The 111,539-nt window shown below is 65.4% G+C and carries 115 protein-coding genes and 2 pseudogenes (2 of these 117 only partly in view); 55 read left to right on the top strand and 62 right to left on the bottom strand.

Features of this window, described 5'->3' with window-relative positions; genetic code table 11:
* From P2869_RS19785 to P2869_RS19755, 7 genes are all read right to left on the bottom strand, one after another.
* Positions 1-100, bottom strand: partial view of an ABC transporter substrate-binding protein gene (locus P2869_RS19785; RefSeq protein WP_277599273.1) — the 5' end (the start) only. The gene continues 932 nt to the left of window position 1, outside the view; the window shows 100 of its 1,032 coding nt (coding positions 1-100); the start codon lies at positions 98-100; its stop codon lies off the left edge, out of view.
* A 64-nt stretch (positions 101-164) separates the two neighbouring features.
* Complete coding sequence (locus tag P2869_RS19780) at positions 165-479, bottom strand: NIPSNAP family protein (RefSeq protein WP_042300329.1); 315 nt, start codon at positions 477-479, stop codon at positions 165-167.
* Between the two features lie 29 nt (positions 480-508).
* Entirely contained in the window at positions 509-1,981 is a 1,473-nt protein-coding gene (locus P2869_RS19775) for an aldehyde dehydrogenase (RefSeq protein ID WP_277599272.1), read from the bottom strand.
* Positions 1,982-2,048: 67 nt separating this feature from the next.
* Complete coding sequence (locus P2869_RS19770) at positions 2,049-3,092, bottom strand: LLM class flavin-dependent oxidoreductase (RefSeq protein ID WP_277599271.1); 1,044 nt, start codon at positions 3,090-3,092, stop codon at positions 2,049-2,051.
* 70 nt (positions 3,093-3,162) lie between these two features.
* Positions 3,163-4,119 (bottom strand): flavin reductase family protein, encoded by a 957-nt coding sequence (locus tag P2869_RS19765; protein ID WP_277599270.1) that lies wholly within the window; start codon positions 4,117-4,119, stop codon positions 3,163-3,165.
* A complete protein-coding gene (locus P2869_RS19760) occupies positions 4,116-5,081 on the bottom strand; it encodes an alpha/beta fold hydrolase (protein WP_277599269.1) in 966 nt (321 codons plus the stop codon). Before P2869_RS19760 ends, P2869_RS19765 begins: the two co-directional genes overlap by 4 nt.
* Positions 5,071-5,667 carry an amino acid synthesis family protein gene (locus P2869_RS19755; protein ID WP_017773514.1) on the bottom strand — a complete coding sequence of 199 codons (597 nt, stop codon included), beginning with the start codon at positions 5,665-5,667 and terminating at the stop codon, positions 5,071-5,073. Before P2869_RS19755 ends, P2869_RS19760 begins: the two co-directional genes overlap by 11 nt.
* A 269-nt stretch (positions 5,668-5,936) precedes the next feature.
* Here P2869_RS19755 and P2869_RS19750 point away from each other — a divergent pair, with 269 nt between their 5' ends.
* Complete coding sequence (locus tag P2869_RS19750; RefSeq protein WP_017773513.1) at positions 5,937-6,623, top strand: GntR family transcriptional regulator; 687 nt, start codon at positions 5,937-5,939, stop codon at positions 6,621-6,623.
* Positions 6,624-6,669: 46 nt separating this feature from the next.
* On the opposite strand, the gene P2869_RS19745 is transcribed toward P2869_RS19750, so the two are convergent.
* The 5 genes from P2869_RS19745 to glnT form a co-directional block, all read right to left on the bottom strand.
* Positions 6,670-8,013 carry an ammonium transporter gene (locus P2869_RS19745; RefSeq protein WP_277599898.1) on the bottom strand — a complete coding sequence of 448 codons (1,344 nt, stop codon included), beginning with the start codon at positions 8,011-8,013 and terminating at the stop codon, positions 6,670-6,672.
* A 176-nt stretch (positions 8,014-8,189) separates the two neighbouring features.
* Positions 8,190-9,551, bottom strand: coding sequence for an FMN-binding glutamate synthase family protein (locus P2869_RS19740; RefSeq protein WP_277599268.1), 1,362 nt, complete (start codon positions 9,549-9,551; stop codon positions 8,190-8,192).
* 25 nt (positions 9,552-9,576) lie between these two features.
* Positions 9,577-10,266 carry a protein glxC gene (locus P2869_RS19735; RefSeq protein WP_126875966.1) on the bottom strand — a complete coding sequence of 230 codons (690 nt, stop codon included), beginning with the start codon at positions 10,264-10,266 and terminating at the stop codon, positions 9,577-9,579.
* On the bottom strand, positions 10,254-11,162 hold the full coding sequence (locus P2869_RS19730) for a class II glutamine amidotransferase (RefSeq protein ID WP_277599267.1): 909 nt from the start codon (positions 11,160-11,162) through the stop codon (positions 10,254-10,256). Before P2869_RS19730 ends, P2869_RS19735 begins: the two co-directional genes overlap by 13 nt.
* Positions 11,163-11,174: 12 nt before the next feature.
* Entirely contained in the window at positions 11,175-12,563 is a 1,389-nt protein-coding gene (gene glnT, locus P2869_RS19725) for a type III glutamate--ammonia ligase (RefSeq protein ID WP_277599266.1), read from the bottom strand.
* Between the two features lie 249 nt (positions 12,564-12,812).
* On the opposite strand from glnT, the gene P2869_RS19720 reads away from it, so the two are divergent.
* Complete coding sequence (locus P2869_RS19720) at positions 12,813-13,415, top strand: XRE family transcriptional regulator (protein ID WP_126875967.1); 603 nt, start codon at positions 12,813-12,815, stop codon at positions 13,413-13,415.
* 202 nt (positions 13,416-13,617) lie between these two features.
* On the opposite strand, the gene hutG is transcribed toward P2869_RS19720, so the two are convergent.
* Together hutG and P2869_RS19710 are read right to left on the bottom strand one after the other, a co-directional pair.
* Positions 13,618-14,427 carry an N-formylglutamate deformylase gene (gene hutG / locus P2869_RS19715; protein WP_277599265.1) on the bottom strand — a complete coding sequence of 270 codons (810 nt, stop codon included), beginning with the start codon at positions 14,425-14,427 and terminating at the stop codon, positions 13,618-13,620.
* A 17-nt stretch (positions 14,428-14,444) separates the two neighbouring features.
* Positions 14,445-15,410, bottom strand: coding sequence for a LysR family transcriptional regulator (locus P2869_RS19710; RefSeq protein WP_277599264.1), 966 nt, complete (start codon positions 15,408-15,410; stop codon positions 14,445-14,447).
* A 190-nt stretch (positions 15,411-15,600) separates the two neighbouring features.
* Here P2869_RS19710 and P2869_RS19705 point away from each other — a divergent pair, with 190 nt between their 5' ends.
* The 7 genes from P2869_RS19705 to P2869_RS19675 all read left to right on the top strand — a co-directional run bounded on the left by P2869_RS19705 (position 15,601) and on the right by P2869_RS19675 (position 24,166).
* On the top strand, positions 15,601-16,788 hold the full coding sequence (locus P2869_RS19705) for an FAD-binding oxidoreductase (protein ID WP_277599263.1): 1,188 nt from the start codon (positions 15,601-15,603) through the stop codon (positions 16,786-16,788).
* Between the two features lie 59 nt (positions 16,789-16,847).
* On the top strand, positions 16,848-17,621 hold the full coding sequence (locus P2869_RS19700; protein ID WP_277599262.1) for an electron transfer flavoprotein subunit beta/FixA family protein: 774 nt from the start codon (positions 16,848-16,850) through the stop codon (positions 17,619-17,621).
* On the top strand, positions 17,618-18,577 hold the full coding sequence (locus tag P2869_RS19695; protein WP_277599261.1) for an electron transfer flavoprotein subunit alpha/FixB family protein: 960 nt from the start codon (positions 17,618-17,620) through the stop codon (positions 18,575-18,577). The genes P2869_RS19700 and P2869_RS19695 overlap by 4 nt, the downstream gene beginning before the upstream one ends.
* Complete coding sequence (locus P2869_RS19690) at positions 18,574-19,251, top strand: HutD family protein (RefSeq protein ID WP_277599260.1); 678 nt, start codon at positions 18,574-18,576, stop codon at positions 19,249-19,251. Before P2869_RS19695 ends, P2869_RS19690 begins: the two co-directional genes overlap by 4 nt.
* Before the next feature lie 22 nt (positions 19,252-19,273).
* Complete coding sequence (locus P2869_RS19685; protein ID WP_277599259.1) at positions 19,274-20,965, top strand: electron transfer flavoprotein-ubiquinone oxidoreductase; 1,692 nt, start codon at positions 19,274-19,276, stop codon at positions 20,963-20,965.
* A gap of 137 nt (positions 20,966-21,102) precedes the next feature.
* On the top strand, positions 21,103-22,791 hold the full coding sequence (locus P2869_RS19680; protein ID WP_126875975.1) for an APC family permease: 1,689 nt from the start codon (positions 21,103-21,105) through the stop codon (positions 22,789-22,791).
* Between the two features lie 196 nt (positions 22,792-22,987).
* A complete protein-coding gene (locus P2869_RS19675) occupies positions 22,988-24,166 on the top strand; it encodes a porin (RefSeq protein ID WP_277599258.1) in 1,179 nt (392 codons plus the stop codon).
* Between the two features lie 108 nt (positions 24,167-24,274).
* Here the strand turns inward: P2869_RS19675 and P2869_RS19670 are convergent, their stop codons facing one another.
* Genes P2869_RS19670 through P2869_RS19660 form a run of 3 tightly spaced genes read right to left on the bottom strand, consistent with a single transcriptional unit; the run spans position 24,275 to position 26,806 of the window.
* Positions 24,275-25,042 carry a PAS domain-containing protein gene (locus P2869_RS19670; RefSeq protein ID WP_277599257.1) on the bottom strand — a complete coding sequence of 256 codons (768 nt, stop codon included), beginning with the start codon at positions 25,040-25,042 and terminating at the stop codon, positions 24,275-24,277.
* Positions 25,032-25,703: a response regulator gene (locus P2869_RS19665; protein WP_017773496.1), complete on the bottom strand. Its 672-nt coding sequence runs from the start codon at positions 25,701-25,703 to the stop codon at positions 25,032-25,034. The genes P2869_RS19670 and P2869_RS19665 overlap by 11 nt, the downstream gene beginning before the upstream one ends.
* Entirely contained in the window at positions 25,703-26,806 is a 1,104-nt protein-coding gene (locus P2869_RS19660) for an ATP-binding protein (RefSeq protein ID WP_277599256.1), read from the bottom strand. The genes P2869_RS19665 and P2869_RS19660 overlap by 1 nt, the downstream gene beginning before the upstream one ends.
* A gap of 296 nt (positions 26,807-27,102) precedes the next feature.
* On the opposite strand from P2869_RS19660, the gene P2869_RS19655 reads away from it, so the two are divergent.
* From P2869_RS19655 to P2869_RS19620, 8 genes are all read left to right on the top strand, one after another.
* Complete coding sequence (locus P2869_RS19655) at positions 27,103-27,672, top strand: dimethylamine monooxygenase subunit DmmA family protein (RefSeq protein ID WP_277599255.1); 570 nt, start codon at positions 27,103-27,105, stop codon at positions 27,670-27,672.
* Positions 27,669-28,604, top strand: coding sequence for a PDR/VanB family oxidoreductase (locus tag P2869_RS19650; RefSeq protein ID WP_277599254.1), 936 nt, complete (start codon positions 27,669-27,671; stop codon positions 28,602-28,604). The genes P2869_RS19655 and P2869_RS19650 overlap by 4 nt, the downstream gene beginning before the upstream one ends.
* A 10-nt stretch (positions 28,605-28,614) precedes the next feature.
* Positions 28,615-29,625 (top strand): DUF3445 domain-containing protein, encoded by a 1,011-nt coding sequence (locus P2869_RS19645; RefSeq protein ID WP_277599253.1) that lies wholly within the window; start codon positions 28,615-28,617, stop codon positions 29,623-29,625.
* A 49-nt stretch (positions 29,626-29,674) separates the two neighbouring features.
* Positions 29,675-30,805 carry an aminomethyltransferase family protein gene (locus P2869_RS19640; RefSeq protein ID WP_277599252.1) on the top strand — a complete coding sequence of 377 codons (1,131 nt, stop codon included), beginning with the start codon at positions 29,675-29,677 and terminating at the stop codon, positions 30,803-30,805.
* Between the two features lie 83 nt (positions 30,806-30,888).
* Complete coding sequence (gene purU, locus P2869_RS19635) at positions 30,889-31,746, top strand: formyltetrahydrofolate deformylase (protein ID WP_277599251.1); 858 nt, start codon at positions 30,889-30,891, stop codon at positions 31,744-31,746.
* On the top strand, positions 31,743-32,636 hold the full coding sequence (gene folD / locus P2869_RS19630; protein WP_277599250.1) for a bifunctional methylenetetrahydrofolate dehydrogenase/methenyltetrahydrofolate cyclohydrolase FolD: 894 nt from the start codon (positions 31,743-31,745) through the stop codon (positions 32,634-32,636). The genes purU and folD overlap by 4 nt, the downstream gene beginning before the upstream one ends.
* Positions 32,637-32,671: 35 nt before the next feature.
* Entirely contained in the window at positions 32,672-34,036 is a 1,365-nt protein-coding gene (locus P2869_RS19625) for an NAD(P)/FAD-dependent oxidoreductase (protein WP_017773488.1), read from the top strand.
* A 16-nt stretch (positions 34,037-34,052) separates the two neighbouring features.
* Positions 34,053-36,404: an aminomethyltransferase family protein gene (locus P2869_RS19620; protein ID WP_277599249.1), complete on the top strand. Its 2,352-nt coding sequence runs from the start codon at positions 34,053-34,055 to the stop codon at positions 36,402-36,404.
* A gap of 13 nt (positions 36,405-36,417) precedes the next feature.
* Here P2869_RS19620 and P2869_RS19615 read toward each other — a convergent pair.
* A pseudogene (locus P2869_RS19615) lies at positions 36,418-36,869 on the bottom strand (DDE-type integrase/transposase/recombinase); the annotation flags it as partial.
* 73 nt (positions 36,870-36,942) lie between these two features.
* The gene (locus P2869_RS19610; protein WP_017773486.1) at positions 36,943-37,314 is read right to left on the bottom strand and encodes a VOC family protein; all 372 of its coding nucleotides are present in this window, start codon (positions 37,312-37,314) and stop codon (positions 36,943-36,945) included.
* 84 nt (positions 37,315-37,398) lie between these two features.
* Between P2869_RS19610 and P2869_RS19605 the strand changes: the two are divergent.
* Both P2869_RS19605 and P2869_RS19600 read left to right on the top strand, forming a co-directional pair.
* Positions 37,399-37,633 (top strand): annotated as a pseudogene (locus P2869_RS19605) (carotenoid oxygenase family protein); the annotation flags it as partial.
* Between the two features lie 101 nt (positions 37,634-37,734).
* Positions 37,735-37,950, top strand: coding sequence for a DUF3820 family protein (locus tag P2869_RS19600; RefSeq protein ID WP_026121182.1), 216 nt, complete (start codon positions 37,735-37,737; stop codon positions 37,948-37,950).
* Positions 37,951-38,025: 75 nt separating this feature from the next.
* Here the strand turns inward: P2869_RS19600 and P2869_RS19595 are convergent, their stop codons facing one another.
* The 16 genes from P2869_RS19595 to nifH all read right to left on the bottom strand — a co-directional run bounded on the left by P2869_RS19595 (position 38,026) and on the right by nifH (position 51,678).
* Positions 38,026-38,817, bottom strand: a complete 792-nt coding sequence (locus P2869_RS19595; RefSeq protein WP_017773484.1) for an ATP-binding cassette domain-containing protein — start codon at positions 38,815-38,817, stop codon at positions 38,026-38,028.
* 13 nt (positions 38,818-38,830) lie between these two features.
* Positions 38,831-39,577 (bottom strand): molybdate ABC transporter substrate-binding protein, encoded by a 747-nt coding sequence (modA, locus tag P2869_RS19590; protein WP_051061947.1) that lies wholly within the window; start codon positions 39,575-39,577, stop codon positions 38,831-38,833.
* Positions 39,578-39,614: 37 nt separating this feature from the next.
* Entirely contained in the window at positions 39,615-40,289 is a 675-nt protein-coding gene (gene modB / locus P2869_RS19585) for a molybdate ABC transporter permease subunit (protein WP_026121180.1), read from the bottom strand.
* Between the two features lie 93 nt (positions 40,290-40,382).
* Positions 40,383-41,369, bottom strand: coding sequence for an LLM class flavin-dependent oxidoreductase (locus P2869_RS19580; RefSeq protein WP_277599248.1), 987 nt, complete (start codon positions 41,367-41,369; stop codon positions 40,383-40,385).
* A gap of 3 nt (positions 41,370-41,372) precedes the next feature.
* Positions 41,373-41,969, bottom strand: coding sequence for an oxygen-binding protein (locus P2869_RS19575; protein ID WP_199542131.1), 597 nt, complete (start codon positions 41,967-41,969; stop codon positions 41,373-41,375).
* A gap of 98 nt (positions 41,970-42,067) precedes the next feature.
* Entirely contained in the window at positions 42,068-42,676 is a 609-nt protein-coding gene (locus tag P2869_RS19570; protein ID WP_017773479.1) for a nitrogen fixation protein NifQ, read from the bottom strand.
* 12 nt (positions 42,677-42,688) lie between these two features.
* Positions 42,689-42,994 (bottom strand): ferredoxin III, nif-specific, encoded by a 306-nt coding sequence (gene fdxB / locus P2869_RS19565; RefSeq protein ID WP_017773478.1) that lies wholly within the window; start codon positions 42,992-42,994, stop codon positions 42,689-42,691.
* A 28-nt stretch (positions 42,995-43,022) separates the two neighbouring features.
* Positions 43,023-43,232, bottom strand: coding sequence for a CCE_0567 family metalloprotein (locus tag P2869_RS19560; RefSeq protein ID WP_277599247.1), 210 nt, complete (start codon positions 43,230-43,232; stop codon positions 43,023-43,025).
* Between the two features lie 14 nt (positions 43,233-43,246).
* On the bottom strand, positions 43,247-43,741 hold the full coding sequence (locus tag P2869_RS19555; RefSeq protein ID WP_017773476.1) for a NifX-associated nitrogen fixation protein: 495 nt from the start codon (positions 43,739-43,741) through the stop codon (positions 43,247-43,249).
* The gene (nifX, locus tag P2869_RS19550; protein WP_017773475.1) at positions 43,734-44,150 is read right to left on the bottom strand and encodes a nitrogen fixation protein NifX; all 417 of its coding nucleotides are present in this window, start codon (positions 44,148-44,150) and stop codon (positions 43,734-43,736) included. The genes P2869_RS19555 and nifX overlap by 8 nt, the downstream gene beginning before the upstream one ends.
* A 25-nt stretch (positions 44,151-44,175) precedes the next feature.
* Entirely contained in the window at positions 44,176-45,567 is a 1,392-nt protein-coding gene (nifN, locus tag P2869_RS19545; RefSeq protein ID WP_042302363.1) for a nitrogenase iron-molybdenum cofactor biosynthesis protein NifN, read from the bottom strand.
* Positions 45,568-45,598: 31 nt separating this feature from the next.
* Positions 45,599-47,092: a nitrogenase iron-molybdenum cofactor biosynthesis protein NifE gene (gene nifE / locus P2869_RS19540; RefSeq protein WP_017773473.1), complete on the bottom strand. Its 1,494-nt coding sequence runs from the start codon at positions 47,090-47,092 to the stop codon at positions 45,599-45,601.
* Positions 47,093-47,264: 172 nt separating this feature from the next.
* Positions 47,265-47,585: a hypothetical protein gene (locus P2869_RS19535; protein WP_017773472.1), complete on the bottom strand. Its 321-nt coding sequence runs from the start codon at positions 47,583-47,585 to the stop codon at positions 47,265-47,267.
* Between the two features lie 12 nt (positions 47,586-47,597).
* The gene (nifK, locus tag P2869_RS19530) at positions 47,598-49,157 is read right to left on the bottom strand and encodes a nitrogenase molybdenum-iron protein subunit beta (protein ID WP_017773471.1); all 1,560 of its coding nucleotides are present in this window, start codon (positions 49,155-49,157) and stop codon (positions 47,598-47,600) included.
* Positions 49,158-49,247: 90 nt separating this feature from the next.
* A complete protein-coding gene (gene nifD, locus P2869_RS19525; RefSeq protein WP_017773470.1) occupies positions 49,248-50,711 on the bottom strand; it encodes a nitrogenase molybdenum-iron protein alpha chain in 1,464 nt (487 codons plus the stop codon).
* A gap of 85 nt (positions 50,712-50,796) precedes the next feature.
* Positions 50,797-51,678: a nitrogenase iron protein gene (nifH, locus tag P2869_RS19520; RefSeq protein ID WP_277599246.1), complete on the bottom strand. Its 882-nt coding sequence runs from the start codon at positions 51,676-51,678 to the stop codon at positions 50,797-50,799.
* 428 nt (positions 51,679-52,106) lie between these two features.
* Here nifH and P2869_RS19515 point away from each other — a divergent pair, with 428 nt between their 5' ends.
* The 5 genes from P2869_RS19515 (at position 52,107) to P2869_RS19495 (ending at position 54,712) form a co-directional block, all read left to right on the top strand.
* The gene (locus P2869_RS19515) at positions 52,107-52,526 is read left to right on the top strand and encodes a group II truncated hemoglobin (protein ID WP_277599245.1); all 420 of its coding nucleotides are present in this window, start codon (positions 52,107-52,109) and stop codon (positions 52,524-52,526) included.
* Between the two features lie 104 nt (positions 52,527-52,630).
* Positions 52,631-53,239: a hypothetical protein gene (locus P2869_RS19510; protein ID WP_277599244.1), complete on the top strand. Its 609-nt coding sequence runs from the start codon at positions 52,631-52,633 to the stop codon at positions 53,237-53,239.
* 99 nt (positions 53,240-53,338) lie between these two features.
* Positions 53,339-53,980 carry an ankyrin repeat domain-containing protein gene (locus tag P2869_RS19505; protein WP_277599243.1) on the top strand — a complete coding sequence of 214 codons (642 nt, stop codon included), beginning with the start codon at positions 53,339-53,341 and terminating at the stop codon, positions 53,978-53,980.
* A gap of 40 nt (positions 53,981-54,020) precedes the next feature.
* Entirely contained in the window at positions 54,021-54,455 is a 435-nt protein-coding gene (locus P2869_RS19500; RefSeq protein ID WP_277599242.1) for an ArsC/Spx/MgsR family protein, read from the top strand.
* Positions 54,456-54,469: 14 nt separating this feature from the next.
* Positions 54,470-54,712, top strand: a complete 243-nt coding sequence (locus P2869_RS19495) for a zinc ribbon domain-containing protein (RefSeq protein ID WP_277599241.1) — start codon at positions 54,470-54,472, stop codon at positions 54,710-54,712.
* 9 nt (positions 54,713-54,721) lie between these two features.
* Here P2869_RS19495 and P2869_RS19490 read toward each other — a convergent pair whose 3' ends face one another.
* From P2869_RS19490 to nifA, 16 genes are all read right to left on the bottom strand, one after another.
* Complete coding sequence (locus P2869_RS19490; RefSeq protein ID WP_042302354.1) at positions 54,722-55,096, bottom strand: hypothetical protein; 375 nt, start codon at positions 55,094-55,096, stop codon at positions 54,722-54,724.
* A 13-nt stretch (positions 55,097-55,109) separates the two neighbouring features.
* Positions 55,110-55,406 carry a 2Fe-2S iron-sulfur cluster-binding protein gene (locus P2869_RS19485; RefSeq protein ID WP_026121177.1) on the bottom strand — a complete coding sequence of 99 codons (297 nt, stop codon included), beginning with the start codon at positions 55,404-55,406 and terminating at the stop codon, positions 55,110-55,112.
* Between the two features lie 48 nt (positions 55,407-55,454).
* Entirely contained in the window at positions 55,455-56,303 is an 849-nt protein-coding gene (locus P2869_RS19480; RefSeq protein ID WP_277599240.1) for an SIR2 family protein, read from the bottom strand.
* A gap of 12 nt (positions 56,304-56,315) precedes the next feature.
* A complete protein-coding gene (locus P2869_RS19475; protein WP_277599239.1) occupies positions 56,316-57,479 on the bottom strand; it encodes a DegT/DnrJ/EryC1/StrS family aminotransferase in 1,164 nt (387 codons plus the stop codon).
* A complete protein-coding gene (locus tag P2869_RS19470; RefSeq protein ID WP_199542121.1) occupies positions 57,466-57,747 on the bottom strand; it encodes a hypothetical protein in 282 nt (93 codons plus the stop codon). The genes P2869_RS19475 and P2869_RS19470 overlap by 14 nt, the downstream gene beginning before the upstream one ends.
* A 1-nt stretch (position 57,748) precedes the next feature.
* Entirely contained in the window at positions 57,749-57,967 is a 219-nt protein-coding gene (gene nifT, locus P2869_RS19465) for a putative nitrogen fixation protein NifT (RefSeq protein ID WP_026121175.1), read from the bottom strand.
* A 28-nt stretch (positions 57,968-57,995) separates the two neighbouring features.
* Positions 57,996-59,159, bottom strand: coding sequence for a cysteine desulfurase family protein (locus tag P2869_RS19460; RefSeq protein WP_277599238.1), 1,164 nt, complete (start codon positions 59,157-59,159; stop codon positions 57,996-57,998).
* Between the two features lie 48 nt (positions 59,160-59,207).
* On the bottom strand, positions 59,208-59,588 hold the full coding sequence (locus P2869_RS19455; protein WP_277599237.1) for a hypothetical protein: 381 nt from the start codon (positions 59,586-59,588) through the stop codon (positions 59,208-59,210).
* A complete protein-coding gene (locus P2869_RS19450) occupies positions 59,585-59,860 on the bottom strand; it encodes a nitrogen fixation protein NifZ (RefSeq protein ID WP_277599236.1) in 276 nt (91 codons plus the stop codon). The genes P2869_RS19455 and P2869_RS19450 overlap by 4 nt, the downstream gene beginning before the upstream one ends.
* Positions 59,857-60,273: a nitrogen fixation protein NifZ gene (locus P2869_RS19445; protein ID WP_277599235.1), complete on the bottom strand. Its 417-nt coding sequence runs from the start codon at positions 60,271-60,273 to the stop codon at positions 59,857-59,859. Before P2869_RS19445 ends, P2869_RS19450 begins: the two co-directional genes overlap by 4 nt.
* Positions 60,266-61,120, bottom strand: coding sequence for a 4Fe4S-binding leucine-rich repeat protein (locus P2869_RS19440; RefSeq protein ID WP_277599234.1), 855 nt, complete (start codon positions 61,118-61,120; stop codon positions 60,266-60,268). The genes P2869_RS19445 and P2869_RS19440 overlap by 8 nt, the downstream gene beginning before the upstream one ends.
* A complete protein-coding gene (locus tag P2869_RS19435; protein ID WP_277599233.1) occupies positions 61,117-61,719 on the bottom strand; it encodes a hypothetical protein in 603 nt (200 codons plus the stop codon). Before P2869_RS19435 ends, P2869_RS19440 begins: the two co-directional genes overlap by 4 nt.
* 14 nt (positions 61,720-61,733) lie before the next feature.
* Positions 61,734-62,138 carry an iron-sulfur cluster assembly accessory protein gene (locus tag P2869_RS19430; protein WP_126876006.1) on the bottom strand — a complete coding sequence of 135 codons (405 nt, stop codon included), beginning with the start codon at positions 62,136-62,138 and terminating at the stop codon, positions 61,734-61,736.
* A 64-nt stretch (positions 62,139-62,202) separates the two neighbouring features.
* Positions 62,203-62,397, bottom strand: a complete 195-nt coding sequence (locus P2869_RS19425; protein ID WP_017773450.1) for a 4Fe-4S binding protein — start codon at positions 62,395-62,397, stop codon at positions 62,203-62,205.
* A 104-nt stretch (positions 62,398-62,501) separates the two neighbouring features.
* On the bottom strand, positions 62,502-64,103 hold the full coding sequence (nifB, locus tag P2869_RS19420; protein WP_277599232.1) for a nitrogenase cofactor biosynthesis protein NifB: 1,602 nt from the start codon (positions 64,101-64,103) through the stop codon (positions 62,502-62,504).
* A 226-nt stretch (positions 64,104-64,329) separates the two neighbouring features.
* Entirely contained in the window at positions 64,330-66,063 is a 1,734-nt protein-coding gene (gene nifA / locus P2869_RS19415) for a nif-specific transcriptional activator NifA (protein WP_277599231.1), read from the bottom strand.
* A 341-nt stretch (positions 66,064-66,404) separates the two neighbouring features.
* Between nifA and P2869_RS19410 the strand changes: the two genes are divergently transcribed.
* From P2869_RS19410 to P2869_RS19345, 14 genes are all read left to right on the top strand, one after another.
* Positions 66,405-67,643 carry an IscS subfamily cysteine desulfurase gene (locus P2869_RS19410; RefSeq protein ID WP_277599230.1) on the top strand — a complete coding sequence of 413 codons (1,239 nt, stop codon included), beginning with the start codon at positions 66,405-66,407 and terminating at the stop codon, positions 67,641-67,643.
* Positions 67,644-67,686: 43 nt separating this feature from the next.
* Complete coding sequence (iscU, locus tag P2869_RS19405) at positions 67,687-68,130, top strand: Fe-S cluster assembly scaffold IscU (RefSeq protein ID WP_017773446.1); 444 nt, start codon at positions 67,687-67,689, stop codon at positions 68,128-68,130.
* A 29-nt stretch (positions 68,131-68,159) separates the two neighbouring features.
* Positions 68,160-68,531 carry an iron-sulfur cluster insertion protein ErpA gene (gene erpA / locus P2869_RS19400; protein WP_017773445.1) on the top strand — a complete coding sequence of 124 codons (372 nt, stop codon included), beginning with the start codon at positions 68,160-68,162 and terminating at the stop codon, positions 68,529-68,531.
* An 11-nt stretch (positions 68,532-68,542) separates the two neighbouring features.
* Entirely contained in the window at positions 68,543-68,866 is a 324-nt protein-coding gene (gene iscA / locus P2869_RS19395; RefSeq protein ID WP_026121171.1) for an iron-sulfur cluster assembly protein IscA, read from the top strand.
* Positions 68,867-68,904: 38 nt separating this feature from the next.
* On the top strand, positions 68,905-70,791 hold the full coding sequence (hscA, locus tag P2869_RS19390) for a Fe-S protein assembly chaperone HscA (protein ID WP_277599229.1): 1,887 nt from the start codon (positions 68,905-68,907) through the stop codon (positions 70,789-70,791).
* A 33-nt stretch (positions 70,792-70,824) separates the two neighbouring features.
* Positions 70,825-71,160, top strand: a complete 336-nt coding sequence (locus tag P2869_RS19385) for a 2Fe-2S iron-sulfur cluster-binding protein (RefSeq protein WP_017773442.1) — start codon at positions 70,825-70,827, stop codon at positions 71,158-71,160.
* Positions 71,161-71,367: 207 nt separating this feature from the next.
* Entirely contained in the window at positions 71,368-72,504 is a 1,137-nt protein-coding gene (gene nifV / locus P2869_RS19380; RefSeq protein WP_017773441.1) for a homocitrate synthase, read from the top strand.
* Positions 72,505-72,538: 34 nt separating this feature from the next.
* The gene (gene nifW, locus P2869_RS19375; RefSeq protein WP_017773440.1) at positions 72,539-72,877 is read left to right on the top strand and encodes a nitrogenase stabilizing/protective protein NifW; all 339 of its coding nucleotides are present in this window, start codon (positions 72,539-72,541) and stop codon (positions 72,875-72,877) included.
* 15 nt (positions 72,878-72,892) lie between these two features.
* A complete protein-coding gene (locus tag P2869_RS19370) occupies positions 72,893-73,741 on the top strand; it encodes an electron transfer flavoprotein subunit beta/FixA family protein (RefSeq protein ID WP_017773439.1) in 849 nt (282 codons plus the stop codon).
* Positions 73,738-74,865: an electron transfer flavoprotein subunit alpha/FixB family protein gene (locus P2869_RS19365; protein ID WP_277599228.1), complete on the top strand. Its 1,128-nt coding sequence runs from the start codon at positions 73,738-73,740 to the stop codon at positions 74,863-74,865. The genes P2869_RS19370 and P2869_RS19365 overlap by 4 nt, the downstream gene beginning before the upstream one ends.
* Before the next feature lie 49 nt (positions 74,866-74,914).
* Positions 74,915-76,225 (top strand): FAD-dependent monooxygenase, encoded by a 1,311-nt coding sequence (locus tag P2869_RS19360; protein WP_277599227.1) that lies wholly within the window; start codon positions 74,915-74,917, stop codon positions 76,223-76,225.
* Positions 76,222-76,521, top strand: coding sequence for a ferredoxin family protein (locus P2869_RS19355; protein ID WP_017773436.1), 300 nt, complete (start codon positions 76,222-76,224; stop codon positions 76,519-76,521). Before P2869_RS19360 ends, P2869_RS19355 begins: the two co-directional genes overlap by 4 nt.
* An 11-nt stretch (positions 76,522-76,532) precedes the next feature.
* Positions 76,533-76,859 (top strand): (2Fe-2S) ferredoxin domain-containing protein, encoded by a 327-nt coding sequence (locus P2869_RS19350; RefSeq protein ID WP_017773435.1) that lies wholly within the window; start codon positions 76,533-76,535, stop codon positions 76,857-76,859.
* On the top strand, positions 76,856-77,332 hold the full coding sequence (locus P2869_RS19345) for a hypothetical protein (protein WP_277599226.1): 477 nt from the start codon (positions 76,856-76,858) through the stop codon (positions 77,330-77,332). Before P2869_RS19350 ends, P2869_RS19345 begins: the two co-directional genes overlap by 4 nt.
* A 160-nt stretch (positions 77,333-77,492) precedes the next feature.
* On the opposite strand, the gene P2869_RS19340 is transcribed toward P2869_RS19345, so the two are convergent.
* From P2869_RS19340 to P2869_RS19325, 4 genes are all read right to left on the bottom strand, one after another.
* A complete protein-coding gene (locus tag P2869_RS19340) occupies positions 77,493-79,520 on the bottom strand; it encodes a sigma 54-interacting transcriptional regulator (protein WP_277599225.1) in 2,028 nt (675 codons plus the stop codon).
* Positions 79,521-79,882: 362 nt separating this feature from the next.
* On the bottom strand, positions 79,883-80,389 hold the full coding sequence (locus tag P2869_RS19335) for an acetone carboxylase subunit gamma (RefSeq protein ID WP_017773431.1): 507 nt from the start codon (positions 80,387-80,389) through the stop codon (positions 79,883-79,885).
* 41 nt (positions 80,390-80,430) lie between these two features.
* Entirely contained in the window at positions 80,431-82,755 is a 2,325-nt protein-coding gene (locus P2869_RS19330) for a hydantoinase B/oxoprolinase family protein (protein ID WP_277599224.1), read from the bottom strand.
* An 11-nt stretch (positions 82,756-82,766) separates the two neighbouring features.
* On the bottom strand, positions 82,767-84,911 hold the full coding sequence (locus tag P2869_RS19325) for a hydantoinase/oxoprolinase family protein (RefSeq protein ID WP_277599897.1): 2,145 nt from the start codon (positions 84,909-84,911) through the stop codon (positions 82,767-82,769).
* Between the two features lie 440 nt (positions 84,912-85,351).
* Between P2869_RS19325 and P2869_RS19320 the strand changes: the two genes are divergently transcribed.
* The 4 genes from P2869_RS19320 (at position 85,352) to P2869_RS19305 (ending at position 90,747) form a co-directional block, all read left to right on the top strand.
* Entirely contained in the window at positions 85,352-88,147 is a 2,796-nt protein-coding gene (locus P2869_RS19320) for a LuxR family transcriptional regulator (RefSeq protein WP_277599223.1), read from the top strand.
* A 140-nt stretch (positions 88,148-88,287) separates the two neighbouring features.
* The gene (locus tag P2869_RS19315; protein WP_240658749.1) at positions 88,288-89,274 is read left to right on the top strand and encodes an alpha/beta hydrolase; all 987 of its coding nucleotides are present in this window, start codon (positions 88,288-88,290) and stop codon (positions 89,272-89,274) included.
* Positions 89,275-89,290: 16 nt separating this feature from the next.
* The gene (locus P2869_RS19310) at positions 89,291-90,094 is read left to right on the top strand and encodes an ATP-binding protein (RefSeq protein WP_277599222.1); all 804 of its coding nucleotides are present in this window, start codon (positions 89,291-89,293) and stop codon (positions 90,092-90,094) included.
* Positions 90,091-90,747 carry a response regulator gene (locus tag P2869_RS19305; RefSeq protein WP_277599221.1) on the top strand — a complete coding sequence of 219 codons (657 nt, stop codon included), beginning with the start codon at positions 90,091-90,093 and terminating at the stop codon, positions 90,745-90,747. The genes P2869_RS19310 and P2869_RS19305 overlap by 4 nt, the downstream gene beginning before the upstream one ends.
* An 81-nt stretch (positions 90,748-90,828) precedes the next feature.
* Here the strand turns inward: P2869_RS19305 and P2869_RS19300 are convergent, their stop codons facing one another.
* The 4 genes from P2869_RS19300 to P2869_RS19285 form a co-directional block, all read right to left on the bottom strand.
* Positions 90,829-91,503 carry a response regulator gene (locus P2869_RS19300; RefSeq protein ID WP_126876021.1) on the bottom strand — a complete coding sequence of 225 codons (675 nt, stop codon included), beginning with the start codon at positions 91,501-91,503 and terminating at the stop codon, positions 90,829-90,831.
* Positions 91,493-93,316 (bottom strand): PAS domain S-box protein, encoded by a 1,824-nt coding sequence (locus P2869_RS19295; RefSeq protein WP_277599220.1) that lies wholly within the window; start codon positions 93,314-93,316, stop codon positions 91,493-91,495. The genes P2869_RS19300 and P2869_RS19295 overlap by 11 nt, the downstream gene beginning before the upstream one ends.
* Positions 93,317-93,370: 54 nt before the next feature.
* The gene (locus tag P2869_RS19290; RefSeq protein WP_126876022.1) at positions 93,371-93,757 is read right to left on the bottom strand and encodes a response regulator; all 387 of its coding nucleotides are present in this window, start codon (positions 93,755-93,757) and stop codon (positions 93,371-93,373) included.
* Between the two features lie 178 nt (positions 93,758-93,935).
* Positions 93,936-94,757 carry an alpha/beta hydrolase gene (locus tag P2869_RS19285; protein WP_126876023.1) on the bottom strand — a complete coding sequence of 274 codons (822 nt, stop codon included), beginning with the start codon at positions 94,755-94,757 and terminating at the stop codon, positions 93,936-93,938.
* A gap of 357 nt (positions 94,758-95,114) precedes the next feature.
* On the opposite strand from P2869_RS19285, the gene P2869_RS19280 reads away from it, so the two are divergent.
* The 6 genes from P2869_RS19280 (at position 95,115) to P2869_RS19255 (ending at position 101,996) form a co-directional block, all read left to right on the top strand.
* Positions 95,115-96,029, top strand: a complete 915-nt coding sequence (locus P2869_RS19280) for a bestrophin family ion channel (RefSeq protein ID WP_126876024.1) — start codon at positions 95,115-95,117, stop codon at positions 96,027-96,029.
* A gap of 71 nt (positions 96,030-96,100) precedes the next feature.
* Positions 96,101-96,616: a DNA starvation/stationary phase protection protein gene (locus tag P2869_RS19275; RefSeq protein ID WP_277599219.1), complete on the top strand. Its 516-nt coding sequence runs from the start codon at positions 96,101-96,103 to the stop codon at positions 96,614-96,616.
* 113 nt (positions 96,617-96,729) lie between these two features.
* Positions 96,730-97,089 carry a hypothetical protein gene (locus P2869_RS19270; protein ID WP_126876026.1) on the top strand — a complete coding sequence of 120 codons (360 nt, stop codon included), beginning with the start codon at positions 96,730-96,732 and terminating at the stop codon, positions 97,087-97,089.
* Between the two features lie 153 nt (positions 97,090-97,242).
* The gene (locus P2869_RS19265; protein ID WP_277599218.1) at positions 97,243-99,591 is read left to right on the top strand and encodes an FdhF/YdeP family oxidoreductase; all 2,349 of its coding nucleotides are present in this window, start codon (positions 97,243-97,245) and stop codon (positions 99,589-99,591) included.
* Positions 99,581-100,975, top strand: a complete 1,395-nt coding sequence (locus P2869_RS19260) for a cytochrome ubiquinol oxidase subunit I (protein ID WP_277599217.1) — start codon at positions 99,581-99,583, stop codon at positions 100,973-100,975. Before P2869_RS19265 ends, P2869_RS19260 begins: the two co-directional genes overlap by 11 nt.
* Positions 100,976-101,006: 31 nt before the next feature.
* Positions 101,007-101,996, top strand: a complete 990-nt coding sequence (locus P2869_RS19255; protein WP_277599216.1) for a cytochrome d ubiquinol oxidase subunit II — start codon at positions 101,007-101,009, stop codon at positions 101,994-101,996.
* A 43-nt stretch (positions 101,997-102,039) separates the two neighbouring features.
* On the opposite strand, the gene P2869_RS19250 is transcribed toward P2869_RS19255, so the two are convergent.
* The 3 genes from P2869_RS19250 to P2869_RS19240 are packed head-to-tail and all read right to left on the bottom strand — an operon-like array spanning position 102,040 to position 103,710.
* Positions 102,040-102,501 carry a DUF3331 domain-containing protein gene (locus P2869_RS19250; protein ID WP_277599215.1) on the bottom strand — a complete coding sequence of 154 codons (462 nt, stop codon included), beginning with the start codon at positions 102,499-102,501 and terminating at the stop codon, positions 102,040-102,042.
* Positions 102,502-102,533: 32 nt separating this feature from the next.
* The gene (locus P2869_RS19245) at positions 102,534-102,743 is read right to left on the bottom strand and encodes a hypothetical protein (protein ID WP_277599214.1); all 210 of its coding nucleotides are present in this window, start codon (positions 102,741-102,743) and stop codon (positions 102,534-102,536) included.
* The gene (locus tag P2869_RS19240) at positions 102,730-103,710 is read right to left on the bottom strand and encodes an AraC family transcriptional regulator (RefSeq protein ID WP_277599213.1); all 981 of its coding nucleotides are present in this window, start codon (positions 103,708-103,710) and stop codon (positions 102,730-102,732) included. The genes P2869_RS19245 and P2869_RS19240 overlap by 14 nt, the downstream gene beginning before the upstream one ends.
* Positions 103,711-104,333: 623 nt before the next feature.
* Between P2869_RS19240 and P2869_RS19235 the strand changes: the two genes are divergently transcribed.
* The 7 genes from P2869_RS19235 to P2869_RS19205 all read left to right on the top strand — a co-directional run.
* Positions 104,334-105,998 (top strand): cbb3-type cytochrome c oxidase subunit I, encoded by a 1,665-nt coding sequence (locus tag P2869_RS19235; RefSeq protein WP_277599212.1) that lies wholly within the window; start codon positions 104,334-104,336, stop codon positions 105,996-105,998.
* Position 105,999: 1 nt separating this feature from the next.
* On the top strand, positions 106,000-106,599 hold the full coding sequence (locus tag P2869_RS19230; RefSeq protein ID WP_277599211.1) for a cbb3-type cytochrome c oxidase subunit II: 600 nt from the start codon (positions 106,000-106,002) through the stop codon (positions 106,597-106,599).
* Positions 106,596-107,189 (top strand): cytochrome c, encoded by a 594-nt coding sequence (locus tag P2869_RS19225; protein WP_277599210.1) that lies wholly within the window; start codon positions 106,596-106,598, stop codon positions 107,187-107,189. The genes P2869_RS19230 and P2869_RS19225 overlap by 4 nt, the downstream gene beginning before the upstream one ends.
* A complete protein-coding gene (locus P2869_RS19220) occupies positions 107,186-109,498 on the top strand; it encodes a cation-translocating P-type ATPase (protein ID WP_277599209.1) in 2,313 nt (770 codons plus the stop codon). Before P2869_RS19225 ends, P2869_RS19220 begins: the two co-directional genes overlap by 4 nt.
* Complete coding sequence (locus tag P2869_RS19215) at positions 109,495-110,739, top strand: molybdopterin-dependent oxidoreductase (protein ID WP_277599208.1); 1,245 nt, start codon at positions 109,495-109,497, stop codon at positions 110,737-110,739. Before P2869_RS19220 ends, P2869_RS19215 begins: the two co-directional genes overlap by 4 nt.
* Before the next feature lie 14 nt (positions 110,740-110,753).
* Entirely contained in the window at positions 110,754-111,188 is a 435-nt protein-coding gene (locus P2869_RS19210) for a cytochrome c (protein ID WP_277599207.1), read from the top strand.
* Positions 111,189-111,511: 323 nt separating this feature from the next.
* Positions 111,512-111,539: the start of a DUF4148 domain-containing protein gene (locus P2869_RS19205; RefSeq protein WP_126876038.1), read on the top strand. It continues 320 nt past the right edge of the window; the window shows 28 of its 348 coding nt (coding positions 1-28); its start codon is at positions 111,512-111,514; its stop codon lies off the right edge, out of view.

Below are 111,539 nucleotides of genomic sequence, written 5' to 3'. Positions count from 1 at the left end.
TGAATACGATCGGCTCGGCCGCCGTAGCGCTTGCGGTTGCGAAGGCGGCCGCGCATGCCGTGATCAGCGCTGCCGTTTGAAAGACGTTCCTGCTGTTCATGTGGGTCTCCTGCCTCAGGCAGTTATCAATCGTGGAGTGGGGACATCCGTGAATTACGTGGCCTTCATCCGAGCGGCGAGAAAGGCGCGGGCTTCATGATCTTGCTTTCCATTTCTTCCATCAGCGCCTGAATCTTCGGCGCAAAGGACTGCCAGGCCGGGTCTGCGGCAAGTTGCGCGCGGCGCCGTTCGCGCTCGTCCAGGCTCGGGTAAGCCCAGATGTGGACGATCTGGTTCAGCGGACCGATTTCCGAATAGAAATAGCCGATCAACTGGCCCAGATAGCGCTTCTGCAACGCGATGCCCTCTTCCTCCACGAGCTTCAGATACGCGGGCACAGCGCCCGTCTTGATGCGATAGGTGCGGACTTCGTAGAACATGGCGGCTCTCTCTTGAACGCTTGAATGCTTCAACGCATGACGAACGGGTCGGCGATAGGCTCGTCCGACGTGCGAATCCATACCGACTTCGTGCGCGTGTAGTCGAGCACCGCTTCGAGGCCGCCTTCGCGCCCCAAGCCGCTCAGACCATAGCCGCCGAACGGCACGATCGGCGACACCGCGCGATACGTGTTGACCCACACGATGCCCGCGCGCAATGCACGGGTGAGCCGATGCGCGCGCGTGAGGTCCCGGGTGAACACGCCGGACGCGAGGCCGTAACGGGTGTCGTTCGCAAGCGCAATGGCGTCGGCCTCGGTGTCGAATGCGACGACGCTGAGCACCGGGCCGAACAGTTCTTCCATCACACACGGCACATGCGCGTGCGGGCAATCGACAATAGTGGGCAGGAAGTAGTGGCCGGTAGTCATGCCGTCCGGCTGCGCGCCGCCCGCCACGACGCGGCCGCCGGCTTCCACGCTCGCGCTTAGCACCTGCCGGATGTGGTCGAGCTGACGGCGGGTGGCGAGCGGCCCCATCTCCGTGGCGTCGTCCTGCGGGTCACCAATGCGGATGGCGCCCGCCCGCGCGATCAGACGCTCGACCAGCACGTCGTGAATGCCGCGCTGCACGAGCAGCCTGGAACCGGCCACGCAGCTTTGCCCCGTGGCCGCGAAGATGCCGGCCACCACGGCGTTACATGCGCTGTCGAGATCGGCGTCGTCGAACACGAGCACGGGCGACTTGCCGCCCAGTTCGAGCGACGTCGCGGCGAGGTTCTCCGCGGAATTGCGCACCACGTGACGCGCGGTGTGCGGACCACCCGTGAACGCGATGCGCGAGACGAGCGGATGGCTCGTCAGCGTGCGTCCGCATTCGTTGCCGAAGCCCGTCACGATATTGACCACGCCCTGCGGAAAACCGGCTTCGTGAACGAGCCGCGCGAATTCCAGCAGCGGCGCCGGGCCGTCTTCGGAAGCCTTGAGCACGACGGTGCAGCCGGCCGCGAGCGCCGGCCCGATTTTCACCGCCGACAGGAACAGCTGCGAATTCCACGGCACGACCGCGGCGACGACACCCACCGGCTCGCGCCGCAATGTCACTTCCATGTCCGGTTTGTCGACGGGCAGCCACGCCCCCTGGATCTTGTCGGCCACGCCCGCGTAATAGCGGTAGTACTCGGCGACGTAGCCAATCTGGCTGCGCGTCTCGCGAATGATCTTGCCGGTGTCCCGGGTTTCCAGTTCGGCAAGACGCGGCGCATGCTGCTCGATCAAGCCGGCGAGCCGGTACAGGAGCTTGCCGCGCGCGCTCGCGGTGAGATCGGCCCATGCGGAGCCGGTGAGCGCGCGATGCGCCGCGCACACGGCGCGGTCCACGTCCTGCGCACTCGCCGCGGGCATCTGCGCCCATACGCTGCCGGACGACGGATCGATGCTGTCGAAATGCTCTGCGGCGTCTTCGAAGGCGCCGTCGATGTACTGCTGGAACCGTTGCAACATGGTCAAGCCGCTCCATTCATGAAGTTGGCTTAGAGGCTGAGGGGCTCAGGGACTCAGGGACTTCGTGTCAGCGCACGCCGAACGCGGGCATCACCTCGGAGATGAACAGCTCGAGCGACTTGCGCTTGCGCTCGAAGCTCATGTGGCTGTCGAGCCAGAAGCTGTACTGGTCGTAGCCCAGTTCCTCGTAGTGCTTGAGCCGCCCAATGACGTCCCTCGGCTCGCCGATCACGAGGTTCTTGCGAATCGCCTCGCGCGAATACTGCGGAAACATCTCGACGTCGGCATCCGTGAGCGGCTCCATGAAGCCCTGCGTGACGGGCCGTTCGTTCTTGAACCACTTCGAGAAGCACCGGTAGAAGTCCGCCAGGTCTTCGACGGCCGCGTCCACCTCGGCTGCATTGGCCCCGACGAACGTGTGCATCAGCATCATCACCTGCGGACGCGGCACGTCCGGATGCGCGGCACAGGCGGCATTGAAGCGCTCCATCAGGCTCACGACTTCGGCGTCGCCCGCGGCGAGCGACGTCACCTGCACGTTGCAGCCGTTCGCGACGGCGAACGCGTGCGAGTTCGGATCGCGTGCGGCGAGCCACATGGGCGGATGCGGCTGCTGGATGGGGCGCGGCACCGGCGTCGTCGCGGGAAACGACCAGAATTCGCCCTGATGCGCGTAGTCGCCCTCGAACAGCTTGCGCAACGCCGGCACGAGTTCGCGCATGCGAGCGCCGGCGCTCATCGCGTCGAGCCCCGGCAACAGGCGCTCGTACTCGAACGAATAGGCGCCGCGCGCCACGCCCAGATCGAGCCGGCCGTTGCTCGCCACGTCGACCATGCCGGCTTCGCCTGCAAGTGCGATGGGATGCCAGAACGGCGCGATGACGGTGCCGGTGCCGAGCCGGATGCGCTCGGTCTTCGCGGCGAGATACGACAGATTCACGAACGGATTGGGCGCGATCGTGAACTCCATCGCGTGATGCTCGCCGATCCAGGCGGTCTCGAATCCGCCGCGTTCGGCAAGCTGCACGAGTTCGGTCATCTCGTCGAACAGTTCGCGATGCGACGTCTTTGTGTCGTACCGCTCCATGTGCAGGAACAACGAAAATTTCATGATGTTTGCCTCCGACAGGCCGGCTGCCCGGCAGCGTTTCGTGCGCGTCAGCCGCGATGTTTGAATGCGTTTAGTGAGTGGTTGCGAGCGCCTGGACCGTGCCGGCTTCGCTGTCGCCGACATACACGCCGAAGGCGTCCTCGCTGCGCTCGCGCATGTAGCGCTCGAGCATGGAGCGCTCCGCTTCGTCGTGTAACTCGCTCCAGGGAATCTGCATCAACGGAACGATGCGGATGGGGCCGCCCGATTGCGGCGCAATGTCGTTCTTCACGCGGCCGCGGTAATAGATCTGCACACCCGGCGTGGGCTGCCTGTCGGACTCGAACACGGCGAACAGGAAGTCCAGATGCGCCTTGATGCCGAGCTTCGCCAATACGCCCGCAAGGCTCGCGGCATCGCTCTGCGGTTCGAGCCGCGCGCCCGTCGGCAATTGCAGGCCTTGCGGCGTATCGAGCAGCACGAGCCCGTCGCGATGTTCGAGAATCGCGCCCACCCGCGCGCGGGTGCCGGCCGCGGCGACTGCGTCGAGTGTGAGGCTGAAATTCACGTAGGCACCACGGCAGTAGCCGAGCGGCGAAGAAGGCGTATGAACGAAATCGAGCACGCGGCCGATCAGGATGATGTGGTCGCCCGCCTCCACCACGTCATGGGTCGCGCAATCGAAGCTCGCCGCCGCGCCTTCCATGACGGGAGAACCCGTCACCCGGGCGCGCCATGCGACCTGCGAGAACTTGTCGGCGGCCTTCGAGGCAAATACGCCGGACACGGCCTTCTGGTCTTCCGCCAGCACGCTCACCGCGAAATGGCGCGTTTGCGAGAACACCGGATAGCTCGATGCCGTCTTCGCGATGCAAACCAGGATCAGCGGCGGATCGAGCGAAACGGAGGTGAACGAATTGGCCGTGAAGCCGCGCGGCGAGCCGTCGGGCTGGATCGTCGTGACCACCGTCACGCCCGTTACGAAAGCGCCGAGCGCACGGCGGAATTCGGCGATATCGATGGTCTGTTCGTGGATCGGCTCAGTCATTGCATTCTCCTGATATCGGACCGCGGCTCGCCGTTCACACCTGCTTTCGACGTGCCGAGCAGGAATTCCAGCAACCGTTCGTTCACTTGCGCCGGATTGGTCACGTTCATCATGTGGCGTTCGTTCGCGATGATCGTGGCGTGGCCGAGCGGCGCGGCCGCCGCCATGGCATGCGACATGGCCGGGTTCGAGTTCGCGTCGCATTCGCCCGTGAGAAACAGTGCGGGCACGGCGAGATCCGCGAGCCTGCCGACATGCGCGTCGTCCGAGCAGGCAAAGAGCTGATAAGTGCGCGCATAGCCGACCGGATCGACGTTCACGAGCAGCGCGCGTATCGCGTTAGCCGCCTGCGCGAGATGCGCGGGAACCGGGTCGCCGAACCAGCGCGCAAGCGTCACGTCGACGCCTGCTTCAATGCCCGTTGCAATGCCCGCTTCAATGCCCGCTTCAAGCCCGGCTCCAACGCTTCCTTCCGTGCCCGCCTGGCTACTGCGTGCACGCGGCGTATCACCGAGCATCGCCGCGCGGCTCATCACCGCAGCCCGTTGACGAGGCGTGCGGTTGTACACCGCATTCAACGCCGCCACGCTCAACGCGCGCTCCGGATGCGTCAGCGCGAACTCGAGCGCGACGAGCGCGCCCATCGAATGCCCCACCACATGCACGCGCTGAATCTGCAACGCGTCAAGCAGCGCTTCGAGCTGAGCGGCGTACTCGCCGAGCGTGGGCGCCGGCGTGGGCAAGCCGCTACCGCCGTGTCCCAGCATGTCGTACGCAACAACCTGGTAATGCTGCGTCAAGGCGTCGATCTGAGGCGCCCACACGCTGTGGTTCATGCCCACGCCGTGAATCAGCACGACCGTCTCGCACGCGAGCGCCCCCTGTGGCGGGTAGACGCTGTAGCTCGTGCCCGCGGCGACGCCGCGCGTCACGGTACGGTCGAGCACAGGGTCAACCTTCATTGGACGCAAGCTCCTGGAGGTCCTTCAGATCCTGATACCGGTCACCGATACGGTGATGCGGCCGGCCGCCCACCGATGCGCCCAGCGCGATCACCAGTTCGTCGGGCGCGGGCGCGTCGGTGATCGAAAATTGCACGGTGAGGTAATGCGAGCGCATCCCTTCGTCATCCTTGTGCATCAGCGGAATCGAGATCGGGCAGTTCGGACCGCCGCGCAGGTTCGTAAAGCTCAGATAGCTCTTTGCGCCCACCGCCTGGCGATAGTGATTGCCGAATCGCAGCGTATGGATCAGCGCGGAAGCGTGCTCGAGTTCGCCGGACGTGCCGACGATCGCCGCCTTGCCATAGCCTTCGACCGCGTCGCCAGACCCCGCCGCGCGCAGGATCTCCGCCGTCAGCAATTCGCCGAGTTGCGGCGCGAGCGCGTGAATTTCGGGCTTCAGGTCTTCCACGAAGCCGCGGCCAGCCCACGGATTGCGCAGCACGGCGGCCACGCCGAACAGCTTCAGCGGCCGGGGCGCAGCCTTGCCGCCTTCAATGAACGTTTCTTCGACGTAGCTGACCAGCTTGCGCACTTCTAGCTTCATAGCGTTCTCCTGACTTGAACGATGCCCTGAATGTCATCGTTGAGATTATGGTATACCAAATTACGGTGCACAAAAATCCATAGATACTATGGAATACCATAGTACGAACTTCATATTTTGGGCACGATCCTTGCCGGGAGTTCAGCTGACTGCAAGAAGTGGCGGCATAACGGTCGCGTGTGGGCGTAGAAGATCGGCGATAATACGGAATACCACGTGCCGGACGTCCGAGCCAACCGTACAAAAAACCTGTCTTCCTTTTCTACGCCATGCCCGACCTGAAAATAAATCGAACGGCCAAGACCCTGAGAGAACTCGCGCTCGACAAGCTGCGCGGCGCCATCGTGCAGGGCTATTTCAAGCCGGGCACCCGCCTTGTCGAGCGCACCCTTTGCGACGAACTGGGCGTGAGCCGCACGGTGGTGCGCGAAGTGCTGCGGCATCTGGAAACCGAAGGTCTCGTCGAGACCGTGGCGCGGCAAGGCCCGATCGTTGCGCGCCTCGATCCGAGCCAGGTGGGCGAGATCTATGAATTGCGCAGCCTGCTCGAAGCCAACGCCGCAAGCGCCTGCGCCACGAGTGCGACGCCGGAGCTGGTTGCGCGCCTGCGCGGCATCCGCCGCATGATCGAAGCAGCCTTCGCCGCGGGCGACGCGTCACGCGTACTCGAGCACACGGAACAGTTCTACGACGCCATGTTCGAGGGCGCGGGCAAGGTCGTCTCGCTGGGTGTCGTCAAGTCGCTGAACGCGCGGATCAACCGGCTGCGCGCGCTGACCATCGCCACGCCGGGCCGCAGCGACGAATCGAACCGCGAGATGAACGCGTTGCTCGACGCAATCGAACGCGGCGACGGGCAAGCAGCGGCAGAGGCTTCGTGCACCCACATCAAGCGCGTGTCCGAGCTTGCGCTGCGCGCGCTCGCCGAACAAGGCGAGGCGAGCGGCAGCACGTGAGTCGCGCGCACTGCCGGCCAGCCGCCCGCCCTCGCCCTTGACGCGCTCACGGGTGGTAAGCCGTCTCGCCGTGCGAGCTGACGTCGAGCCCTTCGCGCTCGCCGTCCGTATCCACACGCAGCCCGATCGTGAGGTCGACCAGCTTGAACGCAATGATCGAGACGACCGCCGACCACACGAGCGACGTGCCCACGCCCCAGCACTGCGCGATCAGTTGATCGGCGATGTGATAGTCGGCCACCTTGTTCGCGGTGTAGTCGTAGATGCCGGTGCCGCCCAGCGACGGCGACGCGAACACGCCGGTCAAGAGCGCGCCGGCAATGCCGCCGATGCAATGCACGCCGAAGACGTCCAGTGAATCGTCCACGCCGATCAGGCGCTTGAATCCGTTCACGCCCCAGTAGCACAGCGCGCCGGCCACGCCGCCCATCACGAGGGCGCCCATCGGGCCAACGAAGCCGCACGCGGGCGTGATGACGACGAGGCCGGCAATGGCGCCCGACACCGCGCCGAGCATCGAGGGCTTCTTCTTCAGCATCCATTCGACGCCGGTCCACGAGACCGTGGCCGCACACGTGGCGAGCAGCGTCGTGACGAACGCGAGCGTAGCCGCACCGCTCGCCTCCAGCGCGGAGCCCACGTTGAAGCCGAACCAGCCCACCCACAACAGCGAGCCGCCGATCATCGTCATGGTCAGGCTGTGCGGCGCCATGGACTCGCGACCAAAGCCCACGCGCTTGCCGATCATCACAGCGCCGACGAGCGCCGCGATGCCCGCGTTGATGTGGACGACGGTTCCGCCCGCGAAGTCGATGGCGCCCTTCTGGAACAGGAAGCCGGCCGTCGCATTGGCCTTGTCGGCCGCGGCGGCGCTCGTGTACGCATCCGGGCCCGGCCAGTACCAGACCATGTGCGCGATCGGCAGATACGAAAAGGTGAACCAGAGCACCATGAACATGAGCACAGCGGAAAACTTCGCGCGCTCCGCGATGCCGCCCACGATCAGCGCCGGAGTGATCGCCGCGAACGTCAGTTGGAACGAGACGTAGATGAATTCGGGAATCACCACGCCCTTGCTGAACGTGGCAGCGACCGAGTCCGGCGTGATGCCCGCGAGAAACGCCTTGCTGAGCCCGCCGAAGAACGCATTGCCTTCGGTGAACGCGATGCTGTAGCCGTAGAGCGCCCACAGCACGCCGAGCAGGCAAAAGACCACCAGCGTCTGCATCAGGATGGACAGCATGTTCTTGGCGCGCACCATGCCGCCGTAAAAGAGCCCCAGCCCCGGGGCCGCCATCATCACCACGAGAAGGGTCGCGACGATCATCCACGCCGTATCCCCCTTGTTCGGCACGGGGGCAGCCGGGCCGGTCTGGGCCCAGGCGGGCATCGCGAGGACGAGCGTCCCGATCAATGCAAGCAAACCGATCATTCTTTTCATTTGCCGATACCTTGAACAAAAGGGGAGCCGGCGGTCCCCCGCAGGGGCCGCGCCGAAGCAAACACATGCCAAAAGGAATGTTCCTGTAGCCGGGGCCGCCTCGACGTTAGTCGAGGCAACGGGCGCTAGTCGCGAACGCCCGGAATCCACGACGTGCCGGCGAGCGGCACGCGCGCCATGGCGGCCGCTTCGACCGTGAGCGCAACCAGATCCTCCCGTTCGAGGTGATGCACGTTCTGCTTGCCGCACGCCCGCGCGATGGTGGCCAGTTCCATGTTCAGCGTCTTCAGGTAGTTCCGCACACGACGCGCGCCTTCCTCCGGCTCGAGACGCCGCTCGAGCACGGCGTCCTGGGTCGTCACGCCAACCGGGCACTTGCCGGTGTGGCAGTGATGACAGAAGCCGGGCGACGTATGCAGCGCCGCGTAATCGGCCACGGCCGAATGCAGCATGCCGTCCTGGAAGTACGTTTCGCCGTTGCAGCCGAGCGCCATCAACACGCCCTGGCCGATCGCGACGGCGTCCGCGCCCAGCGCCAGCGCCTTCGCCACGTCCGCACCGGTGCGAATGCCGCCCGACACGATCAGTTGCACCTGGCCCTTCATGTTGAGGTCTTCGAGCGCGTCCACCGCCTGACGAACCGCAGCGAGCGTCGGAATGCCGACGTTCTCGATGAAGCAGGTCTGCGTAGCCGCCGTGCCGCCCTGCATGCCGTCGACCACCACGACATCCGCGCCAGCATGCACGGCGAGCTTCACGTCGTTGAAGGTGCGCGTGGCACCGACCTTCACGTAGATCGGCTTTTCCCAGTCGGTGATCTCGCGCAGTTCCTGAATCTTGATCGCGAGATCGTCGGGGCCGGTCCAATCCGGGTGGCGGCTCGCCGAACGCTGGTCCACGCCGGCCGGCAGCGTACGCATGGCGGCCACGCGCGGGTTTACCTTCTGCCCGAGCAGCATGCCGCCGCCGCCGGGCTTCGCGCCCTGCCCGATCACGACCTCGATGGCGTCGGCACGGCGCACGTCGTCGGGGTTGAACCCATAGCGCGAAGGCAGGCACTGGTAGACGAGCGTCTTCGACGAAAGGCGCTCCTCCTGCGTCATGCCGCCGTCGCCGGTGGTGGTGGACGTGCCGGCCGCGGTCGCTGCGCGACCGAGCGCCTCCTTCACGTTCGCCGACAGCGCGCCGAAGCTCATCCCCGCCACGGTGATCGGGATGTCGAGCACGATGGGCTTTTTCGCGAAGCGCGTGCCGAGCACGGTCTGCGTCGAGCACTTCTCGCGATAGCCTTCCAGCGGGTAACGCGACAACGACGCGCCGAGAAACAGCAGATCGTCGAAATGCGGCACGTGGCGCTTCGCGCCCAGACCGCGAATCTCGTAAAGACCGCGCTGTGCGGCCGTGTGGATGTAGTCGATCGTCTTGCGGTCGTAGCCGTACGACTCTTCCTGCTGCAAGCGTGCGAAATGAACGGGTTTGACTTCCATGGCGTCTTCTCGGTGGAGCGTGGATTCAATATTCCTGGTCCGCATCGGCGTTCCAGTGGTAGAGCGTGCGCGCCGACGCAATGCGCTTGAACGCACGCGGATCGTGGTCCAGTCCGGCTGCGTCGAGCAACGCCGCAACGGCACTCACGTCGGCGTCGGTCATCGGTTCGAACTGCGCATCGGCGCCGAGCGACTTCACGTCGCCCTTCACGTAGAGCACGGCCTCGTACAGCGAATCGCCCAGCGCGTCGCCCGCGTCGCCGCAGATCACCATGCGCCCGGCCTGCGCCATGAAGGCGGAGAAGCTGCCCACCGAGCCGCCCACCACGATGTCGCCACCCTTCAGCGAGATCCCGCAACGCAGCCCCGCGTCGCCCTCGATCACGAGCAACCCGCCGTGCGCGGACGCCCCCGCGCCGTTCGACGCAAAGCCTTTCACATGCACCTTGCCGCTCATCATGTTTTCCGCGACGCCGGTGCCCGCGCTGCCTTCGATGACGATGGTCGCGTGCTTGTTCATGCCGCCGGCGTAATAGCCGGCGTGGCCTTCGATGGTCACCGTCACGTCGGCATCCACGCCCACTGCGATGTTGTGCGCGCCGTTGGGCGAAGTCACGACGATGGCCTCGCCGCGCAGCGTGTCGGCGCCGCCGTGCAGATACTGGTTGACCTCCCGGACGGTGGTGCGCTCAAGGTCGAATGTCATGCGTTCCATACGTACATCTCCTCGGGTGCGGGTTCGAAGACCTTCGCGTTCTTGATGTCGGGCAGATGCGCGAGCGAGCGGAATTCGGACGCAATCGCCACGTAGTCGTCGTTCTCCGCCACGACGGCGGGCTTGCACGCGAACGGGTCGCGAATCAGCGCGAGTTCGGTGGGCGTGCCCATCAGGAAGGTGTAGAAGCCGTCCAGCTCCTCGAAGCCCCGTTGCAGCGCGACGGGCAACGTGTCGCCTTCGCGTAGGCGCCATTCGAGGAAGCGGCACGCGGCCTCAGTGTCGTTGTCGGTATCGAAGTGGATGCCCTTGGGTTCAAGCTTGCGGCGCACGCCGTATGGATTCGAGAGCGAGCCGTTGTGCACGAGGCAAAAATCTTCACCGGCCGTAAACGGATGCGCGCGATCAGGCGTCACCGCCGACTCCGTCGCCATGCGCGTGTGGCCGACCAGGTGCGAGCCCTTGAGTTCGCTGAACGCATAGCGCGCGGCGATGTCGGCGGGCAGACCGATGTCTTTGTACAGGTCGATGGAGCGACCTGCAGACAGAACATAAAGGCGCGGGTAATGCTCGTTCAGCCATTTCCTGACCATGTCGGCCTGGGCGTGCACCGTGAGCACCGCATGATTCTGTTTGGCCTCGACGTGCGCGCCCGCATCGACGGACGCCTTCACGCGGTCGAGCAGCACGTCCCACGGGAAATGCTCGCCTTCGTCCGTAAAGCCCGAGTACAGGCTGAGCTTGCGCTGGTCCGCATCCACGGCGTCCGCGAACACCGCGAGGCCGGCCGAATCCGGGCCCCGTTCGGTCATGCCGATCAGCATCGGCACCATCAGTTCGCCAAGCCGGTCGCGCAATGCCGGTGTCTTGACCAGCAATCCCACGATTCCGCACATGTTGCTTTCTCCTCAGAAAAATTCGACGTACTGCCTGATTTCCCAATCCGACACGTGGCGCATGTATTCGAGCCACTCCATTCGCTTGAGCTTGATGAATTCGCCTACCACCGGCCCGAGCGCATCGCAGAGGGTCTGGTCGGCTTCGAGTGCGTCGAGCGCTTCGCCCAGGTTCTGCGGCAGCACGCCGATGCCGTGCTCGCGCAGCTTTTGGGGCGACCATTCGTACAGGTTCTCGTTGGCGGGCGTGCCGGGCGAAAGACCACGATCGATACCGTCGAGGCCCGCGGCGATCACGGCTGCCGTCGCGAGATAGGGGTTGCATGCGCCGTCGGGCAAACGCAGTTCGATGCGGCCGCCCGGCATGCGCACCATGGTCGAGCGATTGTTGTCGCCATAGCTGATGTAAGCGGGCGCCCAGGTCGCGCCCGTCAGCGAGCGGCCCACGACCAGCCGCTTGTACGAGTTCACCGTGGGGTTGCACAGGGCGGTCAGCGCGGGCGCATGGGCGAGCAGGCCAGCCGTGAACTGGTAGCCGAGTGCCGAGAGGCCCATGCCGAGCGTGTCCGCCTTGTCGGCAAAGAGGTTGCGCTCACCGTCGCCAATCGACATATGCATGTGCATGCCGTTGCCCGGCCGGTTCGCGAACGGCTTCGGCATGAACGAGCAGATCATCCCGAGTTCGTTGGCGATTTCCGATGCGGCCATCTTGAAGAACACGTAGTGGTCGCACGACGTCAGGCAATCGGTGTACGTGTAGTTGATTTCGAACTGGCCGTTCGCGTCCTCGTGATCGATCTGGTAGACGTCGATGCCGACCGCCCGCAGCGATTCGGTGAGCCGCTCCAGAAACACGCGCGTGCGCGACAGCCCCTTGTAGTCGTAGCAGGGCTTGGCGAGCGTGTCGCTCGCGTCGCAAGGCTCGAGCACGCCCGACGCGCTGCGCTTCAACAGCGAAAACTCGGGTTCGAGGCCCGTGTAGAGCGTCCAGCCGCGTTCGGCAACGCGCGCCACCTGCTTCTTCAGCGTCACGCGCGAATCGAACGCCCAGGGCGCACCGCCCACGTGACCGTCGCAGACGATCCGCGCGAGGCCCGCCTGCCACGGCACCGGCGTGAGCGTCGCAAGGTCGCCGACCGCCATGTAATCCGGCCCGTTCGGCTCGATGCCCACGCCCCAGATCGCAAAACCCGCGAAGCCCGCGCCCGCCTCCAGCACGCTGCGCAGATGCGCGAGCGGCACGGACTTCGCCTTGGCCACGCCGTGAATGTCGACGAATTGCGCCAGCACGTACTTCACGCCGTGTTGCGCGAGGTATGCCTGGGCTTCTTCAGCACTACCAAAGCGGGGCACGCTTCCGAGCGCGTTGACGGGCAACTGGCTCGCATCGTTCAGGTTCATCGCCACTCCTTCCTGTTGCATGGTTCGCTGATTTGAGGAAGCCGCCCGGCAGACGAGCGGCCCGACTTCGCGACATGGACAGGTACCGCGCACGGCACGCTTGAACCACGTCTTCAGTATGTGGAGGAATTTATTGTCATGCAACAATTATTCCCTCCATGAAACTTCCGGCGTACACGCCGGCGTCAAGGGCAGCCGCCTGCGCGAATACCGCAATCTGCTACTCTTGCCGATTTACCGAGGTCGACGATGCCCACCGCAGACGACAGCAAGACACCGCTCGAACGCTATCTCGGGGCCACCATCCGCGAGCTGCGCCAGAGCCACGACCTGACCATCGCGCAGGTTGCCGAACAGGCCGGCATCAGCCGCGGCATGCTCTCGAAGATTGAGAACGCGCAGACCTCGGCCGGACTCGACGTGCTCAACCGGATCGCGCAGGCGCTCGGCGTGTCCATGTCCACGCTATTCCGCAACTTCGACGTCCCCCAGGGCGGCGCCCAGCTCGTGAAGAAAGGCGCGGGCATGGAAGTGGTTCGCAAAGGCACGAAAAGCGGCCACACCTATCACCTGCTCGCTTACGACCAGGGGCCGCGCAAAACTTTCGAGCCGTTCCTGATCACGATGGAAGACAAGGCCGAACGCTTCCCGGTGTTCGAGCACCCCGGCACCGAGTTCATCCACATGCTCAGGGGCGTGATCGAATACCGGCACGGCCAGCAAACCTACGTCCTGCATCCGGGCGACACCCTGACGTTCCGCGGCGATGTTCCGCACGGCCCGGAACGTCTGATCAAAACCCCCATCCAGTTCCTGTCGATCTTCGTCTACGGGCAGCCCACCGAAGAGTGAGTCGCCCGCCCGCCAATACAGTGCAAGCTTCATGCCATGTTTATTGATGGGAACCAAAGATTCCCATGGATAAACACTCTGGGCGGCAATGCTGCGGGTCGTCATCGAAGGCTTAGGCTGTTTCTGCGAGTTGAGGGTGCGCTGGAGCAACGATTCCGGTGCAGCGCCGCACTATTACGGAAAGCGCGGTTACGAAGGTGTATCACCCTTCCTTATGCTGCAACCCGGCCAACGCAGCCAGCGCCGCATCGACCATGGCGCGCACCGTGCCCTGTACCGCCGCCGCTCGCGCCGGCTCGTAGGCGAACGGGTGGGTTTCGTTCATGTACGTCGACTGACACATCTCGAGCTGCACCGCGTGCACACCGTCCGAAGGGTTGCCGAACGCGCGCGTGATATAGCCGCCCTTGAAGCGGCCGTTCGCCACCCACGTATGCGGACTCGCCGCCGCTTCGCGCTCGATGGCGCGCTGCACGGACGGCGCGACCGTGCGGCCATCCTGCGTGCCGATATTGAGGTCCGGCAACTTGCCGTCGAAGAGCCGCGGCAGCACGCTCGCAATCGAATGCGCTTCCCAGAGCAGCACGTGCGCGTGGCGCTCGCGCAGTCGGGCCAGTTCGGCCGCGAGTGCCGCGTGATAGGGCCGCCAGTATTCGGCCACCCGCCGGCGCTTCTCCTGCTCGTCTGGTTGGCAACCGTCGCGATAGAGCGGCTCGCCGCGAAATGTCTCGGCTGGGCACAGGCCGGTGGTGGTCTGGCCCGGGTACAGGCTCTCGTCGTTCGGCGGCCGATTGAGGTCGATGACGTAGCGCGACACCGTCGCGCCCAGCACCGTTGCACCGAGCGACTCAGCGAACGCGTACAGGCGGTCGAGATGCCAGTCGGTATCGGCGAGCGTCAAGGCGGTGTCGGTATAGCGGCTGCGCAGCGGTGCGGGAATCGCCGTTCCCAGGTGCGGGATCGAAATCAGCAACGGCGCGTTGCCGCGTTCGAGCGTGTAGAGGTCGCTCATGCGGGGCTCCTGGTGAATCAAAGCAATGCGTCGCCGGAAAGCTGCGGCAAGGTACGTGCGAGCGCTGGCCGGATGGAGTGGTCGAGCACGGACCGCGTCAGTTCCACGATCTCCCTGACGAAGTCTTCCCACTCGCCTTGCCTGTGCAGCAGAAAGAAATCGCGCCGCCCAAGGCGGCCGGACGGCAACGGCAGGATCGCGATCTCGCCGAGGTAGTGCCGCGCCTGCCACAGACACAGCGGCGTCGAGATGGCGAAGCCCACCCGCGCGGCAACGAGGCTCAACAGCGGGTCGGTCGCGTCGAATTCGAACCGCCTCGGGCTGTCGATACCCAGATGACGCGCAAGCCGTTCCACCTGCTGGCCGATGACCGAACGCGCCGTGTAGCGGATCAGCGGCAGTTCGGCCGCGAGCGTGCGCCAGTCCACGTTCGGGCGTCCGGCCAGATGGCTGCGTGCGACGACAGCGACGAAGGCCTCCGAGAAAAGCGGCACCTCCACGATGCGCGCGTCGCTCAGCGCGGTTTGCGTGCACACGGCGACGTCCAGTTCGCGGTCGTGCAATTGCTTGCTCAAACCCGGCGTGATGCCGGACCACATCGAAATCTGCCGCGACGTGCCGGACACCGCGCGGATCAGTTCGGGGCCCACGGTCGCCGCGAACGAATCGACGCAGCCGAGCCGCACCGGCAAGCGCCCCGAATCCGATGCATCGCCCACCCGCGTGCTGACCATTTGCGCGTGCTCGAGCAACGGCCCGGCGAGTTCGAGCAGCGCGCGGCCGGCAATGTTGGGCCGCGGCGGGCGGCTGTCGCGATCGAACAGCACGGCGCCCTGCTCGCGTTCGAGTGCCGAAACGGCCTGGCTGATCGCGCTCTGGCTCACGCCGATACGCTTCGCCGCGGCGGTCATCGACCCGGTCTCGCACACGGCAACGAAAGCCTGCAGCGCGCGCAGGTCGATTGGCGGTGGGGTGCGTCGCATCTTCTCTCCAGTTGCCGTCGCATACGGCCGTTCCGGCAAGGTGGCAGGAATGATGCGCCGGTTCGGTCGGCCCGCGCTCTGGATGAGCACTTCCGGGCGAGCTTCATAAGTTTGCCTAATACAAAATTCGGCAGGGCCCCCGCTGCCTAGAATCGGCTCACCGTCTACCCAGAGGACCCTGAGGGGAACCATGAGCCACTTCGACTTCATCGTGATCGGCGCCGGCGTGATCGGCACGTCGGTCGCGCACCACCTTGCCGCGCTCGGCGCCCACAGCGTGCTCGTCGTCGAGCGCGGCATGATCGGCGCCGGCACCACGTCGCAATCGTCCGGCCTGTTGCGCACGCATTACTCGGTCCGCCAGAACGTCGAGCTGGCGCGCGCGTCGTGGTGGGCATTCAACAATTTCGCCGACTACGTGGGCGACGACGAAGCGTCGTGCGGGCTCGTCAAGTGCGGCTACATGATCTGCGCGCCCGACGGCCCGAAGCTCGATCCACTGCGCGCGTCGCTCGACGCCCAGCGCGCGATGGACATCGAAGTCCAGTTGCTCGAACGGGACGAGGCACGCGAGCGCCTGCCCATCGCGCAGTTCGACGACGCGGCGCTGATCGGCTTCGAGCCGGAAGCCGGCTTTGCCGATGCGTACCTCGTCGCGACGAGCTTCGCCAAATCGGCACGGCGGCGCGGCGTCAAGATTCTCGAAGGCACAACGGTTACGGGACTCGTGCGCGAAGGCCGCCGCGTGGTCGGCATCGAGACGAGCGCGGGCCGCTTCACCTGCGCCACGCTCATCAGCACGCAGAACATCTGGACGCCTGAACTGTCGGGCTGGATCGGCGTGCCGCTGCCCGTCGCGCCCGAACGGCACACCGTGCTGGCGCTCGAATGCGACGAGGCCCGGTACTCGTATCAGATGCCAGCGTTCAAGGACCTCGGCTCCGCCGGCATGCTGTACTACCGCAGCTACGGCGGCAGCCAGATGCTGGTCTCAGAAGGCGTGGTGGGCGAAACGCTGAACGCGCCTGAAACCGAGCAGGGCGACATCTCGCTCGATTACGTTGCCGAAGTGGGCGCGCAGGTCGCCGAGCGTTTCCCCGCCTACGAAACAGCGGGGCTGGCGTCGTCGTGGACCGGGGTCTACGACGTGACGCCGGACTGGAATCCGGTGCTCGGCAAGGTGGGCGACATCGAAGGGCTCGTGGTGGGTTTCGGCTTCTCGGGCCACGGCTTCAAGCTCTCGCCCGCCATCGGCAAGCTCCTCGCCCAGCACGCACTCGGCCAGCCAACCGACGTGTCGCTCGCGCCCTACGCGCTCGAACGCTTTGCGACCGGCGCGCTGCTGACCGGCAAGTACGGCCTGGGTGCTGTGTCCTGATTGTCCTGACTGTTCTGGCTCCGCCTGCTTACCCTCCATTCCGTTTCAGACAGACATCCATGTCCCTCAAGATTCTGGTGCCGGTCAAGCGCGTCGTCGATCCGAACGTGCGCGTGCGCGTCGGTTCGACCGGCAGCGTCGAGACCACTGGCCTCAAGATGTCCCTCAATCCGTTCGACGAATGCGCGCTCGAAATGGCGCTGCGCCTGCGCGAAGCCGGCCACGCCGCGCACGTGAGCGTCATCACGTGCGGCCTGCCGGTCTGCCAGGACGTGCTGCGCACGGGCCTCGCGATGGGCGCCGACGACGCGGTCCTGATCGATACGGGCGATGCCGCGCTGGACCCGGTTGGCGTCGCCCGCCTGCTGCACGCGTGGCTCGACACGTCGCCCTACGATCTCGTGCTCTGCGGAAAGCAGGCCATCGACGACGACACAGGAGGCGTCGCGCCGATGCTCGCCGGCCTGCTCGGTTGGCCGCAAGGGCTCGACGCCACGGCGCTCGTTCGCGAAGGCGACGGCTGGCGCGTGGTCTGCGGCGACGACAGCGGCACCGCAACGTGGCTGCTCGTCGGGCGCGCCGTCATCAGCGCCGACCTGCGTCTTGCCGAACCGCGGCGCGTCACGCTGCCCGGCATCGTCAAGGCGAAACAGAAGCCGCTTGCCATCGTCGACGCGAGCCGGTTCGCCGTGGATCTCGCACCCGCATCGCGCACTGTGCGGCTCGATGAACCGTCCGTGCAGCGCGCCGGCCATCGTGTCGCCGATGTCGATGCACTGCTCACCGCGCTCGCCGCACACCACGTCTTTTCCCGTTCAGGAGCCAGCGCATGAGAACGCTCGTCGTCGCAGAACCGACTGCCGACCACACGCTGCCGGAGGCCGTTCGCCGCCTCGTGAGCGCGGCGCATGCGCGCCGCGGTCCGGTGGATGTGCTTGCCCTCGATCCCGCCATGGCCGCACAGGCCGCGCTGATCGATGGCGTGGACTGCGTCATCCATCCGGATACGCCGGCCTCCGCCAACGCGCCGTTGCCCAACGACATCGCGCCGGAAAGCCTTGCCGCACAGCTCGCCGGCCTGGCCCCGCGCTATTCGCTCATCGTGGCCGCGCATCGCACGCTGGGCCGCAATGCGTTGCCGCGCGCCGCCGCGCTCGCCAACGCCGCGTTCGTGGCCGACGTGACCGGCCTCACCGACGACGGCCACTTCGTGCGCGGGTTCTACGCGGGCAGCATCGTCGCGACGGTGGCCAGCGCGCGCGACACGACCTTCGCGACCGTTCGTACGTCGTCGTTCGCGGTAGCGGGAGATCGCACCGAACCCGCGCCGATCGCCTCGCTCGAAGCACCGCCTGCATTCGCCGCGACGACCTTGCTCGAACGCAACGGTGCAGAGGCCACCGGAATCGATCTCGCGAATGCGCCGATCGTGGTGTCGGGCGGTCGCGGTCTCGCGTCCGGCGAAAACATGGCGCGGCTTGGCGCACTCGCCTCGCGGCTCGGCGCGGCCCTGGGCGCCTCGCGTGCGGCCGTCGATGCAGGCTACGCGCCGAACGCCATCCAGGTGGGGCAAACCGGCAAGACCGTGGCACCCGACGCCTATCTCGCGTTCGGCATTTCCGGCGCCATTCAGCATCTGGCCGGAATGAAAGACTCGAAGCTGATCGTCGCCATCAACAAAGATCCCGATGCGCCGATCTTCTCGTTCGCGGATGTGGGCTTCGTTGGTGACCTGTTCGATGTGGTGAGCGCGCTCGAGCGCCACGTCGGGGCCGGAGACGGCGCATGACGCACGCGAGCTACGAAGGCGGCGCGGCGCTGCACGGCGCAGCGGTTGCGCCTGCCGCCCGCGCGACGAACAGCGTGCCGGCATCGCGCTATCCGTGCGTCCGGTTCGTCGATTGCGCGCAGATTCCACCTGAAGCGTGGGCCAACGGCGCGGGCGTCACGCGCACGATCGCGAGCGGCACCGGCCCTCACGGCGAGGTCGACTGGCGCATCAGTCTTGCCACGCTAGAGGGCTCGGCCGCGTTTTCGCGCTTTGCGGGCATGGACCGCGTGCTCGTGCCGATGGACAACACGAGCGTCGAACTGCACGCCCAGGACGGACACCTGATCGCAAGCCCCATTGCGCCCGCGCACTTTCCGGGCGATTTGCCGGTGTGGGCGCGCGACATCGTCCGGCCAACACACGTGCTCAACGTCATGACGCGGCGCGCGGCCTGCGTTGCCACCGTCGTGGTGGCAACGCATTCGCATCGCGTCACACCCGCGCCCACGCAGATGCTGATCTGCGCGTCGGGTCACTGGCGCGTGGGCAGTACGCTGACAGGCGCCCACGACCTGCACCCCATGCACGGGCTGTGGCTCGACGGCCGCAGCGAAGAACTCGACCTGACGCCCATCGCGCCCGAATCCCGGCTGATCTCGATCGCCATCGCTGCGGGTTCAGCCGCACGCTAACCCTTCTCTCTCGCATCCGCTCATGTCTCATGCCTCGCTGATCGAACCCGGCGAATCGTACATTTCGCACGTTGCTCGCGAATCGATGGAATACGACGTGGTGATTGTCGGCGGCGGGCCCGCCGGGCTCTCCGCGGCCATTCGGCTCAAGCAGCTCGCCGGCCGCACGGACGCCGCGATAAGCGTGTGTGTGCTCGAAAAGGGTTCGGAAATCGGCGCACACATTCTTTCCGGCGCCGTGATGGACCCGCGCGCGCTCACCGAACTGATTCCCGACTGGAAGGAACGCGGCGCCCCGCTTACCGTCGAGGTCACCGAAGACCGCTTCCTGTTCCTGTCCGAAACGCGCGCGCGAAAGACGCCGGACTGGGCGCTGCCGGACAACTTCCGGAACCACGGCAACTACGTGGTGAGCCTCGGCAACGTCACGCGCTGGCTCGGCCAGCAGGCCGAAGCGCTGGGCGTCGAAATCTTTGCGGGTTTCCCGGCGGCGGAAGTGCTGTACCACGCCGACGGTTCGGTGAAAGGCGTCGCGACGGGCAACATGGGCGTGGGCAAGGACGGCCAGCCGACCGAAAATTTCCAGCCCGGCATGGAATTGCACGCGAAGTACACGCTGTTCGCCGAAGGCTGCCGCGGCCACCTTGGCCGCCAGCTGATCTCGAAGTTCAGGCTGGACGCGGGCCGCGACCCGCAGACGTACGGAATCGGCATCAAGGAACTGTGGGAAATCGATCCCGCGAAGCACCAGCCGGGGCTCGTGATTCACACGGCCGGCTGGCCGCTGAAGGCCGACACGTACGGCGGCTCGTTCCTCTACCACCTGGACGGCAACCAGGTCGTGGTCGGCTTCGTGGTGGGTCTCGGTTATACGAACCCGTACCTGTCGCCGTTCGAAGAATTTCAGCGCTACAAGACGCATCCGTCGATCCGCGCGTTTCTCGAAGGCGGCAAGCGCCTCTCGTACGGCGCGCGCGCCATGACGGCGGGCGGCCTCATGTCGCTGCCGAAAACGGTGTTTCCGGGCGGCGCGCTGATCGGCGACGACGCGGGCTTCCTGAACGCCGCGCGCATCAAAGGCAGCCACGCCGCCATCAAGACCGGCATGCTTGCTGCCGAAGCGGCGTTTGACGCCGTGCAAGCCGGCCGCCGCGCCGACGAACTCAGCGCGTACACGCAGGCATTCGAGCAGTCGTGGCTTTACACGGAGTTGCACCGTGCGCGCAACTTCAAGCAGTGGATGTCGAAAGGACTGTATCTCGGCACGCTGATGGTCGGCATCGAGCAGAAGATCATGGGCGGCAACGTGCCGTGGACGCTGCATCACCGGCACGCGGATCACGAAACGCTGAAGCCCGCATCGCAATGCAAGCCGATCGAGTATCCGAAGCCCGACGGCGCGCTCACTTTCGATCGGCTTTCTTCCGTGTTCATTTCCAATACGAACCACGAAGAGAATCAGCCCGCGCATTTGACGCTGAAGGACGCTCAGGTTCCCGTCGACGTGAACCTGCGCACCTACGCGGGGCCGGAGGCGCGTTTCTGCCCGGCGGCGGTGTATGAGTTCGTCAAGAACGACGACGGCACCCACAGGCTGCAAATCAACGCGCAGAACTGCCTGCACTGCAAGACCTGCGACATCAAGGACCCGACACAGAACATCGTCTGGGTGGCCCCGGAAGGCGGCGGCGGGCCCAATTACGCCGGAATGTAATCGCCCGGTTCAATGGCCCGCATAGCAGATGTACCGCTACTCCGTTAGGGGTATATCTTCGTGAAGGTTGATTTCGATTTATTGGTTGACGATCTTCAACGTGTGCAAGCTAGTTTGCATATCGTCGGAGACACTACATGAGTTCAATCAACGATGGGGCGCAGACGAATCTATCTGGACTCCAGACTGAAATTTCGGGCCTGCATCGAAAGATAGGTTGGGCAGGCGCCTTCTGGGTAGCGAGCGGTGTTCCTGCGCTCGTGCTTTTTTCGATCGGTTCGATCGCGGCGACTGTCGGCAAGCCGTCGTGGATCGTCTGGATGCTCTCGATCGGATTCGGCTTCATCCAGGCCTTCTCTTATGCAGAAATCGCGGGGCTCTTTCCGCACAAGTCGGGTGGCGCCTCCGTCTACGGCGCCATCGCCTGGGTTCGTTACAGCAAGCTGCTAGCACCGCTCTCGGTCTGGTGCAACTGGTTCGCATGGTCGCCGGTGCTGGCCATCGGCTCGGGCATGGGCGCAGGCTACGTGCTGAACATGCTGTTCCCGGCCACGGCCGCCATCAACACGTGGCAGATCACCCTGCTCGATCTCGGCTGGCTCGCGAGCGGCCTGACGCTGCGCATCAACGCGACCTTCCTCATCGGCGCCGTCATTCTGCTTGCGGCGTTCGCCATTCAGCACCGCGGCATTCTGCAGGCCGCGAAGCTGCAGATGATCCTCGCCATCGCCGCGCTGCTTCCGCTCTTGATCGTAGGCGTCTATCCGATCCTGAGCGGCGATCTGCCGAAAGATCATCTGCTGCCGCTCTATCCGCTCGCGAAGGATGCAGCCGGGCGCGTCATCGACGGCACGTGGAACGCGGGCGGGCTGCAGCTGATGGCGGGCGGGCTCTTCATCGCCGCATGGTCCACGTACGGCTTCGAAACGGCCGTCTGCTACACGCGCGAATTCCGCGACCCGCGTCGCGACACCGTCAAGGCGATTCTCTACTCCGGCCTGCTGTGCATCGTGTTCTTCACGATGGTGCCGCTCGCCTTCCAGGGCGCGCTGGGTCTCGGTCAGCTCGTCACGCCGGAAGTGCGGGATGCCGCCGGCAACGTCACGCAGGCGGCCGTCTACGACGGCGTGCTGTCGCCGGGCATCTACAGCGGCATGGGCGTTGCCGAGGCCATGGCAAAGATCACGCACGTCGGCTCGTGGGGCGAATACATTCTCAAGCCCATGCTCGTCTTCGCACTCGTGCTCGCCATCATGACCTCGATGGCCGGTTCGTCGCGCACGCTGTACCAGGCATCGGTGGACGGCTGGTTGCCGAAGTATCTTTCGCACGTCAACGAAAACGGCGCACCGACCCGCGCGATGTGGACGGACCTCGTGTTCAACCTGTTCCTGCTGATGATGTCGGACTACACGGTCGTGCTCGCGATGTCGAACGTCGGCTACATCATCTTCAACTTCCTGAACCTGAACTCGGCGTGGATTCACCGCATCGACCGCGCGTCCTGGAGCCGGCCGTTCCGCGCCCCGACGTGGCTGATTGCAGCGGGCACGCTGCTGTCCTTCGTCAACCTTGCGCTGATGGGATTCGGTGCGGACGTGTGGGGCAAAGGAACGCTCGTCTCCGGACTGGTCTTCGCCGCACTGATCATTCCCGTCTTCGTCTGGCGCCACTACGTGACCGACAAAGGGCGCTTTCCCGACCAGATGCTGGAGGACATGGAGCTGTCCCGCAGCCAGCCCTCGCGCAAGGCGGGCTACCTGCCTTACGCAGTGCTGGCGCTCGGCGTCGCCGTGGTCGTCGTGACCCACCTGCTTGCCCCCTGACGCCGGGCTCGCCCGCTTCGATTCACCCCGTAGTGACTCCGTAGTTCACGCCGTTATTCGCCCCGACCCGTCTCGGGGAACGACCCACAGGAATGCGTATCAACCGCCAGCCCCGCCGATGCGCGCGGAGCCGGCGGCTGGCGCACGCCCGTCACGCTACACGACCAACCATTTACGCTATTTTCCGGAGAACCAGGTGAAATCCATTGCCCTGCCCTCGCTGTCGTTGACCATGTTCGCCATGAGCGCCGCCATGCTCGCCGCCAGCGGCGTCGCTCATGCGCAAAGCAGCGTCACGCTGTACGGCGTCATCGACGAATCGCTCGAATACGTGAGCAACGCCGGCGGTCCCGGCGCCACGGGCGCGCAGCGCCGCTACGGGCTCGACAACAGCGCGGTCGGCGTCAGCCTCTGGGGTCTCAAGGGCAAGGAAGATCTCGGCGGCGGCCTCGCCGCGCTGTTCCAGCTCGAAAGCGGCTTCAACACGACCAACGGTTCGGTCAGCGGCCAGCAGCCCGCCGCCTCGCTCTTCAGCCGCGATGCGTTCGTCGGCCTGTCGTCGGAGCGCTTCGGCACGCTGACCTTCGGCCGCCAGTACGACGCCGTGACCGACATGGTGCAGCCCTTGACCGGCGACATGTGGGGCGCGTCGGCATTCGCGACGCCGGGCGACGTCGACAACAACGACGACGGCACGGTGGTCAACAACGCGGTGAAGTACGTGTCGCCGGTGTTCGCCGGGCTGCAGATGGAAGGCGAATACGCGTTCGGCGGCGTGGCAGGCGCGACGGGCGCGGGCCAGTCGTGGTCGGTCGCGGCGACCGGCACCACCGGCGGCCTGACCGTGGCGGCCGGCTACTTTCGCGCGAGCTACAACCAGCTGACCGGCAACTGGTCGAGCGCCACGGCGCAGCCGCTGCTGGGCGGCGCGCTCGGTTACGATCCGGCCTCGTATCGATCGGCCGGCATCGCGCAGGCCGCCGTGCAGTATGCAACGGGCCCGTACACCGTCAGCGTGCGCTACAGCAACGCGCAGTATCACGGCACAAACGGTGCGCCGTCGGTGCACTTCAACGTGGGCGCCGCGCTGTTCCAGTACCAGGCGACGCAGGCGTGGACGCTCGGGCTCGGCTACGCCTACGTGCACGGCAGCGCGCCGGCGGCCGTGCAAGGCGTCGACCCATCCGCGACAGCGGCCTCGATCCATCAGATTTCGGCGGGCGCGCAGTACGCCCTGTCGAAGCGCACGACGCTCTATGCGGTGGGCGCGTACCAGCACGCGAGCGGCGCGCTCGCATCGGCGGGCGACATGTACTACACGTCGAGCAACGGCGCGCAGGTTATCGCCAACCTCGGCATCCTGCACCGGTTCTGAAAAGTCCGGCGATACCGCTGCGCCCGCTCACGGGGCGTCGGGTGTCCATGCCTGCTGCCCCGAGAAAGGCAAAGCCCGGCCGCCTGGCCGGGCTTTCGCTATCCGGACTCAGCACGTGCTATCGCGATAGCCCGGCCGCACCTCGAAGATCACACCCTCCACGCCCAGCACTTCGCCGCTCGCCGAATAAATGCCGACGCCGGTTTCCCACACGCGCTTGATCTGTCCATCTGCGCAGCAGATGCGATAGCGCAGTTCGAACACGCCTCGCACCGCCAGCGCTTCCTGCACGCTGCCCCACACGTAGTCGGCGTCGTCGGGCACGATCAGCTTGCCGAAGGTGTGTTCCTGGCTGTCGAGAAACCACTGACGGGAATAGCCGGTCACGTTCTCGCAGCCCGCGCTGACGAACTCCATCGTCCAGAGCCGGTTGTTGCGGCCGCGATAGACCATCCCCGGAATATTGTCGAGCAGGCCCAGCGCGCTACGCAGATGCGCCTGCGCCGACGTCTCGCGCCGCCGGTCCGCGGTGATGTCCGATAGCGCGACGAAGAAGCGGTCGTCGGCCACACGCACGGAAACGTCGTACCACAGCAGCCCGCCGTCCGGATGAACCAGCCTCAGCCGCTCCCGTGCCGTGCCGGCGACGCCGGCCTTCGAACGCTGCAGCATGGCGCACCAGACGCACCGGTCTTCCGGATGAACGTAATCGGTCATCAGCGTATCCGCCGTGGGTGCCTCCATCGCTTCCACCCACGCGGTATTGCAGCCCTGAATCCGGCCCTCCGCCGACACGCGGATCAGCGAGACCGGAAACACGTCCGCATCGAGTCTCTCGCCGCGCCGGCGTTCCATGATTTCGCTCTCACGACTCATCGCCACTCTTCCCCAACTGCGGCCCCATCCCGCTTCGATGCACCGATGCAGCAAGTTCGAGCCGGCTTCTCACACCCAGCTTGCGCAGCAGGTTTTTCACGTACACCTTCACTGTTCCCTCGCTAATACCCAGTTCGCGCGCGATCTGCTTGTTGCTCATGCCCTCTGCGATCAGCGCGAGCGTCTGTCCTTCACGGCCGGTCAGGTCGGACACCCGGAGCGGCTCCGCGTCGTCGCCCGCCGCGCGCGTCTGCGCGAGCAGGCGCACCAGTTCGTCGTCGAACACCACCACGCCCTGCATGCAGCTACGCACGTACGCGAGCAGCGCCTCGGGCTCTGACTCCTTGAGCATGTAGCCGTTCGCCCCGAGGCGAATGGCGCCGATCAGTTCGTCCCGGCTCATCTCCGCACTCAGCAGCACCTTCACGCAATCCAGTTCCAGTTGCTGCAACTCGTCGAGCACTTGCAACCCGCTCAGGCCCGGCATGTGCAGATCGATCAGCACCAGCGCGGGCCTCAGCTCGCATGCGAGCGAGACGCCCTGACGCCCGCTCGATGCGTCGCCCACGACGCGGAACTCGCCGGTCGAATTGAAGAATTCCGCCAGCCCTCGACGAAACAGCGGGTGATCGTCGATCAGCAGCATGGTCGTCGGGCTCATCAACGAACCTCCTTCGCAGACAAGCTGCCAGGCACGAACAGATTCACGCAGGTTCCTCCGTCCGTGCCGCTGCCGAACTCGAGCGTGGCGCCGATCGCCCGTGCACGTTCGCGCAGGATGGTCAGCCCATAGTGATTCTCTGCAACCGAGGCACAGCCGAGGCCGACGCCGTCGTCCATCACGGACACGTGGAACCCTCCCTCACCGTCGCGCAGCACCACCCACGCATGATTGGCCTGAGCATGGCGAACGACGTTGGACAACGCCTCGCGGACGATCTGCAGGATGTGCAGTTCGACCCCAGGTTCGAGGCGCAGATGCGGCAGGCGATTGTCCAGTTCCAGCACCACGCCGCATCGGCGCGAAAACTCCACGATCGAATCGGCCAGCGCCTGCTGGAGAGAACGTCCGTCGAGCGTCAGTCTCGCGCTCGTGATGAGTTCGCGTACCTGGCGTTGCAGCCGCGTCGTGAGCGCGCGGATCTCAACCAGAAGCGGATCGTGGCGCGCGCCCTGTTGCGGCAGGCGGGCCACCAGCAGCGACAGGAAGCCGAGCTGCTGCGCAACCGAATCGTGCAGTTCGCGCGTCAACGCCTCCGCCTCGCCGACACCGCGGCCCGCTGTGCCCACTGTGCCCGCCGTCCTGCCTGCCGCGAGTTCGAGCGCACGCTCGACCATGTTCACGACGCGATCGATATCGTCCAGCACCCCCGGCTCGGCAGGAGCCGGCACGTCCAGCACCAGCACGACATCGGCGAGCTTACGCACGGCCCTCATAAAACCGGTCGACGGGCTGCAATCGGGACACCATCCGGCTGGCGCGCGCGCGGCCTTGCTGAACTGGCAGTGCGTCCCCTGCGTGCAGCACGCCGCCGCATCCTGCGTCGATTCATGGCGATCGCGTCCGTTTCCCGCCAGCTCGATACGGCTTCCCGGCAAGACGTTCCTCAAACCACAAGCCAGAACCTGCAACGCAGTGGCCTGTCCGGAATCGCTCAACAACTCCGCGAGGCACGCCAGCAATACGTCACGGAAACGCGCCGCTACCGGCGTGTTTCCGGCAGCCGGACAAGCATCACCGACCAGACTGGCATCCGCAATCACAGGGCATCCGCTTCGGATTGAAAAAACGGCTGCATCAAGCAAGTTTCGCGCCTTTGTCCGCTTGCGACGGACATTTACCTCTTTCTGGATACCTCGTCTTCCGGATTGATGGCCGATTACTGTCGAGAAACCATGTTTCCCAACAAGAAATGAGCACGTGCGCTCCGCAGGCAGTCCGCAGAGCGCCCACGAATGAATACGCGTGCTCGTTCATGGGACAGGCGATGCACTTTTTTTGAACCTGGCCGGCCACGCGTGCACCGCTGCGCGCGGCATCCACCCTTACGAGACATGTCATGTCGATCAGCCCTCTGGATCATCCGCATAGCGTTCCGCGCTATGCCGCCTTGCAGCTCGATGCATCGGGAACAGCCCATCTGCTGGTGGCGCAGGCTGAAGCGCTGAGCGAGCACGCGGCATTCGCTGCGCAACTGTCCGGCAACGCACAGGCGAGCGCGCTCGTGCTAGGCGCATCCGCTGAACCAGGCGCACTGACCGGCATTACCGCGCAATACGTCCGGCAGCAGGACGAACTCGAAGATGCCGTTCGCCAGACACTGGCCGCCGCCTCGGTCGGCACGCGCCTTTACCTGTGTGGTACCGAAGCCTTCATCTGGCGCGTGCGCCGGATCGCCGCCGCAGCCGGCATGCGCGCGGAAGAGATGCGCGCATCGGTGCATGGGTCATCTCGAAACGTCTATTGCGTGCACTGCGGCGAGACGCACGGCTATCCATCGAACGACGAAGTGATCTGCGCCGGCTGCGGCCTGCGGCTCGCCGTGCGCCAGCATTTTTCGCAGGCACTCGGCGCGTACTTCGGCGCGTGCGCGAATCCCGATCATCCCTACGCGGAGAACCAACCATGAATACGTTCGATGTTCGCGTCTCCGCGATCCGCTCGCTGACACCCGTGATCCGCGAACTGACGCTCGAGCCGGTCGACGCCGCGTTGCCGGCTTTCTCAGCGGGCAGTCACATCCAGCTCTGGATGAACGACGGCACACGCACCATCCGCAATGCCTACTCGCTGCTCGGCGACCCGTTGGACCGCCGGACCTGGCGCATTGCCGTGCGTCGGCAGGAACGCTCGCGCGGCGGCTCCGCCTTCGTGCACGAACGCATTCATGCCGGCATGACGCTGCGCGTGACGGCGCCGGCCAATCTGTTCGCGCTCAATGCGACGTGCCGGACTCACATTCTTGTCGCAGGCGGAATCGGCATCACGCCGTTCCTCGCGCACATTGCCGAACTCGAACGCAGCGGCGCCGACTTTGAACTGCACTACGCCTGTCGCCCCGGCCTGACCGATGCCTATCTCGCCGATCTGTCGGCGCGGCTCGGCACACGCCTGCACAGCTACGACGGCAGCGAGCGCGTATTCGACGCGCGGCGCGTACTCGCCGGCCGGCCGCTCGGTGCGCACGTCTACGTCTGCGGCCCCGAACGCATGCTGGCCGACGTGCGCAACACGGCACGCGCGCTCGGCTGGCCGGACAGCCGGGTGCACTGGGAAGCGTTCGTGGCCGCCGCCCCGGGCACACCCTTTACCGCGCAACTCGGGCGCAGCGCACGCAGCATCGACGTCGCGTCGGACCAGAGCCTGCTCGAAGCGCTCGAAAGCGCCGGCCTCCATGTTCCGAACCTGTGCCGCGGCGGCGTATGCGGCCAGTGCGCGACACGGTATCTCGACGGCGAGGTCGAGCACCGCGACGCGTATCTCACAACAGAGGAACGCGCGACCCATTTGATGCCCTGCGTCTCGCGTGCGTGTGGCCGAACCCTGACACTCGATCTCTGAGAGCCGAACCATGAGCCTGCCCATCGAATCCGTCGAAACGTATCGCGACGACTTCACGTTTCGCAACAGCGAACGGGCCATTGCCCGCTTTCCCTTCCCGTTTCCCGAGGACAACTACATGTACTCGGTCAACATCGAGCCGGCTGTCTCGCGCAACCCCGGTTCGGTCTTCGAGCATAACTTCGACATCGACGAACACTACCGCGCGGAAGTGGCCGAACGCGCCATCGTCCTCGAACAGGACCCGCGCCGGTGCATCGTGATGCCGCACATGGAAACGGCCTCGTGGGACGCGCTCGACATGATCATGCATCACCTCGCGGCCGACTACCCCGCGTGGTTCGCGCTCGAATGCGACGGGGACCGCTGGCACTGGACCAACCGTCCACTGAACATTCAGCAAACCTTCACGTTCGGCGACGCAGCGACGCTGCCCTGCCCGCCGCTCGAATACATCATGCGGCAGACCCAGGGCGACATGGCGCTGCTCGATCAGCGCGACGGCGATCTGTTCATGGATGCCGGCGTGATTACCGGCCCGGCGGACTGGTCGCTCGCGTTCGATGCCGGCATGAGCTTCAGGCAGTGGCACTCGCCGGTTCCGCTCGCGCACCAGGCCGGCATCTTCGAGCGGGCGCTCAAGTACCTGCTCGCGATCCAGCCCGGCAGCCCGGTGCGCCGGCTGAACTGGACGCTCACCATCCATCCGCGCCTCGATACCTCGTCGGAAACCTGGCACCTGTGGGGCAGCGAGCGCGGCCACGTCACGCCGGAAAACGTAGGCGACATCGTGCACCTGCGCGTCGAGCTGCAGTTCATGGCCCGCCTGCCGCGCAGCCATGCGCTGATGTTCGGCATCCGCACCTTTCTATGCAGCATGGCCGACCTCGCGACCAACCCCGAGTGGGCGCGCCGCCTGCATCGCGTGATGCGCGACCTGCCTGACCCGATCGCCGAATACAAGGGCATATCGCGTTACCGCGCAACGTTGGTGGACTGGCTGAGCCAGTTCGACAGGTAAGCACCGTGCAGGACATTCAACCCATCATCTTCTTGTCGGAGCATTCAGCATGGCAACTTCCTGGCGCATTTCCGCACTCGCCGACCGTCACCGCGCACTCGGCTCGAACCTCGAAGACTGGAACGGCATGGGAACGGCGTGGACCTACTCCAGCGATCTCGCCGACCACCACGAGGCCATCCGCACCCGCGCGGGACTGATGGACGTGTCGGGCCTGAAGAAGGTCCACTACGTCGGCCCGCACGCGCAAAGCCTGCTGGACTGGGCGACCACGCGCGACATCGGCAAGCTCTATCCGGGCAAGTCGGTCTACGCCGCTATCCTCAACGAGGAAGGCAGGTTCATCGACGACTGCATCGTCTATCGCACGGGTCCCAATGCGTTCATGGTCGTGCACGGTTCGGGAACGGGCTATGAACGCCTCGTCCGTTCCGCTTACGGACGGCAGGTTGCCGTGTTGTTCGACGACGACCTGCACGATCTGTCGCTGCAAGGCCCGGCAGCAGTCGACTTCCTTGCCGAATACGTCCCCAGCATTCGCGACCTGCCGTACTTCCACCACGTGCAGACCCGCCTGTTCGGGCGGCCGGTGACGATCTCCCGCACGGGCTATACCGGCGAGCGCGGCTACGAAATCTTCTGCAAGGCAGCCGATGCCCCACTGATCTGGGACACCATCCTGGAAAAAGGCCAGCCGCTCGGCATCATTCCGTGCGCGTTCACGGCACTCGACTGGTTGCGTGTTGAAAGCTACCTGCTGTTCTATCCGTACGACAACTCGGAAATGTATCCCTTCGCCGACGAAAAGGCCGGCGACACGCTGTGGGAACTCGGCCTCGACTTCACTGTTTCGCCGGGCAAGATCGAATTCTGCGGCGCGACCGAACACTTCCGTCTCCAGGGGCGCGAGCGCTTCCGGATTTTCGGCATCGAGATCGACTCGCAAAAAGCCAGCGCGGGCGGCGACACGCTCTGGCACGACGGCAGGCAGGTCGGCGTCGTGACCTGCGGGATGTACTCGCGCCTGACCGGTCGCTCTCTCGCGATCGCGCGGCTCGACGTCCCGCAGGCGGTACCGGGCACGCCGCTCGTGGTGAGGGGCAGCATCGAAGCCACGGCCCGCGCCGCGGCGCTGCCGTTCGACGATCCGGAAAAGAAGAAACGCACCGCGATCGGCTAGGCGATTGCACGCGTGCAAAAGACGCGCCCGGCCAGGCGCGCGCGCCGCCCGGTTTTCCCTTCACATGGACTCAAGGACTCAGCGTGAGCCAGAACTACATTTTGACGGTGAGCTGCCCCGCCACATCCGGCATCGTGGCAGCGGTCACCTCTTACCTTGCCGCGTCGCACTGCTATATCGGCGAACTCGCCCAGTTCGACGACGAGACCAGCGGCACGTTTTTCATGCGGGCGGTATTTCGCTTCAACGAAGGCGCCAAGAGCGACATCGATCGCGTGCGTCATGAATTCTCCAGCATTGCGAACGATTTCTCGATGCAATGGAAACTGACGAATGCCTCGGAGCCCATGAAGGTTCTCTTGATGGTCAGCAAGTTCGACCATTGCCTCGCCGACCTGCTGTATCGGCTGCACAAGGGCGAACTGCGCATACGCATCACCGCGGTTGTCTCCAACCATCTGGACCTGCGCCCGATGGTGGAGCGCGAAGGCATCCGCTTCGTCTATCTGCCCGTCACGCCGGAAACGAAGGCCCGCCAGGAAGCGGATCTGCTGCACATCGTCGAGGAAACCGGCACGGAGCTGGTTGTGCTCGCCCGCTACATGCAGATTCTCTCCAACGATCTCTGCACGAAGCTGGCCGGCCGCGCCATCAACATTCACCACTCGTTCCTGCCAGGCTTCAAGGGGGCGAGGCCGTATCACCAGGCGTTCGACCGCGGCGTCAAGCTGATCGGCGCCACGGCCCACTACGTGACGTCCGATCTCGACGAAGGGCCGATCATCGAACAGGAAGTGCAGCGCGTGGACCACGTGCTCAAGCCCGACGATCTGGTGGCGATCGGCCGGGACACCGAAACCGTTGCCCTCTCGCGCGCCGTGAAATACCACACGGAGCACCGCGTATTCCTGAACCAGCACCGCACGGTGATCTTCCGATGAGCGCGGCACACGTGATCGACGGCAAGGCCGAGGCCGCACGTCTGCTCGACACGCTGCGCGCAGACGTGTCGCGTCTGCGCGCGCAGGGCGTGACGCCGTGCCTCGCCGTCGTGCTGGTGGGCAACGATCCGGCCAGCGAGGTCTACGTGCGCAACAAAGTGCTGCGTGCCCGCGAAACCGGCATCGAATCGCTTGAATACCGCTTGCCGGCCAACACCGACGAGCCCGCGTTGCTCGGCCTGATCGCGAAGCTCAACGCCGATCCCGCCGTCCACGGCATTCTCGTGCAGATGCCGCTGCCCGCAGGACTCAACGAAAGCGCCGTGATCGACGCGATCGCCCCCGGCAAGGACGTGGACGGGTTCCACCGCGAAAACGTCGGTCGGCTCGTGCTTGGCGAACCGGGGCTTGCGCCGTGCACACCGGGCGGCTGCCTGCATCTGCTGCACCTGGTCGCGCAAGACCTGAGCGGCAGACACGCGGTGGTGGTGGGCCGCTCGAACATCGTCGGCAAACCCGTGGCGACGCTGCTGCTCCAGGCGAACTGCTCGCTCACCGTCGTGCATTCGCGCAGCGTCAATGCGGCGCAACTGTGCCGGCAGGCCGACATCGTGATCGCCGCGGTCGGCAAGCCGCAACTGATCGACGCGAACTGGGTCAAGCCAGGCGCAATCGTCATCGACGTGGGCATCAACCGCATCGAAGTGGACGGCAAACCGAAACTCGTCGGCGACGTGGACTACGACAGCGTATCGCGCGTCGCCAGTGCGATCACGCCCGTGCCGGGCGGCGTCGGGCCGATGACCATTGCTTTCCTGATGAAAAACACGATTGCCGCCGCAGCCGCGCAGCATGGCCTGCGGCAGCAGGCTCCCGCTTCAGCGGCCTGACCGCCGCCCGATTTCTTTCCAGCAAGGTGAACACCATGAAGAAACGCGTTGCAATCATCGGCGCCGGTCCTTCCGGTCTCGCGCAACTTCGCGCATTCCAGTCGGCCGCGGCGAAGGGCACGGAAATTCCGGATCTCGTCTGCTTCGAAAAGCAGGCCGACTGGGGCGGCATGTGGAACTACACGTGGCGCACCGGCACGGACGAGCACGGCGAGCCGGTACACGGCAGCATGTACCGCTACCTGTGGTCGAACGGTCCGAAGGAATGCCTGGAATTTGCCGACTACACGTTCGAGGAACACTTCGGCAAGCCCATTGCCTCGTACCCGCCGCGCGAAGTCCTGTGGGACTACATCAAGGGCCGCGTCGAAAAAGCAGGGGTGCGTTCCCACATCCGCTTCAACACGGTCGTGCGCAACGTAAGCTTCGACGATGCGACCCGCCAGTTCACCGTCACGGTTCACGACTTCGACCGGGACGTCACGTACAGCGAGACCTTCGATTACGTGGTCAACGCGTGCGGACACTTCTCGACTCCCGACGCCCCGACGTTCCCCGGCTTCGATTCGTTCAAAGGCCGCATCCTGCATGCACACGATTTCCGCGACGCGATGGAATTCCGCGGCAAGGACATTCTGCTGATCGGCAGCAGCTACTCCGCCGAAGACATCGGTTCGCAATGCTACAAATACGGCGCCCGCAGCATCACGAGCTGCTACCGCACGCAGCCGATGGGCTACCAGTGGCCGCCCAGCTGGGAAGAAAAGCCGCTGCTCAAGTACGTGAACGGCAACACGGCCTTCTTCGCGGACGGCTCCACGCGCAAGATCGACGCGATCATTCTCTGCACCGGCTACAAGCATCATTTCCCCTTCCTGCCGGACAGCCTGCGCCTGCGCACCAACAACCGCCTGTGGCCGCTGAACCTCTACAAGGGCGTGTTCTGGGAAGCCAACCCGCAGATGATCTATCTCGGAATGCAGGACCTCTGGTACTCGTTCAACATGTTCGACGCCCAGGCCTGGTACGTGCGCGACGTGATTCTCGGCCGGATTGCCCTGCCCTCGCGCGAAGCGATGCACGCGGAAGATCTCGCGTGGCGAGCCCGCGAAGAAAAGCTCGTCACGAATCAGGAGATGTTCGAGTTCCAGGGCAGCTACATCCAGGAGCTGATCGACGCGACGGATTACCCAAGCTTCGACATTGCCGGCGTCAACCGCACGTTTCTCGAATGGAAGCACGACAAGCACGAGAACATCATGGCTTATCGCAACAAGTCGTATCGTTCGCTGATGACCGGCACCCAGTCCCCGCCGCATCACACGCCGTGGATCAAGGCGCTGGATGACTCGATGGAGGCCTACCTCGGCGAGCCGGCACCCATCGCCAAAGCCGGTTGAAACGCGGAGCCCGCTCATGACGATTCGCGCACCTTCCGTCTCCCGACCGCACGAGCCGGCTCTCGCTGGCCATTACGACGGATGCGAACGATACCGCGTGGCTGGCGGCGGCCTGAGTGTCGTCGACCTGCAACGTGGCGACACGTTGCAGGTCATCGACATCGAAGGACTCCAGCCGGCGGAACTGCTCGCCGTGCATGCCGGAGACGGCCGCTGCGCGCTGGCCGCCCTCGGCCTGCGGGCGGATTCGCGCGCGACCTTCATTGCCGGTTCGCTCGGGCAGGCAACGCAGCACAACGTCAAGATATCGGCCATCCTCGCCCGCCGTGGGCTCGATGTCCGGCGGGCGCAGGCCGCCTTGCTGTGGCCGCCCGGCACGGCCGCCGGTCATGCCTGCACCATGACGGCGAGCGAGCCCCTGGTCGTGTTCGTGGCCGCGCCGGGCAGACCGGGCACGCCCGACGAGATCGGACAGCAGGCGACGGAACTGCAACTCGTCGTGCGCCGCGCTCATCCGCCGTCGGCATATGAACCGCAAGAGAGCGTGCCGCTGGCCGACCCGCTCGACGACTTCCTGATCCGCCCCGGCACGGCGCGGGCCTATACCGTGCGGGCCGGCGAGTACCTCCAGATACTCGACGTGGCAGGACGGCAATGCACAGACTTCGTCGCGTTCGATCTCGCCGCGCTCGAGCACGGCGACGTGCTCGATCTCGACCCGACCGTCACCCGCACCCTGAACGGCAGCGCCTGGCCTGCACCGGGCCTGTTCTCCCGCTTCTACGATCGCAACATGCGACCGATGCTGGAGGTGGTGCGCGATACGGCAGGCCGGCATGACTCGTTCTCGCTCGCCTGCACGGCGCGGTATTACGAGTCGCAAGGCTACCCCGGTCACCCGAATTGCAGCGACAACATCAGCGTAGCCCTCGCGACTTTCGGCGTACCGGCGCGCCCCGGCTGGCCCGCCATCAACTTCTTTTTCAACACGAGCATCGACGCCCGTCAGCAGATCACGATCGACGAACCGTGGTCGCGGCCCGGCGACTACGTGCTGTTGCGCGCGCAAAGGGATCTCGTCTGCGTCAGCACGTCGTGCCCCGACGACATCGACCCGGCCAACGGCTGGAATCCGACCGATATCCAGGTTCGCACCTATTCGAGCAAGGAGCGCATTTCCGTGTCCATGGCCATCCGATCCACGCCCGACGCCCCGGCGGTTCTCACGCAGGAATCCGGCTTTCATCCGCGCACTTCCGCGCTGACGCGCCGCTTCACGCAATACCGCGGCTGGTGGCTGCCCTCGCAGTTCGACGGCTACGGCGCAATCGACGAATACTACGGCTGCCGGGAACGTGCCGCGATCATGGACCTCTCCGCGCTACGCAAATTCGACATCCTCGGGCCCGATGCCGAAGCGCTGCTCCAGTATTGCCTCACGCGCGACGTGCGCAGGCTCGCGGTCGGGCAAGTGGTGTATGCCGCCATGTGCTACCCGCACGGCGGCATACTCGACGACGGCACGCTGCTGCGCTTCGGCCCGGACAACTTCCGCTGGATCTGCGGCGAAGATTACGCCGGCATCTGGCTGCGTGAACAGGCCGAAAAACTCGGTATGAAGGTCTGGGTCAAATCGGCCTCTTCGCAGATCCACAACATCGCCGTGCAGGGACCGCAGAGCCGCGCGATCCTGCAACAGATCGTCTGGACACCGGGGACGCAGCCTACGCTTGCTGGCCTCGGCTGGTTCCGCTTTCTGGTCGGCCGCATCGGCGGGTACGACGGGCTGCCGGTCTGTGTCAGCCGCACGGGCTACACCGGCGAGCTTGGCTACGAAATCTGGTGTCATCCCGATCATGCGGCAGCCGTGTGGGATAGCGTGTGGTCGGCGGGAGAGCCGTTCGGACTCGTACCGCTCGGCTTCGATGCGCTCGACATGTTGCGCGTGGAGGCCGGGCTCGCGTTTTCAGGCCACGAATTCAGCGATGAAATCGATCCTTTCGAAGCCGGCATAGGCTTTTGCGTACCGCTGAAAACCAAGAGCGACGATTTCATCGGGCGCGAAGCGCTGCTGCGCCGTAGCGCGCATCCGCAACGCAAGCTCGTCGGGCTCGAACTCGCCGGCAACGAGCCCGCCGCGCATGGTGATTGCGTGCACACAGGACGGGCCCAGACAGGCGTCGTGACAAGCGCGACCCGCTCGCCGGCCACGGGCCGCAACGTCGCGCTCTGCCGGTTGGACGTGGCTTACGCCGAACCGGGCACTGTCGTGCAGATCGGCAAACTCGACGGCCAGCAGAAGCGCATCGACGCCACGGTCGTAGCGCCGATTTTCTACGATCCGGAGAAGTCCCGCGTGCGGAGCTGACAGCCGGCTACCGCTGCAATTGCGTCGACGACGCCGACCATGAGCAACCCTGCATCTGACGCTCACGCCGGCGCGTCGGCTGGAGGCTGCTTTCCGCTCGGTTATTGACCCGCGCCAAGGCCTTCACGAAGACGTGCTTCACGCTGGCCAGCTGCGGCACCTCGGCTCTTGCCGCCGGATAGCTGTGCAGCCGGTCGGTGACAATCTTCCGGGGCACCGGGTATGAGTGCAGCCTCTTTCCGAAGAAGCGCCTTGCCGCAGTTTTGTCACGGCGCTTCTGCAGCAGCACGTACGGCTTACCGCGCAGTTTGACGAACAGCTCATCGAGATGCCACGTCGTGCCCGGCCGCGGCCGGGCCGCTTTCACCTGGCAGGCGCATACATCGCGCCGAACCGGTCGCACCCGTTGCGCACCGACTCGTAGCTGACCACGACGCCGCGCTCGAGCAGCAATTCCTCGATGTCATCCCCCAACTCTACCCAGCGCGGCCTTCACGTTGACATTGCCGGATGGAGTGATCTCCGCCCGGGCGAAGACTCAGGCCGCTTTGTGGCAAACCACTTCGATGTTGTGCCCGTCCGGACCAATGACGAACGCGGCAAAGTAGTTCGCGTGGTAGTGCGGGCGCAGACCCGGTGCGCCATTGTCTTTGCCGCCCGCGGCGAGCGCTGCGCGATAGAAATCTTCGACTTGCTGGCGAGTCTCGGCCACGAACGCCAGGTGAAGATGCGCCGGCTTTTCCCCGGTCTGGTACAGACACAACGACGCCTTGCCCGGCGGGCTCAGCTCGACACCGTACGTCGGCACCCCCTCCCCGACAACCGCTACGCCGAGCGGTTCGAGTGCCTTGAGGAAGAACGCTTTGCTGGCTGCATAGTCGCTGACGCCGAATTTGACGTGGTCGAACATGGGTTCTCCTGGAGTGTGGGACCTGCGCGAGGCCGGACGCGATCGAGCGCTCACCGCGATGTTGCCACACGTCGCCGACAGCGCTATGCCGCCGGGCAGCCGCCCCCCATCGAACTGCGCGCAATCGTGCGGTACGACTGGGCAAGCGGTGCGCTTGCACGGTATGCGGTGCCACCGGGGGATCAGAACAGCGAGCCGGCTTTCGTGCTCGATGCGCGATCTTGCTGCGGGACCGGTCGCCACCGTGCACCTTCCCACGCGAATTCCGGCCGGGTTTCATGGCGCATGGCTCGCGAATGAAGATCGAGGCGTTGCCTGAAGCCGTATTCGTTGCGTTACGCCCTGCCCCGCAGCGCCCGGCACGCGATGAATGCGCCATCTCAGCCCGGCCAAAGCGCAAAGCCGTGCACAATACCGCCCATGCCAGCCCCCGACCTCGAACGCCTTGTCACCCTCGCCATGCCCTTTGGTAAATACAAAGGTCGGCTCATTGCCGACCTGCCCGGGCATTACCTCAACTGGCTGGCCCGCGAAGGGTTCCCGCGCGGCGAGATCGGGCGGCTGCTCGCGCTGATGCACGAGATGGACCATAACGGCCTGAGGGGCCTGCTCGATCCGCTGCGCAAGCGCGAATAGCGCAATCGCGTCGATGCGGCCCGTCGGCGTTCATCACGCATCCGGCAAGCTCTCGACAGATGCGCTCCCCGCCGCTCAACGCGCCGCGTGCACGTGCAGCAGTTCCCGTACGCGGCGTGCGCGCGCATCGAGCGGTTCTGCGCCATGCCCCGGCAGCAGCGCGCGCGTCGTCATAGCGCGCGACTCGCCGCTTCGCACATCCACTTCGCGAATCACGCGGCCGCTCTCCACGATGAACGCAACGTCGGCCAAGGCCAGCACGTCGTCGATGTCGTGCGTGATCATCACCACCGGCATCTGCCAGCGCGCGAACACGTCGCCCAACTGCCCACGCAACTCGTCACGCAGCAGCGGGTTCAGGGCTGCGAAGGGCTCGTCGAGCAACAGCAGGCCCGGCCGGCATGCTAGTGCGCGAGCGAGCGCGACACGTTGCTGCTGCCCGCCCGAGAGCGTGGCGGGACGGCTCGACGCCAGTGCCGCGAGCCCGAACGTCTCCAGCAGTTCGTCCACGTGCCGGGCGTCGTCGTGCGACAGCCTGCGCCGTTGCCATGTCGTCAGGCCGAACGCAATGTTGTCGCGCACGTTCAGGTGCGGAAACAGCGCGTAGTGCTGAAACAGATAGCCGACGCTGCGTTGCTCGGGCGGCAGGTCGATGCCCTGTCGCGAATCGAACAGCACGCGCGCGCCGATGCGCACATGCCCATGCTGCGGTTTCAGCAGCCCCGCCATGGCCTGCAGCGTCATCGACTTGCCGCCGCCCGAGGGGCCATAGAGCGCAACCACCTGCGCATCCGAGATGAACCGCGTGGCGAGCGTAAAACGCCGTGCGCCGTCGCAAACGGTGGCATCAAGATCGATATCGATCATCGCGTGCAGGCAGTCACGGCTGCGAGAAGCCGTGGCGCTTCAGAATGTCCTGCGCGGCCGGACTCAGCAGGTAGTCGATGAACGCCTTCGCAAGTGCCTGCTCGTGGCTCGCGCTCACGGCGACCACGGGATACGTCACGGGGTCGTGTCCGCCCACGGTCTGCACGATCTCCACCTTGCCGGGCATCAGCACGGCGTCGGTGCGATAGACGAAGCCGGCTTCGGCTTCGCCGCGCGAGACGTAATCGAGCACTTGTCGCACGCTGTCGGCCTGCACGAATTTCGGTGCGAGCGCATTCCAGAGCATCGCTTTTTCGAGCGCCTGTTGCGTGTAGCGACCCACCGGCACCGTCGATGTCTTGCCGATCGCGATGCGCCGCACGGCCGGGTTCGAAAGATCCGCCACGCTCTTCACGGGCGAGCCCTGCGCCGCAGGCACGATCAGCACCAGTGCGTTTGCGGCGAAGTCGCGCCGCGTGGAGGCGTCGAACAAACCGGCTTGCACGCCGCGCGTCACCGTCTGCTCGTCTGCGCTTGCAAACACATCGACAGGCGCGCCCTCGCGAACCTGTTGAAGCAGCACGCCGGAGGCCGCGAAATTGAAACGCACGGTCACGTCCGGATGCAATGCCTGGAATTTCGCGCCCACCTCGTTGAACGCTTCGGTCAGACTGGCCGCAGCCGAAACGGTGAGCTGCTGCGCGAGCGCGGCAGAGGGCAGCACGACACAAGACAGCACTGCAATCAGGATGGCGAACAAAACGGCGCGAAGACGGTTCACGAATCACCTCAAGAAGTCAGCGAAGAGAGAGAAAGCGGCCGGACAACACCAGCACTGCGATAGAAAGCATCGACGTGACGAACACCAGCAGCAAGGCGGCCTGGTCGCGGCCGTCCTGCATGGCGTCGTAGATCGCCATGGAAAGCGTTTGCGTCTGGTGGGGAATGTCGCCGGCCACCATCAGCGTCGCGCCGAACTCGCCCATGGCGCGCGCAAAGGCCAGCAGCGTGCCGGCGAGGATGCCGGGCCACGCGAGCGGCAGCGTGACCCGCACGAACACGGACCACGGCGACTGGCGCAGCGTGCGCGCTGCGGCTTCGAGCGAGCGATCCACACCGGCGAACGCAGCGTTCGCGGACTTCAGCACGAGCGGCAACGCGACGATGGCCGACGCGAGCACGGCCCCGTGCCAGTTGAAGACGACCGTGTAGCCCACCTGCCGATACAGCCAGCCGCCCACCACGCTGCGCCGACCAGCCGCGACCAGCAACCCGTAGCCGATCACCGTGGGCGGCAACACGAGCGGCAGCATGAAGACCGCCTCCAGCATCGCGCTGCCCGGAAAGCGACGGCGCGCGAACAGCCAGCCCAACGCAATGCCCGCCACGAGCGCGAGCACCGTCGCGATGCCCGCCACGCGCAGCGAAAGCCAGAATGGCGACCAGTCCATCGAATGTAGGGAATCCGACATTTCCGACAATCCGTGTGAAGAATCGGGCGATGCGTGAGGCAGTGCAAGATGCAAGCCATGCACGGCGGCCATCGTCGTGTCGCGCGATCACGTTCAGCCCAGCCCGGCCGCACGCGCGAACAGCGCGAGCGACATGCGCGCCTTCGCCGCGTCGTGTGTCGCGGGCTTGAGCAACAGTCGATGGGGACCGAGCCGCTCGCTCATCGACTTCACACGCGCAATGCACTGCTCGGGGTCGCCGATGATCGCGTTCGCAAGAATCACGTCGTTGGGCGCATCGGGCGCGAACATCGGCGGCAGCTTGCCTGGTGGAAAATGCACGCCCATCAGCTGCGGGTACGCGCGCACGGCTTCAACGCCGTGCTCCACGGCGCGACGCCCGTCTTCGTCGCAATGAAAGAAGCGCGCAATCGCGAACGGAAAAGCGCCGCGTCGCACACGCTCTGCCGCCACCTGCTTTGCGACCTGATCGAGATCCGCAGAAGGTGCGGCCATCAGGCCATAGCCGTGCTCCGCGGCAATTTTCGGCGACGCCCCGCTCAGGCTCGCCAGCCACACCGGCACCGGCTGCTGCAACGGACGTGGATAGACCGCCACGCTTTCGTAGCGAAAGAAGCGCCCTTCGAAGTGCGTTTCGGGTTCGGTCCACAGCCGCTCGATCAATGCGAGCGCCTCATGCATGCGCTCGCGTGCCATGTCCCCGGACGCAATTCCCGACGGACGATACTGCGCAGGAAACGGCCCACCCCGCGCAACGCCGAACTCGATGCGCCCGCCGCTCAGCAGATCGAGCGAGGCAATGTCTTCCGCCACGCGCAGCGGGTCGTTCAAGGCGAGCAGCGATGCGCCCGTGCCGAGCCGGATGGCCGACGTGCCCGCCGCAATCTGCGAAAGCAGCACCGTGAGCGCACTGCCGACCGCGAACGAACTGTAGTGATGCTCGGCCACCCACACGTCGTGAAAGCCCATCTGTTCCGCCGCGACGCCGGTGCGAACGGTTTGCCGCAGCGCGTCGCGCGCATCGCCGTGAGGATTTTCGACGTTGAGAAACACGCCATATCGTGGTGGGAAATCCCGCATGGCTCAGGTCCGCCGATTCAGATCGCGAGCAGGCGCCGCAAACCAGCTGCGCACCGTGTCGTAGGCATAGCGCGTGAGCCCATCGTGACGCGCGCGCGGCGCGAGCAGATGAACCGAAAGCGGCTCGGCCCAGCCCCAGAAATCGGCACGCAGCGCAGCCGGAAAATCCACGTCGTCGAACGCGTGCCACAACTGCACGAGCCACAACTCGCGCCCTTCTTCATCGAGCAACAGCGGCAGGCCCGCGCCCGCCTGCAAATGCGCATGACGCTGGCTGTAATAGAGCGGGCCGCCGCACGCTTCCACAACATAGTCGGCCACACGCTCGGTCACGCAGTCGAAGCAGTCGCCCGCATGAATGAAGAGCGGCGTGGTTCTGAGGCGGTGCATGTGCTGCCGCACGAGTTCGCGCAAACCCGCTTCCTCGCAGATGGCGAGCAGACGATGCGGCGGCGGCGGCAACGGCGGACAAATGGTGTGCCCGCCGTGCAACGCGTGATCGCGCGACGATTGCGCAACGGGCCAGCGCAAGGTCCGGTAGCAGGCGCGCGTGCACGGTGTCCAGCGCGCACGCGGCGTGGCCGCAGAAGTGGGTTTCATGAGCGTGTCGGATGTCTTGTCCAGTTTGTTGGCTATATATCGCGATACATAACGGTGGCCACGACAAAGCAAGTACCAGGCCGGAACCGGCCCGCCGCCTACTCGGTCCCGAAGCAGTGCGCGTAGTCCGTGCACACGCCGCAACTCGGCGCCTTGCAGACGAACAGTCCCTCACGCTCGCACAGTTGCTTATAAAAGAACTTCTTCCACTTCATGTCGTGGACGTTCTTTGCGGCGAGCCGCGGATACCAGTACCCCAGCAGCGCGGAAAGCTCACGCCGCGACGGCAATCGCAGGTCCTGCCAGAGATGATTGGCACCCAGGCACGCGCACGCCAGCGCATGCGCCACACAGGTGGCTTCCTCGCGCGTGCCCGCACGCGGATCGACGTGATCGGCGAACAGCGTCACGAGGTCTTCCACTTCGTCGTAGCGCGAGCCGCACTGCGATACGTGCTCCGATACGTGCTCCGATAACTGCTGCGATGCCTGAACAGAAACCGCGGCCCACACAGGCGCAAGCGCCGCCTCTGCACCGGGAAACCAGCGGGCGAGCAGCCATTGCGTCTGCTGCACATCGAGACCGCGAATGGGCAGCACGTGCACGCCGTCCCGCTCGAACGCGGACGCGAGCACACCGGCAAGCGCCAGCACCGTCGGGTTGTCGGTGCTAGCCGCGTGGTGCATCAGCGTGGCGTGGAAGTTCATGATGCGATGCGCTCAGATCTGCGCGGCCGCGTGCGTATAGCACTTCTTCGGGCAGATCTTCGCGCACGCCGTGCAGCCGATGCACAGCTCGCGATGCGCGATCGTCATGACCTTCTTTTCGTACTCGTCGTCTTCGTCGTCGCCGTCGAGGCGAATGTGCGCACCTTCGTCGTCGAGCCCCACGAGTTCGAGCACGCCACGCGGGCACACGCGAAAGCACCGTCCGCAGCCGATGCATTTTTCCTCGTCGAGCGTCGACACGAAGGTCGGCGTCCAGGTCTCGCCGCTTGGCAGCGTCACGCTGAAGGTATCGCTCATGGTCGCCTCTATGGTGGTTTCGGCCGGCTCACGCCGAAGCCGAGGCCGCGGCTGCGGCTGCGGCCTTGCGTGCATCCATGAGCGCCGCGTGCGCGTCGTGGCAGCGCTGCGCGACGGCGAGAATCTGTTCCCAGTTCGTCGGCAGTTCCTCGGAAAGATCGTGCAAGTCCATCTTCGCCTGCGTGGCCTGCGCGTTGAGCTTTTTCAGGCGCGCCTTCAGTTCGTCGGCATCGGTCATCGTGTTCTCCCCTTTCACGCGCCGTATTGCGCGACAGCCGGATACGTGCGGATCATTTCCACCGCTTCATTGAGAAACTTGCCGCCCGCCTCGGCCAGCTTCGCGAGCGACGGAAAGCCGAAGCGATGCACGTCGCGCAGCTGCTTGTTGACCACCACGAGCCGCCCCGCAATCAGCACCATGCGGCCGAATCCTTCGTGGCTCATCTTCATCATCGGCGACACCATCTGCCCCGTTTCGCGCTCGATCGCCACCGCAATCGCGTTGTAGAACAGCTCCAGATGCCAGAGCGTTTCGGGGTCCGGGTCGCCCATGATCGGAATCGCACGGCGTTCCTCGGGCGTGAGGATGTACCGCTTCAGCAGTTGCAGATCGCTCTTGCCTTCCCACGTGCCGTGCGTGTCCTGCGCGCGCAACTGGCGGATGAGCTGCTGGACGAACGGCGTCGCCAGCAGCTGCGCGTCGTCTTCCGTGTCGGCGCGCGTTTCGTTGGTGATGGCTTCAGCCATGAGATACCTCGTCGTTCTCTTCGAAATCGTATGAACGTGCCCCGTCTTTCGCGAGCGCCTTGCGCAGCCACGGCGGCGGCGTGCCTTTCAGCACGTCGCGCAGCTTCACGAGAATGGCTTCGATAGGCTCCGGCTGCGGCACCTTGATGGGATGAATCTTCAGCGCCACCACGCGCGCCGCGCCGGAGCCGCCAATCGCGGCAACGTACAGAATCGCGCAGTCCTTGACCGCTTCGAGCTTGGGTGCGAGCTTGTCTTCGTCGCCGTCTTCTTCCAGCTTGCCGCCGAAGTCGAACGTTTCGACGAACGTGTGGCCGTCCGCCGTTACGTCGTAAGTGACGATGCTTTTGGCCCAGCCGAAGTGCGCATCGACGTGCACCTTGTCCTGGGTCGCGAATGCGATTTTCATGAGTGGGGCTCCTCGTGCCGTTGGTTCACGCACCGGCCGCAACGACCGGAATCTTCACTTCACGCGCGGGGTCGCGCGCGGCCAGATCCACCGACGCCTGCGGCAGCGGCCAGTCGCCGGGATGGTGATGGGCAATCTGTTCGATCATGAGATTCGCGACTTCGAAGATCAGGTTCATCGTGCCGCGATAACCCACCTGGCAGCGGTGTGCATTGCCCACGCGGTCGAACACCGGAAAGCCCACGCGCATGAGCGGCTTGCCGAGCCGCTCCGCCATCTGCCGGCCGTGCGAATGCGTGATGAGCAGATCGCAGTCGCGTGCGGCGCGCTCCATGTCTTCCAGGTCGCCCAGCACCACTTCGCTCGCCGGTAGCTGTTCGTGCGAAGGCGACGCCGTGGTGCTGATGCAGACCGCAAGCTCCGCGCCCATTTCATGCAGCAACGCGCCGAGCGCGAGCAGCAGGTCCGGCTCTGCGCCAATCGCAACCTTGATGCCGCCCGTGTAGAAGTGGCCGTCGAGCATCGCATCGAGCAACTGGCTGCGCTGCCTGCGGTATTTCGCGGGCACCGGCCGCCCCGACAGTTGCGCAAGGCGCTGAAGCAGGCGGTCGTTAGGTTCGAGCCCGGTCAGGCGCCCGAATATCTCGAACGGCGTGCCCGCCACGTCCTGCAACGCCTGCGCGCCTTCGCGCGTTTGCTCGCCCACACCGATCGTGAACGCCGACGCCCCGGCCGCGCGAATCTGTTCGAGCGTCGTGCCGCCCAGTGTGGTGCCGCGCCAGTCCGGCGCAATGTGGCCGTCGAGCGAGCCCGAAAGATCGGGCAGCACGACGACGTCGAGCCCGAATGCGGTAACGATCTCGCGCAGTTCGTCGATATCGGCCGGCGAAAGATGGCTGCCGGGCAGCAACGTGATCTGCCTAGCGGCCACGGGCAGCGGCTTGACCAGCGCCTTCACGATGGCCGTAACGGCGTGCCGGTAGCCGTCTTCGAAACCACCCACGTAGTCAGGCGTGGACACGTAGACCAGTTCCGTATCGTCCAGCTCGGGCTTGCGCTTGCGCACTGTCGTGAGATAGCCCTCCACGTCGTCGCCCTTCGTTTCCGTGAGACCCGTCGAGCAGATCGCGATGATCTTCGGCGCCGCGCGCTTGCGGATGTTGAGCAGCGCCGTCTCCACGTTTTCGTAGCCGCCCAGAATCGTGGTGACCTCGTTCATCGCCGTGGTCTGTAGCGGAATGGCTTCCTTGAAGTGCCGCACCAGCAGCACGAGACCGAACGACGTGCAGCCCTGCGAGCCGTGCATGACCGGCATGCACGCGTCGAGCCCCATGAACGCATAGCTCGCGCCAAGCGGCTGGCTCATCTTGAGCGGATTGACCGCACAGGCTTTCTTCGATTCGACGACCACGGCCATGATTCTCAGCTCCCCTTGCGCTCGCTTGCATTCAGGCCGGCACGCCGGGCTCGAGTCCCATCGCCCATGCGCGCACACCGGCAAAAGCGGCGGGCTCGACAGCCGCAACAGGCGCACGTACAGCGTTCAGCGTTTCGCCGTCGTCACCCCAGGGCGCGGGAATGCGCACCTGCTGCCACACGGGGTTGTGAATCGCGCGGTCGATCTCGTGCACGAGTTCCACCATCCCCTCGTACGCGCCATACGGGTGATGCCGCTCCTGGTTGATGTCGAGCCACGGCATGCGCGCCTTCAGCGCGACGAATTGCGAGCGCCCGCCGGACAGCATGATGTCCGCCTTCGCATCGCGCAGCATGGTGTACATCTCGCGCGGCGTCATGTCGTCGATCATGTGGGCGTCGTCACCCATGATCTCCTTGATCTTTTCCTTGTCCTCTTTCGTGCTCTTCTTGACGCTCGTGCCCACAATTTCGAGCCCGGCTTCCTGTAGCGCCGCGACCACCGACCACGATTTCACGCCGCCCGTAATGAGCAGCACACGCTTGCCTTTCAGCCGCTCGCGATAGCGCGCAATGCGTGCCCACGCGCGCGCCTCTTCGGCGGCAATCAAACGTTCCGTGCGTTCCAGCAGGTCTTCCGGCGCGCCCTGCTGCACCAGCAGCTTCGCGATCTGCCGCAAGGTATCGCTCATGTCGCCAATGCCGTAAAACGAGCCCTCGAAATACGGAATGCCGTAGCGCTGCTGCATCTTCGTCGCGATGTTGATCATCGACTTCGAGCAGACCATCATGTTGACCTTCGCGCGATGAGAGCCCGCAATCTCGTTGTAGCGGCCATCGCCCGAAATACACGAGAGAATGCGGACGCCCAGTGCGTCGAGCAGCGGCTTCGTTTGCCACAGTTCGCCCGAGAGGTTGTATTCGCCAATGATGTTGATGTCGTACGGTGTCGTGTATTCCGGCTCGCGCGTGCCGATGACGTAGTCGAGCAGCGCCTCGCCTCCCAGCTTGTTGCCCAGATTCTTCGGTCCCGCGAAGCCCGGTGAATTGACCGGAATCACGGGCTTGCCGAACTTCTCGGACGCCCGTTTGCAGACCGCTTCGATGTCGTCGCCAATCAGCGCCGTCACGCAGGTCTGATAGACGAACACGGCCGGCGGATCGTATTTCTCGATGATCTCGCGCACGCTTCTGAAAAGCCGCTTCTCGCCGCCGTACACCACGTCGAGTTCGTTGATGTCCGTGGTAAAGCCCGTGCGGTAAAGCGTGGAACCCGACGACGCTGCATGGCGGTTGTCCCACGAATTGCCTTCGCATGCGATAGGCCCATGCACGAGATGCGCAACATCCACCACGGGCTGCAACGCGATCTTTGCACCGTCGAATGCGCAGCCGCCCGCGGCCGCGCCAGGCGAGAGTTGCTTCGTGCAGCCCTTCTTGCGCTCCTTTTCGCTTTTGCCCTGGTTCTTGTCGCAACCGGGCTCGTCGAAGACTTCGGCAATCTTGGCCTTGAGCGAAGCGGACATGACGGGCTCCTGACGATGTGGGGTGACTCGAAACTGGCAAGTTCCGTACCACGGGTTGATTGCCTGCAACGCGCGCTACGGCCGTGCTTGCGGCGAGAGAAGTGCATGCCGATTGTCGTCATCGAAACGCAGATTGGCCGCTTTGAAGGAATTGCGACAGACAGCGGACCGGCTACTCCGCCCCTTCCGCCGCACTCTTCGCCCACACCGCGAAACGGATGCGCTGCGTAATGCCGGCCGGGCTCGCATCGAACGCACGGTGTGAAGCGGCCATCGCCCCCTGCGCGATGGCCGCTTCAGCGTGGTTCAACGGCAACCGTCCCGCCACGTGCGTGGCGCCCGGCACGTTGCGCGTAATCGCCTGGCGGTTCGGATGCTCGATAACGGGCACCAGATGGTCCGCTTCGCGCACGCCAGCCAGGCAGACCCAGCCGTCGATCACCTCGACCTTGCGGCCGTCCTGCGTAACCTTGACGAGTACCGGGTCTGCCATCGCTGTGCCCCTTCAGCGAATGATGTCGTAGCTGTAGTCGGTCTTCGCGGGCACGATGGTGTTCGCATCGAGCGTCTCGAAGAACTCGTCCAGCAGCATCACGAGCACGCGCAGCGCACCGTCGTAGCCCCACGTCGGGTAGCGATGGTAGTGATGACGGTCGAAGATCGGGAACACCATGCGAATGAGCGGCGTCTTCGTGTCGCGCTCCAGATACTTGCCGTAGGTGTTGCCGATCAGGAAGTCCACCGGTTCCGTGTACAGCAGCGAACGCATGTGCCACAGGTCGCGCTTCGGGTACACCTTGCAGCCTGCGCCGTAGGGCGAGGCGTCGAAGAGCGCCTGCACTTTCGCAGCCCAATCGTCGTTGCCATTGGTCGCCAGCACGTGCGCCGGTTCCGCGCCCAGTTCGAGCAGGAACTGCGTGTAGCCGAGCATCTGGTCCGGGTCGCCGTACAGCGCGAAACGCTTGCCGTGTAGATGGGCCTGGCTGTCCGCCATCGCATCCACCAGTTGGCCGCGCTCCTTTTCGAGTTGCGCGGGAATGGGCTTGCCCGTCACGCGCGAAATTTCCATCAGGAAGCGGTCCGTGCCGGCCACGCCAACGGGCGCGTTGAGCACCACGACTTCCTGCCCGTGTTCCGCGATGAACTTCGCGGTCTTCTCGCAGCAGTATTCCTGGAACACGAAGGTCGCCTTCGCGTGCAGCGCGCGCTCTACTTCTTCCTTCGTCGTGCCGCCCTCGTACATGCGGAATTCGCCGTCGGTGGGCGTATTCCACGTTTCCGACGGGTCGCAGATCACGTTCACCTGCACGCCGAACAGTTCGAAGATGCGGCGAATTTCCTTCATGTTGCCCACGACGAAGCCGTCGAAGCCGCCGATGAAGTTCACGCTCTCGTCCGGCACGCGCACGAGCGGCGCGGTGGTGCCGGCCTTGCCGCCCCAGAAGTGCTTGAGAATGCCGAGCAACGCGTTGTCGTAGCCCGTCACGTGGCTGCCCACGAACGCGGGTGTGTGGGCGAACGGCACGTCATAGTCTTCCGGCACGCTGCCCTTCTGCTTGCTGTTCTTGATGAACGCGTCGAGGTCGTCGCCGATCACTTCCGCCATGCACGTGGTCGACACGGCGATCATCTCGGGCTTGTAGAGGTTGTACGCGTTCGCGAGGCCGTCGATCATGTTGTTCAGGCCACCGAACACCGCGGCGTCTTCGGTCATCGAGGAACTCACGCACGACGTGGGCTCCTTGAAGTGCCGCGAGAAATGCGAGCGGTAGTACGCCACGCAGCCCTGCGAGCCGTGCACGAACGAAAGCGTCTTGTGAAAGCCGTTCGCCACGTAGACCGCGCCGAGGGGCTGGCATGCCTTGGCGGGGTTCACCGTGAGCGAATCGCGGGCGAAGTTCTTCTGCTTGTAGTCTTCGGTCTTGGTCCATTCGACGATCTGCTTGACCGTCTCGTCGGGATGGTTGAACTCGAAGTTCTCTTTCTTGGTACGGAAGATTTCCTGATACTCCGGCTCGCGGAACAGCAGCTCGTGATCGAGAATCCTGTCGGCGGATTGGGGCATGACGTCACTCCTGAATCGGTATCGATGAGGTCGGCGACCGAAGCGGCGGCCTCGCCGGCCGCCGACCGCTTGCGCCTGAAAACTGCTGTTTTATGCCGCGTTTTTCCAGGGCGCCTTCGCAAGTCCCCACACGGGGCTCGAAATCGCCATGTCCATGTCGCGCGCGAAGATCGCGAAACCGTCGTAGCCGTGGTACGGGCCCGAGTAGTCCCAGCTGTGCATCTGGCGGAACGGCACGCCCATCTTCTGGAACACGTACTTTTCCTTGATGCCCGAGCCCACCAGGTCCGGCTGCACCTGCTCGACGAACTTCTCGAACTCGTAGCCTGTCACGTCGTCGTAAATCAGCGTGCCGTCTTTCACGTAGTGCGTGGTGCGCTGATAGTCGTCGTTGTGGCCGAACTCGTAGCCCGTGCCCACCACGTCCATGCCGAGGTCTTCATACGCGCCGATCACGTGGCGCGGACGCAGCCCGCCCACGAACAGCATCACCTTCTTGCTCTGCAGGCGCGGCTTGAACTTCGCGATCACGGCGTCCACCAGCGGGCGGTACTTCGCGATCACGCGTTCCGCGTTCGCCTTGATGGTGTCGTCGAAATGGCTCGCAATCTCGCGCAGGCTCTTCTCGATCATCGAAGGGCCGAAGAAGTTGTATTCGACCCACGGAATGCCGTACTTCTCTTCCATGTGCCGGCTGATGTAGTTCATCGACCGGTAGCAGTGCAGCACGTTGAGCTTGGCCTTCGGCGTGTTCTCCAGTTCTGCGAGGGAGCCGTCGCCGGACCATTGCGCGATCACGCGCAGGCCGATTTCTTCGAGCAGAATGCGGCTCGACCACGCATCGCCGCCAATGTTGTAGTCGCCGATAATCGCCACGTCGTACGGCGTGGATTCGAACTCGGGGCGCTTGGCCGCATCCGTCTTGTCGAACACCCAGTCGCGAATGGCGTCGTTCGCCAGATGGTGGCCAAGCGACTGGCTCACGCCGCGAAAGCCTTCGCAACGCACGGGCACAATCGTGTGGCCTTCGTACTGCTTGCTCTTCTTCTTCGACACGGCCTCGATGTCGTCGCCGATCAGACCGATCGGACATTCGCTCTGAATCGAGATGCCCTTGTTGAGCGGGAACAGCTCCTGAATCTCGTCGATGATCTTGTCGAGCTTCTTGTCGCCACCGAACACGATGTCCTTCTCCTGGAAGTCGGACGTGAACTGCATGGTGACGAACGTGTCGATGCCCGTGGTGCCGATGTAGTAGTTGCGGCGCGCGGCCCACGAGTACTGGCCGCAGCCCACCGGGCCGTGGCTGATGTGAATCATGTCCTTGATCGGCCCCCAGACCACGCCTTTCGAACCCGCGTAGGCGCAGCCGCGAATGGTCATCACGCCGGGCAGCGATTTGATGTTGGACTTCACGCCACAGTCGGGCTTGCCCTCTTCGAAGGTTCCCAAATGCTTGGCGCGCCGCTTGGCCATTTTCTCGGGATAGGCCTTTAGCACTTCGTCGATCAGGGCCTTGTTCGCGGCCTTGCGCTCTTCAACCGTGGCGGTCATGGAATGCTCCAGATGTGAAAATTGTGCGTCGCTGCATGACGGCCCGCGCGCGGTGCGCAACGCGCGGGCGGCCGTCTCTGCGGGTTCAGGCGACCAGTTCGTCGGCCGTCTTGCCAACCTGCGATTCGTCGATCGCCTTCATGATGCCGTGCTCCATCAGCAGATCTTCGAGCTGGTCCATCGTGATCGGCGTCGGGATCGTGCCGTTGCCGGCGTTGTTGTGGATCTTGCTCGCGAGCTGGCGATACTCGTTCGCCTGGCTCGAATCCGGCGCGAACTCGATCACCGTCATGCGGCGCAGTTCCGCGTGCTGCACGATGTTGTCGCGCGGCACGAAGTGGATGAGCCGCGAACCGAGCATGCCCGCGAGCGCTTCGGCCAGCTCCAGTTCCTTGTCGGTCTGGCGCTCGTTGCAGACGAGGCCGCCCAGGCGCACGCCGCCGCTGTTCGCATACTTGAGAATGCCCTTCGAGATATTGTTGGCCGCATACATGGCCATCATCTCGCCCGACATGACGATGTAGATTTCCTGCGCCTTGTTTTCACGAATGGGCATGGCGAAGCCGCCGCACACCACGTCGCCCAGCACGTCGTACGACACGTAGTCCACGCCGTCATACGCGCCGTTTTCCTCGAGGAAGTTGATCGACGTAATCACGCCGCGGCCGGCGCAACCGACACCCGGTTCCGGACCGCCCGATTCGACGCAGCGAATGTCCTTGTAGCCGATCTTCATCACGTCATCGAGTTCGAGGTCTTCCACCGAACCCGCTTCTGCTGCGAGCGAGAGGATGGTGTCCTGTGCTTTCGCGTGCAGGATCAGACGCGTCGAGTCGGCCTTCGGGTCGCAGCCGACGATGAGGATCTTCTGGCCGAGGTCGGTGAGCGCCGCGAGCGTGTTCTGCGACGTGGTGGATTTGCCGATGCCACCTTTGCCATAAAAGGCGATTTGCCGAAGTTGAGACATTCACGTTCTCCAGTTCAGGAATAGGTTGAAACGAGGGGTGCGTACCAAAGCCGAAAAGCAGAGCTGCCAGGCAGACTGCAAAGCTGCGACCAGGTCCTCAGCCGGTGGTGTCCGTATGGTCTTCTTCTCTCGATTCACGCATGGGCCGGAGTGTGTCCGCGGACGGCTCCAGTGCAGCTTCCGTGCCATCTTTCGCGCGATCTGTCGAAAAACTTCGGAATCCCCGCTATAGCGGGCTTTGGGCGCGGTTCAGGGTATTTGCGCTGCGGCGTTGTAGCGCGTGCGACGCGACAGTCGCGCTGTCGGCTTCCCGACAAAAGCGTGGGCGTTTCGTCGCAAACAACACCGTGTGCGAAGGCCCTGGCGCATGCGCTCATGCGTGAGTGGCGTGTTTTGTCGCTGGTACGGTTGTTGCACCGCAGCCGGCCATGAACCCGCTCACCGTTCCTGTTGTGGATGCCAGCCACGCTTCACCGCATTTCGAAGCGATAGGCGGCGAAGCCGCGGTCACACGCCTCGTGGATGCGTTCTACCGGCAGATGGACACGCGGCCCGACGCACGCGTCATTCGCGCGATGCATGGCCCCGACCTCGCGCCTGTGAAAACCGTGCTCGTGCGGTATCTCTGCGAATGGCTGGGCGGGCCGAAGCGCTATTCGGAAGAACGCGGCCACCCGCGGCTGCGCATGCGTCACGCCGCCTTTTCCATCGGCGCGGCCGAGCGCGACGCATGGCTTGCCTGCATGCGCGCCGCACTCGACGAAACCGGCACGGATGCGGCGCTACGCGACAAGCTGATGCTCGCGTTCTTCAAGATCGCGGACTGGATGCGCAACAACGGCAGCTGAAAAGGCAGGCGTTGTGCCGACGAAGTAATGAACGAAATGAAGCAAAACGAAGCGGCAATCTGCGACGCAGCCGCCCTCGAAGCTATGTAGCCAAGGAATCCGCCATGACCGACACGCTCATCCGCAAGGAACTCGACAACACCGCCCTCGCCCGGCTGGAACAGGAAGGCCGCTTGCTCAACCCGGTCTTCAAGGGGCTCACGAACACGTTCGGCCGCGTGGGCTTTCGCGGCGAACTCGCGCTGCGTTTCGCACCGAAGCTGGCCGACGAGGCTCGGCCGCCCGAGCTTTCGTGCGAGCAGGTGATGGCCGTCGCGAAAACCGGCGAGCCGCAGCTGCCGTTCTTCGCCGGCTGGCTGCTGAGCTTCGAGCATCTGAAGGACGTGGCCGAAGTGCTGGGCGAAGCATTGTCCGCGGGTGGAAAGTACTTTCTGTTCTGCGACAACATCGACCTCAGCAAGCGCTACCAGGTGCCGTACAAGGGCGCGATGTTCTACGTGCTGCCCATCCTCGAATCCACGGTCTACAACGAGATGCTCGAACTGCTTTACCTCGAGAAGAACGACCTGAAGAAGAAGGACACGGCGGGCAAGCTCGACGCGATTGCCGACGCGGCGCTCCGCTTCGACGTGACCTTCGACACGATCACCTACGCGGAAGGCCTCGAATTGATGGGCCCCGTGCGCGACCCCAGCGAGAACCGGCCGGTCTGAAGACCGGTTGAACGTATTCGTGCCCTGCTCGTGGCGCACCGCTTTGCCGATGCGCCACGACGTACCCACCCTGACAGCACCCCGAACCGGAGCGCGCTCATGTCACTGCACACCGACATCGTCCCCGTCGTGCGCGAAAGCGCCGGCCGCCGCGTTGTACCGTCCGCTGATACGAGCACACAAAGCAACGTACCTGCAGCGCTCGCAACGTGGCTCTCGATTCACGACTTCCCCGACTTTCATTCACGCAGCTACGAAGGCGTCACGCCGCTCATGCTGGCGTCGCTGCATGGCGAGGACAACGTCGTCGCCGCGCTGCTCGAAGCAGGCGTGTGCCTCGACGCGCTCGACGACGAGGGCAACAACGCCCTGTGGTACGCGTGCCTGGGCGGCGCGCCCGCCACGCTTCTGCGCCTTGTTGAAGCGGGCATCGAGATCGACCACGCGAACGACAGCGACATCACCTGCCTCATGCAGGCCGCAGCGAGCGGCCGCGTCGAAGTAATGCAACTGCTGCTCTCGCTCGGCGCGAGCGAAGGGCTCTATGCGCCGGACGGCCGCAACGCACTCGACATGGCCGCCGACCGCGGCTTCGAACTGCTGCGCACGGCACGCCGTCTGGACAACGACAAACGCAACGGGTCCTCGCACCATGCGTACACGGCCCTTCAGATCATCGACGCCGCGCACCCCGCCAACGCGGCGGAGGTATTTGCGCTCGTCTCAGACAAGGCCGCTTGAGCCGCAGCACGCCACCGCGGCCACACGAGGAGCAACGCACATGGCTCACATCACGTTCTACGAGAAGCCCGGTTGCGGCGGCAATGCGAAACAGCAAGCGCTGCTCGTGGCCGCGGGTCATACGCTGGAGGTGCGCAACCTGTTGCGTTGGCCATGGACACCGCGCACGCTGCTCGCGTTCCTGGATCCGCTGCCCGTGCCCGAGTGGTTCAACCGCGCGGCGCCCGACATCAAGTCCGGCCGCATCGTGCCCGAGTCGCTCAACGCCGGCAACGCGCTCGCGCTGCTGCTGGCTCATCCGCTGCTGATTCGCCGCCCGCTGATGGAGGTGGGCGACGCGCGCATGGTGGGCTTCGACATGGCCCGCGTGCATGCATGGATAGGCCTTGGACACGAGACCGCCGTCGCCCGCATGCCGCCGTCTCTCGAAGGCTGCGCCGCCGCGACGAGCGGCTGCGATGCCCCGTCTCATTGAACAGGAGTCTTGCGATGCCGCTTTACGACTATCACTGCCGTGATTGCCAGTTGCAGTTCGAAACGCTGGTGCGCGCCGGTACCACGCCTGTCTGCCCGCGCTGTGGCAGCGCCGCGCTCGACAAGCAGGTCAGTGCGCCCGTGCCGCCGGGGCGCAGCAAGGCCATCATCGCGTCGGCACGCCGTCAGGCCGCGCGCGAAGGGCACATGAGCAACTATTCCGCGGCCGAACGCAGCAAGCTGCTGCGTCAGCGCTGAAGGTACGGCCTAGATCGTCATCCGAAACAACGCGCCCTGGCGCTGACGATGCACGCGCAGCCACAGCAGCGTTGCAGGCACCAGGGACTCGCACGCGAACCACAACGCGTCGTCATGCTCAGCGCCGGGCGGCAGCGCGAGCCGTGCACGCACGCGCTGCCAGCCGATCCAGTCGATCTCCGGCATCGCCGCGCATATCGGTTCGCTGAGGCCCAGTGCGCCGTCCGCCAGCCTTAGCAACTGGCGATGCACCTCCGTGCGCGTGAGCCGCGAGCGCAACAGTTCGTCGCGCCCGATCCCTTCGGCCAGCGTCATCACCACGATGCCAGCCTGCTCGACGATGGACAGCCGGGCGCTGTCCTCGATCGCGCGCGCTCCGTTCATGGCGCCGTTCCGCTCAAACAAAGCTGAGCAGTTCGACCGTTACGGCTTCGTCGCCCAGCACCGCCTGGCACGCGAGGCGCGATTTCGAACCCACGCCCACGATCGTGTCGAGCTTCTCGTTCTCGGTGCGCTGAATTTTCGAAAGGCTCTTGCGCCCTTCCTGCACGAACAGATGGCACGATCCGCATTCGGCCTTGCCGTCGCATTTGTGCGCAATGTTTTCGCCCGCATCGCGCAGTGCCTGGAGCAGCGTGGTGCCGGCCGTCACGTCGTAGGTCTTGCCCGAAGGCAGTACGGTCAAAGTCGTCATGATGTGATGTGTAACGTGGAGAGTGGGAAGGTAATGAAAGGCGCCGGCTCAGGCTGCCAGCGCAGGTTGCAACGCGCTCACCAGTTCGTCGGCGAACGTCGCGAGCGGCATGGAAATGCGGGTGATCTGCTGCTCGGCGAGAAAGCGTGCCTCCATGCGCGTGGGCTCGTCGGGCAGCACGGCCCAGTGCGTGCCCGACGAACGCTTCATGATCTGCCGCGCGAAGCTGCGCGCCAGCTGGTCGTCAAAGCGGCAGCCCAGAAACAGGAAGCTGCGGCCGCTGCGCCATGTCTGCACGGCGGGAGGAATCGGCGTCTGGATGTCGATCTCGGTCAGCACCTCCACATAGTCGCTGTCCGACACGAGATAGTTACCCGCAGGCGCATGCGAGCCGATGGGCTTGTAGAGCAGTGCGCCGGCCGCCGGCACGTCTTCGAGCGGCGCGCCCACTGCATCGTAGGCACCGAACCACTGGCCGAAGTGCTCCGCCTGCGAAAGCCCCTGCACCTGCGCCCACCGGCCTGCGGGCCGCGCGTCGGCCAGCGCGGTGGCGAACGTGTCGTCGTACCAGCTATCGACGTACAGCCCCGCGCCGCTCGCCGCGAGCGCGCGGTGCAGCGCCGAAGGCACGGGCGTTACGCCGAACGCCTCGTTCATGAGGCTCACCACCGACTTGCGATGCTTGAAGTTCTCGATGAACTGCGCGGCCTGCGTGAGCCGGTTGCGGATCTTGTGGGGCACGGAAACGCGGGCGGTCATGATCTGCGCGAGCGCCCCGGCAGTGGCCGGCACCCGGACGTCGTCGCACAGCGCGAGCATGCCGGGCCCCAGATACGGCACCACGTTGCCGTCTTCGATCTGGCGGGCAATGTGCTCGATTGAAACGGGAAGGCTCATGAATGCGGTCCCTCAGAGGTAAATGGCGGCGCCCGCGCCCACGTTCGTCGCAGTGTCCTTCAGCGTCTTCACGATGTAGCGCACCTGGTCCGCGTCGAGTTGCGTGTGCAGCGGCAGCGCAAGCGCGCGGTCGCCGATGCGTTCGGTGTCGGGCAGCGTGCCGCGTTTGCGGCCAATCGCGTCGCCCGAATTCATGTAGTGGAACTGCTCGTGCAGCGGGTGGCTGTAGGCCGCTGTTTCCACGCCGCACGCTTTCATGTCGTCGATCATCTGTGTGCGTGCACTCTGCGTGAAGCGCTTGCCGAGGTGCACGACGTAAAGCATCCAGTGCACTTCCTCGACGTCTTCTGCGAGATAGGGCGGCTTGATGCCTTCGAAGCTCTGCATCGCTTCGTGATACCAGGCTTCCACCTGTTTGCGTCGTGCGAGCCGGTCGTCGAGCCCGGCCAGTTGCGCGAGCCCGAGCGCGGCCGTGAGTTCGCTCATGCCGGCCTGCAACGGCACGCGCGCGCCCACCGAGACCGACTCGCGGTCCGCCACGCGCCGCTGGCGCAGGTAGCGCAATTCGTGCGCGAGGCGCTCGTCGTCGGTTACGAGCATGCCGCCTTCGCCGGTGCACAGCGCCGAGGGCGAGGAGAAATCGAACACCGATACATCGCCGAACGTTCCGACGTTGCGGCCCATGTAGCGCGAGCCGAGAGCCTCGGTGCTGTCTTCGATCAGCGTCAGGCCGTGCGTTTGGGCGAGTTCGCGCAACGGCCCCCACGCCGCGGGATGCCCGTTGGTGTTGCCGGCCAGAATGGCGCGCGTGCGCGGGCCGATCTTCTGCTGCGCCTTCGCTGCACTCAGGCAGCCGCTCCAGTAGTCGATGTCTGCGAAGACCGGCGTTGCGCCCGCGAGCGTCACGGCCTGCGCCACCTGGTGCCACGTGTGCGACGCGCAGATCACCTCGTCGCCTGCGCCCAGACCGAGCGCGCGCAGCGCGATCCACGTGCCCAGCGTGCCGCTCGCCACGGCCACGGCGTGCGCGCGACCACACCAGCCGGCAAACGCCGTCTCGAACGATTCGAGCAGCGGACCATCGCTCCAGCGCGACGACTGCAACACCGCGTTGACGAGTTCAAACTCGCGCGGGCCGCACGTGGGCTCGCTGAGCGCAATTTCATCGAGTTCCATGCGCGGCTCCGTCTTCGGCAAAGATCACCATGTTGGCTTCGCCGGCCTCGTGCGTGACGGATACGCACATGCCGTCCGACCTCGCGAAGTACGCGCGGCGCGCGCCGCATTCGAGCGCCGGCGTTTCGTCGCGCATCTCGTCGGCGCCGATGCGCAGCGTGCGCACGCCGGGATAACGCTCGCGCCAACTCGCGGCTGCATCGAACAGGGTGGGCGCCGTACGCAGCACTTCGGCAATCACCTGCACCTGGGTCGTATCGAGCGCCATGTCAGTCCTCCACGTCGGCCAAACGCCGCGCTTCCACGGTAATGGGCAGCGTGGTGTCGGCCGCCATCTCGGGCAGCTCGAGCCGCCAGCCGTTCGCGAGCGTGACGAGGCCGCCCCACATCTGCGGGCTCGCCATCGAAACGATAGGCTCCTCGAGATCCTTCTTGGGCACGTAAGCGGTCAGCGTGCCCTTGCTGTCCTTGCGGATCATGACTTTCACGACGGAAGCTCCTGGGTTCGAGGGGAATTCATGCGGCGTGCGCGGCATCGCTCTGAAGCGACGACGCAAGGCCCGGGTCAAGCAGCGGCGGCAACGCCGCCAGCAGGTATTCGATATCGCGCGCGGACGTTGTTTCGCCGAGCGACAGGCGCACGGCAGCCAATGCCTCGTCGCGCGAGACGCCCATTGCGGTCAGCACGTGCGAGGGTTCGCTGCCCCCCGACGAACACGCAGCACCCGACGACGCACACACGCCGAGCTGATCGAAGCGCTGCAACACGACATCGGCGGACACCATGCCGAAGCGCAGATAACTCGTAGAGGCGACGCGCGGTGCCGCGGCCGAAAACACGTGCACGCCGGGCACCGCTTCCTGCAGCCCGCGTTCGAGCGCATCGCGCAGTTGCGCCACGCGTGCGGCCTTTGCCTCGACGTCGCCCAGCGCATCGAGCGCCGCCGCGAACCCCGCAATGGCCGGCAGATTCTCCGTGCCGCCACGACGATGCCGCTCCTGGCTGCCCTGCATCTGCGGCAGCAACGTCACGCCCTGGCGCAGCAGCAATGCACCGATGCCTTTCGGTCCGCCGATCTTGTGTGCCGACAACGAAACGGCGTCGGCGCCGAACGTGGCGAAATCGAACGGCACCTTGCCCACGAACTGCGTCGCATCCACGTGCATGCGGGCACCCGCAGCCCGCGCCCGTGCGTACACGTCCTGCACGGGCATCAGCACGCCGGTCTCGTTGTTCGCCGCCATCAGCGAAACGAGCGCGACGTCGGGGCCGATCAGGCGCGCTGCGTGGTCCAGGTCGAGCGTGCCGTCCGCATGCACGCCGATGAAGTCCACCGGCACACCCTGCGCAATCAGCGCTCGCGCAAGCGCGAGGTGCCCCGCATGTTCGACGGCGCTGAACACGATGCGGCGACGGCCCGTGCCCTGTGCCGCCGCGTGAAGGCCCAGCGCCGCGAGGTGGTTCGCTTCGGTCGCGCCGCTCGTGAAGATCACTTCCGCAGGCTTGCAACCGAGCGCGCTCGCCACGCGCGCCCGCGCCGCCCCGAGCGCGCGCTTCGCCTGCTGCCCCTGCCGATGCTGCGACGACGCGTTGCCCCACACGTCCGTCATCGTGGCCAGCACGGCCTGCACGACGCCCGGCGTGGGCGGCGTCGTCGCGTTGTGGTCGAGGTAGATCATGGTGGGCTCCGTCGGTCGCGCGGGAACGTCAAGCTTCAAGACCGCGCTTCATGGCCAGAACACGCGCGCGGCGTCCACGCACAGCATGTCGAGCAGCGCCGTCAGATCGAGGCTCGCGCACTGCTCGTCCCATTCGTGCATGACGTGATTGCGTGCATGCAGATGCCACATGCCGTCCGCGTCGCGCGTGAGCCAGGCAATGTCGATCACGCCGCCGTCGCGGTCCACGTTGCGCGAACAGCACGGGCTTTCGATGCGATACCCGTCCGCCTCATGCGCCACGCGGGGGCGCACGTAGCGGTACCGCACGCGGTTGCGCAACGCACGCTCGATCTGGTGTTGCGTGAAGTCCGCCACGGGGCTGCTGTCGGGCCACACGCGGCGTGACGCCTTCACGGCCCCGCCGCCTCGCACGGTGCGCGCAATCATGGGCGCACCTCGTCTTCGGGTTGCAGCCCTGCGGGCGCCGGTGCGATCTCGTCTTCCGTGCAGCCCACTACCTGCCTGCCGAACTCGACGAGGTACACCGGCTCGCCGTTCTCCACCACGTGCCCTACGTTGACGATCTCGCCCAGCGTGCCCGCCGTGACGAGGCATTCGTCCTGCGCGCAGTCGGGATAGCTGCCGTCGTTGCAAAGGTCGTCCAGCGCGACCACGCGCATGCCCCAGGCGTAGGCCGGCTCGATGGGTACGATGTTCATCGCGTGCAGTCCTCCGCTTCGTCATGCGCCTCGCGGTCGGCATGCATGTTCTCGTCTTCGGCATGGCCCGCGTCACGGCGTCCCAGCGCCGCAAGCGCCGCCGCGCGTTCGCCCAGCCGTTCGAGCACGTCGTCGGGCAGGTTGTCGAGCGTGCACAACTCCTTTGCGCGCATGCCGACGCGGTGGCCGCTTTCCACGAAGTCCACCGCGTAGATGTAGAACTGCTGCAAGAACGTGTCGATGCGCGTGACGTAGCCGATATCGCCCTTGCTCACGAGCACGTCGCCGATATCTTTGCCCGTATAGGTGCCGTCGTTGCGCACCACGGTGCGGGCAATCACGCGCTCGCCGAAGGCAAAGCGCGGCGGAAAGGCGATCTCGATGGCATCGTCGTCGCGGTTGATGTCAGCCATGGTGTGCTCGGGCCTGGGCTTCTCTGTAGCACCGCTCTTCGTCCTTGCGTGCCACCGCGACGCACGGGGTATCGCCACACAGCGCGTCGATGCGTTGGCGCGCAACGGCGCGCACCTCGTCGTCCGGGTCGGCCAGCAACGGGGTCAAGGCGTGCGGCTGCGCGCGTTGTGCGGCCTCCCAGCGCACGCGCCAGTCCTCGTCGTCGAAGAGACGCGTGACGAGCGCGGCAGGCAGGCGCGCCGCGACGATGCGGCGCACTTCGGGTTCCGTGTCGTCGGCCATGCGCAGCAGCGCGGGCATGTCAATGCGTTCGGCCACGCGCATTCTCACCACGCGGTCGGCGTCGCGGGCCATCAGCGGCAGCAGCGCAGAAGGCAGGCGCCTTGCGACCCATTCGCGCACGCCGTAGTCCGGGTCCGTGCGCAGATGAGCCAGCGCCTCGGGCGCGAGCCGCTGCGCAACGCGAATGCGCACCTCGCGATGCGGGTCGCCCGCCATGCGCGCGAGTTGCGCCTGCGGCAGACGCACCGCAATTTGCAGGCGCACGGTTTCGTCGGGATCGTCAATCAGTGCAGGCAGACGGAACACATCGGCATGGCGCGCCGCGATGGCGCGCACCTCGAAATAAGGGTGATCGAGATGCGCGTTGCCCAGTTCGGGATGCCAACGAAAGAAGCGGTCGATGCGACGCGCGTAGGCGTCCTGCATGCAGGCGTGGCCCGGCTCGCAGCCCGCTTCGTCGGGCAGCGCACGCAGTGCCTGGTGCGGGCACGCTGCGCAGTTCACCGGCCCGCCCTGCCAGTGACGCGGCGGAATGTCTGCGGAAGGGGCGCGTCGCGTGTTCATGGTTGTGCCGCCCAGCCGCGTGCGGGGTATGCGTGCCGTGCCGCGAAGCCGTCGGCATCCGCATCGGCGTCTGCCGCCTCTTCGTGGCGCGTTAGCACATGCAGCAGCAACGCGCTGCCCACCTGGTCGTCGGGATCGAGGCGCCGCAGTTCGTCGAGGCGCGTACGCGCTGCCTCAAGCTCGCCCAGCCGCATATGCAGATACGCGAGCCCCTTCAACGTGAACAGATAGAAGCGAACCGCCGCGTCGTAGCGCACGGCGTCGTGCGACGGCGGTACTACATCGAAGCGCGTGCCGAGCGCCGCGCGTGCCACGGCAAGCGCCGCTTCGCCCACGTTGCGCGCCTCGGGCAGCCGATGCCCATAGAAGTAGAAGCGATACAGCGCAATGAGCGGCGCCGGGTGATCGGGCGCCATCGCGCGAGCCCGTTCGAGGCACGCCAGCGCCTCGTCGGGACGGTCGCGCAGCCGGCTCGCTTCGGCCACAAGCTGCCCGGCTTCAGGCGCGAGGCCGCCGCCCAGCGCGGACAGCGCGAAGCGCGCCATCGCGTCGTCAACGCCCTGCCCTTCGGCTGCTTCGAACGTGAGCGGCTGCGTCATGGCATGGGCCTGCGTCAGGACGCCTGCGGCGGCAACGGCGGACGACCCCGCCCAATCGCGCCCACGTCGATGCGCGCCACGCCCGGCTCGCTCGCGCCCGTGCTGCTGCACGCGCACGGCGCCTGGTTCTGGCTCACGAACGTGAGGCCCGATTGCGTCGGCGTATCGACGAAGTCGATCGTCACGCCGTCCAGCAACAGCCGGCTCTCGGCGGGCAGGAAGAGCAGCAGGTCGCCCACCTCCAGCGCCTGCTCGCCTTCCTTGAGCGCCGCCTCGGCGCTGAACTCGGCCTGATAGCCGGAGCAGCCGCCCGGGCTCACGAGCAGACGAAAGCCTGCGCCTGCGGGCAAGCCCGAAAAGCGCACGATGCGGCGCATGAATTTCTCCGCGGCGGGAGTGACGGTAACGTGGGGCAGCATGGTGCAGGGGATCTCCAGTTAAGGCAGTCGAGCGGTCAGGCAACGGCGCGGCGCGTGCCGGCGCTCACGCCTGAACGATGCAGCCGTCCACGGGGCACACCGCGACACACTGCGGGCTGTCGAAGTGGCCGTCGCACTCCGTGCACTTCTTCGGGTCGATCGTGAACACGCCGCCTTTCTCGCTGATCGCGACGTTGGGGCACTCCGGCTCGCATGCCGAGCAGCCGGTGCAAGTCGAGCCAATGATCTTCAGGGCCATGGGGACACTCCTTTGAATGGTGATTCGTGTAACTGATGCTGAACGGGCCGCGTGTCATGCAGCCCGCTCGCGTGGTCCGCTTATGCGCTGGCGAATAAATGCCGCTACGCCGCCGCCCCCGCGACCGAGCCCGTGAACGCGCCCTGCCGGATGGCCGCGTCGCCGCGGTCTTCGTGCACGATGGCGCCGCTCGCGATGCGTTCGCGGTAGCCGTTGAACCAGGCCAGCGCGGCTTTTTCGATGAACTCGCCCACGTACTGATCCACGGGTTCGATGCCCGCCTGCGCGAGTTCATCGCGCGGGCAAGCGCCGATCTTCGCGACCAGTACCGCATGGCAGTCGTTGATGGCGCGCACGACAGACGGCAGTTGTTCGTCGTCGCCGTAGCCGCCCTGGCAGTACAGGTCCACGCGGCGATGGCCGACGAACAGCGCTTCGGTCGCGCTCACCTCGAAGATCTGGAATTCGGTGACGTGGCCGAAGTGCTCGTTCACGCGTCCACCGCCCTTCGTCGCGACCGCCACCAGCACCTTGAGGTCATCGGCTACGTCGATGGCCTGCGCGGCGGCCAGCGCTTCCTGCTTCGCTGCATGCTGCGCCTCGCGTTCCGCCTCCACGCGGCTCTGGTATTCGCGGCGACGGTCGAGGTCGTAGACCACTTCCATCTGCTCGATCTTGTCGAGCGTGAATTCCTCGCTGCGGTCTTCGCCCAGCAGGCCCACCGCGTCCGCACGGCACTGGCGGCAATGGCGCATCAGGTTCGCACCGCCCATGCAGGCGTCCTGCACGGCCTTCAGTTCCTGGGCCGTCGGGCCGCGCTGGCCCGTGAGGCCGAAATGCGTGCCGTGCTCCGCTTCGGAAATGAGCGGCATGATGTTGTGCAGGAACGCGCCGCGCTTTTTCACCTCGCGGTTCACGTCGATCAGATGCGTGTCGTTGATGCCCGGAATCAGCACGGAGTTGATCTTCGTGAGCACGCCGCGCGCCGTGAGCATTTCGAGCCCCTTCATCTGCCGCTCGTGCAGAATCTGCGCGGCTTCGTAGCCGGTTACGCGCCGGTGGTCCCAGAAGATCCACGGGTAGATCTTCGCGCCCACGGCCGGGTCCACCATGTTGATGGTGATGGTGACGTGGTCGATGTTGTACTGGCAGATCTCGTCCACGAGGTCCGGCAGTGCGAGGCCGTTCGTGGAGAGACAGAGCTTGATGTCGGGCGCCTGCTCCTGAAGCATGCGGAACGTGTCGAAGGTTTTCTTCGGATTCGCAAGCGAATCGCCTGGGCCCGCAATGCCGAGCACGGTCATCTGCGGAATCTCGCTCGCTACGGCGACAACCTTCTTCACGGCCTGTTCGGGCGTGAGCTTCTGCGAGACGACGCCGGGCCGCGACTCGTTCGAGCAGTCGTATTTACGGTTGCAGTAGTTGCACTGGATGTTGCACGCGGGCGCGACGGCCACGTGCATGCGTGCGTAATGGTGATGGGCTTCTTCGGAATAGCAGGGGTGGTTCTTCACCTTCTCCCATATTTCGGCGGGCATGTCGTCGGGGCCGCCCGACGAACCGCAGCTCGCCTTGCCGTCGCCGCCCTGCGAACCGCAGCCGCCGCCAGCTGCGGGCACATCGATGGTCGAGCCGAGCGGCTTGATCTGCCCGATGCCGATATAGGCGGCAGCGGGTAGCGTGCTGGCATTCGCGCGATCTTGCATGGATATCTCCTCGCAACCGTGGGTGGCTACGCGTGGAGATAAAAGCCAGATCCATGCCATTCACGCAGGGCCCGCGAAATCGCGGATGTGGCCTACATGCGTGCGTTTTGTCGTGTGTTTTGTGATGGGTTTGTCGGGCCTCTGCGTCACTCAGACCCAACAAGGACCGGCGTTTCTGTCGCTGTTGCGACAAAGCTCACAACGATGCGTCGTGCTCGGCGCAGTGCTAGAAGCGCCGCACTTCGATGCCGTACTTGTGCAGCGCGTAGCCGATCTGCCGCGGCGTGATTCTGAGCAGACGTGCGGCCTTTGCCTGTACCCAGCCGCAGCGCTCCATGGCCCAGATGAGCCGCTCGCGCTCGCCCTCGGGTTTGCCTTCGTCGGTGTCCGCGGGATGGCAGGCGCCCGAAGGCTCGCCCGTGTTCGGGTCCGTAGAGATGTCGTCGCCGAAATCGTCGGGCAGCGCAAACGACGAATCGTGTTCGCGTGCGCCCGCGCCGGCGTCGCTTGCGGGCGTGCCGGGAATCTCGCGAATCGGAATGTCCGCGAGACGCGCCGGCCGTACCGCATCTTCGCGTTCGATGTGATGGAGCACGCGCGTGAGGCACTGGTCTTCCTGGCAGAGAAACGCGAGACGGTCGATCACGTCGCTATGCGTCATGGTCGCCGTGCGCTCCACGCAGTTCTCCAGTTCGCGCACGTTGCCGGGCCAGTAGCAGCTCGTCAGCACGCGCATGGCGTCGGGGCTGAAACGCAGTTCGCGGCCGTTGTCGCGATTGAAGCGGTCCAGAAAGTACTGCGCCATTTCCGGAATGTCTTCGCGCCGTTCGCGCAGCGGCGGCAACTGGATGCTCACCACGTTGATGCGGTAATAGAGGTCGGCGCGGAACTCGCCCTCTTTCACCATGCGCTCCAGATTGCGGTTGGTGGCGAGAATGAGCCGCACGTCCACCTTCACGGGCGCGGAGCCGCCCACGCGCTCGAACTCGCGTTCCTGCAGCACGCGCAGCAGCTTCGCCTGGAACGACGGCGAGATGTCGCCTATCTCGTCGAGGAACAGGGTGCCGCCGTGCGCCAGTTCGAAGCGCCCCTTGCGCTGCCCCTGCGCGCCCGTGAAGGCGCCTTTCTCGTGGCCGAACAGCTCGCTTTCGAGCAGCGATTCCGTGAGCGCCGCGCAGTTCACTGAAACGAACGCCTGCTCGCCACGCGGCGAGAGCCGGTGAATGGCGCGTGCGATCACCTCCTTGCCGGTGCCGCTTTCGCCACGCAGCAGCACCGTGGTGCGTGCAGGCGCGACCTGGTGAACCTGTTCAAAGATGCGTCGCATGGGCTCCGAAACGCCCACCACCTGATCGAGCGGCTGAAACGGTCGAATCGCCTTCTGCATGCGCCGCACTTCTTCCTGCATGCGGTCGTGTGCGGCGCTCACGCTGCGATGAAGCAGCAGCGCCTGGCCCATCAGCGTGGAAACGATCTTCATGAGGTGCAGGTCGCCCGCAAACATGCGTGTGCCGCCCGGGTTCATGCAGAACACGGCGAGCACGCCGAGCGTGTGATGCTCCTGGCGCAAAGGCGTGGCGAGCAGCGCGATACGCGCGTCGCCGAATTCGCCGGGCACGTCCGCGCTGCCGGTGCGGTCGAGAAACACCGGTTCGTCGCGCACGTCCGGCACCACCGCGGGCAGGCCGCTCTTGTAGACGCGCCCCACGATGCCTTCGCCCGGATGAAAACGAATGCGCTGATGCTCGTCGCTCGAGAGTCCCGCACTGCATAGCCCGCGCAGCTGGCCGCCGGGTTCCGCGACCACGACGAACGCACGCCGCCATTCCAGCGCGTGCAGGAGGTATTGCAGCGACGTGCGGAACGTCTGCGCTACGTCGAGCGACGACACCAGCGTCTTGCTGACTTCATAGACCGCGTCAAGCTCACGACGGGCCTCGCCTGCACCTGGGTTCTGCATGAATCCCTCCGCTCGTGCTGTGGCCCGGTCGAGGCGCCACGGCCCAACAACAGCACGATCCGCCATCAAAGCAAGATTTAGCCCAAGCCGGGACCGGACCGGCATTCGGGCACACAACGAAGCGGGGCGACAAAGCCGACACGAAGACGACAGGGAGCCGACAAACACAACACGCCTGAGCCGCGATTCCGCCTCTACACCGTACAAAAAAAACATTGCGTGCCGAGGAAATAACAATACCCGTCAAAAAAAACCGTGGCATGGATGTTGCAAATTTTGGCTGCCTGCCTTGATCCGCTCCATCCGCCCGATCCGCTCGACACGCAAAAAGGGAGTTCGCCATGCCGGACCTTGCCCGTGACCCTGAACGCCGCGCCCAGCCTGTCTATCTGGACTACGCGGCCACCACGCCCGTGGACCCGCGCGTCGCGCGCCGCATGCTGCCCTATATAACGCAGTTGTTCGGCAACCCGGCGAGCCGCTCCCACGCCTACGGCTGGGCGGCCGACGAAGCCGTGGAACTGGCGCGCGAGCAGGTGGCGAGCCTCGTGAACGCCGACCCGCGCGAGATCGTCTGGACCTCGGGTGCGACGGAGTCGAACAATCTCGCGCTGAAAGGTGCCGCGCACTTCTACCGCTCGCGCGGCAACCACCTCGTGACGGTCGCCACCGAGCACAAGGCCGTGCTCGACACCCTGCGCGAACTGGAACGCGAAGGGTTCGAGGTGACGGTGCTGCCCGTGCAGCCCGACGGCCGCGTGGATCCGGCCGCCTTCGAAGCGGCGCTCAAGCCCGGCACCGTGCTGGCGTCGGCCATGTTCGTCAACAACGAAACGGGCGCCATGCACGACATTGGCGCGCTCGGCGCCATGTGCCGCAGCCGCGGCGTGCTGTTCCACGTCGACGCCGCGCAGGCCGCGGGCAAGGTGCCCATCGACCTCGACACGTTGCCCGTGGACCTGATGTCGCTTTCCGCGCACAAGATGTACGGCCCGAAAGGCATTGGCGCGCTCTATGTGCGCCGCAAGCCGCGCGTGCGCCTTGAAGCGCAGATGCACGGCGGCGGCCACGAGCGCGGCATGCGTTCCGGCACGCTGCCCACGCACCAGATCGTGGGCATGGGCGAGGCGTTCTGGCTCGCGCGCGAGAGCATGCAGGCCGACACCGAGCGCATCCGCGCGCTGCGCGACCGGCTCTGGGCGGGTCTCTCGGCCATCGACGCCGTGTGCCTCAACGGCGACCTCGCGCACTGCGCGCCGCATTACCTGAACGTGAGCTTCCGCTACGTGGAGGGCGAATCGCTGCTGATGGGCATCAAGGACATCGCGGTGTCGTCGGGGTCCGCCTGCACGTCGGCGAGCCTCGAACCCAGCTACGTGCTGCGCGCAATGGGGCGCGAAGACGAGCTCGCGCACAGCTCCATCCGCTTTTCGCTCGGCCGCTTCACGACGGCGGAAGAAATCGATTTCGCCATTGACCAGGTCACCCAGGTGGTGGGGCGGCTGCGCGAAATGAGCCCGCTGTGGGACATGGCGCGCGCGGGCGTGGACCTGGCTTCCATTCAGTGGGCAGCGCATTGAGGCACTGAACACACATTCCGCCGTTCTCCACGAGGAGCATGCGATGGCTTACAGCAACGAGGTTCTGGACCACTACGAAAACCCGCGCAACGTCGGCTCGTTCGCGAAAGACGACAGCGCGGTGGGCACCGGCATGGTGGGCGCGCCCGCCTGCGGCGATGTGATGCGGCTGCAGATTCGCGTGAACCGCGACGGCGTGATCGAAGACGCACGCTTCAAGACCTACGGCTGCGGCTCGGCCATCGCATCGAGTTCGCTCGTGACCGAATGGGTGAAGGGCAAGACGCTCGACGAGGCCATGACGATCCGCAATACGCAGATCGCGGAGGCGCTCGCCCTGCCGCCCGTGAAGATTCACTGCTCGATCCTCGCCGAGGACGCCATCAAGGCCGCCGTCGCCGATTTCCGCTCGCGCCAGCACACACAAGCGGACGAAGGTGACAGCCTCACGACCGAACAGCCGGCCTGCGCGTCCGGCGCCCAGTGAACGCGCTCATTCGAACGAGGACTCGCACCATGGAAATGCTTGAACCTGTGGCCGCCGCGCCGCAATCCGCGCCGGCCTTTCTCGACTTCACCGCGCGCGCCGCGGCGAAGGTCGCCTCGCTGATCGAAGAAGAAGGCAACCCGCAACTGAAGCTGCGGCTCTACGTGTCGGGCGGCGGCTGCTCCGGCTTTCAATACGGCTTCTCGTTCGACGACCAGGTGGCCGAAGACGACATGCAGGTGGTCACAGACGGCGTCACGCTGCTGATCGACGCCATGAGCCAGCAATATCTGCTCGGCGCGCGCGTGGATTACGAAGACGGGCTCGAAGGCTCGCGCTTCGTGATCCAGAACCCGAATGCGCAGAGCACCTGCGGCTGCGGCAGTTCGTTCTCCGCGTGAGCGAGGTTGCCATGTCCATTTCGCTTACGCCTGCCGCCGCGCGGCACGTCGAACGGTCGCTGCAAAAGCGCGGCAGCGGCGTCGGGCTGCGCCTTGCCGTGAAGACAAGCGGCTGCTCGGGCTTCGCCTACGCGCTCGAATTCGTCGACACGCCGAACGCCGAGGACCAGTGCTTCGAAGCGCACGGCGTGACCATCGTCGTGGACCCGCGCAGCCTGCCCATGCTCGACGGCACCGAACTCGATTTCGTTCGCGAAGGCCTGAACGAAGGGTTCAAGTTCCACAACCCGAACGCAAAAGCCAGCTGCGGATGCGGAGAAAGCTTCGCGGTCTGACGCTTCGCCATCCGAACCAACCGACGAGGATTCCGCCCATGGCCCTGCTGCAGATCGCCGAACCCGGCCGTGCGGCCGCCCCGCATCAGCACCGGCTCGCGGCCGGCATCGACCTCGGCACGACGAACTCGCTCGTCGCCACAGTACAAAGCGCGCTGGCGCGCGTGTTGCCGGATGCGAACGGCGCGCTGCTGATGCCGTCCATCGTCCGCTATCTGCCTTCGGGCGAAATCGAAGTGGGACGTGAAGCGCAGGCGCACGTCACCGACGATCCGGCCAACACAATCGTTTCGGTAAAGCGCTTCATGGGGCGGCGCCTCACGGACCTGCCCGATGCGGGCGCGCTGCCCTATCGCTTCGTCGACCGGCCCGGCATGGTGAACGTGGCCACCGTGGCGGGCGAGCGCTCGCCCGTCGAAGTGTCCGCTGAGATTCTGCGAGCGTTGCGCGAGCAGGCCGAAGCGTCGCTGGGCGGCGAACTGACGGGCGTGGTCATCACGGTGCCCGCGTACTTCGACGACGCGCAGCGCCAGGCCACGAAAGACGCCGCGAAACTCGCCGGTCTGACGGTGCTGCGTCTGATGAACGAGCCCACGGCGGCGGCCGTCGCGTATGGACTCGACCGCGCGGCCGAAGGCACCTTCGCCGTCTACGACCTGGGCGGCGGCACGTTCGACATCTCCATCCTGCGTCTATCCAAGGGCGTGTTCGAAGTGCTCGCCACGGGCGGCGACTCCGCGCTCGGTGGAGACGACTTCGATTACGCCATCGCGCAGTGGCTCTGCAACGCGCATGGCGTGGGCGGCGTAGCGTCGCTCGGGCCGCGCGATCAGCGGGCGGTGCTAGTCGCGGCGCGCGCCGCGAAAGAAGCGCTTTCGCAAACGGACACGGTCGAGGCGGTGGTGGAAATGGCCGACGGCACGGTCTGGCGGCGCACGCTCACGCGCGCCACGTTCGCTGCGCTCGGCGCGCCGCTGATCGAACGCACGCTCGCCGCCACGCGGCGCGCGCTGCGCGACGCCCGGTTGCAGAGCAACGAGTTAGCCGGCGTGGTGCTGGTAGGCGGCTCGACGCGCATGCCGCTCGCCCGCGACGCTGTGCGTGCGTTCTTCGGCCGCGAGCCGCTTGCCGACATCGACCCCGATCAGGTGGTCGCGCTCGGCGCCGCCAGGCAGGCCGACGTGCTGGCCGGCAATGGCAATGACAATGGCAACGACGGCGGCTGGCTGCTGCTCGACGTGTGCCCGCTGTCGCTCGGTATCGAAACCATGGGTGGGCTTGTCGAAAAGATCATTCCGCGCAACTCGACGCTGCCGCTCGCACGCGCCCAGGAATTCACCACGTTCAAAGACGGGCAGACCGCCATGTCGATTCACGTCGTGCAGGGTGAACGCGAAGGCGTGGCGGACTGCCGCTCGCTCGCGCGCTTCGAGTTGCGCGGCATTCCGCCCGCAGTCGCAGGTGCGGCGCGCATTCGCGTAACGTTCCAGATCGACGCGGACGGTCTGCTCGCCGTAACCGCACGCGAGCAAACCACGGGCACCGAGGCGCACGTGGAAGTAAAGCCGTCGTATGGTTTGAGCGACGCCCAGGTGGCCGCCATGCTGAAAGAGGCCATCGAAACCTCGACCGACGACATGCAGTTGCGCATGCTGCGCGAGGCGCAGATCGACGCGCGGCGCTTGCTGGATGCGACCGAAGCCGCCCTTGCCACCGACGCCGACCTGCTCGACGACGAAGAACTCGCTGCCATCCGGCACGCGGGCTTTCGCGTGGCCGACGCTCTCGAAACCGGCGCGCCGCCCGATACGCTCAAGGCGATTGCCGCCGTGCTCTCCGAGGCCACGGAGGAATTCGCCGCGCGCCGCATGAACGCATCGATTCGCGCCGCGCTAACGGGCCGCGAGCTCGACAGCCTCGCCTGATTGCATCACTAGTGCATCACGAGGTTCGCGACCATGCCACGCATCCAGGTACTCCCTCATCCCGAGCTATGCCCCGCAGGGCAGACGCTCGACGTCAAACGCGGCACGTCGCTGTGCGAGAGCCTCGTTCAGTCGGGCATCGCGCTCGAACACGCCTGCGAAATGGTCGCGGCGTGTGCCACGTGCCACGTCTACGTGCGCGAGGGCGGCGCATCGCTCGCGCCGCCCGAGGACGACGAAAGCGATCAGCTCGATCACGCCTGGGGGCTCGACGCGCAATCGCGTCTGGCCTGCTGCGTGAAGCTGCGCGACGCGGATCTCGTCGTCGAACTGCCGCGCCACACGCGCAACCTCGCGCGCGAACGCTGAGCGCCGTTCAGCGCGCGCTGCACCAGACGTACGACTCCGTTCCCTGGCTGTCTGAAACAGAACATTCGCGACACGGACAACGCAGCCACGAAGGGTTCGGATCTCGACAGATTGCGCGAAAAGCGCTTCCCGCAAGCCCTCTCCGTGTTGCCGCCCTCGCTGGCATAGCCCTTGCAATTCATGTCGCAACCACCAGAGAGGTCACCGATGTCCAACCCGATCATCAACGACACCACGCTGCGCGATGGCGAGCAGACCGCCGGTGTCGCGTTCACGGTCGACGAGAAGTGCGCGATCGCCACGGCGCTTTCGCGCGCGGGCGTGCCCGAACTCGAAATCGGCATTCCGGCGATGGGCGAAGAAGAGATTGCGTGCATCAAGGCCATCGTGGACCTGAACCTCGATGCCGGCATGATGGTCTGGGGGCGCCTCACCGACGCCGATCTGGCCGCGGCGCTGCGCTGCAATCCCGACATCGTGCATCTTTCGATTCCCGTTTCGGACATCCACCTTCAGCACAAGCTTCGGCAGCCGCGCAGCTGGGCGCTTGCGCAGGTCACGCGCGTGATTGCCGAAGCGGCGAAGAGCGGGCGTAAGGTGTCGCTCGGTCTCGAAGACGCGTCGCGCGCAGACCCGGCCTTCATTGCCGACATCGCGCAGCGGGCGCAGCAGTGCGGCGCGCAGCGCGTGCGCTTTGCCGACACGCTCGGCGTGCTGGACCCGTTCGCCACCTACGAGGCGATTGCACGCTTGCGCGCGGCAGTGGACATCGAAATCGAAATTCACGCGCACGACGATCTGGGCCTCGCAACGGCCAATACGCTCGCGGCGCTGCGCGCCGGGGCTACGCATGCGAATACGACCGTCAACGGTCTGGGCGAGCGCGCGGGCAACGCGGCGCTGGAAGAAGTGGTGATGGGCACGCGCCACCTGCTGGGACGCGACACGGGCGTGGACACCACCTCGCTGCTCGGCATCTCGCGCCTCGTCGAACAGGCATCGGGTCGCAACGTGTCGTTCAACAAGAGCATTGTGGGCGGCGGCGTCTTCACGCACGAATCGGGCATACACGCAGACGGCATCGCGAAGCACCCCACCACCTACGAAGGCTTCGATCCGGCCGAACTGGGCCGCGAACGCTCCGTGGTGCTCGGCAAACATTCAGGATCACAAAGCGTGCGTCAGGCGTACGACGCGCTAGGGCTCAATATCGCCGACCAGCTCGTACCGCTGCTGCTCACGCGCATTCGCCACTTCGCCGTGCGCTACAAGCAGGCGCCGAGCGCGAGCGACCTCTACCGGTTTCTGGTGGAAGCGCGCGGCACGCTGGAAGAGGTGTCGTGAGCGACGTATGGAACGCCATGAAGGAGTCACTGCGATGCAAGGCTTCATCGAACAACTGAAAACGCTCTCGTCCGCCGAAGACTTCCTGTGCTTCTTCGGCATTCCGTTCGACCAGAAGGTGGTGGACGTGAGCCGGCTGCACATCCTGAAACGTTTTTTCCAGTACATCCGGCAGCAGGACGCGATAGCTCAGGGCGACGAGGCGGCGATGTACACGGCCTATCACGGCCTGCTCGCGAAGGCCTATGGCGACTTCGTGGTCTCCACGCCCGCCGAGCAGAAAGTGTTCAAGGTCTTTCAGGACGTGGACGGCCGGCAGCACGTTTCGATCGAGAATCTGCGCGCGTCGATGCCCGCGCGCGACGCCGCCTGAGCGAGGAGAGCCGACATGCACATCGTCGTCTGCATCAAGCAGGTTCCGGATTCCGCGCAGATTCGCGTCCATCCGGTTACCAACACCATCATGCGGCAGGGCGTGCCTGCCATCGTGAATCCGTACGACCTGTTTTCGCTGGAAGAAGCGCTGCGCCTGAAGGACCAGTTCGGCGGCAAGGTCACGGCGCTCTGCATGGGCCCGCCCCAGGCTGAAGAGGCGCTGCGCAAGTGCATCAGCTACGGCGCCGACGACGCGGTACTCGTGACCGACCGCGCCTTCGCCGGCGCGGACACGCTCGCCACCTCGTACGCGCTCGCGGCCGGCATCCGCCAGATCGCGAAAGAGCAGGCCGTGGACGTGGTGTTCACCGGCAAGCAGACCATCGACGGCGACACGGCGCAGGTGGGCCCCGGCATCGCCAAACGCCTAGGCCTGCAATTGTTGACCTACGTGTCGCGCATCGTCGAGGTGAATCCGGACGCCCGCACCATTCGCGTAGAGCGCCGCGCCGAAGGCGGCGTGCAGGTGCTGGAAACCGCGCTGCCGTGCCTCGTGACGATGCTCGAAAACACCAACGAGCTGCGCTTCGCGACGCTACCCGCCATGATCCACGCGGCCGGCTTTCCGGTGCGCAAATGGAACCGCGAGCAGGCCGGCATCGAAGACGTGAGCAAGATCGGGCTCAAGGGTTCGCCCACGGTGGTGAGCAAGGTGTTCGGTCCCACGCCGCGCAGCGAAAAGGCGGAGATGCTCGTGCTCGACGTGTCGAACCTGCGCGACGTTTCCATGAACCTGCTGCAGAAGATCTTCACCCGCCATCCGACGCTGGAGGCCGACTTGCTCACGAAGGAAGCGCCATGAATACGCCCGCCGCTGGTGTTGGAAACCCCGCCGGAAAACCCGCCGCACCCGTGAAGAAAGCGGCGGGACGCAACCTCGAACTGCCCGAGCATCTGAAGGCGTACAAGGGCGTCTGGGTGTTCCTCGAACACGACCGCGGCCACGTGCACAGCGTGTCGTGGGAACTGCTGGGCGAGGCGCGCAAGCTGGCCGATACGCTGGGCAGCAACGTGTCCGTCGCGATACTGGGCGGCCCCAACGAGCCGCTCGAACGGTTCGCCGCCGAGGCATTCGCTTATGGCGCGGACAAGGCCTACGTGATGCACGACGCCGCGTTGCTCGGCTACCGCAACGAGCCGTTCACGAAGGGCCTCACCGACCTCGTGAACCGCTACCAGCCCGAAATTCTGCTGCTGGGCGCGACCTCGATGGGCCGCGACCTCGCGGGGTCGGTGGCCACCACGCTCGCCACCGGCCTCACTGCGGATTGCACGGCGCTCAACATCGACCCCACGTCGCGCGCGCTCGCGGCCACGCGGCCCACGTTCGGCGGGTCGCTGCTCTGCACGATCATGACGCTCGCCTATCGTCCGCAGATGGCCACGGTGCGCCCACGCGTGATGGCGATGCCGCCGTCGCAGCCCGAACGCACCGGCGAGATCGTGCAGGAAACGCTGGGCATGGTGGAGACGGCGATCGTGACGAAGCTGCTCGACTTCATTGCGGATGCGAACAGCAACAAGATCAACCTGCCGTATGCCGACGTGATCGTGAGCGGGGGCAAGGGGCTCAAGCATCCCGACAACTTCCGGCTCGTGTTCGAACTGGCGCGCGTGCTGGGCGGCGAAGTGGGTGCAACGCGGCCGTGCGTGCAGGCAGGCTGGGTGGAGGCCGACCGCCAGGTCGGGCAGACCGGCAAGACGGTGCGGCCTCGGCTCTACATCGCGGCGGGCATTTCGGGCGCGATTCAGCACCGCGTGGGGATGGAAAGCTCGGACGTGATCGTCGCCATCAATACGGACCCGAACGCACCCATCTTCGACTTCGCGCACTACGGGATCGTGGGCAACGCATTGCAGGTGCTGCCGGCGCTCACGCAGGCTTTCGCAGAGCATCTCGCGTTGCGCGGGAAGCAGGCTGCATGAGCAGGCCGCATGCGCAGACTGCATGAGCTGACGTCCTAAGGAGACGCCGATGAAAAAACCTTCGCAATTCGACGCGATCGTCGTGGGCGCCGGCCCTTCCGGCAACGCCGCCGCCTACGTCATGGCGAAAGCCGGCCTCAAGGTGCTGCAGATCGAGCGCGGCGAATATCCCGGCAGCAAGAACGTGCAGGGCGCGATTCTGTACGCGAAGGCGCTCGAAGAGATCATCCCCGACTTTCGCGACGATGCGCCGCTCGAACGGCACATCATCGAGCAGCGCATGTGGATGCTCGACGACACGTCGTTCGTCGGCACCCACATGCGCAGCGACGACTACAACAAGCCGCCGTACAACCGCTACACGATCATTCGCGCGCAGTTCGACAAATGGTTCTCGTCGAAGGTGCGCGAGGCCGGCGCGCTGTTGATCTGCGAAACCACGGTCAATCAGCTGATCATGGACGGCGACCAGGTGGTGGGCGTGCAATGCGACCGCGAACAGGGCGACGTGTACGCCGACGTAGTGATTCTCGCGGACGGCGTGAATTCCACGCTGGCGCGCAAGGCCGGCTTTCATGGCGAGATAGAGGCCGGCAACGTGGCGCTCGCCGTGAAGGAAATCCTGTTCATGCCTGAGGAGACCATTCGCCAGCGCTTCAACGTGGGCGAAGAAGAAGGCGTGGTCATCGAAATGGTGGGCCGTATTACCGACGGCATGATGGGCACGGGCTTTCTCTATACCAACAAGGAGTCGCTCACCATCGGCGTGGGCTGCATGCTGGGCGACTTCAAGAAGAACCCCAACCGCACGAGCCCTTACGTGCTGCTCGAACAGATGAAGCGTCACCCTTCCATTGCGCCGCTGATCGAGGGCGGCGAAATGAAAGAGTATTGCGCGCATCTGATTCCCGAAGGCGGCTTTCATGCCGTACCGCAGGTGTACGGCAACGGCTGGATGATCGTGGGCGACTCGGGCGGGTTCGTGAATGCCGCGCATCGCGAAGGCTCCAACCTCGCCATGACGACTGGCCGGCTCGCCGCCGAAACGGTGATCGCGGCGAAGGCCGCGGGCAACGGCTATCGCGCGGGCACGCTGAAGGCATACAAGACGGCGCTGGACGAAAGCTTCGTGATGAAAGACCTGCGCAAGTACCGCGACATGCCCGCCGTGCTGCACAACAACCCGCAGTTCTTCACGACGTGGCCCGATCTCGTGGCGCGTGCCGCGCGCACGATGATTACCGTCGACGGCGTCGACAAGAAGAGCAAGGAACGCGAAGTCATGTCGAGCTTCCGCAAGAGCCGGTCGCTGACCGGGCTCGTAGGGGACGCATACAAACTCTGGAGGGCATTCCGGTGAACACCGTAACCGTCAACGTCGAGGAAAAGCTGTTCCAGAACCGCTATCGCGTGGATGCGGGGCGGCCTCACATCCGCATCAAGAACGCAGACGTCTGCACCAACCAGTGCGGCTCGAAGAGCTGCACCTTCGTCTGCCCCGCGTCGTGCTACAAGGCCGAAGGCAACGGCTCGGTCACGCTGATCACGGACGGGTGCCTCGAATGCGGCAGCTGCCGCATCCTGTGCACGGAACACAACAACGTGGAATGGGAGTACCCGCGCGGCGGGCACGGCATCCTGTTCAAGTTCGGCTAAGGACGACGGCAATGAGCAAACCGAAACGGCATGTCTTCGTGTGCACGCAGAACCGGCCGCCGCAGCATCCGCGCGGATCGTGCGGCGGCGGCAAGGGCTCAGCTGCCCTGATTCAGGCGTTCTGGGCCGAACAGCAGAAGCGCAACGCCTACGAGACGGTGGCGATCACCTACTCCGGCTGCCTCGGTCCGTGCGACCAGGGTGCGAACGTGGTGGTCTATCCGGAAGCGGTGCTGTACCGCGGCGTGACGCCCGCCGATGTCGATGAAATCTTCACGTCGCATCTGGAAGGCGGCGAGCCCGTGGCGCGGCTCGTTGCACCCGAGGCGGTGTGGTGAACATCTTCACGGGCGTTGAGTCATCCGAACTATTCGGCGGCCAGGTGCCGCCGCCCGTGCAGCGCCTGATCGCCACCGCACGCAACGCGCCGCCCGACGAGGCCGGCGCCGCGCTGTGGACCGCCGTGCTCACGTTTCCGCGCTGCCTGCCGCCGTATTACCTGCTCTACAAGTTTCACGCGAGCCGCGGCGAAATGGAGCCGGCGCACGAAGTCGCGAGCAAGGCGCTCGCGGCCGCGGCGTTGCAGGCGCATCTGGCTACGGACTGGCGCGCAGTACTGCCGGGCGACGCCGATTTTTCGACGCCCGGACCTGCGCGTTTCTGGCTGTTCACGCTGAAGGCGCTGGCGTTCATCAACGTACGACGCGGCGAGCGGGCCGCCGCGCTGGCCCTCGTCACGAAACTGCGCGCGCTCGATCCGGCGGATCGTATCGGCTTCGGCGTGGTGGAAGCGTTGCTCGCGCAGTCGTGATTGTCCGGGTCGGGCAAGGAGTACCGCACGGAACACCCCCAAGGCCCCCGGTTACGCTCGGCGTGGCGCTCGGGTATTCCCAGATCAACCGGCTCCCGTTCGTGAAGTAGCCCAAACGACGCACGGCGCAGGGCTTTGCAGGTCATCCAGGCGCGCACCTTCAATTCGCGGCCCGTCTGCGCACGTCGCTTACCCGCGCAATCAGATCGTAACGACGCAGCTTTTCGTACAGCGTGCTTTTCGCGATGCCGAGCTGATTCGCGGTTTGCGTGAGATTGCCGGCATTGCGATCGAGCGCGCGGCGGATCGTCTCGGCCTCCGCCAGCTTGAGCGAGTCTTCGGCACTTCCCGGCTCCGCGGCCGCTGCCTGTTTCGCGACGTATCCGGCAAGCGCTGCCGTCGCGCGAATTTCGGCGGGCAACTTGTCCGCCGTGATGACGGAACCGCTCGCCAGCAAAAGCGAGCCCTCTATTGCGTTGCGCAATTCGCGCACGTTGCCGGGCCACGGGTACGCCAGCAGACGCGCATAGGCTTCGTCGTCGAACGAGCGGGCCGGCAAGCCGTATGACTGGCACAGCCGCTCCAGCCAGTACGCAATGAGGGCCGGCAGGTCCTCGGTGCGCTCGCGCAGACTCGGAATCGAAATGGTCGTCACAGCGATCCGGTAGAACAGGTCCATTCGGAACGTGCCGCTGGAGATCGCGTCCTTGAGGTTGCGATGGGTCGCCGCCACCAGGCGGAAATTCACCTTGCGCGGCGTATTTTCCCCAAGCCGGTAGATTTCGTTTTCTTCGAGCACGCGCAGCAGATGCGGTTGTATGTCCACCGGCATCTCGCCTATTTCGTCGAGAAACAGTGTGCCGCCGTTGGCTGCCTCGATCTTGCCCGCCGCGCCGGACTTGCGCGCGCCGGTAAAGGCTCCCTCGGCGTAGCCGAAGAGTTCGCTCGCGAGCAGATCTCTCGATAACCCGCCGCAGTTGAGCGCGATGAATGGTCCGTCCGCGCGTTCGCTTGCCTGGTGAATGCCTTGTGCAAAAAGCTCTTTGCCCACGCCTGTTTCGCCGAGCAACAGCACGGGAACCCGCGACCGCGCGAGTTGACGTGCCTTGTCGACGGCGTCCCGCAAGACGCGGCTCTCGCCCACGAGACGCTTGAATGCGCCGGTCGAATCAGGCCGCATATCGCGGCCGCGCGCGATCGGAACCGATCCGCGCACGACTTCGCTGCCCGGTATCACGATCATGAATCCGAGTATCGCGTCGCCTTCGCGCAAGGTTTCCACGTGCGCGTGATGCAGCCACGCCGGCGCATTCGCCGAAGGTCCCGCCTCGGCCAGGTGGCTCAAACCCGGCACCGTGAAACTCGCGTCGATCTGCACGTCGAAGCCGAAGCGCCGCAGCGCCGGCACGACCTGCGCATTGGCCTTAACGAGACGTCCGCGTTCGTCGACAATCAATACGGCATCCGAAGCAAGCGAACCGAAACGCGACGCGCACCGGTCCAGCATGCGCAGGCGGCGCTCCATCGCGTCTTTCGCGATGCGGCTTTCGATGCGGCCCGCGAGCGACACGGTCAACGCGAGGCTATAGCGGTTGTAGGTATCCGCGAGCCCCGATACATCGATCACGCCCAGCACTTGCCCGTCCAGCGGGTCGCGAATGACGGTTGCCGAGCAGGTCCAGCGCTTGATGCCTGCGCAGAAATGTTCCGCGCCATGAATCTGCACGGGCTGCCGCAGCGCGAGCGCGGTGCCGATCGCGTTGGTACCGCAATTGAGCTCGGTCCAGTTGCAGCCCGGCACCAGACCCACTTCACGCGCCGGGTCGATGATGCGCATGTCGCCTTCGTGCTGAAGGATCATGCCTTCGGGGTCGGCGAGCAGCATGACGGTGCCGGTCTGCGCAAGCAGTTCGCGCGTTTGCTGCATCAGCGGCAAGCTCGCGTTGACGAGCTGCGCATTCCCGGCCAGCCAATGTCTCAGTTGATTTTCGCCGATGGGCGGCGGCGCACGATCCACCGCGGGGTCGACGCGGCCCACAAGGCAGCGTTGCCAGGAATCGTCCACCACGCCGCGCACCTCGGACGAATGCCACTCGCCCCCTCCTACGAGATGCTCCCATGCGGACATGATGCTGCCGTCGCGCTCCGGACTGGAAAACCAGTCCATTGGCGTACCTGTATGTTGCATGCGTGTCTCCTGGCGATTCGCATGGCGCGAATCGCGTAGCCGTATGTTTCGGCCCTCTTTGAGGTGGAGCGTCGCGGCCATAGCCCGACCACCCCTCTCGCATCGTACTCTGATGCGCGGCTCGAACAAGCAATGTGCACGCCAATTCGGCAGGTACGCGCACACAGGCTTCTTCCCCGCGCAGAGCACTGCACAAGGGGCTCACGGCCACAAATAGCGCAGGAAAACAGGCACACCGTTCGAAAATCGAACGTCCGAAAAACGAACGCCCCGCTTCGCCTGAGCGAAAGCGGGGCGGGTTGGCACCGTCGCCAACGCCAATCCCCCGACGCCATTACGCGCCGGTCGGATCAAACGTCGTACTAATCGGCGCGTTCAGGCACCGGCAGCTTCAGCCACTCTGCGTAGAAACCCTCGATGTCGGGTTCGAAGTCGTGAACCACCGGATACCACGGCGTGGGCGCCTCGACGTCGTGCATCGCGCCGCAGGTGGGGCAGTAGTACTCGCGATACACCTGCCATTGCGTGTCGGGCGCCATGAGGCGCGGGTAGACCTCGTCCATGGCCTCTTCGGAATCCCGCACGAAAATGCTCGCGTGCAGCTTCCAGTTCTCGCGGTAGTCGCAGAACACATGACCGCAATCGCATTGCGTGACCCACTTCTTCGACGCCTGCTGTTGAACGATATAGAGGTGCGGGCCCAGCGGCAGGATGATGCGATCTTTCCAGCCCAGCTTGCGTTGCAGGGCGTCGAGGTACATCTCGAAGCGCTCTCCGTCCTTGGGCATCGAGAGCATGCGCAACGTCGTCTCCCAGTCGAGCGTGCCGTCGACCAGGTTCGCGATCTGTTCCTTCGTGTAGGTAGACATCTTCACTTTCTCCGTAGACAGTTTTCAGGACAAGCCGCGCGTTATTCCTCGACCAGTACGACCGTGTTCACGTCGGGCATCTTCGAAAGATCCATGCGGAACTTCGAGCCGTAGGTGGGCACGTCGAGTTCGTCTTCGGTGAGCGTCCATGACTCGGGCAGATCCCAGAACGTGCGGAACTGCGCTTCGAACTTCGTCGAAAGGCCGAAGCTCGTCGCGAACATGTGCTTGACCTGCGTCGAGGCATGCTTGACCAGGATGCGCTCGCGCTCGCTCTTCATCCACTCGCGCGTGGGCTGCGAACGCGCAAGCCGCTGGTTGCGAATCTCGATGCGCAGCAGCGCCGTCTGCTTTGCATCGACATGCCAGATGCCGTGCGCGTCCTTCGTTGCGACCGCGCCGTAGACCTTCTGCGCGTACTCGGGCAGCAGCACCGCATTGTTGAGATCGCGCTCGATCGCCTCGATGCCGCGGTCGAGCGGATCGCCGAAGCCGGGCCCGCCGCGCAGGTAGTTCAGATACAAGTCGTAGTTGTCGTAGCAGTCTTCCGTCGTCATGCACTGCTGGTCGCGCTTGATGCGTGCGCCCGCGTTCAGATGGTTCTCGTAGTCGGGCACGTCCGGATTGGTGTCGCCACCCAGCGGCAGACTCTCGCCCTGTGCAATGCGCTGGTCGAGGCCCGTGTGATGCGCCTCGAAGCGGTAGCCCGTGGCCGCCGGGTATCCGCCCATGAGTCCCCAGTCGCTGTTCATGTAGCCGTTGCCCATGAAGAACATCGTCCAGTCCTGGGCTTTCCAGACCATGCGCAGCGTCTCGAAACCGCAGCCGCCGCGGTACTTCCCGTAGCCGCCCGAATTGGCCTTCACGTTGCGGCCCAGATAGAGCAGCGGCTCCGCCATTTCCCAGATCTCGATGTCCCCCATGTCGCCTTCGGGATTCCAGATCGCGGCCGCATGGTTGAGCCCGTCCTTGATCGCGCACGCGCCGGTGCCGCACGACGACGCCTCGAAACTGTTCACCGCGTGAATGTCGCCGTCCTGATTGATGCCGCCGCCTTGCAACCAGTTGGACGTGTTCGCGTTGCCCGCGTTGACCTCTTCGAGATAGCCACGGCTGAAATAGGCTTGCGAGAGGCCGCGCCACAGCGCACTCCAGCCCGAGACCAGGAAGTGCCAGGCATACGCGTGGCCCGTGCGGCGGTCGTCGGGATTCATCCATGCGCCCTTCGGCAAATGGAATTCGGTGCCGAAGTACGCGCCGTCGTTGATGCGCTGCGTCGGCACGAGGGTTTGCGTCATCATCACCCAGATACCGCTCGTGAATGCGACCTGGTGCGCGTTATACGAGTGCCAGCCCCAACGGCTCGCGCCTTCGAAGTCGAGCCGCCAGGTGGCGTCGCGCCGGATCTCCATTTCCACGGGCGAATGCATGATGGAGTCGAGCTTCGCGAAGGCCGACGAGGTCTGTACGTCGGGATGGTTGTACGGCACGTCCACAAACGCGACCTTGCGGTACTTGCCGGGCAGCGTCATGGCCTTGATGCGCGTCTGCAAACCACGGCGCCCTTCTTCAATCACCTCGTAGGCGAATTTCTCGTAGGCCTCGATGCCTTCGTCCTCGATCACCTCTTCGATCAGGTCGCGAATCATGTGGCAGCCTGCAATGCGCGTGCGCTCGTCGAGAATCCAGTATTTCGGCGTGCGCACGGAACGCTGACTCTCATGCAGCCAGTCGCGCAGCGGCGTGTCGTTCACGCCCGTCTTGCGGCACGTGATCATGTAGCCGTCGCCGAAGCGCTGCACCTGCCCCGTCGACATGGAACCCGGCGTCACCGCGCCCGTGTCGATCACGTGCGTGACGCCGCCCACCCAACCCACGAGTTTGCCGTGCGCGAAGATCGGCACGATGGTGGCGATGTCGCACGGGTGCACGTTGCCGATCGAACAGTCGTTGTTCGTGAACATGTCGCCGGGATGAATGCCGGGGTTGGCCTCCCAGTTGTTCTCGATCATGTACTTGATCGCGGCGCCCATCGTGCCGACGTGGATGATGATTCCCGTGGAGGTGAGCACGCAGTCGCCGGCCGCGTTGTAGAGCGTGAAGCACAGCTCGCCTTCCTGCTCGACGATCGGGCTCGCTGCGATCTTCTTCGCCGTCTCGCGTGCGTGCACGAGGCCGCCGCGCAGCTTCGAAAACATCTTCTCGTAGCGAATGGGGTCGCTCTCCCTGAGTTCGAGCCTGGTGAGACCGTTGTAGTGGCCAGATTGCGCGGTGCGCTCCAGAATGCCGTCGCGGAACTGCTTGAGCGTCTGACCGTTCTTGAGAAGATCGGCGAAGCCGACTTCCTGGTTGGACATCATATTCATGGTGTGTCTCCTTACCGGACTTCTCTGAGATGGAAGAGGCGATGCTTGTCGAGCGTGGTCGCGAAACCCTTCGGAACCACGAAGGTGGTGGCATCCGATTCGATGATCGCGGGGCCCACGATCTCGTTGTCCGGCTTGAGCGCCTCCATGCGCCAGACCACTGCGTCGTGCCACTGCTTGTGGCGATAGAGCTTGCGCGTGCCGACGCGCGCGGCCTGCGGCGGCGTGGGACCGCCCGACGCGTCCTCGGGCAGCACCGGTTTTTGCGTGAGCACCATGCCGCGCATGATTGCGCCCGTCACCGAAAAGCCCAGTTCGGGAGAGCGCGCCGAGCTGGCGTAGACGCGTCCGTAGGTGTCTTCGAACGCGGTCACGATACGGTCCCAGTCCTGCGCGGTAGCCGCGCTCGCGATGGGCGACTCGATCTCCAGGTCGTTGAGCTGGCCCATGTACTGCATGCGAAAGCCGGGCCGCAGAATCACGTCTTTCTCGCTGAAGCCGTTGATGCGGAATTCCTCGATCACTTTCGCCGTGAGTTCGGCCCACGCCTTCTGGATGGTCTGCGCGGCCTCGGCCTTGTCGGCATCGGAGGCCGCCTGGGGCAGCGCAAGATCCACGCTCTTGTCGTAGCGATATTCGAAATCCGCGCATGCGCAGCCGAACGCCGAGAAGCCCGCGGCCCAGGCCGGCACGACGACGTCCTTGAAACCGAGCCCTTCCGTGTAGCCATAGGTGTGCACGGGCCCGGCCCCACCGTATGAGAAGCAGACGAACTCGGTCGGGTTGTAGCCTTTCGCGCTGACGTTCGAGCGCAGGTACTCGCGAAGCTGCAGATCGAGCAACTCGATCACGCCGGCCGCGGCGTCCTCGACGGTAAGGTGGAGCGGATCGGCGATCTGCGTCTTGATGTGTTGGCGTGCGCGTTCGACGTCGAGCTTGATCTGACCGCCCAGGAAGTTTGCGGGGTTCAGATAGCCGAGCACGACGTGGCAGTCGGACACCGAAACCGTGGTGAGGCCGCTGTCCGGCCAGCAGGTGCCCACGCGATAGCCCGCGCTGTCCGGCCCGAGCTTGATGGAGCCGCTGTAGGGGTCGAGCCGCACGAAGCTGCCCGCGCCCGCGCCCACCGAGTCCATCGTGACGAGCGGCAGCGAAAGAACGAGGCGCGCCATGTCCGGGTCCGAAGCAATCGCGAAGTTGCCCTTCGTGATGAGCGCCATGTCGAACGACGTGCCGCCGATATCTGAGCACGCGATGTTGTCGTAACCCAGCGCCTCGCCCAGCAGCTTCGAGCCGATCACGCCGCCAATAGGCCCCGAAACGATGGTGCGCGCAAGCTCTTTCGCCTTCCAGCTGATCGTGCCGCCGTGCGTGGCCATCACGCGCAGGTCGAACTTCGCGCCGTGCTTCTGGAAGCGGTCGCTGACCTTCTTGAGCGTCTGCCGCGAAGGCTCGGCCGCGTAAGCTTCGAGCACCGTCGTGTTCATGCGGTGGCTTTCCTTGCGCTGCGGGTAGTAGTCCACCGAGGCGAACACCGGCACGTCCGCACGGATCGACTTCAGTTCGTCGCGCACGATGTCGCGTGCCTGCCGCTCGCTCGTCGCGTTCTTGTGAGACTGCAGGAAGCAGATCACGATGGCCTTCGCGCCGGCTGCCACCAGTTCGCGCGTGGCCTGCCGAACCTCCGCTTCGCGCAGCGGAATCACGACGTCGCCCTGCACGTCGGTGCGCTCCGTCACGCCGCGCGTACGCGCGAGCGGCACGAGCGGTTCGTCGTAGCGATGCGTGTTCAGGTGGATGCGCTCCTCCAGCGCATAGCCGAGGTAGCTCTGGATCGCGCGCCCCATCAGATGCACGTGCTCGAAGCCCTTGTTCACGAGCAAGCCCACGTCGAGCCCCTTGCGCTGCACCACGCGGTTGAGCATGGCCGTGCCGGAATACACGCACGTCACGAGTTCCGGGTAGACCTGATCGACGTCGCGCTGCCAGTGGGCGAGCGCGTCCTGCGACGAATTGAAGATGGCGAGCGACTCGTCTTCGGGATTGCTCTGCGCCTTGCCGACGACAAACCGCCCGTCCGCACGCACGAAAAAGGTATCGGTCATCGTGCCGCCGGCATCGATGCCCAACACCTGGACTTGCGAAAGCCCTTCCATGTTTTCGTCTCCAAAGATTGGTGTCATGTCGTCGCGGCAGCCACCGCGACACGACCACGCCGCATCTGCGACGCCGACGCGCTTTGTGCAACAGGCATGCCATCGCGCGCTGTTCGGCTCGCAGTCGGGCTCGCGAGTCGCGTAGGGCAAGGCTTTGGGCGAATGTGGGTCGGATTCGACGGAAGGCGTGAATCGCCGTTGCGGAGGTCGGACGGACGGAATCCGGACAATCGTGCAGTCCGGAAATCGGTCGTTTTGCGGGCGGGGTAGACTAACGCGATTTCCAACGCGAGCCGTTCACCATGCTGGGCGGCGCACGCTATCAACCCGGTACGCCCGCATTTGACGAATCACATAGCGCTCCTCCCGATCCCACAGACGGCACGGTGCGCCAGAACAGATCGACATAGGCCCGGCGGCACCTCTGCGACGGTTGTGGGATGACCAAGCCGACCAAGAAGGCAGCCGTGCCGCCGCAAACGCGCACGGATGAAACGCCATTGATGCCGCTGGCGCTGGAAGGCCGGGAGCACGATATCGCCCTGATCAATCATCTGATCGATCAGATCGACCGGGGCGGCTCAACGCTCGTTATCACCGGCGAGCCCGGAATCGGAAAATCCGCGCTGCTCGAAGTCGCGAAACATCGGGCGGCCGAGCGCGGCATTGCCGTGCTGACGATGACCGGCGTGCGGGCCGAAGTCCATTTGCCGTTCGCCGCACTCGAACTTGCGCTACGCCCGCTCATGAAGCGGGCAGCGAACCTCGTGCCGCGGCAGCGCTCGGCCTTGCTCACGGCCTTCGGCGTCTGCGACGACGTGGGGCCGCCGGACATCTTCCTCGTGGCGCTCGCAACGCTGACGCTGCTGACCGCCACCAGCAAGCCCGTGCTGCTTGTTGCGGACGACGTGCAATGGCTGGATCAGGAAACCTATGACGTGCTGGCCTTCATCTCGCGCCGATTGAGTGCGGACTCCGTCGTTCTGCTCGTGGCCATGCGCGACGACTTCAACCGTTCCTTTGGGGATGCATCCACGCTGCGGCTGCGGCTTTCAGGACTGAACGAAGCCGATGCGGAGCGGCTGCTGGACAGCCATGCCCCGCACCTTCCGGCCGACCTGCGCAGCCGTTTTCTCCAGGAGGCGGCGGGCAATCCGCTGGCTTTGCTGGAACTGCCTCACGGCGAACGCGCCGGGCCGCTCCAGGACGCGCCCTGGCTGCCGCTGACAGAGCGCCTGGAGCGCGCCTTTTCGAGCCGTTTGTCCGACCTTCCGGATGCGGCGCGAACGCTGCTGTTCGTCGCCGCCGAAAACGACGGCACCTCGCTCCACGAAATCATCTCTGCGGGCGAAGCCGTGCTCGGCAAGCAGTCGGGCTTCGACGCCCTGTCGCCAGCTATTGCCGCCGGGCTGATCCAGATCGACGGAACGGAGGTGCGGTTCCGGCACCCGCTCGTTCGGTCCGCGATGCACCAGGCGGCAGATCTGGCCACGCGCCAAAAGATTCACGCGGCGCTTGCGGCGACCATTCAGGATCAGGTGGACCGTCGGCTGTGGCATCGTGCGGCCGCCACCATCGGAACCGACGACGCACTCGCCGAAGACTACGACCGCATGGCGGCGCGCGCGCTGCGGCGCGGCGCCGTGGCCATGGCGATCGAGGTGCTGGAAAACGCGGCGCGTCTGAGCGGCACGGCGAGCGCGAGGACCGACCGGCTCTTGCGGGCGGCCGAACTCACGGCCGATCTGAGCCAGCCGGAACTGCTGGAGCGTCTGCTGCGCCAGGCCGACGTGGACACCACCGATCAACTCGCCTCAGCGCGCGTGGGCTGGTGCCGTGAGATCAGTCAGCCGTCCGCGATCAGCGATCCGGCGAAGATACCGGCTCTGATCGACTTCGCGGCTCGGGCCGACGCCGCAGGGGCCAAAGATCTGGCGGGCAATCTGGTGTGGCGCGCCGCGCAACGCTGCTGGTGGAGCGGTGCAAGCGACGGACTGGGCGCGAGGGTTCTGGCTGCGGCAAGCCGGCTAGCGTTGCCGCAGACCGATCCGCGCTCGATCGCCATCTCCGCCTACGTCGAGCCCCTGCACCTGGGCGGCGCCCTGCATGCAAGGCTGCGGCAGCTTGTGGAAACAAGAGATGGCGACCCCGCCGTTGCGCGCATTCTGGGCAGCACGGCCAATGTCATCGGCGCCTTCGACCTTGGCGTCAGTTTTCTCTCGGAGTCGAGTGCCGCACTGCGGGAACAGGGGCGACTTAGCGACCTCGCCCGCGTACTCTTCGCGCAGGCGTGGGCCGAGATGGAGGTGGGCAACTGGACGAGCGCAATGCGCGAAGCCGAGGAAGCCGTCCGCTTTGCCGAAGAGACAGGCGGCACGCCGTGGATCGCCGCGGCCACAATCGTGAAAGCGAGGCTGGCAGGCATGCAGGGCAACGTCGAGCAATCCGAGGCCTTCGCGGCGCAGGCCGAACGCCTCGCGCTCTCCCTAGGCGCCAGCTTCCTGCTCGCGATGTTGCAGGTGGCGCGCGGCATCTCGGCAATCGGAGCGGGCCGGCATTGGGAGGCATACGAACACCTGCGGCGCCTTTTCATCCCTTCAGACCCGGCCTTCAACTCCGGTCTGCAGTTCTTTGGACTCGCGGACTTCGTGGAAGCCGGCGTTTTTTCCGGCAACGCGGACGCCGCACGCCGCGCAATTGAAGAAGCGGAACGTATCTCGGCCCCGATGCCCGTGCCGTGGGTCAAGACCATGTTGAATTACGGCAAGGCGCTGCTCGCCGCGCCCGCCGACGCCGAGCCGTTCTTCCTGGAAGGTCTCGGGCCGGGCGCGAAGAACTGGCCGTTCCTGCGTGGACGGCTGCTGCTCGCGTACGGCGAATGGCTGCGTCGCCAGCGCAGGTCGGCGAAGGCAAGAGCGCCGCTGCGAGAAGCGCGCGACATCTTCGATGCGCTCGGTGCCTCGCCTTGGTGCAATCGCGCGCGCGAGGAACTGCGCGCCTCGGGCGAAACCAGCCGCCGGCGAACGGAGCGCGCATGGGAGACGCTCACCCCGCAAGAGCTTCACATCGCGCAACTCGCGGCCGATGGACTGTCGAACAAGGAGATCGGCGTCAGGCTGTATCTGTCTCACCGCACTGTCGGCTATCACCTTCGCCAGATTTTTGCGAAGACCGGAATCACGTCACGGTCTTCGCTGGGCGCTATTGTTGCCAAGGTCGAGAACCCGGCTGGGTGACGGCCCATCCGTCATCGGACTGGTCATTTGACAGAAGCGAGGGTCGGCTGCGCCGAGCACACTAGGTCACTCCAACCCGGAGACTTATGACCATGAAGCTCGTGTTCTCACTCGCAGCACTGACCCTCGGAGCAGCCCTCATGACGCAAACCGCCTTTGCGGCGCCGGACGCAGCCACCGACCCCCGGATCGACCCACAGGTTCGCGCCTTTCTGCGGGACATCAACAAGGACACGAGCCCGTTCTGGGAACTCCCTCAGCCGAAGCCGCAGGACATCCTGACCGCGCTGCAGAACAAGACGCCGGTCGATATGTCCGGGGTGAGCACAACCGAACAGACCATCACGCAGGATGGTCAAACCGTGAAGATCTACATCATGAAGCCGGAGCAGGTGGCCGGTAAGCCGGGCGTGCTGCTGTTCATCCACGGCGGCGTGTGGATCGTCGGCAACTTCCAGAACCATCAGCGTCTGTTGCGGGACCTGGTGGTCAACTCCGGGCAGATCGGCGTATTCGTCGAATACACCTCCTTGCCTGCGGCGCGCTTTCCTACCCAACTCGATCAGTCCTATGCCGTACTGAAGTGGGTAGCGGCCCATGCCGAAGAATTCGGCGCGGACGGCAGCCGCATTGCCGTGGCGGGCAATTCCGTGGGCGGCAACATGACCGCGGCGCTCACGCTCATGGCCAAAGACCGCGGCGGCCCGAAGATCAGCTATCAGGTGCTGATGATCCCCGCGACGGACGCGAGCGTGGACACCGCGTCCTACCACGAATACGGAACCGGGCGGTTCCTTGCCCGCGCGTTCATGAAGTACGGCTGGGATCTGTACGCACCGGGCGCCGCCGAGCGCAACAACCCGTATGTCTCGCCGCTGCGCGCGAGCCTGCAGCAGTTGCGCGGACTTCCGCCCGCGCTCGTCATCACCGCGGAAAACGACCCGTTGCGCGACGAAGGCGAGGCCTACGCCCGCAAGCTCAAGGAGGCCGGCGTTTCGGTGATCGCTACGCGCTACAACGGGATGATTCACGACTTCGTCCTGTTGAACGGCATTCAAAGCGACCCGGAGCCGCAGGCCGCCATCCACCAGATGTCGGCGCAGATCAAGGCGCATCTCGCGCCCTGAGCGGGTCTGTCCAGCCATGAAGGGCCTGCTCGCCATGCTCCCGGTGACGATTGCCGGTATCGTCAACCGCAGACGAAACAGCGGGTCGCCGTGCAAGGCGGCGCGCGTCACGACCTGTGGCGAGATGGCCGCCATGGTTGCGCACGAACTGGGGCAGCCGCTTGCTGCAATCGGCGCAGAAAGCGCCGCGGCGCTGAACTGGCTGGGCAGGGATTCGCCCGACATCGGCAACACGTTGTCGTGTCTGCAGCGTATTACGGCCGAATGCCAGCGCGCCGCCGAAATCATCCGGCACCTGCGCGCGCTGACCATGCGCACGCCGCCGCACGTCACGCCGCTCTTCATCAACGACGTCGTCGAAGACGTCGTCCCGCTCGTGCGGCGCGAACTCCTGAATCACGACGTTACGCTCAAGACAAAGCTCGATCCCGACTTGGGCCCGGCCCTGGGCGACCGTATCCAGCTTGCGCAGGTGATCGTGAATCTCGTGATGAACGGCATTCAGGCAATGGATCGGGCGGCCGGTCCCGCACGCGAGCTTGTCATCGAATCGCGCTGCGACCATCGCGGCCACGTCGTCGCCGTGCGCGATTCGGGATCAGGCATCCACGCCGAAAACGCGGAGAGGCTTTTCGAGCCGTTCTTTACAACGAAGCCCGACGGCCTGGGTCTGGGGTTGTCGATCTGCCGAACCATCATTCAATCGCTGGGGGGCGAAATTTCGATGAAGAACAATGACGGGCCTGGCGCCACCGTGGAATTCAGCGTGCCCGCGGCAAGCGCCATGCCTTGCGGATTCGACAGACGGAGCACGGCATGACGGGAACGCCAGGCGGCGCGAACGAGCCGACCGTCTTCGTGATAGACGACGACAGCGCGATGCGTCAGGCCGTCGAATCGCTGCTCGACTCGGTGGGTTTGAACGTGAGGCTGTTCGCCACGGCGCAAGCGTTCCTCGCGCTCGAGTTGCCCGACGTACCGGGCTGCGTCGTGCTCGACGTTCGGCTCAGGGGGCAAAGCGGACTGGCGGTGCAGCGGCAGATTGCGCACAGACTGCGCCTTCCCGTAATCCTGATGACGGCGCATGGCGACATTGCCATGTCGGTTGAGGCCATGAAGGCGGGAGCCATCGACTTCTTGACGAAACCGTTCCGGGCTCAGGACATGATCGATGCGGTCACCCGCGCGCTGGAGACCGACCGCAAGCGGCGCGCCGCCGAACGGTCCGCGGCCATCCTGCGCGCATGCTACGAACTGCTGACGCCGCGGGAGCGCACCATCATGACGATGGTGGCGAACGGCTTGCTGAACAGGCAGATCGCAGACGAATTGAATCTGAGCGAGATCACGGTGAAACTGCATCGCGGCCAGGCGATGAGGAAAATGAAGTCGCCGTCGCTCGCCGATTTCGTGCTGAAGGCCGACGCGCTGGGCCTCGTCGATCGCGAGAGGCGGCAGGCGGAGAATGGTTGAAGGCGCGGTTGAATGTGCGACTGAATACGCGCCAACGAGCGAGTCTCGCTGAAGGCAACCGCCATCATGCGACAAGCAGATTCAACTGCTCCGAACCTTCGCCGCCGCAGCGGCTTCCCCCGGCTGATTGATGCCCAGTGCCTCTGCCTTGCGTACGAAGTCGGCCAATGAACGCGATTCCATCTTCCTCATGGCCTGGCCGCGGTGAATCTTCACGGTGATTTCGCTCAGGTTCATTTCAGCTGCAATCTGCTTGTTCATCAGACCGCTCGCCACGAAGGCCATCACTTCGCGTTCGCGTGCCGACAACGTCGCGTAACGGCGACGAAGCTCTGCAAGCGACCGGTGCTCGCTTCTCCACTGCTCGTCCCGCGCAAGCGCAGCGGTCACGGCGTCCAGCATGTCCTGCTCGCGAAACGGCTTGGCGAGAAAATCCATTGCGCCCGCCTTCATCGCCTTCACCGACATCGCGATGTCGCCATACGCGGTCATGAAAATGACCGGCAGATGCAGGTCCGCAGCCGCGATCTGCTCCTGAACCGCGAGACCGCTCTGGCCTTTCAGGCGCACGTCGAGAATGAGGCAGCTCGGCACGTCCGGTTTGTCGAACGCGAGAAATTCCTGCGCCGACGCAAACGCCTCCACGCGCAATCCCACCGACCGAAGCAGCATGTCGACCGCCGTTCGCATCGACTCGTCGTCGTCGACGACATAGACGATGGATTGCCCGGCTGGATCTTCCGCGTCAGTGCTCATGACACATTTCCTCGTCGAGTGGCAACACGAACTGCATGACCGCACCCGGATGCTCGCGGAACTCGGCCCAGATACGGCCGCCATGGGCTTCCACGATGGACCGGCAAATCGAGAGTCCCATGCCCATGCCGTCCTCTTTCGTCGTGAAGAACGCGCTGAAGAGCCGATCGAAATCCGCCTCGCGAATTCCCGTGCCGGTGTCTTCCACGACCACTTGTGCGTGGCGATGGTCGAATGCACGCGTGCGGATCAGCAGGCGGCGCGCGCCGGGCTTGACGCCCGACATAGCCTGCACCGCGTTCAGCATGAGATTGACGACCACCTGCTGCAACTGCACGCGGTCGCCGCGTACGCGCTGGGGTGAGCCCGAATAGTCAGTTTCGACGTCGATCTTCTGGCTCTCCAGCTCGCGCCGAACGAGGTCGAGCGATTCTCTCACAACCATATTCAGATCGAGCACCGCCTCGTCCGGCGCGCGTTTGCGCGCCATACCGCGGATGCGGCGAATCACGTCGGTCGAGCGCTTCGCGTCGCGAATCATCTGCTCGATGGATTGCCGAGCTTCCGCCACATCGGGCTGCGGGCGGTCGAGCCAGCGCAACGCCGCGTCGCCCGCCGTCACGATGGCTGCAAGCGGCTGCGTCACTTCGTGCGCAATCGAGGCGGCCAGTTCGCCCAGCATCGTCACCCGCGTGGCATGCGCAAGCTCGGCCATCGAACGTTCGAGCGCGTCCTGCGCGACAACACGCTCGGTAATGTCCATCAGCGCGCCGACATATTCGGCTTCGGCCTGCTGAGCCACCAGATGCGCGACATAGTGGACGTGCTTCACACGGGCATCGGGCATCAGCAGACGAAACTGGATATCGACGTACGGCTCGCCCGTCATCACGCGGTGCTGCGCCTCGCCCACGGCAGCCACGTCGTCGGGATGAACGCGCGCCACGATCTGGTCGATGCCGGGCGCCACGTCAACGGGGAGTTCGACAATCCGGTACGTTTCTTCCGACCACCACATGGCCCCGTCGGCGAGACGCGTGGCAATGCTGCCCGTGTGGCTGAGACGCTGCGCGTCCGAGAGAAAGGCCTCGCTGCGCCGCAGCGCGTGCTCCACCTGCTTGCGGTCAGTGATGTCGTTGTTGGTGGCCAGAATGGCGATGGGCTGGCCGCGCAGGTCGCGCCACAGCGCCCATCGGCTGGAGATCATCACGATCTCGCCGTCTTTGCGCACGCGCTGCACCTCGCCATGCCATGCCCCGGAGCGCAGTACTTCGCGGCGAATGTCTTCGAGCGAGCTGGTGGCGTGCGTTTGCGTCAGTTCGTGAATGGGCTGGCCGATGGCCTGCGCGGCCGTCCAGCCGTAGAGTTTTTCCGCGCCCTGATTCCAGAACGTGATCCGGTCGTTCATGTCGTACACGACGATGGCATCGTGCGTGAGATCGAGCAGTTCGAGCCGTTCGCGCAGGATCGCCGTATTGGCCTGATCGCGCAGCGCGAGCATTGCCGTTATCACGATGGCGAGCACGCTGACCGCGCAGCGCGCCACCGCGCCGCCCGAATAGTGTTCGTCGTGTGACAGCGCAAACGCGATCAGCGTCAGCGCCACGCAGCCGTATGCAACGGCGGCGGTGGTCCGGCGCGATCCGGCGGAGGCCACCAGCAGCACGACGACTACGTACAGCACAGCAATCGCGATATCGAGCGACGTGAACGCGTCGATCGTAAAAACGGTCAGCGCAACAGCGCCCGCAACGGCATACGGCAAGCCCGCGTTCTCCCGCCAGAGTCTGGTCGATCCTGGATTCAACGCCATCGCCATCCGGCGGCATGCCGCCCCGAGAAAGAGAAAAACGGCGCGCCGGCGCGTTTAACGAGCCGCATTCGCGCCACCGGCCTTCACCGTTTCCAGATGACGCGAAACCTCGGCGGCATCGACAGGCTTGCTCAGCACGCACAGCGCGCCGATGTCGAGGGCTTGCCGGCGCACGAGGTCCGACGCGAAGGCCGAAATGAAAATGACAGGCAGCCGGACGCCGCTGTCGAGAAGACGCCGATACATCTCCAGCCCCGAAATGCCGGGCATCTGCACGTCGGAGATGATGCAGGTCACGCCGTCCACCTCGTCGCTCGCGAGGAACTGCTCGGCGGATGCGTAGAGCCTCGCGCCCCAGCCGAGCGAGCGCACGAGGCTCGATGTCGCGACGCGCACCGACTCGTCGTCGTCGATAATCGAAACGATCAGATTCATGTGCAAACGACGGGTCCTCGGCCGAAATGACACTGTGAGCGGGCGGGACTGCCCGCTACGTCGAACGGATCTTAATGAAAACGCCCGGCCGCGAAAATCATATGTAGGTATAGGAGCGGTTGCATCGCGGAAAAAGTCGTCGCCGGCCGGTTCGCGAATGCAAGCGCCTTTGCTCTGCCGCCCGTCAAGCCTCGATGAACGCGAGCAGGTCGGCGTTCACCTGGTCGGCGTGCGTCGTGCACATACCGTGCGGCGCGCCCGGATAGACCTTCAGACGGCCATCGGGAACGATCTCGACCGAAAGCCGGCCGGAATCGTCGATCGGAACGATCTGGTCGTCGTCGCCCTGCAAAACGAGCGTGGCTACGTTCATCTTCTTCAGGTCGTCGGTGAAGTCGGTTTCCGAGAATGCCTTGATGCAGTCGTACGCGCCCTTGATCGAGCATTGCATGCCCGCGTACCAGAACGCATCCACCGTGCCCTGCGACGGGCTCGCGCCTGCCCGGTTGAAGCCGTAGAACGGCGTGGCCAGGTCTTTGAAGAATTGCGAGCGGTTTTGCATGACGTTCTTGCGAATGTCGTCGAAGACGGATAGCGGCAAGCCGCCGGGATTGGCGGGCGTCTTCAGCATGAGCGGCGGAACGGCTGCGATCAGCACCGCCTTCGCGACGCGGCCCGTGCCGTGCCGGCCGATGTAGCGGGCCACCTCGCCGCCGCCCGTGGAGTGCCCGACCAGCACCGCGTCCTTCAGATCGAGGCAGTCGATCAATTCGGCCAGGTCGTCGGCGTAACGGTTCATCTCGTTGCCCGCCCACGGCTGGCTGGAGCGCCCGTGGCCGCGGCGGTCGTGCGCGATCACCCGATAACCGCGCGCGGCGAGATACATCATCTGCGCATCCCACGCGTCGGCGTTCAGCGGCCAGCCGTGCGAGAACACGACGGGGCGCCCGCTGCCCCAGTCTTTGTAGAAGAGTTCCGCGCCGTCCTTCAATACAAGCGTTGCCATCGTTCATGCTCCCGGTCGATGCCGCTTTCGCAGCGCTGCACGAGGCAGGCCGCAAACGGCGATTCGCGCGACGCCCGTCCCGCTCGTGTTTTGCAGGCAGCCTGGTCGCGCACCGGCATCAGTATCGAAGCGCACAGGCGCAAACCTTTTCAATCCGAACCGGCGTTTTCTGTTCTGCACGGTCACAGCGCCCAGTCTTCGCTGCTTCGTGGCACCTGCCGCCGGCCGCCGTGCGAATTGTCTGCACGGCGGGCGAATTCGAAAGCCGCGCGGCGCGTGAGCCGTCAAGATCGGCTCACGATTTTGCCGCTCGGCCCTTGCTGCTCATCTCTTACCGCGACGTCGGCGCCCCACGAAATGATAGTCAGAAACCATGAAAACTGGCTTCGCATGCTTTTCGTCTGGAAGGGCTCAGTCCTTCGCACGATCATTCCGCAGCTCGCCCTGCTGCTGCTCGTCGCGTTGTTCGCGCTCTTCAGCAACGGCACGATCTTTGGCGAAAAAATCCTGCCCGACACCACGCCGTTTACGCTGATCGGGCTGACGCTTGCGATCTTTCTCGCGTTTCGCAACAACGCGAGCTACCAATGCTACGTGGAGGCGCGGGCGCTGTGGGGCCAGGCACTCGTCGCATCGCGTGCATTCGCGTCGCACCTGCTGTGCTTCGCGCCCGCCGTCTCCCACGAAGACAGGATCGAACTCGTGAAGCGCATCATCGCGTTCTCGCATGCGCTGAAGTCGCAGTTGCGCCCCGTGCCCGTCGAGGGCGGGCAACGCGCGGACTCGCTGCCGGTGGCTACCACCGCCACGACGAAGGCCTACCCCGCCGCGGAGATACTCCACGAGATGCGCGGTCGCATTGCCGCGCTCGCGACGACCAACGACGTGCGCGACACGTCGCTATACGTCTGGAACCAGCACATCGACGAGCTGCACGCCGTGGCGGGCGGATGCGAACGCATCGCGTCGACGCCCATGCCGTTTCCGTACGCCGTGCTTGTTCATCGCACGGTCTACACGTACTGCCTGCTGCTGCCATTCGGGCTCGTCAATTCCGTCGGCATCTTTACGCCGCTCATGTCGGTGTTTCTTTCGTACACGCTGCTCGCGCTGGAAGCCATCGCGGCGGAGATGTCCCAGCCGTTCGGCACGACGCAGAACAGCCTTGCGCTCGACTCGATCGTCCGGCACATCGAGCGAACACTGCTCGAAATGTGCGGCGCGCCCCTACCGCCTCCCCTTCCCACCCGCGACGGCTATGAGCTGACCTGACCGCCGCCGCGCCCTGCATGGCGGGCACCCCGCGCGCCCCGTCATCCACATTCATCGAAAGGAGTCTCACCATGTCAGACGCCACACATGCCACGCACGCCACTCACGCCGCCGACACGCGATTGCCCGCCGGCTTCGACGAGCGCGCCATCGGCGAAATCTCCGATGCACTGAACCCGCTGCTCGCCGACGTGTTCGCGCTCTATCTGAAAACGAAGAACTTTCACTGGCACATGCTGGGTTCGCATTTTCGCGACTACCACCTGATGCTCGACGAGCAAGGCGCACAGATCTTCGCCATTGCCGACGACATCGCCGAGCGCGTGCGCAAGATTGGCGGCACGACGCTGCGTTCGATCGGCGACGTGGCGCGACGTCAGCGCATCGACGACAACGACGCGACCCACCTGAGCCCCGAAGCAATGCTTAGCGAGCTGCGCCACGACAACCTCCAGCTTGCCGCCTTCATGCTGGCCGCACATGAAGTGTGCGAACGCCACCGGGATGTCGCGACGGCGAGCCTGATCGAGAACTGGATCGACGAGGCGCAGCGGCGCGCCTGGTTTCTCGCCGAAGCAAGCCGCTAACGCAAGCAGCCAACTTTCGAACGCTCGTCCCACGCCGGCATGCACCGGCGGCTTCGGCGGCCCTGCGGCGCCGGCAGACGGGTTGGCGATTCGTGTCGCACGGAGTGTTACCCATGAAGCCGATCGCCGTGAGATCCGTGAAGCCGTTTCGCCTGATCGCGCTGGCAGCGGTGACCGCGGGCGTGACCCATGTCGTCGGGTTGCCCGCGTTCGTCGACGCGGTCATGTCCGTCGGCGCCGACATGCAGCTGCCGCTGGAACGCATGGCAAGCGACGCCCCGGACGCGCTGGAAACGCTAAACGCACCGCAAGCCGCACATGCTGCGCGTCGTCAGGGAACGCCCGCGTCCGCGGCGAATGCGACGCGATTGACCGACTCGAAGAACGCGCTGCGCCCGCGCGCGGCGCCTCGCCCGTTCGGTCTCGCTCCGGGCTACCGGCAGTCGATTACCGACTCGAAACACTGGACCTGAGCGACGCCATGGCTGCGCGCAACGCCTCGCACAGCGGTAGCGGCAACGGCAACGCTAAACCCAGCGTGCGAATTCAAAACGCGCACGGCGATGCCTCAATCCCATCCGGCGCCGATCAGCGAGGATCGAGTCGAACGGAACAAGGAATCTGACATGGCCCGCAAGAAAGTCGTACGGATCTACAGCGAACCCGCCGGCGGATGGGGCGCGCTCAAGGCGACGGGCGAGGCGCTCGCGGTGCAGGGCATCGCCGTGTCCGGTGCAAAGACGCTGCTGCACATGAACCAGCCTGAAGGATTCGACTGCCCCGGCTGCGCGTGGCCCGACCCCAAACACACGTCGTCGTTCGAGTTTTGCGAGAACGGCGCCAAGGCCGTGGCCTGGGAGGCCACGGCGAAGCGTTGCACGCCGGCGTTTTTCGCCGCGCACAGCGTGGCGGAACTCGAAACCTGGGACGACTACGATCTCGAAATGGCCGGGCGCCTCACGCACCCGATGGTCTACGACAGCGCCTCGGACCGCTACGTGCCCATCGAGTGGGACGCCGCGTTCGCGCTGATCGGCAAGCACCTGAATGCGCTCGACCACCCCGATCAGGCCGACTTCTACACCTCCGGGCGCGCCTCCAACGAAGCCGCATTCCTTTATCAGCTCTTCGTGCGCGAGTTCGGCACGAACAATTTTCCCGACTGCTCGAACATGTGCCACGAGGCGACGAGCGTGGGACTTCCGCAATCCATCGGCGTCGGCAAAGGCACGGTGCTGCTCGAAGACTTCGCACACGCCGACGCCATCTTCATCTTCGGGCAAAACCCCGGCACGAACAGCCCGCGCATGATGAGCGATCTGCATGCGGCGTCGCGCCGGGGCGCGAAGATCGTCTCGTTCAATCCGTTTCGCGAGCGCGCGCTCGAACGCTTCGCCGCACCGCAAGACCCGCTCGAAATGGCGACGCTCGGCTCCACGCCGATCAGCACGTTCCTGTACCAGGTGCGGGTGGGCGGCGACGTCGCCGTGCTCAAAGGCATGATGAAGGCGATCGTGGAGGCGGACGATGCCGCACTCGCCGCAGGCGCGCCACGCATTCTCGACACCACGTTCATCGCCGGCCATACGGCCGGCATCGACGCGTTGCTCGCAGACCTGCGCGCCACGCCGTGGGACGCGATAGAACGCTGCGCCGGGCTCTCGCAAGCGGACATCACGAACGCCGCGCAGGTCTACATGAATGCGCAGAACGTGATTCTGGTCTACGGCATGGGACTCACGCAGCATCGGCGCGGTACGGAGAACGTCCAGCAGATCGCGAACCTCGCGCTGTTGCGCGGCAATATCGGCCGCCCCGGCGCGGGCATCTGTCCGGTTCGCGGACATTCGAACGTGCAGGGCAACCGCACCGTCGGGATCACCGAGAAACCCACGCCCGCGCTGATCGACGGCATCGAACGCGCCTTCGGCTTTCGTGCGCCCGCCGCGCACGGCCACGACGTGCTGGCCTCCATCGACTCGATGATGCGCGGCTATGCGCGCGTGTTCGTCGCGCTCGGCGGTAACTTCGCGGCGGCCGTGCCGGATTGGGTCCGCGTGCAGGGCGCGATGCGCAGGCTCGACCTCACCGTGCATGTGGCAACCAAGTTGAACCGCAGCCATCTCGTGCACGGCAGGCAAGCGCTCATCCTGCCGTGCCTTGGCCGCACCGAAATCGACATTCAGGCCGAAGGACCGCAGTCCATCACCGTGGAAGATTCGATGTCGATGGTCCACGCGTCCGCGGGGCGTAACGCGCCTGCCTCGGACCACCTTCGCAGCGAATCGGCCATCGTCGCGGGCATGGCGCGCGCGGCGATGGGCCACGCGTCGCGCGTGTCCTGGGAGCAACTGGTTGCGAACTACGATCGCATTCGCGACGCCATCGAAACCGTGTTTCCGATCTTCCAAGCCTACAACGAACGCATTCGCGTGCCGGGCGGCTTCCATCTGGGTTCCACGGCGCGCGAACGCGTGTGGGCCACGCCGAGCGGCCGCGCGAATTTTCTCGTGTTCAGCGGTCTGGACGAAGACCTGCATCATGACGACCCCGACGCGCTGCGCCTCACGACCATGCGCAGCCACGACCAGTACAACACGACGCTCTACTCGCACTCGGACCGCTATCGCGGCGTGTTCGGGCAGCGCGACGTCGTGTTCATGAATCCGCGCGAATTGAGCCGGCGCAATCTGCATCCGGGCGAACGGGTGGACATCGTCGCGCTCTCGATCGACGGCATCGAACGCATCGTGCGCGGCTTCAAGGTGATCGAATACTCGCTGCCCGACGGCTGCTGCGGCGCCTACTACCCTGAAGCGAACCCGCTCGTGCCGCTGGATGCGTTCGATCCGCAGAGCCGCACGCCCTCGTACAAGTCGGTGCCGGTCAAGGTGATTCGCGCCGCCGCCGTGGGGCCGGACTCCGCAGCATTCGCCGTGGCGCTCGACGCCGGGGAGCACGGTCATGCTCAGTGACGTCGTCGGCCTCTCGCGCGCACAGTTCGCGCTGACCGCGATCTTCCACATTCTGTGGCCCATCCTCACCATCAGCCTTTCGGCGTTCCTGCTGCTCGTGGAAGCACTGTGGGTTCGAACCGGCGACGCGCTCTACTATCGCCATGCCCGCTTCTGGAGCCGGCTGCTCGTGCTCAATTTCGCGGTCGGCGTGGTGAGCGGCATTCCGATGGAGTTCCAGTTCGGCACGAACTGGGCCGGCTTTGCGCAGTTCAGCGGGCCGTTCTTCGGCAACATCCTGGGCTTCGAAGGCGCGATGGCGTTCATGCTCGAAGCGGGATTCGTCGGCGTGATGATGCTCGGCTGGGGCCGCGTGTCGCCCCGGGTCCATCTCTTCGCCACGTCGATGGTCGCGCTGGGCTCCTCTATCTCCGCGTTCTGGATCATGGTGGCCAACTCCTGGATGCAAACGCCTGCCGGCGTGAAGGTGGTGGACGGCAAGCTCGTGGTGACCGACTACCTGGCCGCCATCTTCAATCCGGACATGGCGTGGGGCGTCTCGCACATGTGGGTTGCCGCGATGGAAACCGGCATGGTCGTGATCGCCGGCATCTCTGCCTGGCAGTTGCTTCGCCGCCGGCATCCCGCGTTTTTTGCGCGTTCGTTCAAGCTGGCTCTCGCTGTGCTCGTCGTCGTGGCGCCGCTCCAGATCTGGCTGGGCGACTCGAGCGGCGTCAGCGTATTCGCGACGCAACCTGCGAAAGGCGCCGCCATCGAAGGCCACTGGACCACCAACGCGCCCGGCACCGGCGCGCCGTGGTCGCTGGTAGCCTGGCCCGATCAGCAGCAACAGCGCAACGACTGGTCGCTTGAAATACCGGGGCTGCTCAGCCTCATCGGCACGCACTCGTTGCACGGCCAGGTGAAAGGTCTCGCCGACTTCCCGCGCGCCGACCAGCCGCCGATGATTCCGCTCATCTATTACGCCTTCCGCGCAATGGCCGGCATCGGCTTCGTGCTGGCGTTGCTCGCGGTGTGGACGATGTACGCCCTGTACCACGCGCGAGGCGACCTGGCCCGGCTGCTCGCGAGGCGCAGGCTGTTGATGGCGTGGGTGCTCTGCATTCCGCTGCCCTACGTCGCAGTGGAAGCCGGCTGGATCGTCCGCGAGGTGGGCCGGCAACCGTGGGTGATCTACGGGCTGTTGCGCACGAGCGAGGCCGCATCCGCCGTGCCGCCGGGCTCCGTGGCGGGAAGCCTCGCGATGTTCGCCGCGTTCTACGTGACGCTGCTCGTCACGTTCTTCGCGCTTGCGCGCCGCTGGTTGAAGACCGGCCCCGACCTGACCTGCGCATTGCCTCGCGCCCGCGCCATCCGCGAGCGGGCCACGATCGCCGACTATTGACTCCTTGCACGCCCATCCGGGCGAATTGCCCATGAACACCTCCGCTCATTTCATGCTGGCCTTCACGTGGTTCGCGCTGATTGGCCTGATGCTCGTTTTCTACGTCGTGACCGATGGTTTCGATCTCGGCGTCGGCATGCTCACCTTGCTCAAAAGCAGCCGCGACGACCGCGACGTGATGGTCGAGACGATCGGCCACGTGTGGGATGCGAACGAGACCTGGCTCGTTGTGGTGGGAGGCGCCCTGTTCGGCGCCTTTCCGGCTGCCTACGCGCTGCTGATGCAGAGCCTCTACGTGCCCGTGATGACGATGATCGCCGGACTCATCATGCGCGGCGCGGCCATCGAGTTTCGCCACGGCGGCCGGCATGGGCCGGCGTGGGATGCGGTGTTCGGCCTGGGCAGTCTCGTGGCCGCGATTTCGCAGGGCATCGTGCTGGGCAGGATCGTCACCGGCCTTGTGCCGGGCGCGTTCGGCATGGCGTTTTCCATCGTGGCGGCAATCGGCGTGGTGACCGGTTATGCGTTGCTCGGCGCAACTTATCTCGCGAAGAAAACGGTTGGTTCGCTCGAACAGTGGGCGCGGCGCATCGCGCTGTTGAGCGCCGTGCTGACCGTTGCGGCCGCCGCTGCACTGACTGCGGCCACCTGGGCCGGCAGCGCGGTAGGACGCGAGCGGTGGCTCGCGCCCGGCGTCTTCCCGCTGCTTGAGGTGCTGGCTGCGTGCGCGGCGCTTTCGTTCGCGTGGCTCGTCGGGTCGCTTTATCTTGGTAGCCCGCGCGGGCCGTTTCGCGCTGCCATCACGCTCTTCGTGGTCTCTTTCACCGGTCTCGCGGTGAGCGTCTATCCCGACTTCGTGCCCGGCAAGCTCGGCATTCTTCAGGCCGCATCCGACACGGCCACGCTCGTGTTCATGCTGATCGGCATCGGCTTCGTCTTCCCGGTGATGATCGGCTACAACCTTTACCAGTATTCGGTCTTTCGCGGCGAGGTCGTGGGGACGGCGCGAGCGGGCGAGTGACCCGCTCCGGGCTCCGGGCGCTGAGCACCGGACGCCCGGCCGGTCAATCCGCTTCCACCTCGCAGAGCACCGAAGCCAGAATCATCGCGCCGTCGTTGAGCGGCCTGGGGCGGCTGCGCCGCGGCTGGTAGACGAGGTCGCCGCGCCGGATTGCCCGGCCGCTCATGACGCAGATGCCGCTTCTGCGCGCGTGCGAGACATGCCAGAGCTGGTCGCCATACGAGCAGTGAGTCGAATCGCGCCAGGCGATGGTCACGGTGGTCGACGTTGGCCGCTCGATCACGCTCAACGAGACCGAGCGGCGCACGGCGCCGGCAGACTGCGCACTCGCGGCCAACGCTGTTGCGGACCCGGCTACAAGCCGGGTCGCGGAATTCGCCTTGCGCGCAGGCGAGGTGTCGCGTGCGCGCGCCGCGGGCCGCGCATCGCCGCCGCAGAGTTGGGAAAGCAGACCCAGCGTCTGCGTCCAGGGATCCACCGGTATCACGCTTGCAGGGAAGTCCATTGCGTCCTCGTTGTGTCGATAGATTGAATCGCTCAGGCACGCTGGGCGGCCGGCGTGTCGTCGCTCGCCGTGCGTCCCATCCGGCTGGCGTCGTCTACACGGAAACCGCAGCACGGCATCCGCACGCTCAGAAGCGGTTCGGCCGAAAGCCATCCATGCTTCGCCGGCGAAGCGCTGCCGGCCATGCGAAAAAAGGCCTCGCTGATCGCGAGGAACGCGGGGATCTGCTCATCGATCGACATGTGCCTTCATCCTCCAGCAGTAAGGGGTCTCGCCGACAAAGCGTTTGAACACCGTCGTGAAGTGAGCCTGCGAGCGAAAGCCGCAGCTAAGCGCAACGTCCAGCACGCCGTGGCGCGTTTCGAGCAACAACTGCTGCGCGTGCTCGATGCGTCGCCGCATCAGGTATTCGTGCGGACGCAGTCCGGTCGCGCGGCGGAACTGCGCCGCGAAATGCATGCGCGTGAGCCCCACGCTCTGCGCCATGTCGGCCAAGCCAATCGAATCGGCAAGGTGCGCGTCGATGTATTCGACCGTGCGCCGCATGCGCCACGGCGGCAGCGCCGCGGCGCCCCGCGCGTCGCGCCCGTCGGCCGCGAAGTGCCGCGCGACGACGCGCGACACGATCGCAAGGCTCACGCTGTCGGCAAATACCTTGCCGAGCGTGGCGTCCTGCGTGTGCGACACGGCAAGCGCCTGGCCCAGCCGTTCGAGTGCGGGGTCGCGTACGAGACGCGGATCGTCGATGACGATATCGCCCGCACAGGGACGGCCGAACAGGTCTTCGTAGCATTCCGCGAACACTGGTTGCGACGCGAAGAGATGCAGCACGTCGCTCGGCGCATCGAACACTGCGCGGCACGCCACGCCGGGTGCCGTGATCTGCGCGGCGCCTGCCGTCACGCGCCCTTGCACGAGCGTGCGGCCGGCATGCGAGAACGTCAGCGTGGTGCACTTCAGGTTGATGCCGATGCAGTGCCAGCGCGCGCTGCCGTCGTTGACCACTTCGAGCGATTGCGCCGCGTTGCGCGTCCAGCGGGAGAGCGCGATGTCGGCGTCGGCATCACAGGCAGTTGCGCCCGGATCGCGCCACGCGCGCTCGGCACTGATCGGACTGGACACCGGCCGCGAGGCGGCGAACGCCACGGCATGGGAGGCCGAGACGGCCGGGGCGGCGGATTCGGAAAGTTTCGGTGACGAGAGAATCATGACTGGCTACCTGGGATCGTGAAACATTGCGCGCGGGCACGGCGGCGCGGTGAACACAAGGTATCGAAACCCGCTGCGCCGAACCAGCCGTACAAAAGGGTTGCCCGAAGCCATGAAAGGGTGGCTCAGGCCCGCCGATGGTTTGATCGCGTCATATGAAGGTTTAGTCGCGCGCAGCCATCGCGCACGCTGCGGCGGCGAACAGATGAGACGTTCTATACGTCCGTATAGGTGGGCCCGCAACGTGACGAACGGCGCGGCGGCGGCCGCCGTGCAAATCGCAAAGGCAACGGTTCGAAGTGAAAGCGCACGGGCAGAGACAAGGTGCATGCTGGCGACGTAGGACAGGCGTGCCTTTCGCGTGAAGCGTGTCGTGCGATATGGCGTGCCGCCACACCGTTGACGACCATGCGATACCAAAAAGGTATGCCAGCGATGACGAATTTGAATATTACAAGCGCGATAGCGCTACCTATACTCGCTCTCGCCGTAGCGCCCTGTTTCAGACCGTAGCCGCATCCGTTCGCCCCTCTCCCGACGCACACCATCGAGCCCTTGCCGCTCGAGGGGGACGCTTTACGCGCTCACGCCGCGCATTCATCTCAACGAGGAGCTTTGTCGCAATGAACTTTACGATTGGCACGCTGCTCGCGCTGTCGTTTCTGATTTCCGTGCTTGGCCTCTTCCTGTTCCTCTGGGCGCAAATGAACGGGCTGATGCGAGCCGGCCCCGATGCGGCCGAGGTGATCTTCGCCGAAGGGGAAGTGGGACAGACCGAAGACCCGGCGCTGTCCGCATCGCGTCGCGAAGCCCTCCAGCAGGCCGCGGCACACGCGGCCCCGGGCGCACGCTCCGGCCCGGCAGGCAATTCGCCCGCCTTGAGCCGGGAGCTCCAGGAACGCGCGCAGCAGGACGCATCGAGCCGGGGGCCGGCCTTCGTCTTTCTGTGCTCCTCGGTGTTCTGGCTGTTGCTGGGTTCCGTGGCGGGCCTGATCGCTTCGCAGAAGCTCACCTCGCCGGACTTTCTCACGCAGTCCGCCTGGCTCACGTTCGGCCGCGTGCGCACCGCGCATCTGAACATGGTGGTGTACGGGTGGGCCTCCATGGCGGGCATCGGCATCTCCCTCTGGATGCTGCCGCGCCTGCTCAAGACACAACTCGCGGGCGAACGTTTCGCGATTGCCGGCGCCTGGCTCTGGAATGCCGGCCTCGCCGCGGGCATCGCCGCCATTCTCTCGGGGTGGACCGACGGCCTGCAATGGCTCGAGATTCCCTGGCAGATCGGCATCCTGCTCGCCGTGGGCGGCGCGCTCGTGGCGGTACCGCTCCTCATGACCATCGCACGGCGCACCACGCACCACCTCTACGTTTCCGTGTGGTATCTCGCCGCCGCGCTGCTGTGGTTTCCCATTCTCTACATCGTCGCGAAGGTGCCGGGCGTGCACTTCGGCGTGGAACAGGCCATCGTCAACTGGTGGTTCGCGCACAACGTGCTTGGCCTGTGGCTCACGCCGATCGGACTTGCCGCCGCCTACTACTTCATCGCGAAGGTGCTCGGCCGGCCCATCTACTCGTACGCGCTCTCGCTCGTCGGCTTCTGGGCGCTCGCAATGTTCTACAGCCAGGCCGGCATTCATCACCTGCTGGGCGGCCCGGTTCCGCAATGGCTGCAAAGCGTTTCCGTCGTACAGAGCGTGATGATGATTGTCCCCGTGCTGGCCGTGGGCGTGAACCATCACATGACCGTGGTGGGGCATTTCCGCGCGCTGAAGCATTCGCCCACGCTGCGCTTCGTCGTGCTGGGCGCCGCGCTGTACACGCTCGTGTCGTTGCAGGGGTCGCTGGAGGCCTTGCCGTTCTTCAACCGGCTCGTGCACTTCACGCAGTACAAGGTGGCGCACGCGCACCTCGGTCTCTACGGGTTCTTCTCGATGATCATGTTCGGCTCGATCTACTTCGCGATGCCGCGCGTGCTCGAACGCGAATGGCCTTACCCGAAACTCATCTGGCTGCACTTCTGGCTCGCGGCCATCGGCTTTGCCATCTACTTCGTTTCGCTCACGATCGGCGGCGTGCTGCAAGGCATCGCGCTGCTCGACCCCGCACGTCCGTTCATGGCATCCGTGGAAGTTCTCACGCCGTATCTGGAGGCTCGCACGCTGGGCGGCGCACTCATGACAGCCGGCCACTTCGTGTTCGCGTATCACTTCTTCGCGCTCGTCTTCGGCCGGCAGAGCGCGCGTTCCGGCGCGGCGCCGGCTCGCCACGCGATCTCGATGGGAGCCTGACATGAACCGCGTCCTCACTGTCGTAATCGGTTCGCTCATCATGCTGGCCATGGCGACGCTCGTGCTCGTCGCGCTTCCGTACCGGCAACTGCGCGACGAAGCGCCGCCCGAGCCGCTCAAGCCCTACACCCTCGAGCAACTGCGCGGGCGCGCCACCTACGTGAACATGGGCTGCGTCTACTGCCATTCGCAGCAGCCGCGCGCCTCGTCGCTCGGCCCGGACGAACTGCGCGGATGGGGACGCCCCTCCGTGCCCGCGGACTATGTCTATGACTATCCGCACCTGCTCGGCGTATCGCGCACGGGGCCCGATCTCTTCAACATCGGCGCCCGCCAGCCGAGCGACGCATGGCACCTCGCGCACCTCTATCAACCGCGTGCCGTGACGCCGGGCAGCGTGATGCCGGCCTATCCGTTCCTGTTCAAGGTGGTGGATCACACGAAGCCGGGCGACGTGGTCGTGCAACTGCCGCCGAAATTCGCGCCGACCAACGGCAGGCAGGTCGTGGCGTCGCAGGACGCGCTCGATCTCGTCGCCTATCTCACGGCCCTCAATCACACCTATCCGGCTCCGGCCGATCCGTCGGGAGCAATGAAATGAGCGAGCAAGACAACGCCAATGCCGTCCGCGCGCGCGAGCATGCGGAACCGGTCGAGCGCAGCAACCCGGTGCCCTGGCTGCTCGGCCTCGTGGCCGCCGCGCTGGCGGTCTGGGGCGTGAGCTACTTCCTGCTGAATCCCGCGCTCGGTTCGAGTTCGACCGCAGAGCCCAGTGCCACGCCCGGCGCCGCAGGCACCGTTGCCGCGGCTCAAGGCGCGCCCAACGGCGCCCTGATCTTCGCGAGCCGCTGCGCCTCGTGTCACCAGGCCACGGGCGCGGGTCTGCCGGGCGTCTTTCCACCGCTTGCGGGCTCGGAGTGGGTGAACGGCGACCCGAAGGTCGTGGCCCGCATCCTGCTGCTCGGCGTCACGGGCAAGATCACGGTGGCAGGCAGCACCTTCAACGGATCGATGCCGGCTTTCGGCACCACGCTGAGCAACGAGGAGATTGCGGCCGTCGCCTCGCATGTGCGCTCGAGCTTCGGCAATCACTCGCCGGCGTTGAGCGCGGACGTCGTGAAAGCCGAGCGGACGGCCATCGGCAACCGCACGACACCGTGGGCCGGCGAAGACGAGCTGAAGCGGCCATGAGTGAGCCCGCCGCCATGGCACCCGTTGCACGCGACGCGTCGGCTGCGCCCGACAGCGCGACGCTCGACGTGCGCGGCATGTGGTGCACGAGCTGCGCGAACGCGCTCGAACGCGTGCTGCAACGCCAGCCCGGCACGCTCGACGCACGGGTGAGCTTCGCCTCCGAATCCGCGACGGTCGAATGGGACCCGCGCCGCACCTCGCTCGACCATCTGCTCGCCGCCGCGGCGAAGCTCGGCTACGAATGCGTGCCCGAAAGCGAGACGCCGGACCGGCGTGCGCATACGGCCGCGCTGCTCGATGACCTCACCGTCCGCCTCGTCATCGCCGCTTTTTGCTCGATGTGGGTGATGACGGCGCAAACCACGCTTTACTTCACCACAGCTGCCACGGTGCCCGAGCGCATTCGCTACGGGCTCGCCGTACTCGCCGGCGTCGCCACACTGCCCGTCGTTGGCTATTGCGCGCAGCCGTTTTTCAAGGCTGCGTGGCGAACCTTGCGGGCGCGCGTGCCCGGCATGGACTGCCTCGTCGCAATGGGGACGAGCGCGTCGTTCCTGCTGTCCGTCTGGCGCGTGGCGCGCGGCGAACCGGTGGTCTATTTCGATTCGGCGGCCATGATCGTCACCTTCCTGCTGGCTGGCCGCTGGCTCGAACTGCGCGTGCGCAGCCGCATGTCGGACGCCGTTCGCACCCTGCTCGATCTGCCTGCGCAAACCGCACGCGTGCTGGCGGCCGACGGCGCACAAACCGTGGTGCTCGCGAAGCGCGTCGCGCGCGGCAGCGTCATTCGCGTACTGCCGGGCGAGCGTCTGCCGCTCGACGGTATCGTCACGGGCGGCCAGTCTTCGCTCGATCGTTCGCTGCTCACGGGCGAAAGCGAACTCGTCGGCGTGGGGCGCGGCAGCTTCGTGGAGGCAGGCGCCCTCAACGCCGACGGCGAACTGCTGGTGTGCGTGAAATACGGATGGGGCGAGCGGCGCGTGGATGCGATCGCGAGAAGCGTACGCGCGATGCTCGCCCGCAAGACGGCCTCGCAAGCCATCGCCGAGCGCTTCACGCGCCGCCTCGTTCCGGCCATCGCCATGGTCGCGTTGCTGGTGTTCCTCGCCGGCGGTCTGCTGGGCATGGGGTGGGCAGACGCGCTCGCGCGTGCCGTCGCGGTGCTCGTCATCACCTGCCCGTGCGCGCTCGGCATGGCCGTGCCGCTCGCGCTGAGCGCGGGCGTGGGACGCGCGGCGCGCGAAGGCATTCTGTTTCGCGACGTCGAGGCCATCGAGAAGGCCGGCAAACTCTCCACGTTCTTCCTCGACAAAACCGGCACGCTGACCGAGGGCAAGCCCCGGCTCGTCCGTGCGCTTGCCGCGCGCGACATTCGCGAAGCGGATCTCATCGAAGAAGCGGCGCGCGCCGAACGCGGCAGCGAGCATCCGATCGCAGCCGCCATTCGCGCGCTCGTCGCGCCTGACAGGCTCGCCTGCGCAGTGGACGCCCCGCCGGGCACCTCGCGCGCGGTGCCCGGCGCCGGCGTGATCTGGCAAGGCGCCGACGGCGAGCGCATTCTGGCCGGCTCCGCCGCGTTCCTGCGTAACCACGACGTGCCGGTACCCGATATCGACGATGCGAACACCGCCGTCCATGTTGCTCGCGACGGCCACTGGCGCGGCATGCTCGACTTCGCCGACCGCCCGCGCGAGGGCGCCCGACACGCCGTCGATTCGCTGCGCGCACACGGCGCAACGGTGGCCATGCTGACGGGCGACCGGCCGAACGTTGCGCACGCCGTCGCGCAGGCCGTGGGCATGGGCGACGCGCCCCTCTTCGCGGCGCAGTCTCCTGAACAGAAAGCCGCGCACATCGTTGCGGCCCAGGCTGCGGGGCAGGGAACGAGGCGCGGCGCGGTCGCCTTCGTCGGCGACGGGCTCAACGACGCGCCGGCGCTGGCCGCCGCCGACGTCGGCATCGCCGTGGGTAGCGCTTCGCCTGCTTCGATGGCCGCGGCGTCGATCGTGCTGGTCGACGCGGGCGTGGAAAAACTCGGCCTTGCCTTGCGGCTCGCGCGCCGTACCGCGCGCGCCATGCATCAGAACCTCGCGGCCGCGGTGGTCTACAACGCGCTCGCAATTCCGGCCGCCGTCTTCGGTTTCGTTTCACCCGCCACAGCAGCCGCGCTGATGGTGGCGAGTTCAGTGTCGGTCACCCTGAACGCCGCCCGCCTCGCGGCCCGCATCGACGTACCGTCGCCTCGCGCCGGCACCTCGCGCCTCGCACGCGCTTTGCCCATCGAACAGACCTGGAGCCCCTCATGAGCCAACACGATCACGATCCCTTCTCGCTGCACCGGCGCCGACTGCTGAGCGGCCTTGGCGCGCTCGGTGCCGCGGCGTTCATGACGCCCATGCTCGCGCGCGGCGCGCAGAGCGGCACCATCGAGTTGCCGTTCGAAAACGGCAGCCGCCCGCTCACTTCGGACCTGCCGCAGAAATCCGGCGTGATCCTGCAGCGCACGCGGCCGCCGCTGCTCGAAACACCGTTCGACGTTTTCGATCAGGGCGTCTTCACGCCGAACGACCGCTTCTACGTGCGCTGGCACCTCGCCAGCATTCCCACTTCCATCGATCCCGCCACCTACCGCGTCGCCGTTCATGGCGCGGTCAAGCGGACCTTGAATCTTTCACTGGACGACCTGATGCGCAGGTTCCCGCGCTACGAGATCGCCGCGGTCAATCAATGCTCGGGCAATTCGCGCGGCTTCTTCAGCCCGCGTGTGCCGGGCGGCCAGTGGGCCAACGGCGCGATGGGCAATGCGCTATGGAAAGGCGTTCGTCTGAAGGACGTGCTGGACCATGCGGGCGTGCGCGGCAGTGCGGTCTGCGTGCGCTTCAACGGCCTCGATTCGGGCGTGATTCCGCAAACGCCGAAGTTCCTCAAGTCCCTCGACATCGACCACGCGCGGGACGGCGAAGTCATGCTCGCCTACGCGATGAACGGCGAGCCGTTGCCGCTGCTCAACGGCTATCCGCTGCGGCTCGTCGTGCCCGGCTGGTACGCCACGTACTGGGTGAAGATGGTGACCGACATCGACGTGCTCGACACGCCCGACGACAACTTCTGGACGGCCAAGGCGTACAAGGTTCCGGCCAATCACTTCGCCAACGTGCGCCCCGGCGAGACCGACGTGCCGCAGATTCCCATCAACCGCATGCTGCCGCGCTCGTTCTTCACCAACCTCAAGACGGGCGACAAGGTGGGCACAGGGCAATCGGCGCTCGTGCGCGGCATTGCGTTCGGCGGCATCAATGCGCTGGCGCGCGTGCAGTTGTCCGTGGATGGCGGGCACAGCTGGGCCGATACGCAGCTGGGACACGACTACGGCAAGTACAGCTTCCGCCAGTGGCAGACCAACGTACGCTTCACGCAGCGCGGCCCGCAGACGCTGATGGTGCGCGCCATCGACTCGACGGGGCAAGCCCAGCCGGCCACACCGAACTGGAACGGCGCAGGCTTCATGCGCAACGTGATCGAATCGATTCAGCTCGACGTGGCCTGACAAGGAGCAAGAACATGAACGCAAGACTGAAGCGTATGGCGGTGATGCTCGCGGTACCCGTTGCTCTGGGCGCGCTGCTCGGCGTGGCGGGCCGGCACTACTTTCCTGAATCCATCGCAGCGCAGGCGGCGCGCCAGGACGCTATCGCACCGCCGGTGCACCTGAGCGCCCTCAACGTGACGTTGCCGCCCGGACAATCGACGTTTCCGCCGGGCCCTGGAGTGGACATCGCAAACTCGAATTGCGTGATGTGCCATTCCACGGGAATGGTGCTGCGGCAACCGCCGCTCACCACCGGCGAATGGAAGGTGGAAATCAACAAGATGCGCAGTGCCTTCGGCGCGCCCATTACGCCGGACCAGATCGACGCGCTGGCGCATTACCTCAACACCGTCAATGGCCGAAAGCCGCAGACGGGCCCCTCAGGCGTCGACAATCAGGCGAGCTGAACGCGATAACGGCGTGTCATGGCAAGCATCGAAACAATGCATTTTTCGCAGGCGCGTTGCTCCACTAACCTTCATTCATCGACTCGCAACCCATAGCCGCACCGGCGAAAACCGGCTCAGTCGAACGGCGCAACGTCTGCCGCACCACGCAGGGAATAAGTTGGACCCGCAGGTGTAAACAGAAGTGACACGAGCAGTGATACGCCGCAAACGTGGGCATGAAAGCGCCGCCCACGCTTCGGCGAGCCGTGCGGTACTGGTCACCAGCGATCGGTCAATAGCGAAACGTGTTTCGCGCTCAACCCAACTGAAGGAGTCTCATCATGAAAACGCTTGCCTGCCTCGCCCTCG

The sequence above is a fragment of the Paraburkholderia sp. SUR17 genome, assembly GCF_029536165.1.
GTDB classification, from domain to species: Bacteria; Pseudomonadota; Gammaproteobacteria; order Burkholderiales; family Burkholderiaceae; genus Paraburkholderia; species Paraburkholderia kururiensis.
Note: the sequence above shows the minus strand (reverse complement) of the source record. Positions and strands in the feature narration are given on the sequence as shown.

Excerpts from the sequence above, each read along its gene's own strand:
- P2869_RS19780 (WP_042300329.1), bottom strand. The coding sequence starts at position 479 with ATGTTCTACGAAGTCCGCACCTATCGCATCAAGACGGGCGCTGTGCCC.
- P2869_RS19775 (WP_277599272.1), bottom strand. The coding sequence starts at position 1,981 with ATGTTGCAACGGTTCCAGCAGTACATCGACGGCGCCTTCGAAGACGCC.
- P2869_RS19770 (WP_277599271.1), bottom strand. The coding sequence starts at position 3,092 with ATGAAATTTTCGTTGTTCCTGCACATGGAGCGGTACGACACAAAGACG.
- P2869_RS19765 (WP_277599270.1), bottom strand. The coding sequence starts at position 4,119 with ATGACTGAGCCGATCCACGAACAGACCATCGATATCGCCGAATTCCGC.
- P2869_RS19760 (WP_277599269.1), bottom strand. The coding sequence starts at position 5,081 with ATGAAGGTTGACCCTGTGCTCGACCGTACCGTGACGCGCGGCGTCGCC.
- P2869_RS19755 (WP_017773514.1), bottom strand. The coding sequence starts at position 5,667 with ATGAAGCTAGAAGTGCGCAAGCTGGTCAGCTACGTCGAAGAAACGTTC.
- P2869_RS19750 (WP_017773513.1), top strand. The coding sequence starts at position 5,937 with ATGCCCGACCTGAAAATAAATCGAACGGCCAAGACCCTGAGAGAACTC.
- P2869_RS19745 (WP_277599898.1), bottom strand. The coding sequence starts at position 8,013 with ATGCCCGCCTGGGCCCAGACCGGCCCGGCTGCCCCCGTGCCGAACAAG.
- P2869_RS19740 (WP_277599268.1), bottom strand. The coding sequence starts at position 9,551 with ATGGAAGTCAAACCCGTTCATTTCGCACGCTTGCAGCAGGAAGAGTCG.
- P2869_RS19735 (WP_126875966.1), bottom strand. The coding sequence starts at position 10,266 with ATGGAACGCATGACATTCGACCTTGAGCGCACCACCGTCCGGGAGGTC.
- P2869_RS19730 (WP_277599267.1), bottom strand. The coding sequence starts at position 11,162 with ATGTGCGGAATCGTGGGATTGCTGGTCAAGACACCGGCATTGCGCGAC.
- glnT (WP_277599266.1), bottom strand. The coding sequence starts at position 12,563 with ATGAACCTGAACGATGCGAGCCAGTTGCCCGTCAACGCGCTCGGAAGC.
- P2869_RS19720 (WP_126875967.1), top strand. The coding sequence starts at position 12,813 with ATGCCCACCGCAGACGACAGCAAGACACCGCTCGAACGCTATCTCGGG.
- hutG (WP_277599265.1), bottom strand. The coding sequence starts at position 14,427 with ATGAGCGACCTCTACACGCTCGAACGCGGCAACGCGCCGTTGCTGATT.
- P2869_RS19710 (WP_277599264.1), bottom strand. The coding sequence starts at position 15,410 with ATGCGACGCACCCCACCGCCAATCGACCTGCGCGCGCTGCAGGCTTTC.
- P2869_RS19705 (WP_277599263.1), top strand. The coding sequence starts at position 15,601 with ATGAGCCACTTCGACTTCATCGTGATCGGCGCCGGCGTGATCGGCACG.
- P2869_RS19700 (WP_277599262.1), top strand. The coding sequence starts at position 16,848 with ATGTCCCTCAAGATTCTGGTGCCGGTCAAGCGCGTCGTCGATCCGAAC.
- P2869_RS19695 (WP_277599261.1), top strand. The coding sequence starts at position 17,618 with ATGAGAACGCTCGTCGTCGCAGAACCGACTGCCGACCACACGCTGCCG.
- P2869_RS19690 (WP_277599260.1), top strand. The coding sequence starts at position 18,574 with ATGACGCACGCGAGCTACGAAGGCGGCGCGGCGCTGCACGGCGCAGCG.
- P2869_RS19685 (WP_277599259.1), top strand. The coding sequence starts at position 19,274 with ATGTCTCATGCCTCGCTGATCGAACCCGGCGAATCGTACATTTCGCAC.
- P2869_RS19680 (WP_126875975.1), top strand. The coding sequence starts at position 21,103 with ATGAGTTCAATCAACGATGGGGCGCAGACGAATCTATCTGGACTCCAG.
- P2869_RS19670 (WP_277599257.1), bottom strand. The coding sequence starts at position 25,042 with ATGAGTCGTGAGAGCGAAATCATGGAACGCCGGCGCGGCGAGAGACTC.
- P2869_RS19665 (WP_017773496.1), bottom strand. The coding sequence starts at position 25,703 with ATGAGCCCGACGACCATGCTGCTGATCGACGATCACCCGCTGTTTCGT.
- P2869_RS19655 (WP_277599255.1), top strand. The coding sequence starts at position 27,103 with ATGTCGATCAGCCCTCTGGATCATCCGCATAGCGTTCCGCGCTATGCC.
- P2869_RS19650 (WP_277599254.1), top strand. The coding sequence starts at position 27,669 with ATGAATACGTTCGATGTTCGCGTCTCCGCGATCCGCTCGCTGACACCC.
- P2869_RS19645 (WP_277599253.1), top strand. The coding sequence starts at position 28,615 with ATGAGCCTGCCCATCGAATCCGTCGAAACGTATCGCGACGACTTCACG.
- P2869_RS19640 (WP_277599252.1), top strand. The coding sequence starts at position 29,675 with ATGGCAACTTCCTGGCGCATTTCCGCACTCGCCGACCGTCACCGCGCA.
- folD (WP_277599250.1), top strand. The coding sequence starts at position 31,743 with ATGAGCGCGGCACACGTGATCGACGGCAAGGCCGAGGCCGCACGTCTG.
- P2869_RS19625 (WP_017773488.1), top strand. The coding sequence starts at position 32,672 with ATGAAGAAACGCGTTGCAATCATCGGCGCCGGTCCTTCCGGTCTCGCG.
- P2869_RS19620 (WP_277599249.1), top strand. The coding sequence starts at position 34,053 with ATGACGATTCGCGCACCTTCCGTCTCCCGACCGCACGAGCCGGCTCTC.
- P2869_RS19610 (WP_017773486.1), bottom strand. The coding sequence starts at position 37,314 with ATGTTCGACCACGTCAAATTCGGCGTCAGCGACTATGCAGCCAGCAAA.
- P2869_RS19600 (WP_026121182.1), top strand. The coding sequence starts at position 37,735 with ATGCCAGCCCCCGACCTCGAACGCCTTGTCACCCTCGCCATGCCCTTT.
- P2869_RS19595 (WP_017773484.1), bottom strand. The coding sequence starts at position 38,817 with ATGATCGATATCGATCTTGATGCCACCGTTTGCGACGGCGCACGGCGT.
- modB (WP_026121180.1), bottom strand. The coding sequence starts at position 40,289 with ATGTCGGATTCCCTACATTCGATGGACTGGTCGCCATTCTGGCTTTCG.
- P2869_RS19580 (WP_277599248.1), bottom strand. The coding sequence starts at position 41,369 with ATGCGGGATTTCCCACCACGATATGGCGTGTTTCTCAACGTCGAAAAT.
- P2869_RS19575 (WP_199542131.1), bottom strand. The coding sequence starts at position 41,969 with ATGAAACCCACTTCTGCGGCCACGCCGCGTGCGCGCTGGACACCGTGC.
- P2869_RS19570 (WP_017773479.1), bottom strand. The coding sequence starts at position 42,676 with ATGAACTTCCACGCCACGCTGATGCACCACGCGGCTAGCACCGACAAC.
- fdxB (WP_017773478.1), bottom strand. The coding sequence starts at position 42,994 with ATGAGCGATACCTTCAGCGTGACGCTGCCAAGCGGCGAGACCTGGACG.
- P2869_RS19560 (WP_277599247.1), bottom strand. The coding sequence starts at position 43,232 with ATGACCGATGCCGACGAACTGAAGGCGCGCCTGAAAAAGCTCAACGCG.
- P2869_RS19555 (WP_017773476.1), bottom strand. The coding sequence starts at position 43,741 with ATGGCTGAAGCCATCACCAACGAAACGCGCGCCGACACGGAAGACGAC.
- nifX (WP_017773475.1), bottom strand. The coding sequence starts at position 44,150 with ATGAAAATCGCATTCGCGACCCAGGACAAGGTGCACGTCGATGCGCAC.
- nifN (WP_042302363.1), bottom strand. The coding sequence starts at position 45,567 with ATGGCCGTGGTCGTCGAATCGAAGAAAGCCTGTGCGGTCAATCCGCTC.
- nifE (WP_017773473.1), bottom strand. The coding sequence starts at position 47,092 with ATGTCCGCTTCGCTCAAGGCCAAGATTGCCGAAGTCTTCGACGAGCCC.
- P2869_RS19535 (WP_017773472.1), bottom strand. The coding sequence starts at position 47,585 with ATGGCAGACCCGGTACTCGTCAAGGTTACGCAGGACGGCCGCAAGGTC.
- nifK (WP_017773471.1), bottom strand. The coding sequence starts at position 49,157 with ATGCCCCAATCCGCCGACAGGATTCTCGATCACGAGCTGCTGTTCCGC.
- nifD (WP_017773470.1), bottom strand. The coding sequence starts at position 50,711 with ATGACCGCCACGGTTGAAGAGCGCAAGGCCGCGAACAAGGCCCTGATC.
- nifH (WP_277599246.1), bottom strand. The coding sequence starts at position 51,678 with ATGTCTCAACTTCGGCAAATCGCCTTTTATGGCAAAGGTGGCATCGGC.
- P2869_RS19515 (WP_277599245.1), top strand. The coding sequence starts at position 52,107 with ATGAACCCGCTCACCGTTCCTGTTGTGGATGCCAGCCACGCTTCACCG.
- P2869_RS19510 (WP_277599244.1), top strand. The coding sequence starts at position 52,631 with ATGACCGACACGCTCATCCGCAAGGAACTCGACAACACCGCCCTCGCC.
- P2869_RS19505 (WP_277599243.1), top strand. The coding sequence starts at position 53,339 with ATGTCACTGCACACCGACATCGTCCCCGTCGTGCGCGAAAGCGCCGGC.
- P2869_RS19500 (WP_277599242.1), top strand. The coding sequence starts at position 54,021 with ATGGCTCACATCACGTTCTACGAGAAGCCCGGTTGCGGCGGCAATGCG.
- P2869_RS19495 (WP_277599241.1), top strand. The coding sequence starts at position 54,470 with ATGCCGCTTTACGACTATCACTGCCGTGATTGCCAGTTGCAGTTCGAA.
- P2869_RS19490 (WP_042302354.1), bottom strand. The coding sequence starts at position 55,096 with ATGAACGGAGCGCGCGCGATCGAGGACAGCGCCCGGCTGTCCATCGTC.
- P2869_RS19485 (WP_026121177.1), bottom strand. The coding sequence starts at position 55,406 with ATGACGACTTTGACCGTACTGCCTTCGGGCAAGACCTACGACGTGACG.
- P2869_RS19480 (WP_277599240.1), bottom strand. The coding sequence starts at position 56,303 with ATGAGCCTTCCCGTTTCAATCGAGCACATTGCCCGCCAGATCGAAGAC.
- P2869_RS19475 (WP_277599239.1), bottom strand. The coding sequence starts at position 57,479 with ATGGAACTCGATGAAATTGCGCTCAGCGAGCCCACGTGCGGCCCGCGC.
- P2869_RS19470 (WP_199542121.1), bottom strand. The coding sequence starts at position 57,747 with ATGGCGCTCGATACGACCCAGGTGCAGGTGATTGCCGAAGTGCTGCGT.
- P2869_RS19460 (WP_277599238.1), bottom strand. The coding sequence starts at position 59,159 with ATGATCTACCTCGACCACAACGCGACGACGCCGCCCACGCCGGGCGTC.
- P2869_RS19455 (WP_277599237.1), bottom strand. The coding sequence starts at position 59,588 with ATGATTGCGCGCACCGTGCGAGGCGGCGGGGCCGTGAAGGCGTCACGC.
- P2869_RS19450 (WP_277599236.1), bottom strand. The coding sequence starts at position 59,860 with ATGAACATCGTACCCATCGAGCCGGCCTACGCCTGGGGCATGCGCGTG.
- P2869_RS19445 (WP_277599235.1), bottom strand. The coding sequence starts at position 60,273 with ATGGCTGACATCAACCGCGACGACGATGCCATCGAGATCGCCTTTCCG.
- P2869_RS19440 (WP_277599234.1), bottom strand. The coding sequence starts at position 61,120 with ATGAACACGCGACGCGCCCCTTCCGCAGACATTCCGCCGCGTCACTGG.
- P2869_RS19435 (WP_277599233.1), bottom strand. The coding sequence starts at position 61,719 with ATGACGCAGCCGCTCACGTTCGAAGCAGCCGAAGGGCAGGGCGTTGAC.
- P2869_RS19430 (WP_126876006.1), bottom strand. The coding sequence starts at position 62,138 with ATGCTGCCCCACGTTACCGTCACTCCCGCCGCGGAGAAATTCATGCGC.
- P2869_RS19425 (WP_017773450.1), bottom strand. The coding sequence starts at position 62,397 with ATGGCCCTGAAGATCATTGGCTCGACTTGCACCGGCTGCTCGGCATGC.
- nifB (WP_277599232.1), bottom strand. The coding sequence starts at position 64,103 with ATGCAAGATCGCGCGAATGCCAGCACGCTACCCGCTGCCGCCTATATC.
- nifA (WP_277599231.1), bottom strand. The coding sequence starts at position 66,063 with ATGCAGAACCCAGGTGCAGGCGAGGCCCGTCGTGAGCTTGACGCGGTC.
- P2869_RS19410 (WP_277599230.1), top strand. The coding sequence starts at position 66,405 with ATGCCGGACCTTGCCCGTGACCCTGAACGCCGCGCCCAGCCTGTCTAT.
- iscU (WP_017773446.1), top strand. The coding sequence starts at position 67,687 with ATGGCTTACAGCAACGAGGTTCTGGACCACTACGAAAACCCGCGCAAC.
- erpA (WP_017773445.1), top strand. The coding sequence starts at position 68,160 with ATGGAAATGCTTGAACCTGTGGCCGCCGCGCCGCAATCCGCGCCGGCC.
- iscA (WP_026121171.1), top strand. The coding sequence starts at position 68,543 with ATGTCCATTTCGCTTACGCCTGCCGCCGCGCGGCACGTCGAACGGTCG.
- hscA (WP_277599229.1), top strand. The coding sequence starts at position 68,905 with ATGGCCCTGCTGCAGATCGCCGAACCCGGCCGTGCGGCCGCCCCGCAT.
- P2869_RS19385 (WP_017773442.1), top strand. The coding sequence starts at position 70,825 with ATGCCACGCATCCAGGTACTCCCTCATCCCGAGCTATGCCCCGCAGGG.
- nifV (WP_017773441.1), top strand. The coding sequence starts at position 71,368 with ATGTCCAACCCGATCATCAACGACACCACGCTGCGCGATGGCGAGCAG.
- nifW (WP_017773440.1), top strand. The coding sequence starts at position 72,539 with ATGCAAGGCTTCATCGAACAACTGAAAACGCTCTCGTCCGCCGAAGAC.
- P2869_RS19370 (WP_017773439.1), top strand. The coding sequence starts at position 72,893 with ATGCACATCGTCGTCTGCATCAAGCAGGTTCCGGATTCCGCGCAGATT.
- P2869_RS19365 (WP_277599228.1), top strand. The coding sequence starts at position 73,738 with ATGAATACGCCCGCCGCTGGTGTTGGAAACCCCGCCGGAAAACCCGCC.
- P2869_RS19360 (WP_277599227.1), top strand. The coding sequence starts at position 74,915 with ATGAAAAAACCTTCGCAATTCGACGCGATCGTCGTGGGCGCCGGCCCT.
- P2869_RS19350 (WP_017773435.1), top strand. The coding sequence starts at position 76,533 with ATGAGCAAACCGAAACGGCATGTCTTCGTGTGCACGCAGAACCGGCCG.
- P2869_RS19340 (WP_277599225.1), bottom strand. The coding sequence starts at position 79,520 with ATGCAACATACAGGTACGCCAATGGACTGGTTTTCCAGTCCGGAGCGC.
- P2869_RS19335 (WP_017773431.1), bottom strand. The coding sequence starts at position 80,389 with ATGTCTACCTACACGAAGGAACAGATCGCGAACCTGGTCGACGGCACG.
- P2869_RS19330 (WP_277599224.1), bottom strand. The coding sequence starts at position 82,755 with ATGAATATGATGTCCAACCAGGAAGTCGGCTTCGCCGATCTTCTCAAG.
- P2869_RS19325 (WP_277599897.1), bottom strand. The coding sequence starts at position 84,911 with ATGGAAGGGCTTTCGCAAGTCCAGGTGTTGGGCATCGATGCCGGCGGC.
- P2869_RS19320 (WP_277599223.1), top strand. The coding sequence starts at position 85,352 with ATGACCAAGCCGACCAAGAAGGCAGCCGTGCCGCCGCAAACGCGCACG.
- P2869_RS19315 (WP_240658749.1), top strand. The coding sequence starts at position 88,288 with ATGACGCAAACCGCCTTTGCGGCGCCGGACGCAGCCACCGACCCCCGG.
- P2869_RS19310 (WP_277599222.1), top strand. The coding sequence starts at position 89,291 with ATGAAGGGCCTGCTCGCCATGCTCCCGGTGACGATTGCCGGTATCGTC.
- P2869_RS19305 (WP_277599221.1), top strand. The coding sequence starts at position 90,091 with ATGACGGGAACGCCAGGCGGCGCGAACGAGCCGACCGTCTTCGTGATA.
- P2869_RS19300 (WP_126876021.1), bottom strand. The coding sequence starts at position 91,503 with ATGAGCACTGACGCGGAAGATCCAGCCGGGCAATCCATCGTCTATGTC.
- P2869_RS19295 (WP_277599220.1), bottom strand. The coding sequence starts at position 93,316 with ATGGCGTTGAATCCAGGATCGACCAGACTCTGGCGGGAGAACGCGGGC.
- P2869_RS19285 (WP_126876023.1), bottom strand. The coding sequence starts at position 94,757 with ATGGCAACGCTTGTATTGAAGGACGGCGCGGAACTCTTCTACAAAGAC.
- P2869_RS19280 (WP_126876024.1), top strand. The coding sequence starts at position 95,115 with ATGATAGTCAGAAACCATGAAAACTGGCTTCGCATGCTTTTCGTCTGG.
- P2869_RS19275 (WP_277599219.1), top strand. The coding sequence starts at position 96,101 with ATGTCAGACGCCACACATGCCACGCACGCCACTCACGCCGCCGACACG.
- P2869_RS19270 (WP_126876026.1), top strand. The coding sequence starts at position 96,730 with ATGAAGCCGATCGCCGTGAGATCCGTGAAGCCGTTTCGCCTGATCGCG.
- P2869_RS19265 (WP_277599218.1), top strand. The coding sequence starts at position 97,243 with ATGGCCCGCAAGAAAGTCGTACGGATCTACAGCGAACCCGCCGGCGGA.
- P2869_RS19260 (WP_277599217.1), top strand. The coding sequence starts at position 99,581 with ATGCTCAGTGACGTCGTCGGCCTCTCGCGCGCACAGTTCGCGCTGACC.
- P2869_RS19255 (WP_277599216.1), top strand. The coding sequence starts at position 101,007 with ATGAACACCTCCGCTCATTTCATGCTGGCCTTCACGTGGTTCGCGCTG.
- P2869_RS19250 (WP_277599215.1), bottom strand. The coding sequence starts at position 102,501 with ATGGACTTCCCTGCAAGCGTGATACCGGTGGATCCCTGGACGCAGACG.
- P2869_RS19245 (WP_277599214.1), bottom strand. The coding sequence starts at position 102,743 with ATGTCGATCGATGAGCAGATCCCCGCGTTCCTCGCGATCAGCGAGGCC.
- P2869_RS19240 (WP_277599213.1), bottom strand. The coding sequence starts at position 103,710 with ATGATTCTCTCGTCACCGAAACTTTCCGAATCCGCCGCCCCGGCCGTC.
- P2869_RS19235 (WP_277599212.1), top strand. The coding sequence starts at position 104,334 with ATGAACTTTACGATTGGCACGCTGCTCGCGCTGTCGTTTCTGATTTCC.
- P2869_RS19230 (WP_277599211.1), top strand. The coding sequence starts at position 106,000 with ATGAACCGCGTCCTCACTGTCGTAATCGGTTCGCTCATCATGCTGGCC.
- P2869_RS19225 (WP_277599210.1), top strand. The coding sequence starts at position 106,596 with ATGAGCGAGCAAGACAACGCCAATGCCGTCCGCGCGCGCGAGCATGCG.
- P2869_RS19220 (WP_277599209.1), top strand. The coding sequence starts at position 107,186 with ATGAGTGAGCCCGCCGCCATGGCACCCGTTGCACGCGACGCGTCGGCT.
- P2869_RS19215 (WP_277599208.1), top strand. The coding sequence starts at position 109,495 with ATGAGCCAACACGATCACGATCCCTTCTCGCTGCACCGGCGCCGACTG.
- P2869_RS19210 (WP_277599207.1), top strand. The coding sequence starts at position 110,754 with ATGAACGCAAGACTGAAGCGTATGGCGGTGATGCTCGCGGTACCCGTT.